Raw genomic sequence first — 115,343 nt, forward strand, 5'->3', positions numbered from 1 at the left:
TCGAGCTGGCGCTGTCCTCGGCGGTGTCGACCTACCGCTGGGACATGTCCGACAGCGTGGTCATCACCAATCAGCGCGGCTCGAACACCCCGGCGCTTCTCTTCGAACGCGGCAAGACCCAATACTCCGACCTCACCCGCGAACTGGCGTTGAGTTTCAAACAGGCCCGCCACGTTCCGCTGGGCCGCGACAGCGAGCTGCGGCCGCCCGCCGAACCGAGCATCGCGCAGGTGCGGCGGCTGCTGGAGCGACTGGCGCTGCCGCTGCCCGCCGTGTACACCGACGACGACGTCACCGAGATCGTGGAATACGCACTGCGACCGTCCAATACGTTCTAGCCGGTGAGCAGCAGGCCCGCGGTCGCGGCGGTGGTCGCGGACACGGCCAGCACCAGGCCGGTCAGCACGAAGCGGCGCATGGGGACCCGCACCTCGTGGGTGCGGCAGAACTCCAGGCAGAGCAGGGTGGCCAGCGAGGCCCACGGCGTCACCACCGGACCCACATTGGTGCCGATCAGCAAGGCCAGCAACTGATCCCGGCCGCCGTGCACGACCGCCTCGCCCGCGGTGTAGGCGGGCAGATTGTTCACGATATTGGACAGCGCGGCCCCCGCCCCGGCGGCCCGGAACACCCCCGGCCCGCTGGTGTCCTCCCCGATCAGGTGTTCCATCAGCGTCGAGAGCCCGTAGCGCGACAGCGTCGGCACCACCAGGAACAGGCCCGCCACGAAAACCAGCAGCTGCCACGGTAACAACGACGGCCGCAACGCCGACCGGTCGCAGATCGCGAAGGCCAGCACCGCGAGGGCCGCCGCCACCGTGGCCGCGATCCCGATCCGGTCCCCCACGAACGGAATCGCCAGCACGAACAGCGCGCACGCGCCCCCGGACGCGTACAGCAGCACCCGTTCCCGCAGATCCGCGGGCCGGATCGGATCCGGCACCACATACCGGTCGGCCCCGCGCTGCGACCGCCGCCAGTACCACCACCACAGGCACACCATCGTCACGGCGATCGACAGCAGCTGCGGCAGCCACATGCGCGCCGCGAACCCGGTGGCGTCCAAGGCCACCCGATCCGCGGCCAGCAGATTGGTCAGATTCGACACCGGCAGCAGCAGACTCGCCGTGTTCGCCAGCCACAGGGTGGTCATGGCCAGCGGCAGCGGCGGAATCCGCGCGGGCGCCGCCAGCGCGATCATCACCGGCGTCAGCAGCACCGCGGTCGTGTCCAGGTTGAGCACCGTCGTCGTCACCGACGCGAACAGCACGCACAGCAGGAACAACCCGGCATAGTTCCCGCCCGCGATGATCGCCAGCCGGTGGGCGATCACATCGAACACCTTGGCCCGCCGCGCCAGATTCGCCAGCACGATCACGCTGCCCAGGAACAACAGCAGCGGCGCGATCCGCCGCATATTGTCCGCCGCCTCGGCCCGCGGCAGCAGCCCGGTCGCGACGCACAGCAGTCCGGCCAGCAGCAACCCGATCCGAACGGAATCCAGGACGCCGGGCCTCCGGCGCACGGCCGAGCCCGCCCGGGCGGGCGGTGAACCGGAGTCCTCTTCGAGCATCGGTCAATTCTCGCAGGGCGAGGCGGACCGCATGATCTGAGAATTCGGAAAGAGGTCAATTCGATTGGCGGCGGGCTGGTTTGGGGAGCGGGATACTGGGCGGTGTGACGGCATGGGGTGGGCGGTTACTTTTCACGAGTTATTCGGCGGCCGACGAACGATGGGCCATCTGGCTGGGATGGCTGCTCGAACATGCCGAGGGGCGGTACCGAACCCTGGTGTCGTCGTGGGACTTCGATCCGGCGGCGAACTACGGGGAGTTCGTCCAGCGGGGAGTGCGCGAGGCGGACCTGGTGATCGCGGTGCTGACCCGCGACTACGTGTCCTCCCGGCACGCGAACCGGGAGTGGCAGGCCGCGCTGGACGCGGATCCGGGAAAGCTGCTGGCCATCCGGGTCAGCGACTGCTCGCTGGAATGGCTGCCGACCGGAGTCGCCTGCCTGGACCTGTTCGGAGTGACCGACGAGGCCGAGATGCGGCGGGAGGTGCTGGACCGGGTCGAGCGGATGCTGTCGGAGCGGTGGACGCCGCGGCGGCGGGCGGACCCGCGGTCGGACGACTTGTGGTCCGCGGCACCGGAACCCAGGCCGCCGGGCCGCCGCCCGCTGTCGCCACCGGCGTTCCCGGGGGACATGGCCGCGGCCCGCACCAATGCCGGGCTGTCCATCCTGCATATCGGCGGTCCGCGGTTCGGGCGGGCGTCGGCAGATCTCCCCACCGATCCGGAGGGTCTGCAGTCCCACATCTGGGGCGCGGTCACCGAACTGGTGGATCGGCAGGCCCCGCCGCCGGATCTGATCGTGGTCAGCGGTGATCTCACCGAATCCGCGCATCCGACCGAATTCCGCAAGGCCACCGCGTTTCTCACCGGTCTGCGGGTGCTGCTCAAACTGGAGCCCGACCGGCTGATCGTGGTCCCCGGCAACCACGACATCTCGAAACTGGCCTGCCGCGCCCACTTCCTGGACTGCGAGGCCAACGACCGCCTGCCCCGCGCGCCCTACTTCGCGAAACTGCGCCTGTTCGAGCAGATGTTCAACACCCTCTACCGCGGCCTCGACCATCTGGTCTTCGATGTCGGCCAGCCCTGGACGCTGTTCCCGATCCCCGGATTGCGCCTGGTCGTAGCGGGTTTCAACTCGACCATGGCCGCCACCCACCGCCCCGAGGACGACTACGGCGCCCTCGGTGACGAACAGAAGGACTGGTTCGCCGAGCAGCTGCGCGCCCAGGAGGCGCAGGGCTGGTTCCGGCTGGGCGTGCTGCGCCACGATCCGGCCCCCGGCCCGAACACCTCGCCCTACGACGCGGGCGTGCTGCGCGACGCCGAACGCGCCTTCCGCCGCCTGGGCCCGCGCCTGAACCTGCTGCTGCGCGGCCCCGGCCGGGCGGGACGCTCACTCGCGCACCCGGGCGGCACGCTGCCCGTGCTGGCCGCCCCCGCACCGGGTCAGGCCGAACTGGTCCACATCACCGATGCCGGACTCACCCGTTACCGCTACGACGAACCGCTGGAGACTCCGGTCCCGCAGGCCCTCACCTGGACGAATGCCGTTGTGGCACTGGAGCGCCGGGCCACCCGGGAACTGCCCGCTCCCCCGCCCCCGCCCCACCGCCCGGAACTGCGGGCGAGCGAGACCGCCCGCCCGCACGACATGCTGCTGGAGCAGGTCGCCGAGGTGTGCGAGGTGCGCTATCCGGGCGCACGGATCCGCCGCATCACCGCCGACCCGCACTACCTGCTGGTCACCGTGAATTCCGAGCCGGTCATCGAACAGCTCATCATCGGCGCGCACGTGGGCGAGGTGACCGGCCAGGTCCTCGACGCCTTCCTCGGCCCCGAACCGCGACCGGGCTCCCAGCTCATCTACCTGGGTCCCGCCCCGAGCCGCGAACTCTCCGACCGGGCGGCCGCCGAGGGCGTGCGGATCCGCAGCTTCACCGACTTCCAGGGCATGGTCGAGCTCGGCGACTACCTGCGCAAACAGTCGGCCCGACTGCGCGACGACCCGGCCTATCCGCCGGAACTGTATGTGCCGCAGCGCTTCCGCATGCTGGCCCCGCGCGGCCGCGAGGTGCAGAACGATCTGGTCGCCGAACTCATGAACCTGGTGACCGCCGCGGACGGCCGATTCGTGCTGCTGCTCGGCGATTTCGGGCTCGGCAAGACCTTCGCGCTGCGCGAGCTGACCCGCCGGATCGCCGAGACCACCACCGGCCTGGTGCCCATCCACATCGAGCTCCGCGAACTGGATCGCACCAGCTCCCTGGACACCCTGCTGGCCGCGCACCTGGCCAACAACGGCGAATCCCGCATCGACCTGCGCGCCCTGCGGTACATGCTGGAACAGGGCCGGGTGGTGCTGCTGTTCGACGGCTTCGACGAACTGCTCACCCGCCTCAACTACGACAGCGCCGCCGAGCACATGGCCACGCTGTTGCAGGCCGCGGTGGGCCGGGCCAAGGTCGTGGTGGCCGGGCGCACACAGCATTTCAAGTCCTACGACCAGATCGCGGCGGCCCTCGACACCCGCGAGGACCCGCACCCGGACCGCTACATCCTGAGCGTGGAGAACTTCACCGACGAGCAGGTGCACGCCTTCCTGGTCAACCGGTACGGCCCGAGCGGCCCCTCGGCCGACGCCCGCATGCGGCTGCTGCGCGGCATTCCCGGCCTGCTGAAACTCGCCTGCAATCCACGCATGCTGAGCTTCATCGCCGACCTCGACGAACAGCGGCTGCGCACCGCGGCCGGGGCCCGCCGCATCATCGGCCCCACCCGGCTCTACGAGGAGATCCTGACCAGCTGGCTCACCTACGAGATCGAGCGCTCCCCCGAACGCGCCAGCTCCCAGCCCACCCTGGGCCTCACCGAACTGTGGCTCGCCGTCACGTATTTCGCGCTGCGGGTGTGGGAGAACGGGCGGCCCTACCTGGATCTCACCGAGCTGACCGAGGTCGCGCAGGCCGCCGCGCAGGAGATCGACGCAAGCCGGCTCAATGTGGCGCAGTTCGTGCACGCCCTCGGCTCCCGCAGCCTCATCGTGCGCACCGACGACAACCGCTTCGGCTTCATCCACTCCTCGGTGCGGGACTGGCTGGTGGCCAAGGCCATCGCCACCCAGCTGGGTGCGGGGGTCGCCGAACCCGCGCCGCCGGCGCAGGCCCAGCTGGAACCCCTCGCCGTCGAATTCCTCTGCGATCTGGCCGAAGTCGAGCTACTACAGGCCTGGGTCGAACGCATCCAGGACGATCCGGACCAACACGAGATCACCCGCACCAATGCCGCCCGCGTCGCGGCCCGGCTGCGCATCGGCCCCGACAAGGACCTGCGCGGCCTCGACCTGTCGCGCGAGGACCTGTCCTTCCGCAATCTGCGGCAACTCGATTTCACCGGCGCGAACATGACCGCCACCCGGCTCACCGGCGCGGTGCTGGACCAGGCGGTCCTGCGCGGCGTCCGACTGGTGGGCGCGCAACTCGACCAGGCCTCCCTGGTCGGCACCGACCTCCGCGGAGCGGATATGACCGAAGTCCAGCTGACCAGCGCCAATCTCCAGAACGCCGACCTGCGCGGGGCCCGCCTGCACCGGGCGCACCTGGATCAGGCCTCGCTGGTGCGCGCCGATCTGGGACGCGCCGACCTGACCGGGGCCCGCCTGGCCCGCACCGACCTCACCGGCGTGCGCGGCGAGGGCAGCCGCTGGACCCGGGCCGCGCTGCTCGACGTGATCGGCCGTCCCGCCGGGACCGATCTGGCCGGGTCCGGCCGCGTGCCCGGCACCCCGCCGCTGACCGAGTTCGCCCCCGCCGCCATCGGCGTCAAGCACGGCGTGGACGCGCAGAGCGGACGACTGCCGCGGCCGCTCGCCTACAGCCCGGACGGCGGCACCATCGCCGTGGGCTGCGACTCCGGCAGCGTGGTCGTCTACGGTGCGGACACCGGGCGCACCCTGCGCACCCTGCACGGGCACCGCGACCGCACCTTCGCCCTCGCCTATACCGAACAGGTGCTGGTCACCGGCTCGGCCGACGGAACCGTGCGGATCTGGGACGCCGCCAGCGGCGCGATCAAGGCGGTCCTGACCGGACACGAGAATTGGCCCTGGCCACTGGAAACCGATACCGCCGGAACCCTGCTCGCCACCGGCGACGCGGCCGGGACGCTCCGCGTCCGGCGACTCCCCGACGGCGAAATGCTGCACGAACTCCCGCCGCCGGACGGCCGCCCGCAACGCATCTACAGCCTCGCGTTCCACCGCGACCGGCTCGCCGCCGCCTATCACGATGGGACCGTGCGGATCTGGCACCTGGGCACCGGGGCCGAGCTGTGTGGCTTCCGGGCCGCGCCGGGACCGGTCCGCCGCGTCTGCTGGGATCCGATGGGCACACTGCTGGCCGCCGGAGGCGCGGACGGCGTACTCGGACTGTGGGATCCGGCCACCGGAACCCTGGTCCACGACCTGTCCGGGCACGAGCACATCGTCTACACGATCGCCTTCCATCCGACCGAACCCATCCTGGCCAGCGGCGATCTCGCGGGCGGAATCCGGCTGTGGGACACCGGCACCGGCACGCAGCGGCATCACCGCACCGAGCACGGCAACGCCCGCATCCACTGGCTCGGCTTCGATCCGGCCGGTGACATGCTGGCCTCCGGCGACACCGCGGGCGCGGTCTACGTGCGTGACGGCCGCACCGGCGCGCCGCTGCACAAGCTGACCGGGCACACCGGATCGATCTGGCCGTTCGCTTTCCGGCCCGACGGCACCCAGCTCGCCATCGCCGACGACCAGTTCGCGCTGCGGGTCTGGGATCCCGCCACCGGCGAACGCCTGCACACCCTCAACGGGCACGGACGGCACGTGCGCGCGGTGTCCTTCAGCGCGGACGGCGCCTTGCTCGCCGGTTTCGGCAACGACGGCAGCGTCCGGCTCTGGGACGCCGCCACCGGGCGGCTCACCCGCCGGCTGCAGGGCAGCGCGGACGGGCTGATCACGGTGGAATCGGGGGTGTTCAGCCCGGCCCGGGCCACCCAGCTGGTGACGGTCGGCAATGCCGGGCGGCTGCGGGTGACCGATATCGGCACCGGCGAGGCCGAACGCGAGATCACCGTCGACTCCGCGCCGGTGTGGGCCATCGCCTACGACCCGACCGCCCGCTTCATCGCCACCGCCAACGACGACGACACGGTCACCCTCTGGACCCGGGAAACCGGTGGCGAGCACGCGATCTGCGCCGAGCATCGGGGCCGGGTGCGCTCGATCGCCTTCGACACCGCGGGCGCGACCATGGCCACCGGCTGCGACGACGGCCAGATCCGGCTCTGGGACGTGGAATCCGGGGACCTGCTCGGCACGCTGTCCGATCCGGTGCCGAGCGGGGCGGGCGGGCACCGCGTCTACGGGGTGGTCTTCCACGGCGACCGGGTGGCCGGGATCTCCTGGGACGGCACGGTGCGCATCTGGAGCCTGGCGGGCGGTCCCCCGCTGCACCGGCTGAACCTGCACCGCGGGCGACTGTGGTGTGTGGCGGTGGACCCCGGCACCGGCACCCTCGCCACGGCGGGTGACGACCTGGTCATCCAGCTGTGGGACATCAGCACGGGCGCGCACCTGCACACCCTGCACGGGCATCGGAACCGGGTGCGCTCCTTGGCCTTCGACCCCTCCGGGCGACTGCTGGCCAGCGGCGGCAATGACGGCTCGATCATGCTGTGGTCACTGTCCGAGGCGGCGCCGGAGCCGCGCGCCACCCTGCTCGGGCTGCCCGAGGGCTGGGCGGCGTTCACCCCGGACGGCCGCTACAAGACCGAAGGGCTGACCGCCGGCCAGTTCTGGCACGTGATCGGCATGTGCCGTTTCGAGGCCGGCGAATTGGACCCCTACCTGCCGCAGATCCGGCAGGTGGAGCTCGACGACCCGCTGTGAGCGGTCAGCTGACGTAGGTCAGGTACGACTTGTAGTACTGGTAGATCGTCTTCTCCGGGACGCCGAGGCCCAGACCCAGATACATGAGGGTGTTGTAGTAGCCGTTCATCATCGGCGCGCCCCGCAGCACGCTGGTGATGCCGCGACGGGCGCTCTGCGCGGTGTGCCAGTCGATATTGAACGCGATCGTCATGGTCAGGTTGGTGACGTGGTGCATGGTGCCGGGCGGCATGTACAGCACATCGCCGGGCTCCAGGACGACGGTGACCGGGGTGATGTTCGCGGCCTGCGGGAACTTCTCGAAGTCGGGAGCCGCGGGATCGTAATTGGCCCAGCGCCAGCTGCGCAGATAGCACAGGTCCTTCTGTTCGGCGGGCATGAGGATGAACTGCTTGCGGCCGTACAGGTGGAAGAAGAGATTGTGGGTCAGCAGGGTGTCGAAATGCAGCGGCGTGACGCTTCCCGCCGGTCCGATGAAATGCTGGGTGTATTCGTGCCAGCGATCGCCGTACCACTCCGGCATCAGGTGCATCGGGAAGGGGTCGGTGTCCGCGATCAGTTCCGGGAAGGCGCGGAACAGGGGCACGTCGTGCAGATAGCCGGGGTTCTGGCTGGGCTCGCCCGCCTCGATCCGGGCGGCGTCCTGTTCGAGCAGGTCGATGTAGCCGGCGAGGGTCATCTTGGTGCGTTCGCCGTCGGCGACATTGCCCTTCTTGACCCCGAGTTCGACCTGACAGTCGAGGTTTCGGAAGAAGTCCGGCGTCCAATTGCGGGCCCGCCATTCGGCGGTCTGATTCTGTAGCACAACCGGCTTGCCCTTGGAGACATATTCGCTGTAGAACTTGTCGCGATCCAGGGAACTGACCCGATCCACGCTATTCCATGTCATACCGCTATCCCTCACCCGCAAGCCGACGCGCTCATACGCGTAGGCAGACGCTAGTTGGGGCCGAATACGCGTGTCAAGGCCCTCAGAAATGTTGTCGTTTCAAAATTTACAGCGGCTCCGGCTGTAGAATTTTCCGTCACGTGACAGCGAAACCCGCTGGCACGCAACGCCGTAAGCCAAACGTTAGCTAAAGTAAGAATCATCACGGGCAAGTTGGGAATACCCTGACTACAGGGCAGGTCACGCCTGCCGGAACGCATGGAAACTATGTGTGAAAACCCGCCCCGCCGGTGCTTACCTGCTGGCCGTACCGGTCGGTGCACGCTAGGTTTTCGAGGGTGGCATTGAGTCTGTTGGGTAAGGCCGGCCGCGCACCGGCCGCACAGGAATCAGGTTTCGCCGCGCATCAGGCTGGGGTCGATCGCCTCCTGGCCTCCTACCGCGCCATACCGCCGGATGCCAATGTCCGGCTGGCCAAGAAGACGTCCAATCTCTTCCGCGCCCGCGCCCGCAGCACCGCACCCGGACTAGACGTGTCCGGATTGACGCAGGTCATCGCGGTCGACCCGGAAGCCCGCACGGCCGACGTGGCCGGGATGACCACCTACGAGGACCTGGTCGCCACCACGCTGCCCTACGGACTGGCCCCGCTGGTGGTGCCGCAGCTCAAGACCATCACCCTCGGCGGCGCGGTCACCGGGCTCGGCATCGAATCCACCTCGTTCCGCAACGGGCTACCGCACGAATCCGTGCTGGAGATGGACGTGCTCACCGGGGCGGGCGAGATCATCACCGCGACCCGCGACGGGGAGCACGCCGAGCTGTATCGCGGCTTCCCCAATTCGTATGGAACGCTGGGCTATTCGACGCGGTTGAAAATCCAGCTGGAAGCCGTCGACCCTTTTGTCGAGGTACGGCATGTCCGCTTCCATCAGCTGCGCGAGCTCGAGGCCGCCATGGCGCGGATCATCGCCGACCGCGCCTGGGACGGCGAACCGGTCGACTACCTCGACGGCGTGGTCTTCACCGCCGAGGAGAGCTACCTGATCCTGGGCCGCCAGACCGGCGAACCCGGCCCGGTCAGCGACTACACCGGCATGGACATCTACTACCGGTCCATCCAGCACGACTCCCCGCGGCCCACACGCGACCGGCTGACCATCCACGACTACCTCTGGCGCTGGGACACCGACTGGTTCTGGTGCTCGCGGGCCTTCGGCGCGCAGAACCCGCGGATCCGGCGCTTCTGGCCGCAGCGGTACCGGCGCTCCAGCTTCTACTGGAAACTCATCGCCCTCGACCACAAGTACGCCATCGGCGACAAGATCGAGGCGCGCCACGGGAATCCGCCCCGCGAGCGGGTCGTGCAGGACATCGAGGTGCCGCTCGAGCACACCGCGGACTTCGTGGAATGGTTCCTGCGCGAGATTCCGATCGAGCCGATCTGGCTGTGCCCGTTGCGATTGCGCGACACCGACGGCGAACGGCCCTGGCCGCTCTACCCGCTGGAACCCGAGCGGACCTATGTGAACGTCGGCTTCTGGTCGGCCGTGCCGACCGTCCCGGGACAGCCCGAAGGCGTGGCCAATCGCGCCATCGAACGCAAGGTGTCCGAACTGGACGGTCACAAATCGCTGTATTCGGACTCCTACTACGACCAGGATGAATTCGCCGGCCTCTATTACGGCGGCGGTGCCTACTCCTCTCTCAAGAAGCGCTACGACCCGGATTCTCGTCTACTGGATCTGTACTCGAAGGCGGTGCAACGCAAGTGACCACGTACAAGGACCGTTCCGACGTATTCGCCGAGCTCGGAACCAAACTGAGCATTGCCGAGATCTTCGCGACCCTGCTCGACGGCCCGGTGCCCATCCACCTGACCTGTTACGACGGCAGCACCGCCGGACCCGAGGACTCCGAATTCGGCCTCGAGATCCTCACGCCCCGCGGCGTCAACTACATCGCCACCGCGCCAGGCGATCTCGGCATGGCGCGCGCCTACATCGCCGGCGACCTGCTCGCCCACGGCGTCGAACCCGGCGATCCGTACGAACTGTTGAAGGCCATGGCGGGCATGAAGTTCCGCCGCCCCACCGCGCTGCAACTGGTGGTCATCGCGCGCTCGCTGGGCTGGGAACTGCTCAAGCCCGTGCCCCCGCCGCCGCAGGAGGCCATGCCGCGCTGGCGGCGCATCGCGCTGGAGGGACTGCGGCACAGCAAGACTCGTGACGCCGAGGCCATCCACCACCACTACGACGTCTCCAACACGTTCTACGAATACGTGCTGGGCCCGTCCATGACCTACACCTGCGCCGCCTACGAGGACCCCGCCTGGACGCTGGAACAGGCGCAGGAGAACAAGTACCGCCTGGTCTTCGACAAGCTGAACCTGAAGCCCGGCGACCGGCTGCTCGATATCGGCTGCGGCTGGGGCGGCATGGTGCGCTACGCCGCCAAGCACGGCGTCCACGTCATCGGCGCGACCCTGTCCGCCGAACAGGCCGAATGGGCGCAGGCCAAGATCGCCGAGGAAGGCCTGTCCGACCTCGCCGAGGTGCGGCACTCCGACTACCGCGACGTGCACGAAGGCAACTTCGACGCGGTGTCCTCCATCGGCCTCACCGAACACATCGGCGTGCACAACTATCCGGCCTACTTCGACTACATCAAGTCCAAGCTGAAGGTCGGCGGTCTGTTCCTCAACCACTCCATCACCCGGCCCGACAACACCCGCATCACCAAGGCGGGCGACTTCATCGACCGCTATGTCTTCCCCGACGGCGAACTCGCGGGCTCCGGGCGCATCATCTCCGAGATCCAGAACGTGGGCCTCGAGGTGCTGCACGAGGAGAACCTGCGCAAGCACTACGCCCTCACCCTCGCCGAATGGTGCGACAACCTGGTGAAGAACTGGGACGACGCGGTCGCCGAGGTCGGCGAGGGCACCGCCAAGGTGTGGGGCCTGTACATGGCGGGCTGCCAGCTCGGATTCGAACGCAATGTGGTGCAGCTGCACCAGATCCTGGGCGTCAAACTCGCCGCGGACCAGACCTGGACGGCACCCCTCCGCCCCTGGTGGAAGGCATAACTCTCATGGGGGCGGGGCGTGCGGCCGTGCCGCACGTCCCGTCCCTGTCACGACGACAGGCCGGGTACCGGAATACCCAAACGGGCTGTCAGCCAAGGGAATGACGAGGTGAAGGCCGAGGCGGCGAACTGCCAGGTGTGACCGCCGACCGTCGTGTGCACGGTGCAGTCGATGCCGACCTTGCGGCCCGCGTCGCAGAGCTGCTCGGCCGCGCCTTCCTCGTTGGCGTCCTGGACGCCGTCACGGCCGCCCTTGCCGATCTGCTCCTCGCTCACCTTGGGCATGCCGGGGAGGTTCCGCGGCTGTCCGTTGGGAGCGCCGTTCGCGCCCGGGTTGTTGGTGCGCTTGGGCGCGGTCAGGTCGTCGAACAAGCCGACCACCCCCGTGTAGGGACCGTGCTTCTCCATGACCGTCAGCGGATCGAATTGCGCCCAGGCATCGGCGTTCCCGCCGTAGAGGCGTTTGATGGTCTGCTCCTTGGAGCCCGCGGTCGGGCCCAGGTCGCCGGCGATGTCGACGAAGGTGCCGAACAGGTCCGGATGCATGACGGCCAGGTCGACCGCGCAGGTGCCGCCCATGGACCAGCCCACCACCGCCCACTGCGCCGGATCCTTGGCGACGCCGAACTCCGACTCCACGTAGCCGGGCACGTCCTTGGTGAGATGGTCGGCCGCGTTGCCGCGCGGACCGTTCACGCATTCGGTGTCGTTGTTGAAGCTGCCGCCGGAATCGACGAACACCAGCACCGGCGTCTGCCCGTTGTTCTTGGCCGCGAAAGCGTCCACGGCGGGCATGATCTGGCCGCTGCGCACCCAGTCGGCCGGGGTGTTGAACTCGCCACCGATCATCATTACGGCGGGCAGGGCGGGCGGTTTGTCACCTGCGAACCAGGCGGGCGGCAGGTACACGTATTCGCGCCGATGCCGGAAGTCGCTGCCCGCCTCCGGAATATCCACCTCCACGATGCGCCCGGTCCCCACATCGGTATTGCGCAATTCGGCCAGCTCGTCCAGATCCACCTGGTGCGGTAGCGGATCCGCGTTGAGCGCGTCCCACGCCGCCTGCACCGTCGGGTAGTAGCCGACCCACTGGTTGAGCACCACGCCCGTGTACAGCAGCGCCGCCGGGACGGCCAGCACCGCCGCGATCCGCTGCCACCAGCCGCCGGTCCGCAGTCCGACGACCGCGGCCACCAGTCCGGCGGCGGTCAATCCGACCGACGCCCACAACAAGACCGGGGCCGGATCCGAGGCCAGCCCCTGATCGTCCACGAAATCCCAGGCCGCCCACGCCGCCGCGACGCCGCCCACCGCGCACACCGGCATCCACAGCACCCACCAGCGCCGCGTCGCCCGCGCGAACGCGATCACCAGCAGCAGCACCGCCACGAACGCCACCACCTGCGGCACCCACCCGTGCAGTAGCGAAACCCCGTGGTGGAAGCCCCCGTAGCCGTTGCGGGCGGCGGGCGGGTGCGGCGCGGGCGGCGGCCCGAGCGGCGGTGACTGCGTTGGCGCATGCGGCGAGAACACGACGGCGATTGTGTCCGCCATTCCTCGAGAAACGCTGTGAATTCCCTGCGACCCGACCTACAGCAGCGAATCCAGGAAGCGACGCGGCGCCTCCCCACCGTCCGCGTCCAGCGGCATCTCGTGCCGCATGGTCCGCAGGATGGTGAGCACGCCCGGCCCGGCATCCAGCAGCGGGCGCGACCAGCCCAGCTCGGCGCACCGCAGCACCACCGGCGTGAGCGTCGCGATCGACTCCCCGAGCCAGCCCGCCGTGGACAGGCACTCGGCCAGCAGCAGCGCCGAATCGAGTTCGGCCCGGGGCCGATGCTGTTCCTGGATCCGCGCGTGCAGGACGCGGGCCCGCTTCACCACGGTGTCGTCGGTGCCGAGCGGGGCCAGGTCGTCGGTCGCGCGGTCGTCGCCGCGATAGTGGCGGGCCAGCAGCGCCCGGATGGTGGCGATCTCCTCGGCCTCGGCGGTCAGCACCGCCGCGCCGGTGGCATGCCGAGACGTGCGCGCCATCGGATCGGTGACCAGGCCCGCGCTCAGCGAGTCGGCGGGCAGACCCAGGCGCAGGCGCTCGGCCCGGACCTGCGCGGCCAGCCGGGTGAGCTTGCGGTCGGCGGCGATCCGCGCCCCCTCGTCCAGACGGGCCGCCGCCGTCTCCAGGTCGCCGCGCACCGCCTTCACGCGCGCGCCGCTCACGAAGATGGTGACCAGGAAGTCGACCGGGCCGACGCGGGTGGTCAATTCGTGGCTCTGATCCAGCAGCCGCTCGGCGCTGTCCAGATCGCCGCGACGGTAGGCCACCTCGCCCAGCAACGCCGCCGCCACCCGCACCGCGTCCGACCGGGACCCGGCGCGATCGCGGGCGGTCTGCCAGGCCTGTTCGAAACACCCTGTGGCGGTGGCGATATCGAGCTGCTCGTAGGCGGCGTCACCCCGCGCGCACAGGCCGAACACCTCGCCCAGCGGGTCGGCCGACCGGGCGTGGAACGGGGCGGCCCAGTCCTGCATGCTGCGCGCGCCCTCGAAGTCGAAGCCGCACAGCCGCACGAACGAGGCCAGATTCGCGGCCGTGGACACCGTCCACGCCGGGAGATCGTCGGCCAGCTTCAGACATTCGGTGATCTTGTCGAGCACGCCCTCGGTGCGGTCCCGCGACACCTGGTCGGCCGCCGCCAGCACCGCCGCCTGACAACGCTGCGTCACCGCCTCGGCATCGTCGGTGCCGCTGCGCGCCAGCATGTTCGACAGCCGGCCCAGCGCGGTCCGCGCCGCCCCGGACTGCTGCAGATTCACATTCGCGCGGGCCAGCGCCATCAACAGCTTGGACCGCGAAGTCACCTGCTGGACCGGAAGTTTCGACACCGTGCCGAACAGGGTGGCCAGCCGGGAACTGTCGATCAGATCCATGCCGCCCTTCTCGACCAGGTCCAGCGCGTACTTCAGATCGGTCGCGGCCAGCGCGTGATCCACCGACTGCTTGATCAGATTGTGTTCGGCGAACCAGCGAGACGCCTTGCCGTGCAACTTCTTCACCTGCCCCGGCTGCGCCCGGTCCAGCCGGGCCCGCAGATGCTCGGCCACCATCGGCTGCATCCGGTACCAACTCGGATCGTCGGGAATCCGGTGCACGAACAGCTCCCGCTGCTCGGCCTCGTCGAGCAGATCCGCGGCGTCCTTCGCACCCGACAGCGCCTCGGCCAGCGAGGCGTTCACCCGCTCGGGAATCGCTATGGCACTGAGGAATTCGAGCATGCGCGGTTCGATGGCGCCCAGCACGTTCTCGGCCAGGTACTCCCGGATCGCCTTGTTGTCGCCGGACAGCCCGACGATCAGCCGGTCGACATCGTGATCCGCCGCGCGCAGCGACAGCCCCGCCAGCTGGATCGCGGCCGGCCAGCCGTCGGTGGCGGCGTGAATCTGCTCGACCTGCCGGTCGCTCAACTCCAATCCCAGCCGGTCGACCAGGATTTCCCTGGTCTCGGACTCGGTCAGCCGCAACTGCGGGGATCCGAGCTCGATCAGCTCGTCGGCCACCTGCAGACGGCTCAGCGGCAGCCCCGCCCGCTCCCGGCTGGTGATGACGAAACGCAGTTCGTGCGAACAATTGTCGAGCAGCGATGCCATCACCCGCTGCGCCCCGGCGTCGGTGATCCGATGCCAGTCGTCCACCACCACGACCACCGGGGTCCCGCCCGCCCGCACCTCGTCGATGAGCGCCGACACCGCGTACGGCACCGCCTCGGCGGGCCGCTCCTCCAGCAGCTGCTCCAGCCCCGCGCCGATCTCCGGCCGCACCTTGCGAATGGCCGCGATGATGTGGGCCAGCAGCCACACCTCGTTGTCGTCGTCGCGGTCGATGCCGATCCAGGCCACCGGCACCCCGCGATCGGTGAGCTCGGCGCACCACTGCGCGGCCAGCGTACTCTTACCGAATCCGGCCGGGCCGTGGATCACCGCCAGCCGGCGTCGGCCGCCCGACCGCAGCGGCTCCAGCAGCCGGGGCCGGGCGATCGGTTCGCGCGCCGGGGTCGGCGGCAGGAATTTCGTTGTGGCCGTGGGCGGCAGCGTATTGCCGGTGCTGAACACCGCGCTCGGATTGCCGGTCGGGCGCAGCGTCAGCGACCGGTTCCGCGGGGCCGTCACCACGGTGTGCCCGCGCCGGGTCGAAGAGGTCGGCGCCGACGGATCGTGGCCGTCCACACCGAGTTCCGCGCCGTCGATCAAGGCCATCTCGTCCGGCACCTGACCGTGGTCGCCCTGCACGCCGCGCAGCAGCTCACCGAACTCCACCGCGCTGGCCGGCCGATCCCGCGGCTCCGGCGACATGGCCGCCTCGATGGCCGCGGCCACATCCGCCGGGATCTCCAGTTCCCGCAGGTCCGGCACCGGCTGACTGGTGATGCGCAGGAACTGCGCCACCACCTTCTCCCCGGCCTGCCGCTCGAAGGCGGCGTGCCCGGTCAGCAGCGCGAACAGGGTGGAACCGAGCCCGTACACATCCGAGCGCACGGTCGGCTCGTCACCCTTGAGCACCTCGGGCGCGGTGAACGCGGGCGACCCGGTGATCAAACTCGTGGACGTGCGGAAACCGCCCGGGATGCGCGCGATTCCGAAGTCGGTGAGCTGCGGTTCCCCGTACCGGCTCAACAGCACATTGGCGGGCTTCACGTCCCGGTGCAGCACCTCGGCGCGGTGCGCGGTCTCGATGGCCCCCGCCAGCTTCACCCCGACCCGCAGCGAATCCGCCCAGGACAGCGGCCCGTTGTTCTGCACCACCTGTTCCAGCGAACCGCGGGTCGCGTACGGCATCACGATGTAGGGCCGTCCGGTCGGCGTCACGTCCACCTGGAGGATGTCCACGATGTTCGGATGCCCCGACAACCGGCCCATGGCGTGTTCCTCGCGCAGGAACCGCTCCCGGCTCTCGTCGTCGATCTCCGCGGAGAGCACCTTCACCGCCACCACCCGGTCCAGGGCGCGCTGGCTACAGCGGTACACCACCCCGAACCCGCCCCGGCCGATCTCCTCCGCGTCGAACAGGCCCATGGCCTCGAGTTCGTCGTCGATGTTCACGGGAACGTATGCCTGCGTGGAGTTTTCGGGAGACGTCTGCTCACGCCGCGGGCCGTCCCGGCGCGCCTGTGAGTTCATCTCCACCACCTCGACCTGGAACGAGTAACCGTGTCCACCCGCGCATATTCAACGTAGCGCGGACCGCTCGGGCGTGTGGACCCTTTCGGTCTCGCGCCCACCGCTGTGCACATACCCGTACAACACGCGGCCCGGGCCGCGTATTCGCGACCCGGGCCGGGTATTTCACATGCTCGAGCGCCGGTGGTTCAGCGCTCGCGCACGGTTACTACTTGCGCAGCGAGGCCGGAACCTCGAAGCGGCTGCCGAACTTGGCGGCCAGCTCGTCGGCGCGGGCCACGAAGGCTTCCTGTCCACCCGGGTAACCGACGATGAACTGGTGGGTACCACCGGTCCAGGCCGGGAAACCGATGCCGAAGATCGAGCCGATGTTGGCGTCGGCGGTCGAGGTCAGCACGTTCTCGTCGAAGCACTTCTGGGTCTCGATGGCCTCCGCGAACAGCATGCGGTCCTTGAGATCCTGCAGGGTGACGCCCTCGGGCAGGGCGGTCGAGGTGCCGAAGGTGGAGCGCAGCTCCGACCAGATACCGGTGGCCTTGCCATCGGTGTAGTCGTAGAAGCCCGCGCCGCCGGCCTTACCCTTGCGGTCGAACTCGTCCACCATCTTGTTCAGGATCTTCGCGGTCGCGCCCGAGGCGGCGTCGATCTCGCCACCGGCGGCCACGAGGGCCTCGGCGGTCTCCTTGTAGATCTTCTGCATGGTGGTGAAGTTCAGCTCGTCCGACAGCTTCAGCGGCGCCGCCGGGTAGCCCGCCTGCAGACCGGCCTGCTCGATGGTCTGCGGGTCGACGCCCTCACCGAGCATCATGATGGCCTCGTTGATGAACTTGCCGATCACGCGCGAGGTGTAGAAGCCGCGCGAGTCGTTCACCACGATCGGGGTCTTGCGGATCGCGAGGGTGTAGTCGTACACCCGGGCCAGCGCCTCGTCGGAGGTCTTCTCACCCTTGATGATCTCGACCAGCGGCATCTTGTCGACCGGCGAGAAGAAGTGGATGCCGATGAAGTCCTCGGCCCGCTTCACGCCGTTGGCCAGCAGGGTGATCGGCAGGGTCGAGGTGTTGGAGCCGAGCAGCGCGTCGGCGTCCACGATGTCCTCGATCTCGCCGAAGACCTTCGCCTTGAGCTCCGGGTTCTCGAACACGGCCTCGATCACGAAGTCCACGCCCGCGAAGTCGGCCGGGTCGGCGGTCGGCTTGATGCGGTCGAGCAGGACCTTCGACTTCTCCTCGGTGGTCTTGCCACGCGAGAGGGCCTTCTCCTCGAGCTTCTCGGAGTAGTTCTTGCCCTTGTTGGCGGCCTCGATGGTGACGTCCTTGAGGACGACGTCGATGCCGGCCTTGGCGGTGACGTACGCGATGCCCGCGCCCATCATGCCCGCGCCGATGACGCCGACCTTCTTGATCTCACGCTTCGGCACGTCCTTCGGACGCGAACCGCCGTTGTTGATGTGCTGCAGGTCGAAGAAGAACGCCTGGATCATGTTCTTGGCGACCGGGCCGGTCAGCAGGGACACGAAGTAGCGGGACTCGATCAGCGACGCGGTGTCGAAATCGACCTGCGCGCCCTCGACCGCGGCGGCCATGATGGCCTGCGGCGCCGGCATGTTCTGGCCCTTGAGCTGCTTGCGCAGGTTGGCCGGGAAGGCCGGGAGGTTGGCGGCCAGCGCGGGGCTGGACGGGGTGCCGCCCGGGATCTTGTGGCCCTTGACGTCCCAGGGCTGCACGCCCTTGTCCGGGTTGGCCTTGATCCACGCCTTGGCGGCCGGGACCAGCTCCTCGATCGAGCCGACGACCTCGTTGATCAGGCCGGTGGCCTTGGCCTTGGCCGGGGTGAACTTGTTGCCCTGCAGCAGGACGCCCATCAGGCCGTTCGCGATGCCGAGCATGCGGGTGATGCGGGTGACGCCGCCACCGGCCGGGAGCAGGCCGAGGGAGACCTCGGGCAGGCCCAGCTGCACGCCCTTCACGTCCGCGGCGATGCGGTAGTGGGTGGCCAGGGTGATCTCCAGGCCACCGCCCAGGGCAGCGCCGTTGATCGCGGAGACGACCGGCTTGCCCAGCTTCTCCAGGCGACGCAGGTCCGCCTTGATGGTGGTGAGCTCTTCCATGATGGAGGCCGCGTCCGCGGGGGTGGTCTTCATCATGTTCTTCAGGTCGCCGCCGGCGAAGAAGGTCTTCTTCGCGGAGGTGATGACGACACCGGTGATGTCGTCCTTCTCGGCCTCGAGGCGATCGACGGTCGCCTTCATGGAGTCCTTGTAGAGCTGGTTCATGGTGTTGGCGCCCTGGTTGGGGTCGTCCATGGTCAGCACGACGATGCCGTCGGCGTCCTTTTCCCAGCCGATCATGTTCTCGGTCATAGTGTTTCGTGTCTCCCTAGAGAAAAGTCGGTGGGCGTCAGACGCGCTCGATGATGGTGGCGACACCCATGCCGCCGCCGATGCACAGGGTGATCAGGCCGTAGCGGGCGTTGCGACGGTGCAGCTCGTCGACCACGGTGCCCGTGATCATCGCGCCGGTCGCGCCCAGCGGGTGGCCCATGGCGATCGCGCCGCCGTTGACGTTCAGCTTCTCGTCCGGGATCTGCAGGTCCTTCTGGAACTTCAGGACGACGGAGGCGAAGGCCTCGTTGATCTCGTAGAGGTCGATGTCCTCACGCTTCAGACCGGCCTTGGCCAGCGCCTTCTCGGCGGCCGGGGTCGGACCGGTGAGCATGATGGTGGCGTCGGCGCCGGAGGTGCCGGTGGACACGATGCGGGCGCGCGGGGTCAGGCCCGACGCGGCGCCGGCCTCTTCGGAACCGACCAGCACCAGGGCGGCGCCGTCGACGATGCCCGAGGAGTTACCACCGTGGTGCACGTGGTTGATCGACTCGACGTAGGTGTAGCGCTGCATGGCCACCGCGTCGAAGCCGCCCATCTCGCCGATGCCGGCGAAGGCGGGGTTCAGCTTGCCGAGGTCGGCGGCGGTGGTGCCGGGACGCATGTGCTCGTCGTTGTCCAGCACGGTCAGGCCGTTCATGTCCTTGACCGGGACGACGGAGTTGGCGAAGTAGCCGTTCTTCCAGGCGTTGGCGGCCAGGTCCTGCGAGCGCACGGCGTAGGCGTCCACGTCATCGCGGGTGAAGCCCTCGATGGTGGCGATCAGGTCGGCCGAAATGCCCTGCGGGACAATGTAGCTGTCGTAGCTGGTCTTCGGGTCCATGAACATGGCGCCGCCGTCGGAGCCCATCGGCACGCGGGACATGGACTCGACGCCACCGGCGATGACCAGGTCGTCGAAGCCCGAGCGCACCTTCTGGGCGGCCAGGTTGACGGCCTCGAGGCCCGAGGCGCAGAAGCGGTTGATCTGGAAGCCGCCGACGGTGTCGGGCAGGCCCGCGGTCAGCACGGTGGTACGGGCGATGTCCGCGCCCTGGTCACCGACCGGCGAGACAACACCCAGGATGATGTCCGAGATGCGAGCCTCGTCCAGGTTCGGGAAGCGCTTCCGCAGCTCCTGGACCAGACCGGTGGTCAGGTCGATCGGCTTGACCGAGTGCAGCGACCCCCCACGGTTCTTGCCGCGCGGGGTGCGGATGGCCTCGTAAATGTAGGCCTCTGTGGTCATATCGGAGTTTTCCTCTCTTGGGTGCGCCGTCACCGCGTTGTGCGGGCCGTGCCGTAGCCATACCTCGCCGACCGGCCCCACGACCGATCGCCTTTGACGCTGTACAAACAACGTCCCGAGCCGGTTTGTTGACGCTCCGGTAACCCGTACGCCTGGGCATACCTTAGAACCTCGCGAAACCGATACTCACGGCCACCCGATCATAGTACCGAACTATGCGAACTCCGGTTAACTTAAGTTGGCACCCGAGGGAACTGTCAACCCTCCAGAGGTGTGGCGCCCAACTCCTGCACCAACAACGCTAGGGCCACCTCATCCGGGTCGCGACGCTCTTCCGGAGGCACCGGCTTGGCCGACTCCTCCAGCATCTCGCGCTCCTCCTCCGGCGTAGTAGCAGGTGGGACGCCGTCATAACCTACCGGTGAGTAGTCCCCCGGCCCCGGATCGTCCGGAAGGTCCGGCCCGTCGGGCAGCGGAATATCGTCCTCCGGCGGTGCGAAACGAGCGCTCTCCCGCTCGAACGAATCCCCGCCCGCAGGCCCCGGATCCGCGGGCGCGGGAGCCGCCGGAGCGGCCGCGGGGGCGCTCCCCCACCCGGTCGCCGGAGCCGGTTCGGCGACCGGCGCCGCGGCCGCCTTGGCCTGACTCGGCCGCGAGAACTTCGGCGCCGCCTTCTTCGGCTCCGCGGGCGCGGTCGCGGGCGCCCGGCCCGCCGGGGCCTTGGCGGCCGCGCCGCCCGACCCGGCTCCCCCGACTTCCCACTTCACCCCGTGCTCACGCCCGAGCACCGCCTTGACCGCCGACTGCACGGCCTCCAGGTACTGCGGCTGCGACAACCGCTGCGCCAGCGGCGCGTGCTGATGCGCCAGCACGATGGTCTCGCCCTCGACCCGGGCCACGCTCGCCCCGGACAACAGCGCGTGCACCGCGGCCCCGAACTCCCGCACCTTGGCCCGGATATCCGCCCAGGCCTCCTCGACCTGCTGCAACACATCGTCACCAGCGGGCCCGGCAGCCGCCGGAGCCGCAACCGGGGGCACGTCGGGGGCAGGCGCCGGCTCGGCCGCGACAACAGGTTCCGGCGCGGGAACGGGCTCCGGCTCGACGACCGGCGCGGGATCCATCACCGGTGCGGCGGCTGCCGCCGGTTCGGCCTCCGCGGCGGGCTCGGGAGCCGCCCGCTCGGCAGGCTCGGCGACCGGCGTCACGGATTCGACCGCCGCCGGATCGGGCTGCGGCTCAGGGGTCGTCGCCGCGGCGGCCTGAACAGGCTGCGCCGCAGGACTTTCCGCGACCGGGGCCGCCGGAGCCTGCGGTACCGCATTGACCGGACCGAGCTCGGGCGGACGCACCGCGGTGGCGCCGGGCGTGACAGGCACCGCCTGATTCGGCGCGGCCTCGGCCACCGGAGCAGCGGGCTCGGCCACCGGGGCAGGCGTGGGCGGCGTGGGGACGGAAGGCTCTGGGGTGCCTGCCTTCTCGGCACGCATGGCGGCCAGGGCGGCGGCCCCGCGGCGGCCGGCAGGAGCGGCGGGCGACGCCGCGGCCGGAGCGGAGGGAGCCGCGGGCGCGGCGACTTGGGTCTGCTGCGACGCGGCGGGGATTGCGCCGCTTGCCATTCGGCGCTCGAGGAGTTCGAGGCGCTGGAGGGTGGCGGTCTCGGCGTCGGAGGCCCCGGGCAGGAGCATGCGGGCCGCGATGACCTCCAGCAGGAGGCGGGGGTTGGTGGCGCCGCGCATGTCGCCGAGGCCCTCGTGCAGGAGTTCGGCGTGGCGGGCCAGGGTGGCCGCGCCGAGGCGGTCGGCCTGGGCGCGCATGCGGTCGATGACGTCGCCGGGGCCGGTGACCAGGTTGCGTTCGGTGGCGTCGGGGACGGCGCGCAGCAGGATCAGGTCGCGCAGGCGCTCGAGCAGGTCGGTGGCGAAGCGGCGGGGGTCGTGGCCCGCCTCCACCACGCGGTCGATGGTGCCGAACAGGGCCGCGCCGTCCGAATCGGCGAGGGCGTCGACGGCGTCGTCGATCAGGGCGACGTCGGTGACGCCGAGCAGGGACACCGCGCGGGGGTAGGTGACGCCTTCCGCGCCCGCGCCCGCCAGCAGCTGGTCCAGCACGCTGAGGCTGTCACGCGGGGAGCCGCCGCCCGCGCGAATGACCAAGGGGTACACCGACTCCTCGACCTGCACGCCTTCCTGGTCGCAGATCTTGCCGAGCAGTCCGCGCATGGTGGCGGGCGGGAGCAGCCGGAACGGGTAGTGGTGGGTGCGCGAGCGGATGGTGGGCAGCACCTTGTCCGGCTCGGTGGTGGCGAAGACGAAGATCAGGTGGGCGGGCGGCTCCTCCACGATCTTGAGCAGCGCGTTGAAGCCGGCTGTGGTGACCATGTGCGCCTCGTCCACGATGAAGACGCGGTACCGGGATTCGGCGGGCGCGTAGAAGGCGCGGTCGCGCAGTTCGCGGGTGTCGTCCACACCGCCGTGGCTGGCGGCGTCGAGCTCGATGACGTCGAGGTTGCCGGAGCCGCCCGGACCCAGCGCCACGCACGACGAGCACACGCCGCAGGGGGTGGAGGTCGGTCCCTGCTCGCAGTTCAGCGAACGGGCGAGGATGCGCGCCGAGGAGGTCTTGCCACACCCGCGCGGTCCCGAGAACAGATACGCATGACTGATCCGTCCGGTGTCGAGCGCCGTACTCAGCGGATCGGTGACGTGCTCCTGACCCACCACTTCAGCGAACGTTGCCGGTCGGTACTTCCGGTACAGAGCCACGGGGAGAGGTTACCGGTGCGCCCCGACAGGTGGTGACATGCGGCCGAACCACCAGCCGCCCCATGATGTGATGCAAATCACATTCCATTCAGAGCTCCGGTCAAAACCGACCGACCCGAACTGATACCCCGTCAAATCGGATAGCAAATTCTCCGCGTTGTTTGGAAACGGTAATTGTCGAACCCACATTTCTTGCAACGACACCAGATACAGACCTGCGTTCTGTTTCAACTCCACAGAGCGGACATAACGATCCTGTGAATCGGTGCGGCAAGATCGCAATCCCTTGGCTACCGTGGACATCGGCAACTTCGGTAGCCAAACCTTCATCAGGTTGGTTGCCCCGGCCGGTCCCTCATCCCGACCGGGGCACAACCAAATCCTCCGGAGGACATGCCCCGTGCCTTCGCACGACGACATCGCCACCGCCTGGCTCTCCAGCACCGAATTCGCGGACGACAGCGCCGCCGTCGGACTGCTCAGCCGGGCCATCAGCCCGCACGACTTCGACATCAAGCGTGATTCGCTACCGGTGTCGGCGGCTGCCGATCCGGCCACCGCGGGCGCGATCCTGGAACTGCTGCAGCGCCGCCAGGTGCCGACCCTGGCCGCCATCCGCACCCACATGGTGCAGAACGACATGCGGACCGAGGCCGAGCGCATCGAGCGGCTGGGCCGCCGGGCGCAGCGCAGCATCGACGACTTCGGGCGGGTCCTGGCCAAGTTGACCGACGAATACTGGACGGTGCACGGCACCGGTCCGACCCGGCGCGACATCCTGCTCACCGAACCGGTGATCGCTCTGATCCGCGACCGGGTCGGAGACATCCCGCCGACCGCCATCAAGCATCTGTGGCTCATCGAGCGCGCGCAGCGGTCGGGCTGGATCGCCTACAGCGCCGAGCCCCGATCCCTGTGTGCCGGAAGGCGTTTCTTCGGCGCCCGCTACGGCAACCGGGTCTCGCTGCGGCCGGTGAACATGATCGGCACCCTGGTGGCGGCCTATCTGCGCGACCAGGTGGCCGAGAACGGGCGCCCGCCGCGCTGGTCGGTCATGGCCTACGAGCTGCGCGACGACCGGGGCCGGCGGGTGTTCAACGACACAGCCGACGCCCGCGCCCAGCAGCAGTGGCTCGTCACCGCGGAATGGATGGCGCTGGAGGACGGAAATCCGGTGCCCGGCCCGCGCGGATTGCGCGCGCTGGCCAAAAAGGCGAGGGAGCAGCGCAGCTGACGCTGTTACGGGGAGGTATCGGACTCCTCATTTTTGTAACAGCGCCTTAACGTGAGTTTTCGGTAACTTCCACGCAACGCGATCACCGCGCAGAAGGAGTTACCGCATGACACCCCACATCGACGCGGCGTCGACCGCCTGGCTGCTGGCGGCCACGGCGCTCGTGCTGTTGATGACACCCGGCCTCGCGATCTTCTACGGCGGCATGGTGCGGTCCAGCGGCGTGCTCAACATGCTGATGATGAGCTTCATCTCGATCCCGCTGGTGACGGTGGCCTGGCTGCTCGGCGGGTACAGCCTGGCCTTCGGCGATGACGCGGGCGGCGGAATCATCGGCGACCTGGAGCATTTCGGGCTCGCCGGCATCAACCCGGACACCGTGCACGTGGTCGACAAGACCACCGGCGCGGGTGTTCCCGAGCTGTTGTTCGTCACCTTCCAGCTGACCTTCGCGATTCTGACCGTGGCCCTGATCAGCGGTGCGATCGCCGACCGCACCAAGTTCTCGGCGTGGATGATCTTCGTGCCGGTGTGGGCGCTGATCGTGTACGCGCCGATCGCGCACTGGGTGTGGACCTCGGACGGCTGGCTGAGCAAGGTGGGCGCGCTGGACTACGCCGGCGGCATGGTGGTCGAGATCGCTTCGGGTGCTTCGGCTCTGGCGATGGTGTTGGTGCTGGGCCCGCGACAGGGCTTCAAGGTGGACGCGATGCGCCCGCACAATCTGCCGTTCGTGGTGCTGGGCGCGGGCCTGCTGTGGTTCGGCTGGTTCGGCTTCAACGCGGGTTCGGCGCTGACCGCCGACGGCACCGCCGCGGCGGTGTTCCTGAACACGCTGGTGGCGGGTTGTCTCGGCATGCTGGGCTGGCTGGTGGTCGAGGCGCGCCGCGACGGCAAGCCGACCACCTTCGGTGCGGCGTCGGGCGCGGTGGCCGGTCTGGTGGCCATCACCCCGTCCTGCGGTGAGGTGAACACCATCGGCGCGATGGTCGTGGGCCTGGTCGCGGGCGTGGTGTGTTCGTTCGCGGTGGGCTGGAAGTTCAAGGGCAACTACGACGATTCGCTCGACGTGGTGGGCGTGCACTTCATGGGCGGCATCGTCGGCACGCTGCTGATCGGCTTCCTGGCCTCGGCCGTCATGACCAAGGGCCCGGCGGGCCTGTTCTACGGGGGCGGGCTGGGTCAGCTCGGCAAGCAGGCCGTGGGCGTGGTGACGGTGGCGGCCTTCGCCTTCGGGATGACCTTCGCGCTGGGCAAGGTGCTGGACAAGGTGGTCGGCTTCCGGGTCACCAAGGAGGACGAGCTGGGCGGCGTCGACTTCGCGCTGCACGCGGAGACCGCGTACGCCGAGGGCGTGCACGGACATTCGCCGAACCGGATCGGCAAGCCGCTGGGGCACTGAGCCCGAAGCTGTTTCGAGCCCCGTCGCGTACCGCGGCGGGGCTCGATCGTTTCGGCGATCAGTTCACCTTGCTCGTGGCGGCGGTGAAGGTGTTGCACTGCATGGCGCGGTCCTTGTCGTAGCCGATCTCGAACCAGCCGCCCATGCTCTGCGCGGTGCCGTGATCGCGCATGTCGCCGGGTGCGTCGCCGCGGTGGTAGGCGTCGTTGCGGGCCACCCCGATCTGGGCGCTGGTCAGCGAGCCGCCGTTGCCGGAGGACGACAGGTACATGCCGTCGAAGCACTGGGCCTGGAGTTCGGTGCGGCGCGACAGTTCCAGCCCGGTGTCGCTGCGCGATCCGGCGTCGCGGCGCTGCTGGTGCACCTTGCCGAGGATGCCCGACTGCGCCTGGACGTGATGGCCGTACTCGTGGGCGAACACCGAGAGGTAGACGACCCAATTGCTGCCGAAGATGTCGGTCTGCAGCTGGCTGATCGGCATGTAGATGGTCATGTCCGCCGAGCAGTAGAAGGCCGCGAAGTTACTGCTGTTGCCGGTGCACAGGGTGGTGATGCCGGCCGTGTCCGCGGACACGTTCAGCTTGGGCGCGGGGAACGGCAGATTGATCTTGTCGAACAACGGTTTCCACGCCGTGTGCAGGCAATCGGCCGCGGTCTCGAAGAACTTGCGCGCCACCTCGACCTGGGTGCCCCACGGCGAGTACGCGCATTTGGCGGGCAGCAGCGTGTAATCGGGGTTGGTCAGCAGCGGGTTGTCGGCGGTGGCCGCGACACCGTGGTTCTCCCCGGCGTCGTTGGAGTAGCCGGTCTTGACGTTCGAGCCGGAGCCCAGGGGGTTCAGGCCGGTGGTGACCGCCGTGCGGAGCAGCACACCGGACACGAGCAGCACCAGGATCACGACGAGCGTCCCCACCCGGCCGCGTCTCGGCGGTGCGGGCCGGGCCACCGGAATCGCGCCGGTCGGCGGCGCGGCGGTGGGCGGCGGCATGGGCGCGCGATACGCGGGCCGGCCCTGACCGGTGGACGGATATCCGGTTTGTCCGTATCCGGGTGGCGGCGGAAAGCCCTGCTGCGGTGGGTAACCCGGCCGGGCGGGGCCCTTGCCCGGCTGGACCGGATAGCCCGGGCGGGGTGCGCCGGGTTGCTGCGGGTGACCGGAGTACGGCGGGGGCTGCTGGCCCGGCTGCGGCGAATATCCGGGTGGCCGTTGATATCCGGGCGGCGGCGGATACCCGGGCTGGGGCTGGTATCCGGGCGGCGGCGCGCCTCCGGGCGGACCTGCCGGACGGCGCGGGACCACCGGAAATCCGGGCTGCTGCGGATTGCCGTGCGGCTGTTGGTTTCCAGGAGGCGGCGTGGGCCGACGACCCGGGGGCGTCGGTCCGTGCTCGGACGGTGGGCGAGTCAACCCCCGCACCCCCTCGTTCCTCAGAGATAACCTGCCGGCTCCATAGACCTGCGACTTGCCGCTGAGGAAGGATAGCAAGCTGGCTAGAGTGCCAGTCATGCAGATTTTTCGGGGGGCCGCCCTCGTCGCGCTGCTGCTCGCGATGGCGGGTGTGGCGGCGCCGGCCGCGTGGGCGCAGCCGGCCGGTGTGGATATCACCGCGGAGGTGAATCTGGGCGACGACGGTCTGCTGCGGGTCACCGAAACCGTGAAAGTCCCCGAGGGCGGGGAGTTTCGGCAGGTGCTGCCGCTGCGCGTGCAGGTGAGCCCGAGTGTGCTGCGCACGTTCGAGGTGACCGAGGTGTCCGCCGAGGGGGACGGCGAGGCGCATGTCGCGGACGATCTGTTCACCATCTCCGCGCGACCGGGCGCTGCCACCTTCAAATACACGGTGCACAACACCGTCAGTGACGCTTCGGGCGCGCAGGTGTTCCAGTGGACCGGTGTGCTGAACACCGATGTGGCGTCGATCAATGCGACGGTGTCGAGCCCGAGCTTCCGGATGGGCGTCACCAAGTGCACGGTCGGTCCACCCGGAAATCCGCAGAACTGCGGCGATATCCGGGTCGAGCCGGACGGTTTCGCGCATCTGGAGAAGACCGACCTACGCAAGGGCGACATTCTCGATGTGACCTTGCAGTTGCCGCCGAACACGGTGCGGGCCAATGCCGATGTGCGCGACGACAACGCGCCCAACGCGTTCTCGCCGACCGGTCCGGTGTGGGCCGCCTTCGGCGCGCTGCTCGCGGCGGTGGCCGCGGCGGCCGGGTACGTGCTGTGGGCGAGGCGTTCGGCGCCGGTCGCCGCCGAGACCCTGGATCCGCTGGTGCGCACCGGCGATCGCGTGCAGTTCACCTCGCCGGACGGGGTGCTGCCGAGTACGGCGGGCCTGCTGCTCGACGGCCACGCCGATGTGCCGGACATGGCGTCGACCGTGGTGGATCTGGCGGTCCGGAACTATCTGTGGGTGACGGTCGCCGGTGACGCGGATTGGCGCTTCTCCCGGGTGAATCCACCCGACGAGCAGCTGACCGCCTATGAGCGCGCGGTGTATTCGGCGCTGATTCCCGACGGCGCGGACGCGGTGCTGCTGTCCGAGCGCCGCGGGCAGGTGGACGCGAAAGCGGTGCGCGCCGCGCTGATCGACGACGCGGTGACGGCCGGGGTGTTCATCGACCGCACCCGTCGCGGTTTCGAGTTCTGGCTCGGGATCGCGCTGATCGTGGGCGGTCTCGCCGCGACGGCGGCGCTGGCCCTGGGTCCGCAGCGGCACGCCCTGATCGGTGTCGCGCTCGCGCTGGGCGGTGTGGCCGCGCTGCTGCTCCCCCGCTATCTGCCGTCCCGCACCGCGATGGGCCGGGAGTTGACCGGCCGGGTGCAGGCCATGCAGCGTGGGCTGGAAGCGCTTGCGCCGCAGCGTATTCCGGCGCCGGATCGGGAGCTGGCGTTCTCCCGGGCGCTGCCGTTCCTGGTGGCCGCCCGCCGGGGCGATCAGTGGGTGCGCACGTTCCGGGAACTGGATCCGACGGCGGACGGGAGTCCGGGGCTGTACTGGTTCGGCGGGTTCGAGGGCGATCGCAGTCTGCAGCGTTTCGGCGCGCACTTCCCGTACTTCATCACCGCGGTCGAGGGGTTGTTCCGGCCCGGCGATCAGCGGTGACACACCCCCGGCGACCGATATACCAACCGATGTAGCAGGGTTCGCCATTCGCTATTGTCACGACGTGAGCAATCGATTGGCAAAATTGGTGGGCACACCGATCATCATCGAAGTCCGATGATCGATCGCCATATCGCACGGACAGCCCAGGAACTTAGTTATCCGACAGCTATTAGATCGACCGATGCGGGTTTCGGCCGTGCCTTCCGGGTGCGGACCACGGCGTTGCGCGCCGAATTCCTGGCCGCGCAACCGCAGGCGGTGCTCGCCGATGTGGCCTGGAGTTCCCGGGCCGTCGCCGGCTATCTGAGCCTGGACGATCCACGGGGCGAGTCGCCCCGGCTGCGGCAGGCCGTCGCGGATACCGCCGCGGCCTACACCGCCCGGCTACGCTCGGCCGCGCGGCCCGCCGGGCAGGAGCCCATCACGGTGACGCTCGCGCGCACGCGGTGGACGGTCCCCGCGTGCGGCGGCGCGGCGCCGCCCCCGCCGGTGGCGGATCTGCTGAACGGCCTGTGGGCCGCCGTGATCGACCGCGATCGCGAGCTGCTGGCCTATCTGCTGGGCGCGCCGGGCAGCCCCGGTCACCCGCTGGCGGTGACCACACGCACCGGGCAGCCCGGGGAGCAGTGCCTCTACCTGTGGGCCGATGCCTGGCAGCGGGCCTGGACCGGTGATCCGGCGGCGGAGACGATCATCGTGGACGGGATCGAGGCCGCGGTGGACGCGCAGCAGGCCGGCGGTGACGACTACGCGCGCACCATCGCCTATTCGGCCTTGTGCCTGCTGGACGCGGTGCTGCGCGGCGACCCGGCCGAATTCGAGACCGCTCTGGTCGAGGGCCTCGAATTCCACCGCCGCTTCTGGGACACCCCGCAGCGCGGCCTGGATCCGGAGGGATTCATCGCGTGGCCGCTGCTGGCGGTGGTGTGCCTGGCGGTCGATCGCGGGTTGAGCCCCGGGGTCTCCACCGGGTACCTGCCGACCGGGTTGATGTACCGCACCGCGTAACCGGTTCGCCCGCAACCGCTCTCACCGTTCGGCGTGCACCGCCAGGGCCCGCCGGGCGTAGGCGCGCACGTCGGCGTCGCTGTCGGCGTGGGCGGTTTCGAGCGCGACACGGGCCGCCTCGGACTCCGGCCAGACGCTGAGGGTCAGCACCGCGGCCTTGCGGATGTCCGGGTGGATATCGGTGAGCGCCGCGCTCAAGGCGGTGACGGCGTGCTCCGGGCCGACCCCGGCCAGCCCGCGCGCCGCGCCCTCCCGGATCTGCCAGGCCGAATCCCCCAGCGCGGCGGTCAGGATCACGGCATCGGAATCCCCGCCGAGGCGGGCGAGCGCGGTGAACGCGGCCGCGCGCACCAGCGGATCGCGGTCCCTAGTGAGCGCGCGCACGGTGTCGACACCGCCCTGACCGATGGTGGCCAGGCCGCGGGCGGCGGCGATGCGGACCTCACGGTTGTCGTCGTGGGCGGCCGCGGTCAGCGCGGGCCAGTCGTCCAGCGACACCAGCGCGTGCACGGCCTGGATGCGGACGCGATGGTCGGCGTCGACCGAGGCCTTGCCGAACAGTTCGGCCGTCCCGGCGCGCAGTGAGCGCAGCAGGTCCACGACGGCCGCGCGCACGAACGGGTCGGGCGAATCGGCGTGCTCCGCGAGCCCCGTTGCGGCGGGCAGGATTTCGGCGAGCTCGCGCAGGCCCGCCACAGCGGCGGCGCGCACTTCGGCGTCCTCGTCACCGAGTGCCGCGACCAGTTCGGCGGCGAATCCGTCGGGTGTGTTCTCGGTGAGGACCGCGAGTGCGTTCGCCCGCACCCGCGGGTCCGGATCGGACAGGAAGGGCCCTAGTTCCGTGACGCCGGGCGCGTCCAGGCTCAGCAGCAGCGCGATGCGCGGCGCGACAACGTCTTTCGCCGTCCGCGCCGCCGGGGCGTGCGAGCGCACCTGGGCCCCGAGGTTGGGCGGGGTGCCGATCAGCGCGGGCTGCTCGACCGGGATGACCGCCGGGTCGGTGCCGGGCAGGTCGTCCAGTCCCGGCACCGGCACGAAATACGGTGCGACGGGCCGCTTCAGGAACTCCATGTCGCCGTCGGCGGTCTTGCGCAGGTTGAGGTGGTACCGCCATTCGACGTCGTCGCGGGCGGGCAGGTCGGCGCGCTCGTGGTAGAGCCCCCACCGGGATTCGGTGCGGGTGAGCGAGGAGCGGGCGGCCATTTCCGCGCAGTCCCGGATGAAACTGACCTCGGCGCAGCGCATGAGCTCGTGCGGGGTGCGCGCGCCCATGGCGGTGAGGTCGCCGCGCATGCGGTCGAAGGTCTCGATGGCGAGGGAGAGTTTGGCGGCCGTCTTGGGCGGGGCCACATAGTCGTTGACGAAGCGGCGCAGCTTGTATTCGACCTGCTGCTGCGGCGGCCCGTCGGGTTGGCGCAGCGGCCGGTAGACGAGTTCGTGGGCGGCGGCCAGCTGGTCGGCGGGCAGCTCACCGGGTTCGGGCAGCTCGCCGAGCGTGGCGGCGGCGTGCGCTCCGGCGAGGTCGCCGTAGACGAACGCGCCGATCATGTAGTTGTGCGGAACGCAGGCCAGGTCACCGGCGGCGTAGAGGCCGGGCACGGTGGTGCGGGCGTTCTCGTCGACCCAGACGCCGGACGCGGAATGCCCACTGCACAAACCGATCTCGGAGATGTGCATCTCGATGTCGTGGGTGCGGTAGTCGTGGCCGCGATTGGCGTGGAAGGTGCCGCGGGTGGGGCGTTCGGTGGTGTGCAGGATGTCCTCGAGCGCCTCGAGGGTTTCGCCGGGCAGGTGCGAGACCTTCAGATAGATGGGCCCGCGCGCGGATTCGATCTCCCGTTTGACCTCGGCCATCATCTGCCCGGACCAGTAGTCGGAGTCGACGAACCGCTCGCCGAGCGCGTTGACCTGGTATCCGCCGAACGGATTGGCGACGTATGCGCAGGCCGGGCCGTTGTAATCCTTGATCAGCGGGTTGATCTGGAAGCACTCGATCCCGGACAGCTCGGCTCCGGCGTGATAGGCCATGGCGTACCCGTCGCCGGCATTGGTGGGGTTCTCGTAGGTGCCGTACAGGTATCCGGATGCGGGCAGCCCGAGCCGCCCGCACGGCCCGGTGGCCAGGATGACGGCCTTGGCTCCGACCGCCACGAATTCGCCGGTGCGCGTGTTCAGGGCGGCCGCGCCGACCGCCCGCCCGTTCTCGGTGAGCACCCGCACCGGCATCAGCCGGTTCTCGATGCGGATGCGCTCGCGCATCGTGCGTTGCCGCAGCACCCGATACAGGGCCTTCTTGACGTCCTTGCCCTCCGGCATGGGCAGCACGTAGGACCCGGACCGGTGGACACGCCGCACGGCGTATTCGCCGTAGGCGTCCTTCTCGAATTTCACGCCGTAGCGCTCCAGCCGCTGCACCATGGCGAAGCCGCGGGTGGCGGTCTGATAGATGGTGCGCTGGTTGACGATGCCGTCGTTGGCGCGGGTGATCTCGGCGACGTAGTCCTCGGGTTCGGCCTTGCCGGGGATGACGGCGTTGTTGACGCCGTCCATGCCCATGGCGAGCGCCCCGGAGTGGCGGACGTGCGCCTTCTCCAGCAGCAGCACGTTCGCGCCGGCTTCGGCGGCGGTGAGGGCGGCCATGGTGCCGGCGGTGCCGCCGCCGATGACCAGCACGTCGCAGTCGAGGCGGAGGGTGTCGTCGAGATCGGGGATTTCCATTACTTCGTTGCCTCCGTGAGCTCGCCCGAATGGTTCAGGGCGGCAATGATTTCGGACCGTAGGGCGGTGCGGTCGACGCCGGTCTCGCGGGGCCGGGGGACCTCCAGCAGGGCGCGCAGGGGTTCGCCGGCGCGGCCGAGGACGGCGATGCGGTCGCCGAGCAGCAGGGCCTCGTCCACGTCGTGGGTGACGAAGACGACGGTGGTGGGGTGGCTGTCCCAGGTGTCGACGAGCAGGCGCTGCATGGTGTCGCGGGTCTGGGTGTCGAGGGCGCCGAAGGGTTCGTCCATCATGACCGCGCGTGGCGCGCCCGCCAGGCCGCGGGCCAGCTGCACGCGCTGGCGCATGCCGCCGGACAGCGATTTGGGCAGGAAGTCGGCGAAGCCGGTGAGCCCGATCTCGGCGATCCAGCGGTCGGCCAGTTCCCGGCGTCCGGCGCGCGGCGCGCCCCGCAACCGCAGTGCCAGTTCGATATTGGCGCGCACGGTCTTCCAGGGCAGCAGCGCGTTGTCCTGGAAGACGACGGCGCGGTCGCGGTCGGTGCCGGTGACCTCGACGCCGTCGGCGAGCACCCGGCCCGCGTCGGGGCGCAGCAGTCCGGCCAGGGCGCGCAGCACCGTGGACTTCCCGCAGCCCGAGGGTCCGGTGAGGACGAGGATCTCGCCGGGCCGGACGGTGATCGACAGGTCGTCGATGATCGGGGCTCCGGTGTAGGAGAGCCGCACCCGGTCCAGGGTCAATCCGATGCCGGCCGTGCTCATTTCGCCTCCTCGTCGCCGCGCGGCAGCCAGTGGGTGACGCGCCGCCCGAGCAGTTCCACCGCGGCGGAGGTGGTGTAGCCGAGCACGCCGATGGTGATGATGCCGACGAAGACGCCCGGGTAGTCGACGATGGTGTACGCCTGCCAGGTGCGGTAGCCGACACCCAGTCGCCCCGAGATCATCTCGGCCGACACCACGCAGATCCAGGCCACGCCGATGCCGACGGAGAGCCCGCCGAACACGCCGGGCAGGCTGCCCGGCAGCACCACCCGCCACAGCACGTCCCAGCGGTTGCCACCCTGGGTGCGGACGGATTCCTCCCAGATGGTGGGCAGCGCCCGCACGGCGTGCCGGGTGGCGACCAGGATCGGGAAGAAGGCGGCCAGGAAGGTGATGAACACGATTCCGGCCTCGTCGTCGGGGAACAGCAGGATGGCGACCGGCACGATGGCGATGGCCGGAATGGGCCGCGCCAGTTCGGTGAGCGGTCCCACGGTGTCGGCGAACCAGCGGGAACGGCCCAGTGCCACACCGGCGCTCACGCCGATCACGGCGGCCAGGCCGAAGCCGCTGAGGATCCGGATCAGCGACTGCCCGAGGTCCAGGTAGTAGGCGTCGGTGCCGAGCTGATGCCGGAAGGCCCGCACGATCTGGGTGACGGTCGGCAGCGTGTCGAACCGGACCCAGAGCCGAATGTGGTTGGCGGTCAGGAACTCCCAGGCTCCGATGGCGGCCAGCACGGACAGCGCCCGCACGATCCGAGACCGCCACACCGTCCGCCCGGCCCGCGGGCGCGCCGCCGGCGCTGCGGCCGGGGCGAGGACGGGGGCCGCCGCGGGTGCGGCGACCGCCGGGGCGCTCATACCCGGACCTCGTTCACGGCCTGGTCGAAGCCGACGATCGCGCCCGCGGGGTGCTTGGCGAGGTACCGCTGCGCGGCGGCCGGGGTGGTGAAGGGCAGGTAGTTGTCGCCGTCGCGCACCCAGGTCGCCTTGTCCGCGAACCAGCGGGTGCCGAGCTCGGCGTCCGGCACGTAGGCGGCGCGTACCGTCTTGCCCTGTGCCCGTGCCTGTTTCACGGCCCGCAGCAGCGCGGTCGGGTCGGCGAGGGCCTGCGTCGTGTCCTGCCCGGCGAGCCAGAGCTCACCGCCGGACCCGGGCAGCGGGTTGGCGTTGTTCGCCAGTTCGGCGTCGTAGTTCAGTCCGCGTTCCTGGTACGCCTGCTTCAGCGCGGCCGGGTCGACGAACTTGTCGATGTCGAGGTCGGCGAAGTCGCCGATCGACTTCAGGTACGGCACATCGCCTTTGAAGGCGGCCAGCAGCGACGGCTTCAGCGTGGTGTCGAAGGAGGTGCCGCCCGGCCCGTTGTAGAGGTACACGACCTCCGGGGCCAGCCCGGCGTTGTCCGCGACGGTCTGCGCCGCCTCCAGGGGGTGCTGGTGGATGAAGTCGGTGGCGTCGAGCTGGGCTTGCAGGAAGGCATCGAGCACCTCCGGGTGCTGCGTGGCGTAATCGCGGCGAGCGACCACGCCGTGGAAGGTCGGGACGTTCAACTCCGCGCCGTCGTAGAGCAGCTTGGCCTTGTTCTGGAACACCAGCAGGCCGGGCCAGGCCACGAACTGCGACAGCGCCGCCACCTGACCGGATTCCAGTGCGGAGGAACCGATCTGGGGTTGCTGGTTGAGCACCTCCACCCCCGACTTGGGGTCGATGCCCGCCCGGGTGAGCGCCTGGACCAGGGTGCCGTGCCCGGCCGAGCCGACGCTCGCCGAGATCTTCTGCCCGGCCAGGTCGGTGATGGACTGCGCCTTCGAGTCGGGCGCGACCACCACCATGTTCAGCGCGCCCTTGGGGTTGTAGCCGGTGATGGACACCAGCTCGGTGCGGGAACGCTCATTGGCCTGGGTGCGGGAGCCGTTGATGAGCAGCGGGTAGTCGCCCATCGAACCGATGTCGATCTTCTCGGCCACCATCTGCGCGGTGATGGGCGCGCCGGTGTCGTAGTCCTGCCACTCCACCTGGTACTTCGCGCCGCCCTTGGCGCTCAGCGCGTTCAGGCGTTGTTCCAGGAAGCCCTTGGCCTTCAACAGGGTTCCGGCGGTGACGGTATTGATGGTCTTGGACTGGTAGCCGATGACGACCTTGACGGTGTCGCCGTTGCCGGCGTTCTCGAGCGAGCAGCCGGACACGGTCAGGGCGAGGGCGGAGGCGAGGGCCGCGGCGATGACGCGGGTGGGGCGGTACTTCATGGGGTTTCCTCAGCGGGTCGGTCTCAACGCAGCAGGTAGGGCATGTTGACGGTGACGGCGCCGGTGGGACAGCGGGCCGCGCAGGGGCCGCAGTACCAGCACTCGTCGACGTGCATGTACGCCTTGCCGTTGTCGGGGTTGATCGCGAGCGAGTCCAGCGGGCAGATCTCCACGCAGAGCGTGCAGCCCTGGATGCACAGCGATTCGTCGATGGTCACCGGGACATCCGCCCGGTTCTCGGCCAAAGCCATCTAGGTCAACCTCCAGTCGGTGCCCGAGTCGGCATCGGGTGAGCGTTCCGGCGGCCGGATCAGGCTGCCGCGCATGGTGATCCGGTCGCCGCGCATGCGGATGTACTCGAGGTCGACCGGGCGGCCGTCCTCCAGCGAGGTGAGGCGCTCGAGCAGCAGCAGCGCGCCGCCCTCGGGCATCTGCAGGGTCATGGCCGAGTGCGCGTCGGCGGTGATGGCCTCCAGGGCCAGTTCCGCCGAGCCGAGCGGGCCGCCGCTGATCTGCTCGATGAGCGCGAACACGTCATTGGTCTCGAGGTCGCGGGTGACGACCTCGTCGCCGATGCCGGGGACCAGGTAGGTGAGGTCCAGGCTGAGCGGCAGGTCGCCGAACCAGCGCAGCCGCTCGATGTAGACGGCCTGCTCGCCGGGTTCGAGCCGCAGCTTGCGGGCGACCGCCGGCGGCGGGGTGACCCGGCGGGCGGCACGCACCTCGTTGCGGACCTCGCCGTGGCCGCGCAGCGTCTCCTTCAAACCGAGCAGGGCGTCGAGGCCGTGGTCGTATTTGCGGCGCGCGACATGCGTTCCGATCTTCGGGGCGCGCTCGATCAGACCTTCGTCCTTGAGCAACGCGAGCGCGTCGCGAACGGTGTTGCGGGACACGCCGAATTCCGCGGACAGCGCCGCCTCGGCGGGCAGTGCGTTGTCGAAGGCGCTCGCGTGGATCTGCTGACGCAGTACATCCGCCACGTGGCGGGCGCGATCCGCCCGGCGTTGGGGGACGCGCAGCGGTACCGGTTCCGGCGACACCTCGACTCCTTTCTACGCCGTTGACCTGCGGTTTCAGAACTGTAGCGGCGAAAATGGGGCCGTCCGGACCGCTCACCGCGCGCCGGCGCCGGCGATGCGGTTCTGCGCCGCCCACCCGAGCGCGCGGCCTGCCGGAATGCGGTCGAATCGGGGTATTGCGCCACCCGTGCCGGGAGTGCGCGCCTTGGAATCACACTGAGCGGAATGCGTGTGCGCGACAGCGGACTCGAGTGGGGTGGGGGGTACGGGCGGCTTCTCGAGATATGGGACGACAGTGTGTCGTGCGCCACTCGACCGAACCGCCTCGGCCGCACCGCGCCTGGCGTGAAATATCAACAGGCGCAAAAGATTCGGCAGGACTGGAGGTTGCCCGGAGGGTTTCGCGCCGACGCGCCGCGACAGGCCCGGGACTGCCGGGAGGATCGCGCTTACCTTCCGTTCCCCGTGATCGGAATGATACTTTGATCCTATGTCTGCAAGCCGCCCCTCTTCCGCGCCGCGGGTCACCTACGTGACCGTCGCGCTGGGCGTTCGGCTGCCGCGGCAACGGGAACTGTGTTGTCCCTGCCGTCGCGCAGTCGAGTTCTGACCGGATCGTCCAGGCATTTCCACCGGGCGTAATCCGGGTTCCTCGCTGCACCGCTGAAACCTTCATGTAGGCATTCGTCCACCCGTCGACCGGGTGGACCGCAGCAAGGATTCGACACAGTGTCCAGCCCCACGCTCGACCGCACCCATACCGCCGTCTCCACCGCGACCGCGCGGCCCGCCCCGGCGCGCCCGGCCGTGCCCCCGGAGTTGCGGATCACCGACAACCCGGCGGCCGCCGTGCTGCGCGCCGCCACCCGCGGCCCGATCTTCCGCGACGTCGCCGCGCAGACCACCGGTCTGAGCATCGCCACCGTGAATCGCCAAGTGTCCGCGCTGCTTACGGCCGGACTGCTGCGTGAGCGCGCCGATCTGACCGCGTCGGGCGCGGTGGGCCGTCCCCGGGTGCCGTTCGAGGTCGACACCGACTCGTACGTGACACTGGGCGTGCACATCGGCTTCACCGTGACCCGCATCGTGGCCGCGGACCTGTCCGGCCGCATCCTCGGCGGGCTCGAGATCGCCACGCCCCAAACGGGTCAGGACGCGGCGCTGACCATAGTGGCCCGCAGCGCCAAGGCCTTCCTGGACCGGCTGCCGCGGCGGCGGCCGCTGTGGACCGGCGTCGCGCTGGCCGGTCGGGTGGATCCGGCGGCCGGGGTCGTGGACCATCCCCGCCTGGGCTGGCAGGCCGCGCCGGTGGCGGCGGTCTTCAGCAGCGTGCTGGACCTGCCGGTCTCGGTGTCCGCGCACGTCGAGGCGATGGCCGCGGCGGAGCTGCTGCTCACCCCGCGCGACCCGGCCGAGGAGAACCGGCCCGGCAGCAGCCTGTTCGTGTACGCCCGCGAAACCGCCGGTGTCGCAGTCACTCTGCACGATCGCGTCCACACCCCCACCAACGGACCGGGTTCGATCGCGCATCTCCCGACCGGCTCGGACGCCGATTGCACCTGCGGCCGGCGCGGCTGCTTGGAGGCCACCATCGGTGAGCGCGCCCTGTTGGAGCGTGCCGTGCGCAAGGGCATCCTGCCCAAGCCGGAGGCCCCGCGCCGCCCGGCCGTCACCGATCTGTACCGGGCCGCCGACGCGGGCGATCCCGACGCTCGCGACCTGCTCATCGAGCGGGCCGAAATCCTCGGCCGCACAGCGGCTCTGGTGCGTGACATGTTCAACCCGGACCGGGTGGTGCTGGGCGGCCAGGCGTTCACCGGCTGGCGGCCGGGCATGGAGCGGGTCGCCAAGGCTTTCGCCGAGTCGACCACGCTGCCCGCGGCGGATCTGCGGATCAGCCGATTCGGCGGCCGGGTACAGGAATTCGCGGCGGCGGTCACCTCGGTGAGCGCGTTCTACGCCGACCCGCTCTCGGCCATGCGCCGGGCGACGCGGACCCGCTAGCCCACCGAACGTGAGGTCCCCGCCGGGTGATCCCGGCGGGGACCTACGTCGTATCCCCGCCCCGGAGGGCGTGATCGGTGGCGAACCACACGGCCACCTCGGCGCGGCCGCTCGCCCCGAGCTTGCCCGCGATGTTGTGCACGTGCACCTCGGCCGTCCGCTCGGAGATCCCCAGCGCCCGGGCTATCTGGCGGTTCGTCCGGCCGCGCGCCACCAGCGCCGCCACCTCACGCTCGCGCCTGGTGAGCAGCGGCTTCCCGGCGCGGCGCGGAATCGAGGCGTCGAGATCGTCGAGGACCTCGGCGAGGTATCCGGCGGTGTCGGATCGCACCCCCTCCGCACCGATCCGGCGGTGTTCCTCGAAGGCCGCCGGGCCGAGCGTGGCGACCGCGTTGCCGAATGTCTCGGTCAGCCAGCGCATCCCGAACGGCACCGTCATGGCGCCGATCGTGGCGGCGAGAGCCTCTGCGGCGCCGAGCAATTCGGCCATACGCGGGAGTCTGGAACCGCTCAACGCGACGGCGGACGCCACCATCAGACCGACGCTGGCCCCGTACAGCCCGCCGGCCTCGAGGAAGGCGACCAGGCAGACGCGGGCCTCGGTCCTGGCCTCGTCGAACCGATCGGTGCGCCACGCCGCGACCGCGCGGATCAGGGCCGCCCAGCCCATGGCCTCACGATCCCCGATCACCCGCATGATCCGGTCGGCCGCCTCGGCATCGCGGGCGGCCGCGACATAGTCTTCCTTCCCGAGTTCGACGCCCGCGAGCATGACCAGGCCCCAGCCGTGGGCCAGCCCCTCGGTCTCACCGGCCGCGGTGATTAGCGCCAGGGATTCGCGGATCAGACTCTCGGCGGGGGCCAGATCGTCGTCGAATGCCGCTGTGAACCCTCGATATTGGAGTGCGCGAGCAAGACCGCGATGGTCGTCGAGCCCTCGGAATGTCGCCGCCGAGACGTCGAGGGCCGCCGCGGCGGCCGCCCGGTCGCCATGGATCATCGCCAGGTCGCCGACCCCGACGCGGGCCCAGGCGGTGAACCACTCGTCGACCGCACCGGACATCGCGAGGGCGGTCGCGAGCCACCGCAATCCCTCTCGGAAATGACCGTGCAGCTGCCAGAAGTGCGGCAGCGCGCCGGCGAGCCGGATCGCGGTGTCGGCATCGCCGGAGTCGATGCTGTGGGACAGCGCCGCACGCAGGTCGGGGTGCTGGGCCTCCAATCGGTTCGCCCACGCGTGTTCGGCATAGGTCCGGAAGGCGGCGCCGGCGCGCTCGGCGAGATCGCGGAAGTAGGACGCGTGGACATTCCGCAGTTCGCCCAGGTCCCCCGATTCGCGCAGATGCGCGCGGCCGTAGCTCTTCACCGTCTCCAGCAGGCGATAGGGCGCCGGTCCCGCGGCGGGGTCGAACGAGACCAGCGATTTGGCGACGAGACCGGCGAGGAGTCCCGCGCTGTCCCCGTCGGACCGTGCGCAGCCGACTCCGTCCACCTCCTCGATCCCGAAGCCGCCCGCGAAGATCGCGAGCCGGTCGAACAATCTCTGCTCCGCCGGACTCAGCAGTCGGTAGCTCCAGTCCATGGTGGCGACCAGCGTGCGATGGTGCCGGATGGCCGCCCTGTTTCCGCTGGTCAGCAGCCCGAACTGATCGTCCATGTGGGCCGCGATCCGCTCGACGTCGAGCGATGCGGCTCTCGACGCGGCCAGCTCTATCGCCAGCGGGAGGCCGTCGAGATAGCGGCAGATCCGCGCGGCTCCGGCAGCGGTCGCCGCGGTCATCGTCAGGTTCGGCTGCACCGCTCGAGCCCGTTCGAAGAACAGCGCGACGCTCTCCGCGCCGGTCACGACCGCGAGATCCTGATCGCCGGTCGTGGACGGCAGCGCGAGGCCTCCGACTCGCAGGACGCCCTCACCCGGTATCTCGACGAGTTCCCGGCTCGTGGTCAGAATCCGCAACAGGCCGCAGCGCCCGAGCAGCTCTGTCACCACGGTCGCCACCGACTCGACGACGTGTTCGCAGTTGTCGAGCACGATCAGCGCGGCCGATGCTTCGAGACGGACCGCCAGGGAATCGGTGAGGGAACGCCGGCGATGCTCCGGAACCCCGACGGCCCCGGCGATGGCGTTCGGTACGAGCGCGGGGTCGGTGATCGAGGCGAGTTCGACCAACCAGCAGCCATCCACGAAATCATCGCTGCGCGCCAGCGCCACCTCGAGCGCGAGCCGGCTCTTACCGGCGCCACCCGGCCCGGTGATGGTGACGACTCGATAGGTCTGGAAGAGCTCCTGGATCTTCGCGAGATCGGCATGACGTCCGACGAAGCTCGACAGCGGCGTCGGGAGATTGTTCAGCGGAGGAGCGAGCTCCCAATCGCTGGGCGTCACTGTCGGAGCCTACGCGTACCCCACCGGTGCCCGGAAGTACGTGATTCCCCCAATAGCGATCCGATCCGGCCCGGACCGATGCTGATCTGGAGAGTCGGTCACAGCCCGGCGATCGTGACGGCATCGACAATCGATCGAGGTGAGAGCAATGAGTTGGGAAAGCACACACGAATGGTGGCGGGCACTGCACGACGTGGCCGCGGAGATCGAGAACCGACGAGACGGCGAGCTGCCCTGGCGCCCCGAACACGCCACGGTGTTCGGCGACCCGGGCGGACTGATCGCGGCGCTGCGCTATCGCTGGAAGCTGACCGTGCAAGCCCACGAGGACGAACTCGCCGGCGCGGACGGTGAGGCGGTCGAGCGCGAGTTGGTGCACGCCAATCAGGGTGTGTTGCAGGTCTTGCGGGCGGCCGGGCAGCACGAACCCGCCGCCGCGCCCGCCTTCGCCGCGGCCTGAATCCGTCGAACCTCGGTTCGGACCCGGGAGGCCGGGCCGGATGGTCCACGATCCGGCCCGGCCCCGGGTCCCGCCCCACGCGCGAGGCCCATTGCGCGCGGTGCGGGGTACCGCCACCCGCCCCGGAGTCCCCTTCCAGCCGGGCGGCGGTGGTCTCAGGCGGCGCGCGCCTGCGGGGTCAGCCCCCACTCGCGCGCCAGCAGCCGGTGCGACCGCACCCGGTCCTCGTGGTCGAAAGCCACACTGGTGACCAGGATTTCGTCCGCGCCGGTCAGCTTGCGCAGGGCGTCGAGGCGTTCGGCGACGGTGGCCGGGGAACCCACCAACTGGGTGGTCACCCGGTCGTCGACCAGCCGTTGCTGTGGACCCGACAGTGCGGGCACGGTGTCGGGGTCGAGGTAGTCGGCCGCTCCCGCGCCGCTGCGAATGGAGTACACCCAGTGCCCGTAGCTGGAGGCCAGGTGCCGGGCGGTGGCGTCGTCCTCGGCGACCAGCACATCGGCGGACACCACCAGGTACGGCCGCGGGAAGCGGGCCGAGGGCCGGAACGCCGCCCGGTACGCCTCCACGGTCTCGACGATGGTGCCCGGCGACACGTGGTAGTTCGCCGCGAACGGCAGCCCGAATCGCCCTGCCAGTTGCGCGCTTTCGCCGCCGCTGCTGCCGAACAGCCACGGCTGCACGTCCGCGCCCTCACCCGGGACGGCGTGCAGTTCCACGCCGTCGGTGGTCACGAAGCTGCCGTCGAGCAGCGCGAGGATCTCCTCGACCTGCTCGGTGTACGGCAGTGGCCGCGACCCCGGGAGGTGCAGGGTCTCCAAAGCCGCCTTCACCCTGGTGAAGTCGAGCAGCTGGCCGGGGTAGAACGGCGGCGGGAGCACCACGCCGTCGCGGACCTCGGTGGGCCGAGGCGGGGCGGGAACCGGCGGCACGCCCGCCGATCGCAACTGTTCACCGCGTTGTCCCGACCGGCCCAGCCCCAGATCCAGTCGGCCGGGGTGGAGGGCGTCGATGGTGCCGAACGCCTCCACCACGGAGATCGAGGTGTGGTGACCGAGCTGCACGGCCGCCGAGCCGACCCGGATGGTGTCGGTGGCGGCGGCGATCAGCCCGATGAGTGTCGTCGGCGCGGCGCTGGCGACCCGCACGAAGTGATGTTCGGCGACCCAGAACCGGTGGTAGCCCAGCTTTTCCGCGTGCCGGGCCAGATCGACGGTATTGCGGAGGGCCTGCCGGGGCGTCGAGCCCGCGCTGATCGGCGACAGGTCCAGCACCGAGAGCGGGATGGTCATAGCGACCGCCCCCGCCGCGGATCCTGTTCTCCCGCTTCGACGGCCAGCGGCAGCCGGTTCTCCGCCGGGGCGATCGGGCAGGTCGCGTAGTCGGTGAAGGCGCAGGGCAGGTTGACCGCGCGATTGAAGTCGAGCAGCACGCTGCCGTCCGCCGCGGGCCGGGACAGATCCAGTCGTCGCGCGCCGCCGTAGGTGGTGACGCCACTGGTGCCGTCGGTGAACAGCACGTGCAGGCCGAGCGCCTCGCTGCCGAACACCACCAGTTCGCGCCGCTCGCCGTCGAGGTCGAAAGTGACCGTGCCGGTGGCGGTGTGGTGGTGCTCGAGGCCCTCCACGACCGCACCGGTGGTGACGACACGGGTCTGCGCGAAGGGCTCGAAGTAGCCGGTCACGATCCACCGCGGCCGCGGTTCGTAGACGGGGATCTCGGTGAACGCCGCCAGGGTCGGCGCGGCGGGATCGTGCACGCGCAGCGCGAACTGCCCGGTCCGCCGGATCACCTCGATGATGCGGTCACCGGTGTGGACCTGGAGACCCGGCGCTCCCTCACCGGGCGTGATCGCGGCCTCGCCGCTCAGCGCCACCCCGTCCAGCACCAGCTCGGGCTGGTCCGAATCGACCGTGACATAGACGTTCTCGCTGTCCGCGTGCCACCGGCCGGGCAACCCGTCGACCGTCTCCCGGTCGGCCCCCAGCCAGTGCAGCCCGGTGAGGCTGAGCCAGCCCAGGGGTTGGCGCGCCCAGGCGGCGCGTTCGGTGCGGAAGGCCGCCCATTGCTGCTCGTACGTGGTTTCGATGGCGGTCATGAGGCGCGTACTCCTTCGGTGCCGTGATGGGGGTGGCGCAGGCCCAGGTGTTCGCGCAGGGTCGCGCCGGTGTACTCGGTGCGGAAGCTGCCCAGGGACTGCAACTCCGGGACGACCTTGTCGACGAATTCGTCGAGCCCGGTCGGGGTCAGATGCGGGACCAGGACGAAACCGTCCGCGGCATCGGATTGCACGTAGCGGTCGATCTCGACGGCAACCTGCCGGGGCGTGCCGACGAACTGCTGGCGGGCGGTGGTGGCGATGATGAGGTCGCGGATGGAGAGCTGCTCGGCGGCGGCCTTGGCCCGCCAGGCCGCGGCGACGGCGAGCGGGTCGCGGGCGTGGCGCACCCGCCCGCGGGTGATGTTCGCGTCGTCCACGGGGTCGATGTCGGGCAACGGGCCGTCGGGGTCGTAGGCGGAAAGGTCACGGCCCCAGACCTGTTCGAGGAAGGCGATGGCGGTCTGCGGCGTCACCTGCTGCCGCCGGATGTGCCGGGCGCGGTCGGCGGCGTCCTCGGCGGTGTCGCCGAGCACGAAGGCGGCGGCGGGGAGGATCTTCAGGTCGTCGCGGGCCCGGCCGTACCTGGCGAGCCGGTCCTTCACGTCGCGGTAGAAACGCTGTCCGTCCTCGAGTTCGCCGTGCGCGCTGAAGATGACATCGGCCTTGGCGGCGGCGAATTCGCGGCCTTCGTCGGAGTCGCCCGCCTGGATCTGCACCGGGTAGCCCTGCGGGCCGCGCGGCAGCACGAACCGGCCTTCGATCTCGAACTGGTCGCTGCTGAACCGGGCCTGCGGGACCGGCTGGGCGAAAACGCCGCGCTCCCGGTCGATCACGAGGGTGTCGGCGGGCCAGCTGTCCCACAGCGCGCGGGTGGCCTCGACCACCTCGTGTGCGCGGGTGTAGCGCTTGGCGTGCTCCAGGTAGCCGCCGCGCCGGAAGTTCTCGCCGGTGAAGGCGTCCGAGGAGGTGACCGCGTTCCACGCCGCGCGACCGCCGGACAGGTGGTCGAGCGAGGCGAATTGCTTTGCCAGTTCGAACGGTTCGTTGAAGGTCGTGTTGATGGTCCCCGCCAGCCCCAGGCGGGTGGTGACGGCCGCCAGCGCGTTGAGCACGGTGAAGGTGTCGGGCCGGCCCACCACGTCCAGGTCGTGGATGCGGTCGCGATGTTCGCGCAGCCGCAGCCCCTCGGCGAGGAAGAAGAAGTCGAACAGGCCGCGTTCGGCGGTACGGGCCAGGTGCACGAAGGAGTCGAAGTCGATCTGACTGCCCGAGTCCGGGTCGGTCCAGACGGTGTGGTGGTTGACGCCCGGGAAGTGGGCGGCCAGGTGAATCTGCTTGCGTATCCGATGATCCGGCATGGCGGTGACTCCTCAGGCGTGGGCGTAGCGGCCGGCGGGCCGGGGCAGGCCCAGCCGCTCGCGCAGGGTCGGGGTGAGGGCGGGCAGCTGCGGCAGGGCGGCGGCGAGCGCCAGCGGACGCAGCACCACACCGTCGGCGGCGCAGTCGGTTTCGATACGGCGCAGGATGTCGCGCAGTTCCGCCGGGGTGCCGATGTGGAAGACGGTGGACGGAGCGGGCGAGGCGGTCCAGTCCTCGAGCTCGGCGACCTCGAGAGCGGCGGCGTCCGCGGTGTCGGCGAGATGGATGTCGAGGTCGAGCAGCACCCGCACCCGGTTGGGATCGCGTCCGGCGGCGGCGATGGCGGACCGCAGTTCGGAGCGGGTGGCGGCGGCGGTCGCGAGATCCGGTGCGGCGATCCGGATCAGGTCGGCGCGGTGCACGGCGACGCGGGTGCTGTGCGGGTCGGCGGCGCGCACCGCGACCGGCGGCTGCCCCTGCGGCGGGCGCGGGGTGATGGACGGTCCCTTCACCGAGAAGTGCTCGCCCGCGAAGTCGATGTAGTGCAGCCGGTCGCGGTCGATGAACCGGCCGGTGGCCTGGTCGCGGATCTCGGCGTCGTCGTCCCAGCTGTCCCACAGCCGGGCCACCACCTCGACCGCCTCGTCCGCCTCCGCCCAGCGGGAGCGTTCGTCCTGTTCGGGCTTGCGGCCGAACAGCCGTGCCTCCCCCGCCCCGACGGCCACCTCCCAGCCCGCCCGGCCCGCGGCCGCGAAATCCAGGCTGGCAATGGCTTTGGAGAGGTGGAAGGGCTCGGTGTGAGTGACCGAGGCCTGCGGGATCAGGCCGATGCGCCGGGTCTCGGCGGCGGCGCGCGCGGCGACCGCCACCGCGTCCAGGCGGCCGATGGCCCCGGCGGATTGCAGGGTGAAGGAGTCCGGCAGGAACGCCAGCTCGATGCCCGCGTCCTCGGCGGCGCGCAGCGCGTCCACCCAGTACCGGGCGTCGAAGAGGTCCTCGGCGCGGGAGTCGGCGCGCCGCCAGGAGGCGGGGTGCGCGCCGGTGCCGGACAGTTCCAGGCCCAGCAGCAGCGGAGTCGGATGCGGCATCAGGCTGTCCTTTCGAGCGGTAGCGGGTGATCGGGGGTGGCCGCCCGGGGGACGGCCGCGAGTAGTTCACGGGTGTAGGCGTGTCGCGGTCGGTCGAAAACCTCGGCGGTGGCGCCGGTTTCGACGACGCCGCCCTGTCGCATGACCGCGACACGATCGGCCAGGCGACGGACCACGGCCAGGTCGTGGGAGATGAACAGGTAGGCCAGGTCCAGTTCGGCCTGGAGTCGTTCGAGCAGGTCGAGGATCTGTGCCTGCACCGAGACGTCCAGGGCCGAGACCGGTTCGTCGAGCACGAGCAGCTCGGGGCGCGGGGCCAGCGCGCGGGCGATGGCGACCCGCTGCCGCTGCCCACCCGACAACTCCGCCGGGCGGCGATCCAGGAAGGCGGCGGGCAGCGCCACCTGATCCAGCAGCTCGGCCACCGCGGCACGGCGTCCGCGCCGATCGCCGATCCCGAACGCCTGCAAGGGTTCCGCCACGATTCGTCCGACCGTCAGCTTCGGGTTCAGCGAGACGTACGGGTTCTGGTAGACGACCTGGACGCGACGGCGCAGTGCCCGCAGGTCCGAACCGCGCAGGGCGGTGACGTCCTGCCCGTCGAACGTGACGGTGCCCGCGTCGGGCGCGGTCAGCCTGGCGATGATGCGGGCCGTGGTCGACTTTCCCGAGCCGGATTCGCCTACCACGGCGAGGGTTTCACCGCGATGGACCGCCAAGGACACGTCGTTCACCGCGTCGACGGTGAAATCCCGGGTGACGCGGAAGGACTTGCGCAGACCGGTCGCCGCCAGCAGTGGAGTTCCGTGTTCGCGGACCGGACGCGCGGGCTGATCCGCGCCGAGGCTCGGTACGGCGGCGATCAACCGCCGGGTGTACTCGTGCTGTGGATTGCCCAATACCTCCGCCGCCGTGCCGGTCTCGACGATCAGGCCGTCCCGCATCACCGCGATGCGGTCCGCCCGTTCGGCCGCGACGGCCAGGTCGTGGGTGATGAGCAGCACCGCCGTCCCCGATTCCGCGGTCCGCGCGGCCAGTAGGTCGAGAATGCGGCGTTGCACGGTGACGTCCAGCGCGCTGGTCGGCTCATCGGCGATCACCAGTTCGGGCCCACAGGCCAACGCGATCCCGATCAGTACCCGCTGCCGCTGTCCGCCCGACAGATCCTGGGGATACTGGCGCGCCCGCAGCTCGGGGCGGTCCAGCCCGGCCTGCTCGAGGATCTCGACCGCCTCGAGGTCGGCGGTGCGGCGATCGGCCCGGCCGTGAATGCGCAGCACCTCCGCCACCTGCCGTCCGATGCGCAGGACCGGATTGAGCGAGGTGCCCGGATCCTGAGGGACCAGTCCGATGCGCGCGCCCCGAATCCGTTGCAACGCGCGCGGAGACGCCCGGTCGATCCGCTCTCCGTCGAAGATGATCTCCCCGTCGGTGATCACGCCACCCTGCAGCAACCCGATCACGGCGTGCGCGAGAGTGGATTTGCCCGAACCGGATTCACCCACCAGCGCGAGCGTCTCCCCGCGCCGGACCTGGAGCGAGACGCCGCGCACGGCCGGTGTCGCTCCGCCGCGGCCCCGATACTCGACCTGTAGCCCCTCGATGTTCAACAGCTCGGTCATCGGGCCTCCTTCTGCACGGCGCGGGCGATCCGCTGGGTGGACAGCACCAGCACGACGATGACCAGCCCCGGCAGGGTGGTCAGCCACCACGCGGTGGCCAGGTAGCCGCGGCCCTCGGACACCAGCGAGCCCCATTCCGGCGTGGGCGGCACCGCGCCGTAGCCGAGGAAGCTCAGCGACGCCACGAACAGGGTCACCACGCCGAAGTCGACGGCGGCCAAGGCCGCCACCGGCCCGTACGCATTGCGCAGGATGTGGCGGAACAGCACGATGTGCCAGCGCACGCCGGACGCGAACGCGGCCTCCACGTACGGCGCGTTGCGCACCCGCAGCACCTCGCCGCGCATCACGCGGGCGAACCTGGCGATCAGCGAGATGCCCACGGCGATAGCCACATTGCGGGTGCCCAGACCCAGCACGGTGATGGTGGCCAGGGCGAGCAGCATGTCGGGAATCGAGAGCACCACATCGACCGCGCGCATGATCGCGGTGTCGATCACACCGCCCGCCGCACCCGCGACCAGCCCGATCAAGGCGCCGGTGACCAGCCCGATCAGCACCGCGAACACGGTCGCGCTCAATGACAGTGCCGCGCCGTGCACCACCCGGGTGTAGAGGTCGCGTCCGAGATTGTCGGTGCCGAACCAGTGCTGGAGGCCGGGGCCGCGCAGCTTCTGCGCGGGCACGCCGCGCAGGGGATCACCGCTCGCGAACACGGCCGGGGCGACGGCCCAGGCGCACACCACCGCGACGACCGCGCCCGCCGCGACGGTTCCCGGATTGCGCCGCGCCCACGACGCGGCGGCGGTCCCACCGGCGAGGGCCGCGCGTCGGAATGTCCGGTCGGACTCGGGCCGGAGTGCCAGATCAGACATCGGACCACTCGTCGTCCGCGTCCCAGAAGGCGATGCCCGGGTCCAGCAGGGGGTGGGTCAGGGTGATGACCCGCAGCGTCGAACGCGGGCCGCCCGAGTAGGCGCGCAGCCGCGCACGCAGATCACGGATCACATGCCGGGGCGGGGTCGGCGAACGGTCAGGCATGAGTACGCTCCTTCGTCGAATTCCTTTGCACCACACGGGGGTCGAGCACGGGGTAGGCGAGATCCACGAGCAGATTGACGGTCACGAAGGCCAGGGCGGCGAACACGACGATGCCCTGAACCACCGGAATGTCCTGGCGCAGTACGGATTCCTGCGCCAATCGGCCGATGCCCGGCCGGGAGAACACCGTCTCGGTGACCACCGCCCCGGCCAGCACGGTGCCGGTCCACAATCCCGACACGGTCAGTGCGGGGGCGGCGGCCGGGCGCAGGACGTGGCGCAGCTGCACCCACCAGCGGGACGCGCCCTTGGCGAAGGCGACCTCGACGAACGGCTGCCGCCAGGTCGCGACCAGGCTCGCGTGGAGGACCTGGGCGATGACCGCCCCCACCGGGATGGCCAGGGTGACCGCGGGCAGGATGGTCCCGCCGAATCCGGTGCCGCCGAACGCCGGCACCAGCTTCAACCGGAACGAGAACAGCTGCAGGAGCAGCAATCCCACCCAGAAGCCCGGCATCGAGGCCCCGATGGCGGGCAGCGAGGTGAGCAGCCCGCGCAGCCGGGGGCGTTCGGTGTACGCGGCCGCCAGGGCCAGCGACCCGCCGGCCGCCACGGCCAGCAGCAGCCCGGTCGCCGCCAGCGCCAGGGTCGAGGGCAGGGCGTCGCCCAGCGCCCCGGTGACGGTCTGACCGGTGGAGATGGAATGGCCGAGGTCGCCGCGCACCGCGTGCGACAAGGCCGTCCAGTACTGGGCCCACAACGACTGGTCGAGACCGTAGCGGGCCCGCATCTCCGCGACCGCCGCGGCGTCGACGGGCGTGCCGGTGGCCGCGTCGGCCGCCAGCGCCACCGGGTCGCCGGGCAGCAGGTACAGCCCGGCGAAGGACAGCGTGAACGCCGCCCACAGCACGCCGATGGCCTGCAGCACCCGTCCGATCACGTAGCGGCCCATGGGTTTACCGCGCCAGCCAGGTGTCGTGGAACTGCAGTCGCGCCGAGGCCTCGAACTTCACTCCGGCCACCGCCTTGCCGACGCCGATGGCCTGCGAGAGTTCGATGGTCGGAATCCACAGGCCCTGGTCGAGGACCGCGGTCTGGGCGTCGCCGATGATGCGGGCGCGGGCGGCCGGGTCGGTGGCCGACAGCTGCTGGGCGAGCAGCGCGTCGAGGGGTTCGGCGGGGCCGCGGGCGTTCAGGTTGCGCTGGTCAACCGCGAAGGTGGTGCGCAGGATGTCACCGTCGGCGCGGGTCGAGTTGTAGTAGTTGAAGTCGAAGTCCTTGCTGTTCTGTCGCACTGCCGATTCCGCCACCGACAACGGTTCCAGCCGCAGGTCGAAGCCGACCGCCCGCAACTGCTGCTGGGTCAGCTCGAGAATGGGTTGATTGGCCGAGAACACGGGGGCGAAGATGACGCCCGCGCTCAGCCGCTGCCCGTCCTTGACCCGGATACCGTCGGCGCCCGGCACCCAGCCCGCCTGGTCGAGTTGCTTCTTCGCCGCGTCCGGGTCGAACTTCACCCGGGCCGAAAGGTCCACATAGCCGGGGGTTTTCGAGGCGAGCACACTGCTGGCCGTCTTGAACTGCGGCCCAAGCACGGTGTCCACCAGTTCCTTGCGGTTGATGGCGGGCAGCAGCGCCGCCCGGACCGCCGGATCGCGCAGCACGCCCCGGGTCACATTGGCCTGCAAGCCGAACGGGACGCCCGGGTTGGCGGTGAACTGCACGCGACCGCCGCCGCCCTCGATCTGCGCCACGTCCTGCGGCAGCGCGTCGCTGATGGCGTCGAGCTGGCCGGAGGCCAGACTGCCGGTCCGCACCCCGGATTCGGGGACCACGGTGAACACGATCTTGTCCAGATGCGCCTCGCCCTGGGTGGCGAAAACCGCGGAGCCCCACGCATACCCGGCCCGCTTGACCAGGGTGGCGGAGGCGTTCTGCTTCCACTCCGCGTAGGTGAACGGGCCGCTGCCGATATTGGTCCCCAGGCACCGCTCGTCGGCGGCTTTGGCGACGGTGGCCTCGGACTGGATGCCCAGCTGCGGGGTCGAGGTCGCCTGCAGGAACTGGGCGTTCGGACCGGCGAAGTCCACCCGCACGGTGCGCGGATCCAGCACCGTGCTGCCCGCGTACCCGGCCAGGTAACTCGCGGCCAGCGGCGCCTTCGCACCGCCCAGCGCGACGATCGAATCGAAGTTCCGGCGCACCGAGTCCGCGGTGAGCGGCGTGCCGTCGCTGAAGGAGACGCCGTCGCGCAGATGGAAGGTGAACGACCTGGCGTCCGGGGAGACGGTCCAGGTGTCGGCCAGCCACGGCTTCAGCTGACCGGTCTCCGGGTCCTGATCGACCAGCGAGTCCACCACCTGCCGGGTCACGTAGATCGTCTGGTTGGTCGACGACTGCGCGGGATCGGAGCAGGTCGGGGCCGAGGACAGGCCGTAGCGGAGGGTGCCGCCCGCCTGTGGCGGGCCCGACGGCTCACCACTGCCGGTGGCGGCGTCCCCGCCGCCGCACCCGGCGAGCGTGACGGCGGCGGCGAACACGCCCGCCAGGGCCACGGGGCGGGTGGTGCGTGCGAGCAGGGAACGGGTCATCGGGGATCTCCAGCGGGGTAACGGTCGGCGCCGAGCGGCCGGCTCGGAATGCGGCGGCGCAGTTCGGGAGCGACCTCGGCCTGGAACAGTTCGAGGCTGTCGCGGTGCTCGGCCGCGGTCCGGCCGTCCGCGTCCGCACTGAGGTGGATGACCTCGTGGCCGAATCGCTCGTGATACCGGCTCACTTTGTCCAGCACCTGTTCCGGGCTGCCGATGAGCGCCGAGGACCGGGCCGCGAAGTCCTCGACGGAGTCGAACACGATGGGCACGTCGAACTTCCGCGCCACCGCCTGCCGGGCCTCGAAGACCGGTCGATACCGGTCGAGCGCCTCCTGCGAGGTCCGGGTCACCAGGAACCCCGCCGTGCCCGCGCCCACCAGCGCCTCGGCCGGGTCGTGGCCATAGGCCGCCCAGCGTTCCCGGTAGTGGTCGATCAGTTCGGCGTACGGCTCGATCGGGTAGGTGACGTTCGCGGAGAACAGCGGATCCCCGTGCAGCGCCGCGTAATCCGCGGATTCCCGACTGGTGGCGCTGCCGTGCCAGATGCGCAGCCGCGGCTGCAACGGCCGGGGCAGCGCCTTGGCCTCGGTCAGCGCTGGCCGGAACCGGCCCGACCAGGTGACGCTGTCGCTGTCCCACAGCTTCCGGAACAGTTCGTAGCCTTCGCGATTGCGATCCCACTGGTCGTCGGTGGTGACGTGGAACAGCTTCGCCTGCGCCGCGCCGTTGCCCTTCCCGATGATCAGTTCCAGCCGGCCGTCGGAGAGATTGTCCAGCGTCGAGTAGTCCTCGAAGGCGCGCACCGGATCCAGCAGGCTGAGCGTGGTGACACCGGTGAACAGCGCCAGCCGCGAGGTGACGGCCGCGAGATGGCTGAGCACCACCGGCGGAGCCGCGGAGATGAACGGATCCTCGTGCCGCTCCCCCACCGCGAAGCCGTCGTAACCGAGCTCCTCGGCCAGGCGCGCGCTGTCGACGACCCGTCGCAACCGCTGCCGGGGTGACTCGGTGCCGCCGGTCACCGGGTCCGGAGTGTGCGTGATCAAGGTCAGCAGCAGGAATTTCATGCCGGGATCGCCTGCTCTCCGGCCGCGATGAACTTCTCGAACGGGTGCACGTAGCCGACTTCCTTGCGAACGTCACGCGGCAGTGCGGTGTATCCGGCCGCCGTGTACAGAGCGACGGCCTCCGGCTGCCGCGGCCCCGTGGTCAGGTAGATGCGCGTGTAGCCGCGCCGCGCGATCTCGGCTTCCAGCTGATCGAGAACGAAGCGCCCCAGCCCTTTTCGCCGATGCTCGGCGGCCGTCCAGATCCGCTTGAGCTCGGCGGTCTCGGCGTCGTATCGCTGGAAGGCCCCGCCCGCCACCGTTTCCCCGTTATCCACAACTATCAACAGGTCCCCCTGTGGAGGAGCGAAGTGACTGGCCGAATACCCGGTCAGATCCGCGTGCACCTCCCCCGGCGTCCCGCCGTACCGGCTGCTGTACTCGATGGCCAGCTCCGCCAGCAGCGGCGCGGCCAGGGGATCGTGTTGCCCGACGTGGAAAACCCTGCGCGACATGCTCATCCCTTCTTCTTGGGCAGTCCGGGCGGATTGATCCGCGACTGCGGCACGGCCTCGCCGCCCAGGCCCCAGCGGTCCAGCACCTGCTTGTAGAGCCCGTTGTCGATGGCGTACTGGATGGCGGCCCGCAGCGGACCGGCCAGGCCGTTGTCCTTCTTGGTGAGCACCCCGATCTCGGCCTGGAGCGCGTCGCCGGCGCCGGAGAGGGTGGTGACCACCTTGGTCTGGCCGGCCGAGGCGGCGTGATACTGCGCCGACGGGTTGGGGCCGAGGTAGCCGTCCAATCGGCCCGAGGACAGCGCCAGGTAGTAGTCGCTGGTCTTCTCGTAGTAGGCGATATCGATCTTGGGCAAGCCCGCGGCGATATTGTCCTCGTTCCACTTCACCAGCAGCTGCTCCTGGTTGGTGGCGGTTCCCACGCCGATCGTCTTGCCCGCCAGCGACTTCCGGTCCTGATAGGTCCAGGTCGCGTCCTTGGGCACTTCCAGCGCGATATTGTCCAGGCGGTAGGTGGCGAAGTCGTACTTCTCCTTGCGCTCCTCGGTGACGGTGACATTGCTGATGAAGACATCCGCCTCACCCGAGTCGACCTTCACGAAGTTCTGCGCCCAGTCCCCGATGCGGGTCTCCACTTTCAGGCCGAGCAGGTCGGCGAGCAGGTAGGAGATGTCGGCGTCGGAACCGATGGGGGTGCGATCGTCGGTGGCGTAGAAGCGCAGCGGCGGTGTCGCGCCGACCGATCCGGTGACCACCAGCGTCCCGCGATCCCGCACGGCGGCCGGCAGCTGCGCCGCGAGCGCGTCCACCTTGGCGGCGTGCACCCGGCCGGACTGCGCCGGAGACAGGTCGTAGCTCAGCCCGTTGACGGTATTGGAGGCGGGAGCGTCGCTGTCGCCGTCCTTGCCACAGGCGCTCGCCGCGAACAGGCCGAGCACGGTGAGCGCGGCGAGTGCGGTGATCCGTCTGCGACGGTGCGCCTGAGGCATGGGAGGTTCCTTCGTGGTCGATCGGTCAGAGGACGTGTGCGAGAAAGGCTTTGGTGCGCGGATGAGACGGGGCATCGAGCACCTGCGCGGGCGGGCCCTGCTCGACGATGCGGCCGGCGTCCATCAGCACCACGGTGTCGGCGATCTCGCGGGCGAAACCGACCTCGTGGGTGACGATCACCAGGGTCGAGCCGGCGCCCGCGAGATCCCGGATCACCTCGAGCACCTCGCCGACCAGCTCCGGATCCAGCGCCGAGGTGGGCTCGTCGAACAGCACCACCTCCGGCCGCAGCGCCAGCGCCCGTGCGATGGCGACGCGCTGCCGCTGCCCGCCGGACAGGCGGCTGGGGTACTCATCGGCCTTGTCCGCCAGGCCGACTCGCGCCAGCAGATCGAGCGCCTCGGCGTTCACCTCGGCCTTGGCGCGCCGCTGAGCGGCCACCGGCGCCAGCGCGACGTTCTCCCGGACCGTCAGGTGCGGAAAGAGATTGAAGTTCTGGAACACGAAACCGATGCGCGCCCGCTGCCGCAGAATGTCGCGCTCCCGCAGTTCGTAGAGCTTGCGGCCCTTGCGGCGGTAACCGACCAGCTCGCCGCCCACGCGCACGGTACCGGCGTCCACCTGTTCGAGGTGATTGATGGTGCGCAGCAGGGTGGACTTACCCGAACCCGACGGGCCCAATATGACCGTGACCTCGCCGGGACGGACCGTCAGATCGATGCCGGACAACACCTCGGTGCGGCCGAAAGACTTTCGGATGCCGCGCAATTCGATCGCGTATTCACTCATCGCCGGTCCCTCTCGCGAAGCGCCGTTCGATATAGAACTGAATGACGCTGAGCACCGTGGTCAGCAGGATGTACCAGGCGGTCGCCACCATCAGCATCGGCACCACGCGGCCGTTGCGGCCGTAGATCACCTGGACCTGATAGAACAACTCGGCGATCGCCATGGTCGAGACGATCGAGGTGCCCTTGAAGAGACTGATCACCTCATTGGCGGCATTCGGCAAAATTCCGCGCATGGCCTGCGGCCCGATGATGGTGAAGAATTGCCGCCGCCACGGCAGCCCGAGCGACCGCGCCGCCTCCCATTGCCCGGCGTCCACCGAGATGATGCCGGCCCGGATGATCTCCGCCGAATACGCCGCCTGATGCAACGCCAAACCGATGACAGCCGCACTGAATCCGCTGATCACGCCATTGGTCTGAAAACGCACGAACTCGGGGCCGAAAGGAATTCCCAGCGACAGCGTCTTGTACAGATAAGCCAGGTTGAACCAGAACAGCAGCTGCACGATCAGCGGAATCGAGCGGAACGCCCAGACATAGGTCCACGCGATCGCTTTCAGCACCGGATTCTTCGACAGGCGGCCGACTGCCAGCCAGACGCCGAGGAAGAACCCGAGCAGGGTGCCCCAGAAAGTCAGCTCCAGGGTCACTTTCAGCGCCGACAACACCGATTTCGCGGTGATGTACCGCGCGAACGTGCCCCAGTCCCAGCCCGGATTGGTGATCAGCCCGTGCGCGAACTGCGCGACCAGCACCAGCGCGACCGCCCCCGTGACCCAGCGCCAGGGGTGGCGGGTGCGGACGACGGGCAGATCTCCGTCCTCGGCTCCGGTGGCCGCCACCGTCTGCGCGGATACCGCCAGGGTGCTCATGGACACCGACGATACGAAGCCCGGCGCACGCTGTCGCCGGTCCGGCTCAGGCTGAATTCAATTGCGCCTCAACCGATTTCCCGGAAAGTGCGCGGAAATCACTGCGATGGAAGACCAGGGGCTCCGACTCCGGGCTGACGCTCACCCGGTGCACCCGCAGCAGCACCACGGCGTGATCGCCCGCCGGAACCTGCTCGTACACCGAGGTTTCCAGCCAGGCCGCCGCCCCCGCCACGAACGCGGCATTGCCGTTGCCTCCCCGCAGCTCCACATCCCGGAACCGGTCCCCGCGTTTGGAGCTCAGACCGCGCGCCGCGCCCTCCTGGTCGCTGCTGAGCAGACTCAGCCCCAATCGGCTCGCCTGCTCCAGCCGCGGCCAGGTCTCCGACGAGTATTGAATGCACACCGACACCAGCGGCGGATCCAGCGATACCGGCACGAAAGTGCTCGCCACCAGCCCGTGCGGCGTACCGCCCAGCCGGGCACAGAGCGCCACCACCCCGCTGGGGAAGTGCGCGAAGGTCTTCCGGAGATCGGTCCCGTCGACCGGAGTGAGCGCGGCCGCCGCGCCGTGAATCGAGGTCAGGTCACCCATCGATCCACTCCAGCATCGGCCGCGGCGCGGCGACAGGATTGGGCTCACGCCGATTACAACGACGACCCCCCGCCCGGCGCGTGCCGGACGGGGGGTCGGGGTGCTGTACGACTTACTTCGGCGCGACCAGGTGGGGCTGGTTGATGGTGACGAAGTAGTTGTAGGCGGAGGCGATCGCGACCGGCGCGGTCACGAGCAGGTTGCCCGCGATGGTGCCCAGGAAGCCGACGGTGCTCGCGCCGATGAAGCAGCCGGCCAGCGGGCCGACACCGAACATGGTGGCCAGCGGAGCCGTCGCGGCGGCGAAGACGACCGCGCCCATGGCGCAACCGACGGCCGCGCCGCCGATGCCGCCGACCAGGGTGCCGATGGTGGCGCCCATGGAGATGGTGTCCTTCATGCGGTTCCAGGCGGCCTGCTCACGGTCGTAGTCCGACTTCCACGGAGCCTGGTCCTCGTAGGGCAGGTTGACGTCCTTGGCCTCGGCGACCGGCTTGTAGGTCGCGTGGTCCATGTCGTACTGCGGGGTCAGGGTCGCGGTGTGGTCGGAGATCTCCGCGGCGATCGGGAACTCGAAGTCGTTCACGCGGAAGTTCAGCGGCATACCGGCCACGACGGTGCCGTCGACGGCCTTGATCTTGAAGACGCCGTTCTCGACGACCAGCGAACCGGAATCGGTCCGGATGACGCTGTTGGTCTCGGAAGTGGTTGCGGTGTAATTGATCACGCCGTTGTCAGCGGCCGGAGCGGCGTTGACGGTACCGGCGGTGACGCCCATGGCAGCGGACAGCAGGGCCGCGGTCACGGCGAAAGTCTTGAAGCGCATTTCTCGGTTTTCCTCATCAGGCAGTCCGCGTAGTTGGACCGCATGATCGAAACGGGCCGACGCGAACGAAATATGTCGCGCGGGTGCTCAAACGGTGAACTCTCCCGAATTGCGAAACCCGCCCGGCCGAATGACCGAGCGGGCTGTCCCGATGAGGTGATCGCTGATGCCTGTTGTGCCCCTTGCTCTTTACTCGGACCGAGTATTACTTGGCCGGAGCCGGAGCGGCGATGTGCGGCTGGTTGATGGTGGTGAAGTACTGGATCGCGGCGGCGATGGCGACCGGCGCGGTGATCAGCAGCTGACCCGCGATGGTGCCCAGGAAGCCGACGGTGGCGGCGCCGACGAGGCAGCCGATGACCGGACCGGCGCCGAACAGGGCGGCCAGCGGGGCCGAAGCCAGACCGGCGACACCGAAGCCGAGGACGCAGCCGATGGCCGCGGCGCCCAGGCCACCGACCAGGGTCGCGACAGTGGCGCCCAGGGAGATGGTGTCCTTCATGCGGTTCCAGGCGGCCTGCTCACGGTCGTAGTCCGACTTCCACGGAGCCTGGTCCTCGTAGGGGAGGGCGACATCCTTGGCGACCGGCGCGTAGGTGGCGTGGTCCATGTCGTACTGCGGGGTCAGGGTCGCGGTGTGGTCGGAGATCTCCGCCGCGATCGGGAACTCGAAGTCGTCCACGCGCACCTTCAGCGGCATGCCGGCGACGACATTGCCGTTGGCGGCCTTGATGACGAAGTTGCCGTTCTCGACGACCATGGAACCGGCATCCGTGCGGATGATGGTGTTGGTCTCGGAGTTGGTGGCGGTGTAGTTGATCGCGCCGTTGTTGTCGGCGGCGGGCGCGGCGTTCACAGTGCCGGCGGTGACGCCCAGGGCGGCGATAACCAGCGCGGAAACCGCGGTGAAGTTCTTGAGACGCATGTGTTCGAAAATCCCTCTTGAGATGAGCAGTGCGCCCCGGGGAAACAAGGTCAGGTGTATCCCCGGGGCCCAGTGATGGAAACCGGCCTTCACAAACACCACATGGCAGTGGGGTTCCGGCGCGGTGAACCTTTGCCCATCGGTTGCCGAAAATGTCTACTTGGGCGCGGTAAACGGCTGATTGATAGTCGTGAAGTACTGCACCGCAGCCGCGATCGCGATCGGTGCGGTCACCAGCAATTGACCGCCGATCGTGCCCAGGAAGCCGACCGTGCTGGCTCCGATCAAGCAACCCGCCAGCGGTCCGACGCCGAACAGCGTGGCCAGCGGGGCCGTCGCCGTCGCGAAGGCGACACCGCCCAGGACGCAGCCGAGTGCCGCGCCGCCGAGGCCGCCGACCACGGTGCCGATGGTCGCGCCCGCGGAAATGGTGCTGGTCAAACGGTTCCAGGCGGCCAACTCACGGTCGTACTGGGTCTTCCACGGCGCCTGATCCTCGTAGGGCAGCGCGACCGGCTTGTACACCGCGTGCGCCAGGTCGGCCTGCGGCGTCAGGGTGGCGGTGCGGTCGCTGATCTGCGCCGCGATCGGGAACTCGAAATCGTCGATCCGGAACTTCAATTCGGTGCCGGCGACGGTGATTCCATTCGCCGCCTTGACCTTCAGCGCGCCGTCCTCGACGACCAGCGAACCGGCGTCGGTGCTGACCACCGTGTTGCCCTGCTCGGTGACCTGGGACGTGTAGTTGATCGTGCCGTCGTCGGTCTTGGCCGGACCGGCGTACGCGGTGCCGGCGGTGACCCCCGTCGCCGCGACCAGCAATGCCGCGATCCCGGCGAATTCCCTCATCTTCATTTTCTTTACTGCTTCCACTGCCGAGAACTGAACTGTCGGCGGCAAGCATCTGTGAACCTCCTGTGAAACTGGAGGTTAAAAACCAGCTTGATTCGATGCCGTGGAAGTGAGGGAGATTACTTCGCCTTGGCGGCCGCCTTGGCCTGCTTCTTGAATTCCCGTACCTGGGTGAGGGATTCGGCGTCGGTGACGTCGGCGACCGAGCGGCGGGAGCCGTCCTCGCCGTACGCGCCGGCCGCCTCACGCCAGCCCGCGGCGGCCAGACCACGCTGTTTGCCCAGCAGAGCGAGGAAGATCCGGGCCTTCTGGTCACCGAAACCGGGCAGCTTCTTGAGCCGTTTCAGGACTTCCTTGCCGTCCGGGTCGCCGTCGGTCCACAGGCCCGCGGTATTGCCGCCGTAGTTGTCCAGAATGTACTGGGCCAGCTCCTGGACCCGCCGCCCCATCGAGCGGCCGTAGCGGTGAATGGCCGGCGGCGTGGCGGCCAGCTCCTCGAATTCCGCGGGATCGGCGGCGGCGATCCGGTGGATATCGAAGCCGCCCATGCGGTCGGCCAGTTTCCACGGGCCACGGAATGCGTGTTCCATCGGAAACTGCTGATCGAGCATCATCCCGACCAACAGGGCGAAATCATCGGTCGAAAGCAGCTCGTCGGCATCGGATTCCTGCGCAATACACAGCGTGCGGCTCACCATGCATCGATCATCCCATTCATCTTGCGTTGCGGTGACGCGGGTCACGACTAGGCTCGGCATATGCCCGACACCATGGCTAATTCTTCAGTGCGAACCGTGCCGCAACCTGGTGCGGACTCAGGACTGCGACCGGACCGTTTCGACCGTGACGGACAGGACCAGCTCGTCGACGTCCACGATCTACAGGCAGCGCTGCCGGGCATCCGGCGCCTGCGGGCCTGGGCCCACGAGGCCCTGGCCACCCGCCCCGGCGAGAGCGCCGTCGACATCGGCTCCGGTGCCGGGTCGGAGGTGCTGACCCTGGCCGAGCTGGTCGGGCCGACCGGCACCGCGCTCGGCGTCGAGCCCGACCCGACCCTGCTGGCCGCCGCCGAACGCCGCGCCGCCCAGGCCGGCTCCACCGCCACCTTCGTCAGCGGCGACGCCTACGGCCTGCCCGTCGGCAGCGAGAGCTTCGACGTGGCGCTGTGCGAACGCGTCTTCCAGCACCTCACCGCGCCCGCCCGCGCGGTCGGGGAGATCGCCCGCGTGCTGCGGCCCGGCGGTCGGGTCGTGGTGATGGACACCGACTGGGGCTCGGCCATCGTGCACCCGGGCGACCGGCACGTGGTGCACGAGGTGATCGAGACCATGATCGCGGGCACCACCAACCCGTTCGCGGGCCGCCGGCTGCCGGGGCAGCTGGCCGCGGCCGGACTGGTCGTCGACGACATCGGCTCGCACGCCCTGATCCAGGACGGCAGCGTCGGCGCGGGCGCACTGGTCGCCCGGGTCGCCGATCGGGCGGTGGCGCGGGGCTCGATCAGCGAGCCGCAGCGCGATCAGCTGCTCGCCGACCTGGAGGCCGGCGCCGCCAGCGGCGACATCCACCTGTCGGTGACCATCTTCGCGGTGCTGGCGCACAAGCCGAACTGACCCGAGAACGCAAGCGGCGCGCACCCTTTCGGGTACGCGCCGCTTCTTCGTCGATCCTAGAGGCTCATGAGCTTCTCGGAGGCGGCCAGGAGCACGCAGGTGGCCAGGCCGTCCATCGCCTTCTCCAGCTCACCGAGGGACGGGAAGCTGGGCGCGATGCGAATGTTCTTGTCCTCCGGGTCCTTTCCGTACGGGTAGGACGAACCGGCCGGGGTGAGCGCGATGCCCGCGTCCTTGGCCAGCGCCACCACCTTGCTGGCGGTCCCCTCCAGCACGTCGAGGCTGATGAAGTAGCCGCCCTTGGGCTCGGTCCAGGACGCCACCTTCGACGCGCCCAGCCGGTCCTCCAGAATCCGCAGCACCAGTTTGAATTTCGGCTCCAGGACGGCGCGGTGCTTCTGCATGTGCTCCCGCACGCCCTCGGCGTCGCCGAAGAAGCGCAGGTGCCGCAGCTGGTTCACCTTGTCCGGGCCGATGGTCTTCTTGCCCAGGTGCTTCAGGTACCACTCCACATTCGCGGTGGAGGAGCCGAAGAAGCTCACGCCCGAACCCGCGAAGGTGATCTTCGAGGTGGAGGCCAGCACGAACGGCCGGTTCGGGTTGCCGGCCGCAGCGGCCAGGCCCAGCACGTCCAGCACCGGCTCGGCGGTGTCGGTGAGCGGGTGCACCGCGTAGGCGTTGTCCCAGAACAGGCGGAAGTCCGGAGCCGCGGTCGGCATCGAAACCAGTTCGCGGGTAACGGCTTCGGAGAACGTGACGCCGGTCGGGTTGGAGTAGTTGGGCACCGCCCACAGACCCTTGATGCTCGGGTCGGACGCGACCAGCTCCGCGATCAGGTGGGTGTCGGGGCCGTCGTTCTTCATCGGGATCGGGATCATCTCGAAGCCGAGCGACTCGGTGATCGCGAAGTGCCGGTCGTAACCCGGTACCGGGCACAGGAACTTGAGCACCGGTTCGTCCGCCCAGCGGCGCTCCGAATCCGCGGTCCCGTGCAGCATGGCGAACACCAGCAGGTCGTGCATCATCTCCAGGCTGGCGTTGTTGCCGGCCAGCAGATTCGACACCGGGATGCCGAGCAGTTCGGAGAAGATCGCGCGCAGCTCCGGCAGGCCGTGCAGGCCACCGTAATTGCGGACATCGGTGCCGTTGGCGTCACGGTAGTCGGCGGCGCCCGGCAGCTCCAGGAGTCCCTGCGAGAGGTCCAGCTGCTCGGGCGATGGCTTACCCCTCGTAATGTCCAGCGTCAGCTTCTCGGTCTTGAGCTTCGCGTAGTTCGCGGTCTGCGTCTCGTGTTCCGTCACGAGTTCCGCATGGCTCATCAAACCGAATTGCGTCTGCCGAGGCATCTGAGCGCCCTTCCAATGGCGTGGGATGTTTGTCCAGGGTTGCGCGCACCGCGAACCCAACCGCCCAGGTTACTAGGCGGCGTCGCCGATTCGGCAGGGATATCTGTACTTCCGTCACCCGCGACGACCGGGCCGGAAAAAGAAAGGGGACCCAGCGCACCCGGCAGAGCCCGTTGACCCTTGCTGCCTTCCGGCCCTGGGGGAGTTCACAGGATGCGCGCCGCGCTGGATCCGTCGGCCAGTGTAGCGGCTCACCGCGCCCGGTGCCGCCCGGGGTCGATACGATGCCTGCGATATGCGGGGTCGCCCGCGATTTTCCGGAGGGGTAGAGACGATATGACGAGTTCCGATCCAGGAGCCGGTGCTCCGCACGATCCGCAGAAAGCCCAGGAGACCGCGCAATGGTGGGCCACCGCGCCCGCCGCCGGGGAGGGCCAGCCGGTTCAGGGTGCGGACCCGACGATGCTCAACTACGCCGCCGGCGGCATGCCCCCGTACACGCCCCCCGCGCAGCCCCTCCCGACCGGGCAGTCCGCGCCCGGCTACCCGCAGCAGCCGATGCCCGGCTACCAGCAGCCCATGACCGACGCCTACGGCCAGCCCCTGTCCGGCGGCTTCCCGCAGCAGCAGCAGTTCGCCCAGCCCCCGGTCCCGCCGCCGGGCCAGGGCTACGGCTATCCGGCGCAGCCGCCGCGTTCGGGGGGCAATAAGACAGGTTGGATCATCGGCGGGGTGATCGGTCTGGTGGTGATCGTCGGCGCGGTGATCGGCGTGGTCGCGCTCAGCGGCAGCGACAGCCCGTCGCCGCTGGGCGGGGACAAGAAGAAGGCCGCCGGGAAGTACTCCATGGAGGGCATCACCAACGGCTGCACCGTGATCGACACCTCGGTGCTCAACAAGTGGGCCGCCAACTCCAAGGGCACCCCCGAGCACTCCGAGACCAAGCCCACCGACTACTCGGGCGGCCGCTTCGACTGCCGGGCCGGCAACGAGGAAACCTCCAAGACCGACAAGTACGCGATCGCCAATACCGCCGATCTCACCCTGAACGTCTCGCTGCTGAGCGGCTCGTCGAGCGCCTACAACCGCCCCGAGTACGACATCTGGAAGACCAGCGACACCGGCACCACCGGCAGCGGCCGCACCGCCGGTGACGTGAACGGCATCGGCGAGGCCGGCTACTGGGCGGCCAAGGTCGACGACTACTCCTCCTTCACCACCACCGACTACACGGTCGCGGTCAAGGACGACAACGCGTCGGTGAAGGTCAACATCCGTCTGCGCATGGGCAAGGGCCAGAGCGTCAGCAAGGACGAGATCGCCCAGGTGTGCAAGGAGCAGGCCCAGAAAGCGCTCAACAATCTGAAGAAGAAGTAGCCGCCGACCACTGCATTTGCTTCTACCAGGGGTGTACCCGGTATATTGCTCGACGGAGGATTCGCCTAGTGGCCTATGGCGCTCGCCTGGAACGCGGGTTGGGTTAACAGCCCTCAGGGGTTCAAATCCCCTATCCTCCGCTTCGAAGGCCCCGTCCGGACTCAGTCCGGACGGGGCCTTCCGCATATCCGGAGCCGATCGGATTCAGCACAAGGCGTGAGCAACCTCACTCGGGCCGACGGTGTGACCCGAGACTCGTTCGGCTGGACGGTTCGGGCGGGCGGCCGCGGGAACGCGGCGGTGCCGCGATCGTCCGCGAGAGTCCCCTTTTCGCCAGAACCCAACGAGCAGAGGGGCATAACGGATAATAACCACGAAACACCCATAGACAGATGATTGCAGCACTTCCGGCCATTGCGGCAAAGTCGTGACATGTTGCAGTAGAGGCGATTTCAGACAATAGTTCACCAATTCTCAGTCGCCGCAGATAGGAACTAGGGACCCGACCGCATCTGAAAATAAGACGATGCGCAATCGGCGAACGGCCGCGCGGTACCCTCGCCGCCATGGTGACGATGCCAACCGCAGGATCTACGAATGGCGAAGTGCGAGTATCCCAATCACGCGGAACGGGAGGCATTCTCCGTCGACTGAGTTCGTTCAGACCCCGGCTGGCCCATGCTTCGCTGGCGGTAACCGCCGTGGTGGCAGTCAAGTCATTTCAGATGTCTTTTGCCGCGTTGCACCAACTCTCGGTGCGCAATCTGGTGCCGCCGGATCTCGCTTCGAATGTGCCGATCGCCATCGATGGCTTGGTGATCGCCTCGATCATCGCCACCGCCGCATTCCGGCAATGGAGCGTCGGCTGGTGGTACTCGACCGCCTTGTTCGCTCTCTCGACTCTCGTCTCGATCGCCGGGAATATCCAATACGCCCACGAGATCGGCGGCAGCGTGGTGCCGATGTGCCTGTACGCCGGCATGCCGCTGACAATGCTGTTCGCCGTGCACCTCACATTGATGCTCTGGGAACGCGGCAAGCAGGTCGCGGCGGAACACGCGGCCGAGCTCGAGGCCGCCGAATTCGAGGACGAGAACGAGGCGCCCGAGCTCGAGGACGAGCTCGAGGACCTGGTCGGCGCGGCCGAGGACGACGATCCGGAGCCCACCCTCGACCTCTACGAAGCGGCGCTCGAACGGCAGGAACTCGAACGGCAGGAGACGGGGCGCGCCGAGGACCCATTCCCTGCCGCTCAGCCGAGGCTCTACCCACTGGAATCCGTGGGACCCGGATATTCCACGGGGCAGAACGCCGGCATCGGCGCCCAGCACAAGCCCGTTCTGCTGAACGCCGACGAACGGCGCCGGTTCTACATGACCGCTGCGCAAATGTAGTGGGCATGCGGCTCGATCAACCCCCAACATTCACCACCGACCCTTCTGGAGCGAAGTATGGCGATGAACATGTGGCAGGACCAGGGAGTAGATCAGTTCAGGGAAATCGCGATCCGGCTGGCTTCGCTCATCCAGAACAGTCTGGATCGATCCGGTGCGATGACTCAGTTCACCGATGCATTCGGCAACGTCGAATCATTCACCGATCTGATGATCGAATACTCGGGCCGGTGGTTCACCGAGACGGGCGGGCGCTCGACACTGATGGGACCCGAAATGTTCTGGATGTTGTCGGAGCCCGCGCCGCGCCGCAGCCCGGCGGCCGGTATGCGAATCCACGACGTGGCCGGCGAATCCGAGAGCACCTCCGGCCATCGCGCGCGGAAACTATTGCTGATCTGTGTTTTCGAAGCACTCACCCATACCCAGTGGGGTGTGCCCGATAGCTTGTCCGAGCATTCGATGGTCAACGGAATGGCTTAACTCTCCACCGAACACCGCCTCGAAGGCCTCGGCCGGACTCGGTCCGCCGGGGCCTTTCGTCGTCGCGGATCAGCGCAGTGCGCGGGCGACCTCGTCCAGGGCCGAGTCCAACAGATCGGCGTAGTGGTCCGGGTCGGGGATCACGGCGGGGTCGGCGTGCACGGAGATCGTGACGGTGTCGCCCAGGCCGGTGACGCCGTGGGTGAGGTGCATGACCGCGCCCAGGGCCGGGAAGCCCGCGGTGAAACGCACCGGACCGCCACCGAACTCCAGGTCGGCGGGGCCACGGTCGACGCTGGAGACGACGGTATGGCCGGAGACTCGTGCGGGGAGCTGGTCGATCGGGGCATTGGTCACGTCACGGTGGAGGATCGGGGCGGGGAGGACGGCGGTTACCGCGTCGGGTGCGTGCTGGAGGGGATGGGCCGCGCGGGTCCGGCGGGCGGTGAGGTCGGCGGCTATGCGGTCGGCGCGGGCTCGCGGGTGGGGTTCGGATAGCGACAGGTCGACCGAGAGGTCGCGGTAGGCGTTGCGGGTGGGGTCGCCGGTTGCGGGGGCGGTGATCGCCATGGGGACCTGGGCGCGGAGTTCGGGGACCGGCGCGTCGCGGTCGCGGAGATACCGTTCGAGCGCGAACGAGATGGCGGTGAGGGCGACCACCGTGACCGAATGGTCCGGAGTGCGCAGACGGGTCTTGTCGCACACCAGCATTCGCGCGATGTGCGCTGCCGGGGGTGCGCCGGTGCCGTTCAGGAGAGTCGGTTCGACGTCGGGGGCCGGGGGTGGGAGTTCACCGGCGGCGGTGAGGTCGACAAGGAGGCGCTGGGCGCGGGCGGCGGCCAGGCCGCGAACCACGGTGCGCGCCATGCCGATCGGGATGGCGGGCAGGGCGAGCGTCGCGGCGATGGCGGTAGTCGCCCTGTCGCGCAAGCGATTCGGCAGGAATCGAAGGGGGAAGGGGGCGGTTGGACGTGTCGCGGGTGGGGCGGGAAGGTCATCGGCGCCGAACAGCGCACGGGCGAGGGCGGCGGCGCGGCGGCCGTCGGCCAGGGCGTGGGACAGCTGGAGTACCGCGACGAGGGCGGGCTCCCCGGCAGCGAATCCCGGCACGTCCCGGACATTCCGGAAGGTGTGCAGTCGCCAGGGGCGGTCATTCGCCTCCAGGCCGGTGCCGAGCAGGGCGCCGAGGTCTGCGGTGAGATTCACCCAGGTCGCATCGCCGAGGTCGTGGTCGATGAACTGATCGTCGGTGAATTCGCAAGTCGCCCAAAGCGGATACGCAAGGTTTGCAGGAGTATCCAGCACGTGCATCAGCAAATCCGGAATACGGACCACTCGGTTCGCGACGGCCGCCCGCAGTTGCTCCGGATCGCGCCCGGCGTCGGCGAAGCAGTACAGCAGGAACAGATCGTTGCGCGTACGCGCGGACAACCAGTACATGGTGGCGTCCCGAGCGGCCAGGGAATTCACCCGACGACCATAACGAAACCCCATGCCACAGGGCCGCTCGCGGTGCTACCGTGTGTAGTAGAAGCCTTACCAATCTCCCGGGGGCGGGGTGACCGCTATGGCAACCACCAACAAGATCGCCGGTCGACTTGCGAATCAAGCCGATGAGATGGACCAGCGCTACCAAGGCGCCGCATTCCTCAAGAGATCGATCAACAAGGTATTTCCCACCCACTGGTCGTTCCTGCTCGGCGAAATAGCGCTGTACAGCTTCATCATTCTGCTGCTGTCCGGCGTCTATTTGACCTTGTATTTCGACCCCTCGATGCAGGACGTCACCTACAACGGGGTCTATCAGCCGCTGCGCGGGGTCACCATGTCGCGCGCCTACGAGAGCGCCTTGAACATCTCCTTCGACGTCCGCGGCGGATTGTTCGTGCGGCAGGTCCACCACTGGGCCGCCCTGCTGTTCACGGCGTCGATGATCGTCCACATGTGCCGGATCTTCTTCACCGGCGCCTTCCGCAAGCCCCGCGAGGCCAACTGGGTGATCGGGGCGCTGCTGCTCATCATGGCCATGTTCGAGGGCTTCTTCGGCTATTCGCTGCCCGACGACCTGCTGTCGGGCACCGGCCTGCGCGCCGCCTTCGCGGGAATCACCCTGGGCAGCCCGGTCATCGGCACCTGGCTGCACTGGCTCATGTTCGGCGGGGACTTCCCCGGCAACATCATCATTCCGCGGCTCTACATCGCCCACGTACTGCTGCTGCCCGGAATCATGCTGGCGCTCATCGTGGTTCACATCGCGCTGGTCTGGTACCAGAAGCACACCCAGTACCCGGGACCGGGACGCGCCGAGAAGAACGTGATCGGCACGCGCATCGTGCCGGTCTTCTCGCTGGACCAGGGCGCGTTCTTCGCCTTCACCCTGGGCGCGCTGGCCATCATGGGCGGGCTGCTGCAGATCAATCCGATCTGGAATCTGGGCCCCTACAACCCATCCCAGGTCTCGGCCGGAACCCAGCCCGACTTCTACATGATGTGGACCGACGGCTTCCTGCGCCTGTTCCCCGCCTGGGAGGCGTACCCCTTCGGGCACACCATTCCCGGCGCGTTCTCGGTGGCGCTGTTCATGCCGCTGATCTTCACGCTGATCATCGCCTACCCGTGGATCGAGAAGCGGCTCACGGGCGATCGGGCCCGGCACAACCTGCTGCAACGCCCGCGCGACGTACCGGTGCGCACGGCCATCGGGGCCATGTCGCTGAGCTTCTACCTGATCCTCACGCTGGCCTGCGTCAACGACATCATCGCCTTCAAGTTCGACATCTCGCTCAATGCCACCACCTGGGCCTTCCGCATCGGCCTGTTGACCGTCCCGGCGCTGGCGTACGCGGCGGCCTACCGGCTGTGCATCGGACTGCAGCGCGCCGACCGCAGCGTGCTCGAGCACGGCATCGAAACCGGTGTGGTGCGACGGCTTCCGCACGGCGAGTACATCGAGCTGCATCAGCCACTCGGCCCGGTGGACGCGCACGGCCATCCGATCCCCCTGGAATATCAGGGCGCGCGCGTCCCCCGGAAGCTGAACCAACTCGGCATCGCGGGCAGCCCGGGCACGGGCGCGTTCTTCTGGCCCGATCCCCCGGAGGAACGCGAACTCAACGCCGCCAACGACCACGCGGCCGAGCGCGCCCAACTGGCCGTATTGCGACGGGTGCAGGAGAGCGCCGCCGGCAACGGACAATCGGGTGACGGGCAATCGGGCAACGGTCAGCACGGCACCTGATCGTCTCCGCACCACGGCTTTCGGCAGAGTGAAGCCCCCGAGTCTCCGGGACTCGGGGGCTTCCATGTCTTCCCGGTGGGGCCGCGACAGGCCACCCGCAGGCTGCGATCAGGCCCGCGTGAACTCTCCGTCGGAGACGCCCGCTACGAACGCATCCCACTCGCCCGGAGTGAAAGCCAGGATCGGCCCGGCGCCGTGGTCCTTGGTGTCCCGGACCGCGACATTGCCGTCGCGGAGAAACGCGACCTCCACGCAGTTGCCGTTGGGGCCGCTGTGTTTGCTCTTGCGCCAAACGGCGCCGGTGAAATCCACCTTCACGGTACTAGCTCCTTTTCTGCGTCAAGCTTGGAATCCTGCTGGCATCGAACCTGGCGACCGCGGGATCGTTCGAAAACACGAATCCCCGGGCTCGCCGCGGGTCGCACGCAAACGCTCCGTACAACCTGTCTCTGCACTTCGCGATGGGAATGCGCCCCCGATGGCCGTTCCCGCGCTAAACCCTAGCAGGGTTCGTCATTAGGAGATCGCATTCTTTCGTTTTCAACCAGCAAATTTGTGGCAAGGTTAGCCAGCAAATTATTTGCAAGAAATTAGCCCCAATTTGAGGCTATTGAATTTCAAATATGAGAATTCCTTCGCTCACCGCTCGGGCACCCCGGGTGGACCGGGGCACGCGGGGCATGGGGAATCATGGGGAGCATGCCCCAGCAGTCACCGGAGGACGCCGGACGGGACCGCGACGACGACGGCCGTGCCCGGAATGCCCGTCCTCGTGACCGTTTTGGGCGACCCCTCCCATTCGGCAGCCCCGGCATCCCGCGCATTCCCGATGACCTGGACCTGCCGCCGGCCGAAACCCTCGACTACGCCCAACGTCTGCTGGACGAGGGCCTGGCGTTCTACGCCCACGAGGTTCTGGAGGCCGCCTGGAAGAACGGTCCGTTCGCGGAGAAGTCGCTATGGCAGGGCCTCGCGCAATTTGCCGTTGGACTCACCCACATTCAGCGGGGAAACCCCAAGGGAGCGCGCACTCTGCTGACACGGGCGTCCGAACGCCTCTCCGCCTACGGATCGGCCCCCTACGGCATCGACTCGTCCGGCCTGGTGGACCGTGCCCACACCTTGCTCGAGGCCATTGAACAGGGAAAACCCATCTCCGACACGGACCTTCGAGCTCGGCTCACAATCCCGCACTGAATTCGCAATCCCATCGCCCCAGCACGCTCGAGGTGCGCACCCGCAGGAAGGCGAAGGGTCGGCCGCGCTGCGAAGGATGCGAACTACCATCGACAGACATGCCGACCGACCCCGCCCCAGCAACGACCGCCCACCCCGGGCGGCGGCCCGGGGCCGGTCGTTTCGCGCCCAGCCCATCCGGCGATCTACATCTGGGCAACCTCCGCACCGCACTGCTGGCCTGGCTCTTCGCCCGCTCCACCGGACGCGAATTCCTCATGCGGGTGGAGGATCTGGACCGCGTCAAGAAGGGTGCGGCCGAACGGCAACTCGAGGACCTCGCCGCCATCGGCCTGGACTGGGACCCGCCCGTGGTGTGGCAGTCGCAGCGCCTCGCCCTCTACGAGACGGCCATCGCGCGCCTCACCGAGGCGGACCTGACCTACGAATGTTTCTGCACGCGTAAGGAAATACAGCAGGCGGTGACCGCGCCGCACGGCCCGATGGGCGCGTACCCGGGCACCTGCCGCAACCTCACCGAATCGGAGCGGCGGCGGTGGCGCGACGAGGGCCGCCCCGCCGCGTTGCGGCTGCGCGCCGACCGCACCGAGTTCACCGTCACCGACCTGCTGCTCGGCGAATACCGTGGCGCCGTGGACGATCTGGTGCTGCGGCGCGGCGACGGCACCCCCGCCTACAACCTCGCCGTCGTGGTCGACGACGCCGACCAGGGCATCGACCAGGTGGTGCGCGGCGACGACCTGCTGCCCTCCACGCCCCGGCAGGCGTATCTGGCGACACTGCTCGGCCTGCCCGTCCCCGCATATGCCCACGTCCCGCTGGTGCTCAATACCTCCGGGCAACGGCTCGCCAAGCGCGACGGGGCAGTCACCCTGCGCGATCGGACAGCCCTCGGCGAGTCCCCGCGATACGTGCTGAGCGCGCTCGCGGCGTCGCTCGGCTACGACGGCGCTACCACGCCGGCCGATGTCCTGGAACGATTCCGGCCGGAAAACCTGCCCAAAGAACCCTGGAGACTCGACCCTGACGGGTTGTTGCAACCCAGCTGGTGTCCGTAACGTACGCACTCGACCAGATCCCGAACGAAATCGACGAGGACGGCGGAACAATGACGAGCGGTGGGTACGACCCCAACCAGTATCCGCAGGGCGGCCAGCCGTACGGACAGCCGCAGCAGCCTTACGGCCAGCCGCAGCAGCCACAGCAGCCGTACGGTCAGCAGCAGCCCTACGGGCAGTCCGACCCCTACGGCCAGCAGCCGCAGCAGCCTTACGGCCAGCAGCCCTACGGGCAGCAGCCCGACCCGTACGGCCAGCAGCAGCCGCCGCAGTACGGCCAGCAGCCGCAGCAGCCGTTCGGTCAGTCCGACGCCTACGGCCAGCAGCCGCCGCAGTACGGCCAGCCCGCCTACCAGCCCTACCCGGACGGCGGCCAGCCCGGTTTCGGTGGCGGTTTCGGCGGCTCGCAGCCCGGTGACCTGTGGACCCGCTTCGCGGCCCGCATCATCGACGGCCTGATCATCGGTATCCCGGCCGGCATCATCGAGGTGCTGCTGCCCAACAGCATCGCGTGGCTGTGGAGCGTGCTGGTTCCGGTCATCTACTTCGGCTACTTCATCTTCATGGAGACCCAGCAGGGCGGCCAGACGCTGGGCAAGAAGATCCTGAACCTGCGGGTCGTCGGCCCCGGCGGCGCGCCGCTGGACCCGGCCACCTCGGCCAAGCGCAACCTGTTCATGATCGTGCAGCTGGTCCCGTGCCTGGGCACGCTGGTCGGCCTCGGTATGGCGATCTACATCGCCATCACCATCGAGCAGAGCCCGACCAAGCAGGGCTGGCACGACCAGTTCGCCGGCGGCACCCAGGTGCTGAAGGGCTGAGGCTCTTCCCTCCGCTGAACGCAATGGGGCGCATCCTCTCCGGATGCGCCCCATTGTCATTGGTGCGCCTGATCATTCGCGCACCGCGCCGGTCTCTCAGTTGGAGCCCGTCACGCTGGCGATGATGAAGATCAGGAACCCGCCCAGCCCCAGCACCGTCCCGGCCGCGCCGACCCAGATGCCGCCCAGCGCCAGGCCGCGCCCCTGCTGCCCGTTCGTCTTGAGCTGGTTGAGAGCGACGATCCCCAGCACCAGCCCGACGATCGAGACCACCGGTAGGAACGCGCAGAAGAACATGGCCGGGATGCCGATGATCGACACCACCAGCGACGCGATGGCCAGCGAACTGGTCTGCTGCGTCGGCGCCGCGTACCCGTAGGGCTGGTAGCCCGGGTAGCCGCCGTAGCCCGCGGGCTGCGGCGTGGGCTGCTGGCCCGCGCCCGGATAGCCCGGCGTCGGATTCGCCTGCGGCGGCGGATAGCTCGGATACACCGGCTGCGGCGGCGGGGTCAGCGGCGGCTGCTGATACTGCGGCGCGGAGGTGTAGCCGGGCGGAGGCGGCGTCGATTGCTGCGGCGCCGCAGGCGGGGTCTCGGGCGCGACGCCCTCACCCCCGTACTGCTTCCACCACTCGTCGGAATCGCCAGGATTCGTCATTCGTCCAGCCTAGGGCACCCCAGCTATCCATACCCCGTGGTCGAGGCAGGGGATACTTTCGGGCGTGAGTGATATCGAAACGGTCGAAACCGACCGATCTGGACACCCCACGCCGCAACACGCCGCATTCGCGGACGCGGCGGGGGGATATTTCACGCCGGTGGCGGTGGCCTTCACCGCTGTCCTGCTGATTTCCAACGTATGCGTCGCCAAGGGCGTCCAGTTCTTCTCCGGACAGCACTTCTCCCTGGGTCCGCTGACCATCCTGCCGATCACCATGGACGGCGCGTTCTTCCTCTTCCCGATCGCCTACGTCATCGGCGACATCCTCAGCGAGGTGTACGGCTTCCGGGCCACCCGCCGCACCGTCTACTACGGGTTCGCGGCGCTGCTGCTGATGATCGTCTGCTTCCAGATCGTCATCAAACTGCCCACCGGTGACCTGCAGCAGAACCCGACCTCCTTCGGGGACGTGCTCGGCAATACCCCGCAGCTGGCGCTGGCCGGGATCACCGGCTACTTCGTGGGCCAGTTCCTGAACTCCAGCACGCTGGTGCTGATCAAGGAGCGCACCAAGGAGAAGCATCTCTGGGCGCGACTGCTCGGCTCCACGGTCGCGGGCGAGTTCGGTGACACGCTGGTGTTCTGCTCGATCGCGGCGACCGCCATCGGCATCAATACCTGGGGCGACTTCGTCAACTACGTGATCGTCGGCTTCATCTGGAAGACCCTCGTCGAGGCGTGCGTACTGCCGATCAGCTACCGCTGCATCGCCTTCCTCAAGAAGCGCGAACCCTCCTACCGCCCGCGCGAGCGCTCGGCCATCTACGAGTGACGCGGACCGACTCTCCGACGCTCGCGGCCGTGTCGAATTCCCTTATTGCCCAGGGGCTTTGATGCGGCCGCGCCAGCGGCCCAGGAAGTCGGCCTGATATTCGTCGAAGTAACCGCCGTCGATGCTCTCGCGGACGCGATCGACCAGACGGACCGTGAACCGCTCGTTGTGGATGGTGCACAGCGTCGAGGCGAGCATTTCCTTCGCCTTGAACAGGTGATGGATGTAGGCGCGCGTGTAGTGCGTGCACGTGTAGCAGTCGCAGGTCTCGTCGATCGGCGTGAAGTCGCGCTTGAACCGGGCCGTATTGATATTGAACCGGCCCTCGTCGGTGTACAGCGCCGCATTGCGCGCCACGCGTGAGGGATTCACGCAGTCGAAGGTGTCCGCGCCGTTCTCCACCGCGGTGAAGATGTCCTCCGGCTCGCTGATCCCGAGCAGGTGCCGGGGCTTGCCCTCGGGCAGTTCGTCGCAGCACCAGCCGACGATGGTGCCCAGATTGTGCTTCTCCAGCGCGCCGCCGATGCCGTAGCCGTCGAATCCCGTTCCGGCCGCGCCCCGCAACTCCTCGAGGTCGCGACAGGCCTTGCGGCGCAGGTCCTCGTACTGCGCGCCCTGGATCACGCCGAACAACGCCTGATACGGCCGATGCGAGCGCGCCTCGGTGAGCCGCTCGTGCTCGTCGAGGCAGCGTTTGGCCCACAGCCGCGTGCGCTCCAGCGATTCCTCCTGGTAGCCACGGGTGTTCATGAGCGTGGTGAGCTCGTCGAAGGCCATCATGACGTCCGCGCCCAGCTGATGCTGGATGCCCATGGACACCTCGGGGGTGAACCGGTGCTTGGAGCCGTCCAGGTGCGAGCGGAAGGTGACGCCGTCGTCGTCGACGTGCGCCAGGCGCTCCTTGCCCTTGGCGATCACGTCGTCGTCCTGCACGCCGACCGATTCCATGGCCAGCACCTTCTTGAAGCCGACGCCCAGCGACATGACCTGGAAGCCGCCGGAGTCGGTGAAGGTCGGGCCGTGCCAGTTCATGAACTCGGCCACGCCGCCGGCCTCGTCCACGATGTCCGGGCCGGGCTGCAGGTAGAGGTGGTAGGCGTTGGCCAGCAGCGCCTGCGAGCCGAGTTCCTTCATGGTCTCCGGCAGCACGGCCTTCACCGTGGCTTTGGTGCCGACGGGAATGAAGGCGGGTGTCGCAATATCGCCATGTGGCGTACTGATCACACCGGTCCTGCCGTGCCGCCCTTCCAGGCGGGCACCGACCTTGAACGAGAACTCGGAGGCAGCAGACACCGAGCTATCCTCTCACTTCGGCGGCTGGGTGATTTTCTTCGGTCATTTGGTGAGGACGACCGCGTCCGGCTCCGGATCGTCCACATTGTTGCCCTCGCCATCGGTGATGGCGGCGGCGAACTGGGCGTTGTAGAGCCGGTGGTAGAAGCCGCGGGCCGCGAGCAGCTTCTCGTGCGTGCCCTGCTCGACGATCTTGCCCTTCTCCATCACCACGATGGTGTCGGCGTCGCGGATCGTCGAAAGCCGGTGTGCGATCACGAAACTCGTGCGGTCCCGGCGCAGCGCCGCCATGGCGTGCTGCACCAGCAACTCGGTGCGGGTGTCGACCGAGCTGGTGGCCTCGTCCAGGATCAGGATGGACGGCTTGGCCAGGAACGCACGGGCGATCGTGATGAGCTGCTTCTCGCCGGCGCTGACGCCGGAGCCCTCCTCGTCGATGACCGTCTCGTAGCCCATCGGCAGCGCGTGCACGAACCGGTCCACATAGGCGGCGCGGGCGGCCTCGAGGATGTCCTCCTCGGAGGCGTTCGGATTGCCGTAGGCGATGTTCTCGCGGATGGTGCCGCCGAACAGCCAGGTGTCCTGCAGCACCATGCCCATGCGCGAACGCAGGTGGTCGCGGGTGATGGCGGTGATGTCGACGCCGTCGATGGTGATGGCGCCGGAATCCACCTCGTAGAACCGCATGAGCAGATTGACCAGCGTGGTCTTGCCCGCGCCGGTCGGCCCGACGATGGCCACCACGTGACCGGGCTCGGCGACCAGCGAGAGGTCGTCGATGACGGGGGTCTCCGGCTCGTAGCGGAAGGACACGTCCTCGAACGCGACCCGCCCGCGCTCCAGCGGCCGCGAGTCCTCCGGATCCGGGTCCGGCGACTGCTCCTCGGCGTCGAGGATCTCGAAGATCCGCTCCGCCGACGCCACACCCGACTGCAGCAGGTTCATCATCGAACCGATCTGGGTGAGCGGCTGGGTGAACCCGCGCGAGTACTGGATGAACGCCTGCACCTCGCCCAGCGACAGCTGACCCGACGCCACCCGCAGACCGCCGACCACGGCGATCAGCACGTAGTTCAGGTTCCCGAGGAACATGATGGCGGGCATGATCAGCCCGGAGATGAACTGCGACTTGAACGAGGCGTCGTAGAGCTTCGCGTTGGTCTCGTCGAACTTCTCCCCTACCTCGCGCACCCGGCCGAAGGCGCTGACCACCTCATGGCCGGTGAAGGCCTCCTCGACCTGGGCGTTCACCTCACCGGTGTACTTCCACTGGTCCACGAAGTGCGGCTTGGAGCGCTTGGCGATCTGCGCGGTCACGATGACCGCCAGCGGCACGGTGAGCAGCGCGATCAGGGCCAGGATCCAGGAGATCCAGAACATCATGATCAGGATGCCGATCACCGACAGCACATTGATGATCAGCTGCGACATGGTCTGCTGCAGCGTCTGCGCCACATTGTCGACGTCATTGGTGACACGCGAGAGCACGTCACCGCGCGGCATCGAGTCGAAGTAGCGCAGCGGCAGCCGGTGGATCTTCTCCTCGATCTGCGCGCGCATCCGCTTCACGGTGCGGTTGAGCACCACGATCAGCAGCTGCGCCTGCAGCCAGCCGAACAGCGCGGAACCGATGTAGAGCGCCAGCACCCAGGCCAGCACATGCCCCACGGCGGTGAAATCGATTCCGGTGCCGGGGATCACGTCCATGCTGGCGAGCATGTCGGCGAAGGTGGTGTTGCCGCCCGCGCGCAGGCCCTCGACCAGTTCGTCCTTGCTCTGCCCGGCGGGCAACTGCTTGCCGACCACACCGTCGAAGATGAGGTTGGTGGCCTTGCCGAGGATCTGCGGGCCCAGGGTGTTGAGCACCACCGAGCCGACGGCCAGCACGAACACGACCGCCAGGTAGGCCTTGTCCGGCGCGAGCAGGCGCAGCAGGCGCTTCAGCGACGGGCCGAAGGATTTCGCCTTCGCGTCCGGCGCACCGGGATTGGGGGCTCCGGGCCTCATCGCACCTCCTCCGCGCTGAACTGCGATTCCACGATCTCGCGGTATTCGTTGCAGTCGAGCAGCAACTGGTCGTGGGTGCCGATGCCGGCCATCGCGCCGTCCTCCAGCACCACGATCTGATCGGCGTCGCGGATGGTCGAGATCCGTTGCGCCACAATGATGACCGACGCGTTCGCGGTCTCCGGCTTCAGGGCTTCGCGCACCCGCATGTCGGTGGCGACGTCCAGGGCGGAGAAGCAGTCGTCGAACAGGTAGATGCGCGGCTTGCGCACCAGCGCGCGGGCGATCGCCAGGCGCTGCCGCTGACCGCCGGAGACGGTCGTACCGCCCTGCGCCACAGGCGTTTCCAGCCCCTGCGGCATCTCGCGCACGAAGTCGGCGGCCTGCGCGATCTCCAGCGCGTGCCAGAGTTCCTCGTCGGTGGCGTCCGGCTTGCCGTAGCGCAGGTTCGAGGCCACCGTGCCCGAGAACAGGTACGCCTTCTGCGGGACCAGGCCGATCTCGGTGCGCAGCGTCTCCAGCTGCAGCTCCCGGACATCGGTGCCGCCCACGTGGACCGCGCCGTCGGTGACGTCGATGAGCCGCGGGATCAGGTTGATCAGGGTGGTCTTGCCCGCGCCGGTCGCGCCGACGATGGCGGTGGTGGTGCCCGGCTTCGTCTGAAAGCGAATGGCTTTCAGCACCGGCTTCTCCGCGCCCGGGAACTTGAACTCGGCGAACCGCAGGTCCACCTTGCCCGGGTCGTCCTCGAACGCCCGCGGCAGCCGCGGCTCCGACACCGAGGACTCGGTGTCGAGCACCGCGCTGATCCGCTCGGCCGAGACCGCGGCGCGCGGGGCCATCATGGCCAGGAAGGAGGCCATCATGACCGCCATCAGGATCTGCATGATGTAGGCCAGCATCGCGGTGAGCGTGCCGATCTGCATGTCCCCGTTGTCGATCGAGTGGCCGCCGAACCAGATGACGCCGACCGTGGTGACGTTCGAGATCAGCATGACCATCGGGAACATCAGCGCCATGTACTTGCCGACGTAGAGCGACTGCTCGGTCAGCTCGCTGTTCGCGACACCGAACCGCCAGGTCTCCTGGCGCTCCCGCACGAACGCCCGCACCACGCGGATACCGGTGATCTGCTCACGCAGCACCCGGTTCACCGCGTCGATACGGTCCTGCATGCGCCGGAAGCCCGGCACCATGCGGGTGATGATGAAGCCCATCGACAGCGCCAGCGCCGGCACCGCGATCAACAGCAGCCACGACAGCTGCATGCTCTCGCGCAGCGCCATGAAGATGCCGCCGATGCACATGATCGGGGCCATCACCAGGATGGTCGCGCTCATCAGCACCAGCAGCTGCACCTGGCCGATGTCGTTGGTATTGCGGGTGATCAGCGACGGCGCGCCGAACACGCCGACCTCCCGCGCGGAGAAGGTGCCCACCCGGTGCAGCAGGGCCGCGCGCATATCGCGGCCCGCGCCCATGGCGGCCTGGGCGCCCAGGTAGACCGAGGCGGCCTGGGCGATGATCTGGATGGCGGTCACCAGCAGCATCCAGCCGCCGGTGGACCAGATGTAGCCGATATCGCCCTTGGTGACACCCTGGTCGATGATGTCGGCGTTCAACGTGGGCAGATACAGCATGGCGATGACCGAGATCAGCTGGAGCACGACGACCCCCGCCAACTGATTGCGGTAGGGCCGCATGGAGGTGCGTAGAAGTCGGATCAACATGATGCTGGCAGGCTACCGCCATCCTCGGACGCTCGCCGCGAGCTTTTCCGGCGGCACCGGAAGCGCCCCGCTAGATGTCGGGTTGATCCAGATCACGCCACTCGCCCGCGGTGGGCTGCGGAGGCGTGGTCGCGACCGTGCCCACCGCCGGGCGGGGACGGCGGGTCCAGGCGTCCGGGTCGTGCAGCAGCTCGTCCAGGAAGGACGGGAGCAGGTCGTGGGCGATGTCGGCGATGGTGACGCGCTCGAGCACGGAACGGATGTTCACCCGCAGGCCGATCCACACCCGCTGCAGCGGTTCGGCCGCGCCCGTATAGCTGACGTCCTCGGGCCGCTGCCCGCGCACGGAGGCCAGCGGGCCCTCCACGGCGCGAATCACATTCGCGATGCTGATCTCGGCGGCCGGGCGGGCCAGCCGGTAACCGCCGTCCGGACCGCGGCGGCTGATCACCAATTCGCCCTTGCGCAGATCCGCCACCACCGATTCCAGCACTTTCGGCGGAATGTCCTGGGCGGCGACGATCGCGTCGGCCTTCACCGAATCCGGCTGCCCCTTCGCGATTTCGACGAGGGTGCGCACCGCGTAATCGACCTTCGCGGTGATGTGCACGGAAACTCCTGAAATCGGATCGGTGGTGTGAAAACCCTATCGCGCGGGATACAGCACACCGAGTGCGGCATTCAGCAAGGTCGTCTCGACGTGGTCGACATCCATGTCCGCGACGATCTCCTGGGTCATCATCGCGGTGCTGAGCACCTGCATGGCCGCGGCCGCGCGCAGCAGGGTGTCGGCGTCGGGATCGGGTCCGGCCATCCACCGGCACATGCGGTGATGCAACTCGATCATGTCCGGATAGCGATTACCGAGCGCGTTGACGATGGCGACGGTGTCGCGCATGCACAGCGCGCCCACCTGACGGTTGGCCAGCGTCGAATGCAGGCGCTCGCGAATGACCGCGCGGACATTCTCCGGAGTTGCGGGAAGTTCGTCGAGGCTCGCGACCTGATCGCGCACTTCGTCGAACATCGGCTCGATGATCGCTACCAGAAGATCGACCTTCGAGGCATAGTGATAGTAGAGCGAGGCTTTTGTGATTCCCACCGCATCGGCGACCTCGCGCAAACTACTGTGGTCGAACCCTTTGCTGGCAAATAACTGCAGAGCGGCTTCTCGGATCGCATCTTTTGTGCTTCTACCTGCGACAACAGTCGCGGAACCGTTCGGGCCACCCATGCACTCATCCTCTCACTCCGGCTCGAAGTGCGATCTACGCCACCTAGAGTCGAGGTTGTTCCTCCACTTAGCTCCTCGGTAGTCTACCTACCGCACGGTAGGCAGATTTCGTTTCGTGAAGGCGGGGAGCGGTAGCTCCCGGCGGCAGTGTTGTCTACGCGCTCGCACACCAGCACCCCTGTTCAGCCCGCACAAACCATCGCCCAGGAGACCCCTCGTGTCCGTATACCTCTATCGGTGGGGAAAGTTCGCCTTCCGCCGTAAATGGATCGTCATCGCGGCGTGGATCGCCGCGTTGTTCGTGATCGGTGGTGTCGGCGGTTCGCTGGCCAAGCCGTTCCAGGACTCCTTCACCATGCCGGACCTGCCGTCGGAGCGGGCCACCAAGATCCTCGACGAGCACTTCCCGGGCGCCTCCGCCGGCTTCGACCAGAATGCCGTCAACGGCACCTATGTGATCGCCGCGCCGAACGGTCAGAAGCTGACCGATCCCGGCAACGCGGCCGCGCTGCAGGCCTTCGTCACCAAGCTCGGCGCACTCGACATCATCGACAAGACCGCGCCGCTGATGAACCCGGTCGACATCACCAAGAAGATCGGTGAGCGCGCTGGAATCGACTGCCTCGCCGCCGACCGCTCCAACCCGGCCTTCGCCGCGAACTGCTCGAGCGCACCGCTCAACGTGCTGAACAAGGAGCACCCGGACTCGGTCGCGACCATGCAGGTCAAGTACACGATCCCGAAGTACTCCGACCTCACCGCGGCAGACCGTGAGGCCGCCTACAAGGTCGGCGAGGACGCGCGCGCGGCCGGCCTGCAGGTCGAACTCATCGGTTCCATCACCCAGGATCCGGGCGGCTCCAGCGGCGCCTCGGAGATGATCGGCATCGCGGTGGCGCTGGTGGTCATGGTGATCGCGTTCGGCGCGATCGTGGCGGCCTTCGTGCCGATCCTCACCGCGCTCGTCGGTGTCGGCACCGCCATCTCCGTCATCATGTTCGGCACCCACTGGCTGACCGTGCCGACCTTCACCCCGATCCTGGCCTCCATGATCGGCCTGGCGCTGTCCATCGACTACGCCATGTTCATCGTCTCCCGGTACAAACACGAACTGGCCGTGTCGAATTCGCCGGAGGAAGCCGCGGGCACCGCGGTCGGCACCGCGGGCTCGGCCGTCATCTTCGCCGGTCTGACCGTCATCATCGCGCTGGCCGGTCTCACCTTCGTGAAGGTCAGCTTCCTCACCTCGATGGGTATCTTCGGCGCGGTCTCCGCGGCCATGGCGGTGCTGGTGGCCGTCACCCTGATGCCCGCGCTCATGGGCGCGTTCGGCCGCTTCCTGTTCAAGCCGAAGCTGCCGCTGATCGCCCAGCACGATCCCGAGGACGACACCTCGGTCACCAACGGCCAGCGGTTCGCCCGCCTCATCGGCAAGGCGCCCGCGCTGACCCTCGGCATCTCCGTGGTGCTGCTGGGCCTGCTGGCCGCCCCCGCGGTGAACCTGCAGCTGGGTCTGCCCGGCGGCGACTCCATGCCGCACGACAGCACCATCCGCAAGGCGTACGACCTGCAGACCGAGGGCTTCGGCGAGGGCTCGAACGGCACCCTGATGGTGGTGGTCGACCTCAGCAAGACCCCGGAGAACCAGCGCACCGAGGCGCTGAACGCGCTGCGCGACAAGCTCGCCCACTACCCGGGCATGGACTACCTGACGGTGGCCCAGCACAGCCAGGACGGCCAGGCCGCCATGTTCACCGGCGTCCCGCACGCCGGGCCGAACAACAAGGAGACCAAGGATCTGGTCAAGGATGCCCGCAATGCCGAGTCCGAGCTGAAGGCTCAGTACGGCATGGAGTACGGCATCACCGGTACGACCGCCATCTTCGCGGACGTCTCGCAGGCACTGCTGGTCAAGATCATCCCGTATCTGGCGATCGTGGCGGGCGCGGCATTCATCCTGCTGCTCTTGGTGTTCCGCTCCATCCTGGTGCCGCTGACCGCCGCGCTCGGCTTCCTGCTCTCCATGGCGGCCACCTTCGGCGCGACCGTGCTCATCTTCCAGGACGGCAAGTTCGGCCTGGTCGAACCGCACCCGCTGGTCAGCTTCCTGCCGATCATGTTGATCGGCTTGGTATTCGGTCTCGCCATGGACTACCAGGTGTTCCTGGTGACCCGCATGCGTGAGGAATACGTGCACGGCAAGTCCGCCAAGGAAGCCATGATCAGCGGCTACCACCACGGCGCCCGCGTCGTGACCTCCGCGGCCATCATCATGATCTCGGTCTTCAGCGCCTTCATGCTGCAGGACAACGTGGTGGCCAAGTCCATGGGCTTCGCCATGGCGGCGGGCGTCTTCTTCGACGCCTTCATCGTCCGCATGGTGCTCATCCCGTCGCTGCTCGCCCTGCTGGGTGACTCGGCGTGGTGGATCCCCAAGTGGCTGGACCGCATCCTCCCCGACATCGACGTGGAGGGCGCCAAGCTCACCGAGCTGAAGCAGTCCACCGTCCCCGCCGAGTCGAAGGAACACGCCACGATCGGCTGACCGACGCGTCGAATGCTCGGCCCCCACCCGGATTCCGGGTGGGGGCCGAGTTCGTTTACGCGCCTTGTTCGTCAGCGCAGGAAACGGACGGCGGCGTTGCGGAGCGCGATACCGGCGGAGGTGCCGGGAACCATGAGGGCGGTGGCGGCGCGGAAGCCGCGCTGCTTGGGTCCGACGAGCTTGCGGTGGCGGCGCTCGTAGGACGCCAGTGCCCGCCGGGGATCGCAGGGGATTCGGGTGAGCTCCTCGGCCAGGGTGTGCGCGCCCGCGATCGCGAGGGTGGAGCCGTCGCCGAACAGGGAGAGCGAGGATCCGGCGTCGCCCAGCAGGGCGATGCGGCCGATCGACCAGTGCGGCAGGCTGATTCGGCTCACCGAGTCGAAGTAGATGTCGTCGGCGGCCTGGAGTTGGTCGAGCAGGTCGGTGAAGATGCCGGCGCGGCCGGTGAAGGCGGCGGCCACCAAGTTTTTGTGCTGCGCGAGGTCTCGGTGGTCGAAGCCGGGAACGGCCGGCTGCCGGAACATGAAGGCGGCCACGGCTTTCCCGTTGGAGGGGTGGACGGTGATCGCGCGGCCCGGCCGGTTGAACATGACCACTTCGCGGTCGTCGTCGAAGACCCGGTCGACGGGCAGGGTGGCGGCGTACATGCCCATGTGCCGGATGAATCCGGCCTCGTCGCCGAAGACCAGCCGCCGGACGTTCGAATGCAGGCCGTCGGCTCCGATCACGTAGTCGTAGCGGCCGGTGCCGCCGCTCTCGAAGCGGACATCCACCCCGCCCGCATCCTGCGTGATCGCCGAGATCGACTCTCCCCAACGGACTTCGGCCTTGTCACGGGCCGCACCGAGCAGGACCCCGGCCAGATCCGCCCGGGCGACCTCCACCTCCCGATCGCCCGCCCCGCCTTGAAAAGCGCTGAGCCGCAACCCCGACCGCTTCCTGCCGGTCTCGTCCACGAAGCTCATTCGATCCACGGCCGACGCCGCCGCCCGCAGCGCCGGCATCACCCCCATGGCTTCGACCACCTCGACGGCGGGTCCCTTCACGTCGATCGGGTTCCCGCTCGACCGCTGCCCGCGTGCCCGCTCGACCACGGTCACGTCGAACCCGTTGCGCCCCAGCCAATACGCCAGCGTCGACCCAGCGATCCCCGCCCCGGAGATCAGCACGGCCTTGCTCATGTCATCACCTCCATCCGAAGTGGACGATTTTCGTCCACTTTTCAGACGGTACAGTAACCGGAAGAATTTCGTCCACTTAATCCCGGAGGTGAGGACAACGGCCGAGCTCAGGTCCGACGCCCGCAACAACCGCGACCAGATCCTGGCCGCCGCCCAGCTCGTCTTCCGGGAACAGGGCGCCAATGTCTCCATGAAGGACATCGCCGACGCGGCCGGCGTCGGCGTCGGCACCCTCTACCGTCGTTTCCCCGACCGCGGCGCCCTCATCACCGCCGCCGCCCACTCCTACCTCTCGGCCCTGTCCGACCTGGCCGCCACCGCCGAACGCGAAGCCCCCACCCCCTTCGAAGCCCTCACCCGCTTCCTCCGCGCCTGCGCCGAACTCCGCCTCGGCGCCCTCGCCGCCGCCATCGAACCCACCCTCCACGCCGACATCAAGGCCGACCCCGCCCTCGCCGAAGTCCGCGCCACCATCACCGACCGCATCGCCCGCCTCACCACCCAGGCCCACGACGACGGCACCCTCCGCCCCGACGTCACCTCAGCCGACATCGGCCGCCTGATGACCCTCCAGATCTACGCCACCCCCGACGAGCCCTACCCCACCGCCGTCAACCGAGTCCTGGACCTCCTCCTCGACGGCCTCCGCCCATGAATAGGAAAGCCCCGCACCGGTTTCCCGGGTGCGGGGCTCACATTTCTCAGGTAGAGACGCGGTTCAGAGTCCGAGCAGCTTCAGCAGCCCACCGATGACCGGAATAGAACCGGCACTGCCCGTGCCGTTCCCGGTACTCGGCGCAGTATCGACATTCACGGTATTCGGGTTCGACACGAACGTGGTCGTGTCACTCTGCTCGATCACGTGAATCTCGTTGCCGCCGGTCTGAGTCGGCGTCCACGACGCCGTGAACACAGCGGACCCACCACTCTGGCTCAGCGTCATCGAAACATTCTGCGGATCCAGCCACTTGTTCTGAGTCTTCGAGAAAACCGAGAACCAAGCGGTCGTCGCCCCACTGCAAGCGGGCGCGGTCAACGTGTAGGTCTGCCCGGCGTACAGCGTCGAACTCGACACCTGCGGCTGCACACCCTGCGGGCACTGAACAGCATCAGCCGACGCCGCCGGCACCCCGGCAATCCCCGCCGCCACCGCGGCGAAGGCGGCAATCCCAATCCCCGCGCGCCGAATTCGACTGTTCTCCATACTGACCCCTTCGTTCATTCGACGCCCTGACAATCGACGTCCATGTGCGAAGCTACAGCACCCCACCGACACGCTGGGACACGGTCTTTCAACTACTTTTGCGCCGCAATTTCTTGCAAGCTAATGTAATTCGTCACAACAAGGTAGGTGTCGACAGATTTGACTACCGATACATTTCGCGGGCGTTGATCCAGCGGGTGACGGAAGGCAGGGCGGCGAGGATGACCACGCCGAGATAGAGGGCCATGAGGCCGAGAAGCCAGGCCAAGATAAGAGGGCTCGTGGGCACATGCTTCTGCCACTCGAGCACCTGCTCGGCGAAGAGGGGAACGAAGCCGAGAATCACCAGGACTCGGCCCACAGCCGTGCGGCGCAGCAGCAAGATGCCCCCGGGGATCAGGAATAAGGCAGCGATAGGGCCGCACACCATCGACGGCAGCACACCCATGAGCTTCCGCATCTCATCCGAGTAGCTCCACCACAGGTGGTACTGCGCAACACTTCCCAACGCCGTGAGCAACCCGAACCCGAGAGCCGCGACACCCGCGAGCACCCCGGCGGCGCTGTCCACCCGCGGCGGCACCTGCTGCGCGGGATACCAGTAGGGCTGGCCAGGCTGGTTGTACGGGTAGGACATCGAAGCCTCCAGGCTGCTCGCTCGCACGGAAAGTTCTGCGTTGCAAGCAATCCTGCGAGCCCAGACTTAAGCAAACCTTTTCGTCCGGATAACGACCTACGGCACGGGAGGATCTTGGTTCTCACCACTGGGCGGAAGCCAGGGTCGGTCCCCAGGCGGCAGTTCACCACTGATCACCCCGAGATCCGCACGCGCACATTCATAGAACTCATTCCGCCGACGCCCCATCGCCGAGTAAAGGCGGACAAACTCCGCATGCTCGATGGCATGGCCCCGCGCGGGCCAACCAAGCTCCCACGCCGCACGATTCCACGCCCGTGCCGCAGCAACAGCGCCAGGCGAGCCGAGAAGCAGGACCGCCTCCCACTTGATGGTCTTCTCAGCCTCGGCCTCCGCCAGTGCTTTGAGCCCGACTTCTATCTCCATCGGTTGCGCCACAGCTGGATAGCCTCGAGCCGCCGCCAACCGATACGACACCTGCACATACTGCTTCAAAGCGTTCGCGTACTCGCTGTACGCGGCCAACCTCTTGTCATCCCACCGCGCCTCCTGACTCCGCCGCCATTTGGCCCGTTCGGTCGAGGACGTCGCGATGAAGGTAGATCCTGCTCCCAGAACCACTGCTGTAAGCGTAAGCATCTGCTGTACCACCGGATTCACCCATCAATACTGGGCTCCGAGTACCCCGGCATGTCTAGGAACCGGCAGGCACGACGCTGGTGTTCTTCGGCCGGTAGCGCAGCACAACGACATCGTCGAGAACCGTTGCGTCCACGAACTCCAGGCGACGGCGTGAGCCACCAGGGAAGCTGGCGGGATTGACGAAGCGCGGTGCGTCGCTTTGGCCGATGAGGAGGGGAGCGACCGCGTATCGCAGCTCATCCGCCAGCCCTGCCTGCAGGAACGCGGTGTGGATATGGGTGCCGCCTTCGACGATCAGGCGCTCGACGCCACGACGGCCCAGGTCGTCGAGCAGCGCGCCCCAGAAATCCTGATCGGCGATCGCGGTGACCTGTGCGACGGGGTCGAGATGGTTGCCGATCTTCTCCGCGCCCTCAATAGTGGTGTACACCAGCGGTTTTCCGGCTTCGATGTGGTAGTGGAACATCTTCGCTTCGGGGTCGATATCGCCCGAGCGGGTCACGGTCACTTTGATGAGGTTCGCGGGCTTGCCTGCGGCAACTCGCTCGGCCCGGCGGTTCTCACTGCGCAGCCATAGTCTTGGATTGTCCCGGCGCACGGTTTCCGCGCCGATGAGAATGGCGTCGCATTCGGCGCGCAGGGCGTCCACACCGTCGAAATCACGCTCGTTGGAAAGGTAGAGGCGCTCCGGGACCGTGTCATCGATATAACCGTCGAGGCTGGTTGCGACGGAAAGCACTACGAACGGTCGGGGCACTGCTCTTCCTCCCAGACGGCGAAGGCGTCGAGAAAGCCAGCGACGCCCGTTTGTGTACTGGCGGTGTCGATCATGCCCGACAGCTGACGGACCTTGTTGAGGATGCGGGCGGACCCGGTACTCCTGCCGATCTCGAGAGCGCGCTCACCGGCGCCCGCGGCGAGCTCGATCTCACCGGCAGCCATATGCGCCACCGCAGCCCGTGCGAGATACACGCCTTTGTCCCGCGGATAGTCCGGCTGCATGGCCGCTATCGCCGCGTCGAACTGTGCGGTGGCACGGCGATAGTCACCGATCTCCGCATAGGTATACGCCTGGTAGGCATCGATGTACGAGTGGTCGAGGAACATCCCCCACTTCGGATCATCAGTCGCGACGGCGACGATCTCGCGGGCGTCGTCGTAGGTGCGGGCGCTGCCCAGCGTGTCACCGTCGAGCGCTTGGGCGTGCGCGCGGAATGTGAGTGCGGCAGCGGAGAACAGCGAATCCTCTGGGGCACTGCGGCGGGCGGCACCGGCCAGTTCCTCGGCCTCGGCAGCTTCGCCCTGGTCGCACGCGAGCTGGCTCATACGTACCAGCGACAGGCCGATGTAGTAGTCGTCGGCCAGGCGATGCGACATTTGCAGTGCCTTCGCCGCCCAGTGTCCGGCGTTGACGAAATCGCGTTGGTCCTGGAACTGCCATGCGGCTGTCTCGGCGAACATGGTCTGCATCCGGAGAATCCCGTGTGGTTCTCCAGCCCTTCCGCGCTTCAGTCGGCCGAGGAGATCGAGCGCACTGAGCACGTGTGGGAGGGTCAGCGCCGAGCCGTACAGATTGTCGGATTCGATCAACGACATTCGGAGTTGGTCGAAGTGACGGACATGGTTGATAGCGGCATCGCCAAACATGGCGGCGAAGGCGTTGCCTGCCGAACTGTTTGCGATACCGGCGGTGGCTGCCCCGATCGCACCTGTGCCAATCCCGAGGACGAACGTCCGGCGCGGTACGGCGACAAGCACCGGTTCTCCGGTCAGCGCACGTGCCGAAACGATGACGCACTCGTCATCATCCCCGGCACCCAGCTTCTCGCCGCGCTCAGCGGGTGAGAGATGTTCCACAGCCGTCGGAGCGCTCAGTATGGCCCAGAATCGTTCAGCGGCAGCAGGTTCAGACGCCTCGAGCTTCTCGTCCATCCGTCTGGCGTAGGCAGGACTGAGTGCGATATCGGCTCGTAGCCGCTCCCACTTCTTGACCGCGTCAACCGAGACGCCGACATACTCGGCGAACTCCTCCTTGACCATCCGAAGGGCCGCGCGGAATGCCCGGGTTTCAACACCTGTCCACCGTGCGCAAACGCTCATCGGTTCCCCTGTGCCGTAATCACTCACGAGTACCCGTGCCGTACCCATCGGGTCACTTCTTCCACAGCGTGATCGGCAGAACTCTGGAAGGGGCACGCGGCGCCGGAATTACTTGGCGCCGGGTGCACTCCAGAACCGTTCCAGGGGACCAGGAGAACACCCGACATGGCCATCATCCTCGCAGCGATACTGCTCTCGCTACTGCTGTTCGCCACCAACATGGCGACTCGCGACGTCTCGCCGCCCACACCGCGACTCACCGTCGCGGATATCCAGGCCAGGCTCGCCATGGAACCGCCACGCACCTACACACCGATCAGTCGGGGGTGGTGACCATGGGCCTCATGCCCTCCGCCGTGGGGTTCCTGCGCAGCGATATCTCGGGGATGAATCAGCCGCGAGACGAATTGCGAATTCTCGCCGCCGCCAGAAGGACTGGATACGACCTGCGCAAGACCATCGTGTTCAGCTCGCGCACCGACGAACCGATGCGTCGCCTCCGAGTCGCCATCGACCGATTGGGAGTTCATGCCGTAATCGTGCCGAGCGCAGAGCATTTCGACGATCGTGTGGTCCCCGGGGAGTTGCTCGAAGTCGCGGCCGTCATCACCGTTTCGCCCGGGAACACCTGGGCGCGGACCCTCCGAATCCATTAGGTGATGCGATGTCCATCGAAGACGTCGGGATTGAACCGGATGGGGACGAGCCCGCAGGGTGGCTGCAGTATATGGACGGGTCCTGGGCCCGAGTAGCGCGGGACGGATCGATCGGCCCGCCGATCATGACAGACGATCTACTCGAAGTCGCTTGGCATCGTGTCGATATGGACACATAGAAAAAGCCCCTCACCTGCGTGAACAGGTGAGGGGCTCCTCAGCGGTGGCGGAGGGATTTGAACCCTCGGAGGGGGGTTACCCCTCACACGCTTTCGAGGCGTGCTCCTTAGGCCGCTCGGACACGCCACCGGTGGTGACTTTACAGGAGGACCGTGCGGAAACCGAAATCGGCTGGAGAGGGGGCTAGGGGCGGTGGGATTGGAAGAAAGAGTCCAGGAGGGCGGCGCATTCGGGTTCGAGGACGCCGGCTCGGACTTGGGGGCGGTGATTGAGACGTCGGTCACGGACCACGTCCCAGAGGGAGCCGACGGCGCCGGTCTTGGGTTCCCAGGCGCCGAAGACGACGCGGGAGATTCGGGAGAGGACCAGGGCGCCGGCGCACATGGTGCAGGGCTCGAGGGTGACGGCGAGGGTGGCGCCCTCGAGACGCCAGCCGTCGCCGTGGACCTGGGCGGCGGCGCGCAGGGCGAGGACTTCGGCGTGGGCGGTGGGATCGCCCAGGGCTTCACGGGCGTTGGCGGCGCGCGCGAGTTCGCGGCCGTCGGCGTCGAAGACGACCGCGCCGACGGGGACGTCGCGCGGGTCGGCCGCGGCCGCGGCGGCGATGGCGGCCCGCATCATCGCCTCGTCGGAGGCGAGCGAGCCGGTCAACGCGGAAGCTTGTCCAGGACCGCCGAGAACTCGTTGGCGAAGCCGAGACGCTGGGCGATCATGCCCAGCTGCTCGTCGGGGTAGAGGTCGGTCTCGGCCAGGATGACCGACAGCACCGGCTCGGGCAGGCCCAGGTCGGACAGCACGCCGAGGTCGCCCTCCTCCCACGGTTCGACGTCGTCGAGCTCGTCGGGGTCGATGTCGGGGATCTCGACATTGAGTTCCTCGAGCACGTCGGCCGCGATGTCGTAGTCGATGGCGGCCGTGGCATCCGACAGCAGGATGCGGCTGCCGGTCGGGCCCGGGCGCAGAATGATGAAGAACTCGTCGTCGACGTCGAGCAGGCCGAATACCGCGCCGGAACTTCGCAGCGCACGCAATTCGTGCTCGGCCGCGGTCAGACTGGACAGGGACGCGTCGCTCAGCGGCGTCACCTTCCAGTTGGCTTCCTCACGGACAACGGCCACCGCGAACCCTTCCACGTCGTCGAAGTCGTCCGACGCCGCCCTGTTCGTGCTCGAGCGTTGTGCTGCCATGCGCGCAACGGTAGTCCGCTTCGGGGGAAATGTTGAAGTCGTATGCGAATCTGATCGCATGACGGGCACTTCGAAACCAGCTGTCTGCGTCCTGGGTACCGGTTTGATCGGCGGTTCGGTCCTGCGGGCCGCCGCCGCCGGCGGCTACGAGGCCTTCGGCTACAACCGGTCCGAGGTCGGCGCCAAGGCCGCCCGGATGGACGGCTACGACGTGATCAGCGACGTGGAGGCAGTGCTGGCGCGCGCCGCGGAACGCGACGCGCTGATCGTGATCGGCGTGCCCATGCCCGCCATCGACGCGGTGCTCTCCGATGTGAAGACCTTCGCCCCCGACTGCGTACTCACCGACGTGGTCAGCGTGAAGGCCCCCGTCGCGGCCGCCGTGCAACGCCACGAACTGAGCGCCCGCTACGTGGGCGGTCACCCGATGGCCGGGACCAGCGAATCCGGTTGGGCCGCATCCACTCCCGACCTGTTCAAGAACGCCGCCTGGGCGGTCAGCGTGGACCCGGGCGTGCACGCCGACAACTTCCGGCGCGTCGCCCAGCTCGCCCTGGACTGCGGCGCGGTGGTGGTCCCGGTGCTGGCGGTGGAACACGACCGCGCGGTCGCCCGCATCTCGCACCTACCCCACGTGCTCGCCGAGGCCCTCGCCATCGAAGGCGCCAACGGCGGCCCGCTGGCGCTCGGCCTCGCGGCGGGCTCCTTCCGCGACGGCACCCGCGTCGCCGCCACCTCCCCCGACCTGGTCCGCGCCATCTGCGAACCCAATGCCGCGGCCCTGCTGGACGTCCTCGACGACACCCTCGAGGTGCTCACCCAGGCCCGCGACAGCCTCCGCGCCAACGGCACCATCACCGAACTGACCGAGGCCGGTCACGACGCCCGCACCGACTACGAGGACAACGAGCGCTGGCCGATCACCGACATCGCCCTCGGCGAGCGCAACTGGCTCACCAAGCTCATCGACGCCGGGCGCGCCGGCGGTGTTCTCACCGCACTGGACTGACCGGGATCAGATCCGTTCGGCCAGGCCCGGATAGTCGAGGAGGAATCCGTCCTGGTCGACGGTGACGGTCGCCGAGGACACCGGGGACAGCACGTGGATGCCGTCCGGCCCGCTGCTGTACGTGAGGCTGGCCTCCTGCACCAGCAGGTCCGGTAGCCGCACGTAGACGACCGGAACCTGCACGTCCTCGCTCGCCCGGGCCAGCCCGTAGCGGCGGATCGGGAGCGTGTTGAAGAACGGGCTCAGCACCACGTCCACATCCAGCGCCCCGCCGAAGGTGGAGCGCACATGGGTGTTTCCGGCGTCGATCAGCCAGTAGTCCTCCTCGTCGCGCGCGATCGAGGCGTGACGTTCGCCGGTGGCCAGGGTGCTGCGCAGCGACAGCCGCTTGGTGACCCCGGATTCGTCGGTGACCAGGTCGTAGGAGGCGCTGAACGCGGGATGGTCCTCGCAGTCGCCGGCGATGATCCGGCCGGCGGCGCGAATCCGGTTGCCGCTCAGCACCACCCGCACCGATTCCATGCGTGAGGCGTTGTGTGCGCGCCAGGTGAGAATGGCCGGCCACCGCGGCGCCACCGGCTTGGCGTCCTCACTCCCGTTATCCGTCACGCCTATAACCGTAGTTGCAGGCCCCGGCTCGTCCGAGATCCCCGGCCGGTATCACTTCCGGGACCCGACATCGTGATCAACATGCAATGGTGCGGAGCGGTTCTCGGCGTTTCCGCACGCCACCGCCCGCCGATCGATCGCCCGAGTGATAGCGACCGGCTCTGGAAGTCCGGCTCTGCCGGGCGTTGCGCTCGGTGTGGATGAGGGGACTCGAGTAACGTGCTCTGCGGCACGGGGACTCCGGGGTGAAAGGGACTGTTGTGACGGGCGCGCGGATGGTCGGCCTGTTCGCCGGCATCGGTGGGCTGGAACTCGGGCTCGCGACCCACGGATGGCGCAGTGAACTGCTCTGCGAGATCGATACCGGTGCGCAGGCCGTGCTGGCGGCGCATTTCCCGGGCGTGCCACTGCATTCGGACGTGACCAAGCTGCGCGCGCTGCCGTCCGGGATCGAGCTGGTGGCGGCCGGATTCCCGTGCCAGGACCTGTCCCAGGCCGGGCGCACGGCCGGAATCACCGGTTCCCGTTCGGGTTTGGTGGACGAGGTGTTCCGGCTGGTCAAGCGCAAGCGGGGACCCCGCTGGCTGCTCATCGAGAACGTGCCGTTCATGCTGCAGCTCGGCGGCGGCGCGGCCATGCGCCACATCACCGACGCGCTCACCGAACTCGGCTACACCTGGGCCTATCGCGTGGTCGACGCACGCGCCTTCGGGCTGCCGCAGCGGCGGGAGCGGGTGCTGATGCTGGCGTCCCGCACCGACGATCCGCGGCCCATCCTGTTCGGGACCGACGCGGGCCCGCGGGAGGTCGGCGATCCGGCGCACGATCCGTGCGGCTTCTACTGGACCGAGGGCAATCGCGGACTGGGCTGGGCGGTGAACGCCGTGCCCACCTTGAAAGGCGGTTCGGGCCTCGGCATCGCCAGCCCGCCCGCCGTCCGGCTGCCATCGGGGGAACTGGTGACGCCGGGCATCACCGACGGGGAGCGGTTGCAGGGCTTCGACCGCGACTGGACCACGCCGGCGCTGGAGGTCCCGGGCGTGCGCCCCGGGCATCGCTGGAAGCTGGTCGGCAACGCGGTGAGCGTACGCATGGCCGAGTGGATCGCCGGGCGCGTCACCAACCCGGCCGACGACCCGATCCCCGACGGCGAACCGCTGACCCGCCGCAGCTGGCCGACCGCGGCCTGGGGGCATCGCGGGGAGGTGCGGCGGGTTCCGGTGTCCACCTGGCCGGTTCACGCGCCATACGAGGACCTGCGCTGGTTCCTCGACGATCCCCGGCTGCTGTCGGCCCGGGCGACCGCCGGATTCCTGCGCCGCACCCGGATGGGTTCGCTCCGCTTCCCCGAGGGCTTTCTCGACGATGTCGAGAACCATCTCGAGCGCATGGGAGGCGCACCCGTCAAAGCCGCGTGATCCTTGCCCGACACACCTGCCACGGCAAGGATGGCCGGATGACGGATGCGCGGCCGGGCACCGATGCGGCGACCAGTGCCCGCATGGCCAAGCAGCGCCGCGTGGGCACGAAGCCGGAGCTGGCCCTGCGGCGGGAATTGCATCGGCGTGGTGAGCGCTACTTCGTGGACCGGGCGCCGCTGCCGGGACTGCGGCGGCGGGCGGATCTGGTGTTCCCGCGGCGGAAGGTGGCGGTCTATGTGGACGGGTGCTTCTGGCACAGCTGCCCGCAGCACGCGACCCGGCCGAAGAACAATGCCGACTGGTGGGCCGAGAAGCTGGCGGGGAACGTGGCACGCGACCGCGACACCGATGCCCGGCTGGAGGCCGCGGGCTGGACCGTGGTGCGGGTCTGGGAACACGAGGCCGCCGAATCGGCTGCCGACCTGGTGATGACCGCTTTGTCGCGCGGGCTGTGAGGTCGCTGTCAATACATGGGCGACAATGGACTGGTAACCGGACCACCCGACCAGTCCGGATGGAACGAAGAAACTGCCGGGCAGGGCAGGACGAGTGAGCGAGGCCAGCGAAAGCGAGCGCGGTGATGCCAACCGAGCAGAAACTAGCCGAGGCGGCTCCGAGCACGACCGTGCTCCAGCCGCGATGGCGACGGGTACTGCGATGGTTCATCGCGATCTTGATCGCGGTCGCCGGACTCGGCTACTCCTCCTGGGTCCTGGAATTCATCCTGCCCATCCAGAGCAACCCGACCAACACCTTCCTCAGCCAGCTGGCCGAGAAGGGCGCACCGTTCCGCTGGGTCTTCACCACCGGTGACACCGTCTCCGGCTCGCTGCTGGTGGTGGCGGGGCTGGGCGGCGTGCTGCTGTTCTCGCGGCGGCTCTACTCCACCATCGGCTGGGTGGCGCTGGCCTGCTTCGGCGCGGCCACCATCGCGGACGCGCAGTGGCCGATCGTGCCCGACGAACCGGGCGCGCCCAAACGCTATGTGGACACCGGACTGTTCCCGCAGCTGCATCAGATTCACGCGCTGACCAGCACCCTGGCCGTCTTCTCCATCTACATCGCGATGATCGCGTTCACGGTGGCCGCGTTCAAGTACCGGCGCTGGCCGATCCTGCGGCACACCGGCCTGTGGATTCTGATCGTCGGCTCGGTGGTGACAGCGTGGATGCTGATCGCCGACAACCTGCCCGGCAACTACGGCCTGGGCATCGCGCAGCGCATCCAGGTCGGGGCCATGTCCCTGTGGCTGGTGGCGCTGGCCGTGCAAATCGTTGTGGCCGAACGCGATTCCGGGACGCCGTCCCGACACCGGCGCACCGCGCGCTCGTCCGACCGCTGACCGCCCGCAGCGGTTAGGGTCGGATCGTGACCAGCGACGCGCACCTCGCCGACACCGCCGCCCAGCTCGACACCGTCGCCACCGCGACCGAGCGCCTGCTCCCCGCGGTCGCCGCGTTGAGCGAGACCGACCTCGTCGACCCCTCCCTGCTGCCCGGCTGGACCCGCGGCCACGTGCTCGCGCACCTCTCCCGCAATGCCGACAGCCTGGTCAACCTGCTGCTGTGGGCCCGCACCGGCATCGAAACCCCGCAGTACGCAAGCCAATACCTCCGCGACGCCGATATCGAGGCCGGCGCCCCGCGCCCGCTGCGCGACCAACTCGAGGACCTGACCGCCTCCGCCGAACGCTGGCTGGCCCTGGCCCGGGTCATGCCCGCCGACCGCTGGAACGCCACCGTCCGCAACCGCATGGGCGGTGAGATCCCCGCGACCCGCGTCATCTGGATGCGCCTGCTGGAGGTGGAGATCCACCACGTCGACCTGAACATCGGCTACACCCCCGCCGACTGGCCCGAGGAGTTCACCACCCGCCTCCTCGCGCAGTCCCTGAGCGAGGTGCAGCCCGCCGACGGCGCGGGTTTCACGGTCACCGCCACCGACACCGGCTTCACCGGCACGGTGGGCACCCAGGGCCCCGAAATCACCGGCCCCGCCGCGTCCCTGGCGGCCTGGCTCATCGGCCGCTCCCCCGGCGCCGACCTGTCCGGCGATCTTCCCGCCCTCGCCGCCTGGAAGTAGCCGCACCCACCAAAAGTCAAAGGCCCCACACCGTTTGGTGTGGGGCCTTTGTTTGTGCGCCCGAAGGGATTCGAACCCCTAACCTTCTGATCCGTAGTCAGATGCTCTATCCGTTGAGCTACGGGCGCATGTCTATTCAAATGTCCACCCGGCGTACCGGGCAGTGGCGGAGGCGAGAGGATTTGAACCTCCGGTCCCCGTGAAGGGACAACTCATTAGCAGTGAGTCCCATTCGGCCGCTCTGGCACGCCTCCTGGTGCCCCTCTTCGAGGGCGCCGGTTCCTTTCGAACCGCCGGGACAGAAGATTACACAGCGGGTGACCAATAGGCCAAATCGGCTGGTCAGCGTAGGTGCGAGTCGAACCATTCGTAGATTCTGGTCTGTGCGTCGAGCACGGAGACGTCGTCGAGGGCGGCGGGGTCGAATCCGGGTTGGTCGGGGCGGTGGTGGAGACCGGGGTAGGTGACCACCAGGGTGGCGACGTCGGCGCGGGCGGCGGCCTCGCGGAGGCGGTCCACCTGATCGGGCGGCGTGCGCGGGTCGTCCTCGCCGAAGAGGCCGAGCCAGGGGGCCTGGAAGGCGGGCGCGGCGGCGAGCAGGGCGACGGCCTGCTCGGTGAGGGGTGTTTCGATGCCGGGGGCGGCGACGCTGACGGCCGCGCCGACGCGGCGGTTGGTGGCGACCAGGGCGGCGGCGGTGCCGGCGGAGTCGAAGCCGAGGACGCCGATGCAGTCGCGGAAGACGCCGTGTCCGGTCAGCCACTCGAAGCAGGCGTCGAAGTCGGCGAAGAGGTCGTCGCCGAAGACGCGGTCGACGAGGCTGCCGTTGGCGGGGCGGTGGAACAGGTCGGGGGCGATGACGGTCCAGCCGTCGGCGGCGAGCGCTCGCATGAGTTCCAGCAATGGCTCGGTGAATTCACGTGATTCGTGCAACACCACGATGCCGCCGCGCGTGTGTCCCTCGGGTTCGAGCACGGTCAGCGCTATCGCGGTGGTGTCGTGCACAGGGGCCAGTTCTCGATAGATGCCCGACATAGGGCCACTGTAGTTGCGCTAGGTAAAAACGGGATAAATCTTTCCCCCGGTCAGGAGGGCCGGAGATACTCCAGCCGAGCGCGATTCGAGCCCGGTTCGGGGCCGCCGAGCAAACCCCGGCAGACATTCGCGCAAACCGGACCACACCCCCGGGCGACCCCGCCGGCGCTGGACATAGGGTGGAGGGGTGAGCGCGCACATTCGCCCGGACCTCGATGCCATCCCGGCGTACGTCGCCGGCAAGACCCACCCCGGCGCGGTGAAGCTGGCCAGCAATGAGACCACCTTCCCGCCGCTGCCGTCGGTGACCAAGGCCATTGCCGAGGCGGTCGAGCTGTCCAACCGGTACCCGGACAACCACGCCATCGAATTGCGCGGCGCCATCGCGGATTTCCTGGGCGTGGAGCTGGAGAACGTGGCGGCCGGGTGCGGCAGCGTCGCGCTCTGCCAGGAGCTGGTGCAGATCACCTGCCGCAACCCCGACGACGAGGTGCTGTTCGCGTGGCGCTCGTTCGAGGCGTACCCGATCGTCACCCAGGTGGCGGGCGCGAAGGCGGTGCAGGTGCCGCTGGACGATGAATTCACCCACGACCTGGACGCTTTGGCGGCGGCGATCACCCCGAAGACCCGCGTGGTGTTCGTGTGCAACCCGAACAATCCGACCGGCACCGCGCGCGGCCGGGCCGAGATCGTGGAGTTCCTCGACAAGGTGCCCTCCGACGTCCTGGTGGTGCTGGACGAGGCGTACTTCGAGTATGTGCGGATGCCCGCCGAGGACTTCCCGGACGGCGTCGAACTGGGCCGCACGCGCCCGAATGTGCTGGTGCTGCGGACGTTTTCGAAGGCGTACGGCCTGGCGGGGCTGCGCGTCGGCTACGCGGTCGGCGCGCCCGAGGTGATCACCGCGCTGATGAAGGTGCACATCCCGTTCAGCGTGAGCCGGGTGGCGCAGGCGGCGGCCATCGCGTCGCTGGAGGCGCGTCCGGAGCTGATCGAGCGCACCGATGCGGTTGTGGCCGAACGGGATCGCATGCGCGCCGCGCTGCTGGCCGCGGGCTACCGGGTGCCGGCGAGTCACGCCAACTTCGTCTGGCTGCCGCTGGGCGACCGCAGCGCCGAATACGGGGCGGCCAGCACCGAGGCGGGGGTCATCATCCGGCCCTACGGCGCGGACGGCGTGCGCGTCACGGCGGGCGATCCGCACGAGAACGACGCGTTCCTGGCGTTCGCCACCGATCCGGCGACGATCGCGCGGTTCATCTAGAACACGTTCCTGTTAGGGTCGGCACGCGCCTCGAATCCACACCGGCGCAACCGAAGACCTGACAGGGGGCGCCGCCGCATGCCGTTCGTGACGACCGAAGACGGAGCGAAGATCCACTATCGCGACACCGGCGGCGACGGCCCGGCGGTGCTGCTGATGCACGGCTTCTTCCAGGACACCGAGATGTGGGCCGCCCAGGAGGCATCCCTGGCCCCGGACTACCGGATCGTCACCATCGACGCGCGCGGCCACGGCCACACCGAGGACCCGGCCGAGCCGTTCGACAACTGGCGATTGGCCTGGGACGCATGGGCTGTCATCGATCACCTCGGCCTGGACCGGCTGGTCGTGGGCGGCCTGCTGCAGGGCGGCTGGATCGGCATGCGCATGGCGCTGCTGCAACCCGCGCGGGTACGCGGCCTGATCCTGATCGGCACCCGCGCCGACGCCTACGACGACGCGGAATCCGTTGGCTTCGAGATGATCATCATGAACCAGTGGATCCTGGGCGACGTCCCGCTGGAGCCCATCGCCACCCCGATCGCGGTGCAGATGATCGGCGGCACCCGCGAACAGCGCCGCTACTGGCTCGACAAGTGGAACGCCGCGGACCGGCGTCGGCTCGAGCAGGCCGGACGCTGCCTCATCGACCGCGAGTCCATCGTCGACCTGGTCAAGGACATCACCGCCCCCGCGCTGCTCATGCACGGGGTGCAGGATCAGATCCACAGCCGCCGCCAGACCGAGGAACTGGCCGCGCAGCTGGGCGGTCCGACCCGGGTCGAGACCATCGAGGGGCTGGGCGCGGCCCACTCGGTGCCGTTCACCCACCCCGAGGTCACCGACCCGATCATCCGGGACTGGCTCGCGAATCTGCCCGCCTAGAGACACGAGATGCCGACGGCCAAGGGGTGTGAAACCCCTTGGCCGCCAGCATCTTCACGCGGAAGCGGAGGGATTTGAACCCCCGGTTGCTTTCACAACGCTCGCTTTCAAGGCGAGTGCATTCGGCCGCTCTGCCACGCTTCCAAGCGGACTGATGGTAACTGATGGCGCGTGCGGTCGGCCTGCCGTCTCCGGATCGGCGCAACCGGTCACTCGAGATCGGCGGCCGACCTGGTGTCGGCGCGGTGGTCGGCGGCCAGGTTCACCAGGTCCAGGGCCGCGGCCACCGCGGCCAGCTGCTGCGGTGTGAGCAGGTCCACGAAGAACCGGCGGACCGCGGCGACGTGGGCGGGCGCGGCGGTCCGCAGCCGGCACAGGCCCTCGTCGGTGAGCTGGGCCAGGACACCCCGGCCGTCGTCCTCGCAGGCGATGCGGCGGACCATGCGCTGCGCCTCCATGCGGCGGATCTGGTGGGTGAGGCGGCTGCGGGAGGACAGCACGCCGTCGGCGAGGTCGCTCATGCGCAGGGCGCGGCCGGGGGCCTCGGAGAGTTTGGTCAGGATGCGGTACTCGGCCAGGGACAGGTCGCAGTCGCGTTGCAGCTGCCGGTTGAGGTCGGACATGAGGCGCTGGCTGCCGTCCATGTAGGCGCGCCAGGCACGCTGCTGCTCCGGGGTGAGCCACCTCGGTTCGAGCGTGTTCCGGCCCGCGGCCGCGGCCACCGGCTCATTGTTGTGACGGCGTGTGATCGCCCCTCCTCAGCTCGGCGGTCCCGCGCGGTTTCCCCCGCAGGATTCCTCCGCGCGCGCAGGCTAAACGCGGTAGGACGAGATCATGGTGCGGCTCAGTTCGTGCGGCCCGCGGCAGCCCGAAAGCCCCATGGCCGCATCGAAATCCGCGAGCAGGCAGCGCAGCGCGTGGCGCACGCCGTCCGCGCCCGCCAGGCCCAGGCCGTACACCCAGGGGCGGCCGTAGAGGACTGCCTTGGCGCCCAGCGACAGCGCGATCATGACGTCGGAGCCGGTGCGGATGCCGGAGTCGAAGAGCACGTCCGCGCGATCGCCGACGGTGGCGACGATGGTCGGCAGCGCGTCCAGCGCGCCGATCGCCCCGTCCACCTGACGGCCGCCGTGATTGCTCACGATCACCGCGTCCGCGCCCGCGTCCACCACCTGGCGGGCGTCGTCGGGGTGCAGGATGCCCTTCACGGCGATAGGCAGTTCGGTCCAGTCCCGCAGCCGGGCCAGGTCCGCCGGACGCAGCGCGTGATTGCCGAACAACCCGGACCAGGTGAGCACGGCCGCGCGCAGCGCCTCCTCGCTCTCCTCCGGCGGGGCGCTCAGCTTGGCCCGGAAGACCGGGTCGGACAGGTAGTTGGCGATGCCCTGGCCGTGCAGGAACGGCAGGTGACCGTGCTGGAGATCGCGGGGCCGCCAGCCCAGCGCGGGGGTGTCGGCGGTGACGACGATGGCCTTGGCGCCGGACTTCTCGGCGCGTTCGACGAAGGAGCGGGCCAGCTCCATGTCATTGGGCCAGTACAGCTGATACCACCAGGCCCCGGCCCGGGCGCCCACGTCCTCGATGGTGGAGGAGGCGGCGGTGGACAGGCACATCCCGATGCCCAGTTCCTTGGTGACGTCGGCGACGAAGGTCTCGCCGCGCTCGCGCAGCAGACCCAGCACACCGACCGGCGCGGTGAGAATCGGTGCGGCCAAACGGGTTCCGAGCACCTCGACCGAGTGGTCACGCGCGCCGGGCCCGCTCGCGCCGCGCAGCACGCGCGGCAGCAGCCGGTATTTCTCGAAGGCGGCGAGATTGGCGTGCGCGGTGCGTTCGGAGGACGCGCTGCCCGCCACATAAGCGAAGGCCGCCGGATCCAGCTCTTGCCGAGCCCGTTCTTCCAGGCCCGCCGCGGTCATCGGGAGCGCCGGGACAGCGCCCGCCAGACCGGCGAGATAGATCTCGTTCTGGAAGTCGACGAAACTGCTCATGCCCCGGAACGCTAGTACCTTCGACCCGGCCGCGTATCGGGTCGAAAGTACTCGGGGACTATCGGCGGTTTCGGACGCGGACCAGGGCGCGCGGAGCGTCGTTGGCGACGAATCCGGACACCGCCATGGCGGCCAGGATGACCATGCCGCCGAGAACGGTCAGGGTGGTGATCATGGAGTCTCCTTTCGATTCCCTCCCCACACGGTGCCGGTCGAAGCTGAGAGGATGCTGTACCGCGCCCGAGGGTGGCCTGACAGTAATCGGTGCGGCTCGGTCGTAGGCTCGTTTTCATGTATGCGGTGACACTCGACGGTTTCGGTGGGCCAGAGGTCATGAAATGGGCGCAGGTGGACGACCTGCCCGCGCCCGGACCGGGCGAAGTGGCGATCGATGTGACGGCGGCGGGGGTGAACCGCGCGGACCTGCTGCAACGGCAGGGCCTGTATCCCCCGCCGACCGGCGCGAGCGAGATCCTGGGCCTGGAGGTGTCCGGGACCGTCGCGGAAGTCGGTCCCGGCGTACGGGATTGGCGTCCGGGCGATCGGGTGTGCGCGCTGCTGTCCGGCGGCGGCTACGCCGAACGGGTGAACGCGCCCGCCTCCCAGCTGCTGCCGGTCCCCGACGGCCTGGACGTGGCCGCCGCGGCCGCGCTGCCGGAGGCGGCGGCCACCGTGTGGTCCAACCTGGTGATGACCGCGGGCATGCACAGCGGCCAGTTGCTGCTGATTCACGGCGGCGGCAGCGGCATCGGCACGCACGCCATCCAGGTGGCGCGGGCGCTGGGCGCGCGGGTGGCGGTGACGGCCGGATCGCAGTTCAAGCTGGATCGATGCGCGGAATTGGGCGCGACGGTGCTGATCAATTACCGCGAGCACGATTTCGTGACCACGCTGCACAGCGAATATCCCGGCGCCGACATCATTCTCGACAATATGGGCGCGTCCTATCTGAAGCGCAATGTCGAGGCGCTCGCCGAGGACGGGCATCTGGTGGTGATCGGCATGCAGGGCGGCGTGCAGGCGGAACTGAATCTGGGCGTGCTGCTGGGCAAGCGGGGCTCGGTGCACGCCACCAATCTGCGCCGCCGCCCCGAGCACGGGCGCGGGTCGAAGGCGGAGATCATCTCCGAACTGCGCCGCCACCTGTGGCCGTTGATCTCCGACGGCACCGTGGCGCCGGTGGTGTCGGCCGAGGTTCCGGTGACCGAGGTGGCGCGGGCGCACCGCCTGCTGGACTCCGAGGAGACCGTCGGCAAGGTGATCCTGCAGATCCGCGAGGTCTAGGGCCTAGGTGTCGAGGGCGGCCAGCGCGCGGCCGAGCTGGTCGATCTCGAAAGTCGTTGTGTAGGGCGCGAGTCCGATGGTCACGGCGCCGCCCTCGTCATTGACGCCCAGGGCGTCGAGCAGGCGGCTGCCGCCGTGGGAGCCGCTCAGCGTGCCGATGCGGGCGTCGGCCAGCTTGGCGGAGACCTTCTCCGCCTGCATGCCGGCGATCGTGAAGCTCACCGTCGGGATGCGGGTGGAGGCGCGGCCGATCACGGTCAAGTTGGGGATGGTGTCCAGCACCGCCATCAGATGCTCGAAGAGCTGATCGTGATAGTCCTGCAGCGAGGTGATCGACATCTCCAGGCGTTCGCGGCGGGTGCCGGTGGCGCGCTCGTCCAGCGAGGCCAGGTAGTCGATGGAGGTGGTGAGCCCGGCCAGCAGCGCGTACTGGTGGCCGCCCACCTCGAGCCGTTCCGCGCCCTTGGCATACGGATTCAGCGACATGGACGGAATCCGGTCCAGGAAGGCCGGATCGCGGAAGACCAGCGCGCCGATCTGCGGGCCGCCCCAGGCCGGTGCGCTCAGGGCGATCACGTCGGCGTTGAGTTCGTCGATGTCGATGAGCGCGTAGGGCGCGGCGCCGAAGCAGTCGGCGACCAGCAGGCCGCCGACCTCGTGCACGCGGTCCGCGGCCACCCGGACCGCGGGCGCGGAGCCCACGATGGGTGAGGCGGCGGTCAGCGCGACCAGGCGGGCGGTGGGTCCGATGAGTTCCTCGAACTGCCAGGCCGGCATCTCGCAGGTCTCGATCTCGACCTCGGCCCAGCGCACGTGCGCGCCATAGCGATTCGCGATGCGCAGCCAGGGCGCGACATTCGCCTCGTCATCCAGGCGCGACAGCACGATCCCGGTGCCCAGACCCAGCCGGGAGCTCAGCGATTCGGCCAGCCAGGCCAGCAGGACCGCGCGATCCGGGCCGAGCACCACACCCGCGGGATCGCCGCCGACCAGATCGGCGACGGCCTCGCGCGCGGCCTCCAGGATCGCGGCGCTGCGCTTGGCCGCGCCGTGCCGATTGGAGTGCGAGAAGGCGGAGGTCCGGAAACCCGTTGAGACGGCCCGGGATACCGAATCCGGGACCAGCATGCCCGCTTGAGGGTCTAGATGGATCCAGCCGTCGCCCAGGGACGGAATCAGGCCCCGCACCCGTGCGACGTCGTAAGTCATGCTGGCCACTCTAAAGGGAGAGGGCACGACTGGGTAACGGTAGGGATGGAAGCGTCCTCCCAGAAAGGGACGACCTGCATCTACCGAACAAACTGGACGGGACGTCGCTGTCCGGCCTACCCACGGCTTCGTTTCGCACGGGGCGGGAGTTACACGTGCGGCACCGGATGCTTGCGGATCGGGGTGCGGACTTAGCGGGTTCGGTACGGATTGGGCAGGATGGGAGACATGACGCAATCCGATGGGGTTCCGGAGAACATTGTCGTGATCGGACCCGAAGGGAAGCCGCTGTTCATCCCGGCGGCGGCCCAGATCGGCGGCGAGCCGGTGGAGATCACCGGACAGGTTGTCGGTGACGATAATTCGAGCATTCTGGACGACTCCCAGGAGAAGGAGGAGTCGCTCGCCGACATGGTGGAGCAGCCCGCGAAGGTCATGCGCATCGGCACCATGATCAAGCAGCTGCTCGAGGAGGTCCGGCACGCGCCGCTGGACGACGCCTCCCGCACCCGCCTGCGCGAGATCCACCGCACCTCCATCCGGGAACTGGAAACCGGCCTCGCCCCCGAACTCCGCGACGAGCTGGAGCGGCTGGCCCTGCCCTTCACCGACGAGACCATCCCCTCCGACGCGGAACTGCGCATCGCCCAGGCCCAGCTGGTCGGCTGGCTGGAGGGCCTCTTCCACGGCATCCAGACCGCCCTGTTCGCCCAGCAGATGGCGGCGCGCGCCCAACTCGAGCAGATGCGCCAGGCCCTCCCGCCCGGCATGAGCCACGGCGACCCCCGCGGACAGCAGGGCACAGGCGGCGGCCAATACCTCTGAGCCACCACCCCTCGGCGCCGCGAACACCCGGTGTTCGCGGCGCGTCTCGTTCTGGACTGAGCGGAGCGGGGGAGCGCAGCGGAGGAGCGGAGGGAGGGAAGAACGAGACCTCCAGCGCCGCGAACCCGCCCGTAGCGAAGCGGAGGGCAAAATGCTTCCGATAAGGTCGGGTGCTGTGCCTGCTGCTGCTCCCCCAGACTCGGCGAAGACCGACGTGCGCCCGGACGCTGAGACCGTGCCGCTCGTGTCGGATTCCCAGTCCTTCGGTCGCGCCTTCAAGGATTTTCGCGACGGGTTCTCCCAGCGTGAACTATGGCTGGCATTGGGGTGGCAGGACATCAAGCAGCGGTACCGGCGTTCGGTGCTGGGCCCGTTCTGGATCACCATCGCCACCGGTTTGCAGGCCGCCGCGATGGGCGTGCTCTACGCCACACTGTTCGGGCAGTCGCTGAGTTCGTATCTGCCGTACGTGACAGTGGGTTTGATCGTCTGGAATGTGATCAATGCCAGCATTCTCGAAGGCTCGGATGTCTTCATCGCGAATGAGGGCTTGATCAAACAGCTGCCGTCGGCGCTGAGCGTGCACGTGTACCGCTTGGTGTGGCGGCAGTTCCTGTTCTTCGCCCACAACCTGATCATCTACGTGGTGATGGTGCCCGTGTTCGGGATCTGGCGGCATCTGCACTGGTCGGCGCTGCTGGCGATTCCGGCGCTGGTGCTGCTGTTCCTCAATGCCATCTGGGTGACGATCGTGTTCGGCATCTTCAGCACCCGTTATCGGGATCTGGCGCCGATCCTGGGCAGCACCACCCTGATGTTGTTCGTGCTCACCCCGGTCATGTGGAAGACCTCGGCGCTGTCGGGCACCGCCAGCGACCGGGCCAAGCTGGCCGAACTGGTACCGACCTTCCACTACCTGGAGATCGTGCGCGCGCCCCTGCTGGGCGACCCGATCCACCTCCGCAGCTGGATTGTGGTGGTGGCGATCACCGTCGTCGGCTGGATAGTCGCGATACTGGCTATGAAGAAGTTCCGTTCCCGAGTCCCCTACTGGGTGTGAAGGCTCAATGACCGACCGTGTGAGTATCGAGACCCAGAACGCGTGGGTGGAATTCCCCATCTTCGACGCCAAATCCCGATCGCTGAAGAAAGCGGTACTGGGTTCGGCCGGTGGGGCCATCGGGCGCAACCAATCCGATGTGGTGGTCGTGGAGGCGCTGCGGGATATCTCGCTGTCGCTGAAGGAAGGCGATCGCGTCGGCTTGGTCGGCCACAATGGCGCGGGCAAATCGACACTGCTGCGGTTGCTTTCGGGCATCTACGAACCGACCCGCGGCAGCGCGCGGATTCGCGGCCGGGTGGCGCCGGTCTTCGATCTCGGCGTGGGCATGGACCCCGAGGTCTCCGGTTACGACAACATCATCATTCGGGGCCTGTTCCTCGGGCAGACCCGCAAGCAGATGCTGTCCAAGATCGACGAGATCGCCGAATTCACCGAGCTGGGTGACTATTTGGCGATGCCGCTGCGCACCTACTCGACCGGTATGCGGGTGCGTCTGGCGATGGGTGTGGTGACCTCCATCGATCCGGAGATCCTGTTGCTCGACGAGGGCATCGGCGCGGTCGACGCGGAATTCATGAAGAAAGCTCGGGTGCGTCTGCAGGAATTGGTCTCGCGCTCTGGCATTCTCGTCTTCGCCAGCCATTCCAACGAGTTCCTGGCCCAGTTGTGCGACCACGCCATGTGGATCGATCACGGACAGGTGCGCATGCAGGGCGGCATCGAGGACGTGGTGCGGGCCTACGAGGGCCCGGAGGCGGGTGATCACGTGGCGCAGGTGCTGCGGGATCTGGAACGTGAACGTGAACCGGAACGGAATCCCGCATGAGTGAGCCATCCACCCCCCTTTACGGCGACGAGGCCCGCATCGTCGCCATCGTGGTCACGCACAAACGCCGGGAGCTGCTCGCCGAATCGCTGAAGGTGCTGAGCAGCCAGACCCGTCCGGTCGACCATCTGATCGTGGTCGACAACGGCAACGAGTCCGAGGTGGGCGAGCTGGTGAAGCAGCAGCCCATCGAATCCACCTACCTGGGTTCGGAACACAATCTGGGCGGTGCCGGCGGTTTCGCGCTCGGCATGCTGCACGCCCTCACCATGGGCGCGGACTGGGTGTGGCTGGCCGACGACGACGGCCGGCCCGAGGGCCCCGACGTGCTCGCCACCCTCTTCGACTGCGCCGAACGGCACTCGCTGGTCGAGGTGTCGCCGGTGGTCGCCGATATCGACGACCCGGACCGGCTGGCCTTCCCGCTGCGCCGCGGCGTGGTGTGGCGGCGGCTGCGGTCCGAACTGGGCGACGAAGACTTCCTGCCCGGCATCGCCTCGCTGTTCAATGGCGCGCTGGTGTCCGCGACCGCCGTGGACAAGATCGGCGTCCCCGACCTGCGACTGTTCGTGCGTGGCGACGAGGTGGAGGTGCACCGGCGGCTGGTGCGATCCGGGCTGCCCTTCGGCACCTGCCTGCAGACCGCCTACCTGCACCCGAACGGGTCGGCCGAGTTCAAGCCGATCCTGGGCGGGCGCATGCACACCCAGTACCCGGACGATCCGGTCAAGCGGCACTTCACCTATCGCAACCGCGGCTACCTGATGGCTCAGCCCGGCATGCGAAAGCTGTTGCCGCAGGAAGTCGCCCGCTTCGGCTGGTTCTTCCTGGTGCAGCAGAAGGACCCCGCCGGGCTGATGGAGTGGCTACGCCTGCAGCGGATGGGCCGCCGGGAGCAGTTCGACAAGCCCTCGTCGTAGGGCTCGGAAAATACGTTGCGCGGACGGGGACGGCCTGACAAGGTTGTCCCCGTTCTTGTTGGGAGCCCTCGCCTCGGCGACGGCATGAGGAGAGATGGGAGGTGGAGTTACGTGACGACGACCGTGCGGATTGCCGCGCCCGCGTTCACTGGCGCGGTGTGCGCCTCCACCTCGAATTCCCCTCGCTGAGTCCGTGATCCGGGCTCGGCCCGTCGAAGGACTCCCCCATGTCTTCGGTCGATCTCGACCTGCTCTCCCCCTACGGCTGGAACTCCGCTCTCGCCGCCGAGTATCTGCCGCTGCTGGGCGCGGACCTGATTCCCGCCCGCGTCATCCGCATGGATCGCAGCGAATGCGATATCGCCGCACCACTGCCCACCGCCGACTACCAGAGCCGTTTGACGGCGGCGGTGGTCCGCGCACAGCTCCCGCGCTCGGATTCCGAGGTCAGCGGACTGTGCACCGGCGACTGGGTGGCCATCGATCGCACCCGGACCGTGCGGGCCCTGTTGCCGCGCCGGACCGCCATCGTCCGGGCGGCCGTCTCCGGACAGCCCGATTCCCGCGCCAAATCCGCGCATCAGGTGCTGGCCGCGAATGTGGACACGGTGCTGGTGTGCACCGCCGGCGACGGGGACGTCGACCTCGGGCGCATCGAGCGGCTGCTCGCGCTGGCCTGGGAATCCGGCGCCCAGCCGATCGTGGTGCTCACCAAAGCCGATCTGGCGCGCGATATTCCACTCGAGGACGTCCGGGCCGCCGCGCCCGGGGTGACCGTGCTGGCGGTCAGCGCCGCCGGCGGGGTCGGCATGGACGTGCTGGGCTCGCTGCTGACCGGCACGGTCGCGCTCATCGGGCCGTCGGGTGCGGGCAAGTCCACGCTCGCCAACGCGCTGCTCGGCGCGGAGGTCTTCGCCACCCAGGCGGTGCGCGAGGGCGACAAGCGTGGCCGGCACACCACCGTGCACCGCGAACTGCGACCGCTGCCCGGCGGCGGCACGCTCATCGATACGCCCGGACTGCGTTCGGTCGGTCTCTGGGATGCCGCGGAGGGGCTGGGCCGCACCTTCAGCGATGTCGAATCCCTGTCCGCCGAATGCCGTTTCGGCGACTGCGAGCACCGGACCGAACCCGGCTGCGCGGTGGTCGCGGCCATCGAGTCGGGTGCGTTGCCGCAGCGCCGGCTCGACAGCTACCGCAAGCTGAGCCGCGAGAACGACTGGCTGGCCTCCCGCACCGACGCCCGGCTGCAGGCCGAGCGCAAGAAGGTGTGGAAGGACATCAACAAGAGCCAGCGGCGGATGTACAAGGAACGCGGCGGCAAGCAGCGCTGAGGATCGCCCCCTGCCCGGCCACGACCGGCACCGTGGCCGGGCGGCGCCCGCACGTCGGCGCTCGCGACCGACCTCATCCGGCCGGCATCCGGTCGATCAGTAGGTTGGTGGTGTGAATGCCGACCCGTTGCCGACGCACGGCCCGGCGGCCGTGCGCCGGTGGGCCGGAAGTCGGCTGCGGGCGCTCCCGGGGAGCATCGGCTATCTGCTGGTCGGCGGTGTTTCCGGGGCTGCGGCCACGGTGGCCCTGGTCGGCCTGGTCCTGGTGGCGGCCACCAGCCTCCTGGGCGTGGGCATTCCGGCGATCCCCGAATTCCTGCGACTGATCCGGCCGCTGACCGAGTTCGAACGGCGGCGGGCGGGGAAACGGCTGGGTGTGCCGATCCGGGTGGCGTATCGGCCGATGACCGGCGGTTTGCGGCAGCGGCTGACGGCTGCCTTCCGGGATCCGGCGAACGGGCGCGATATCGCGTGGATGGGTCTGCACGGGGTGCCCGGCATGGTGGCGGCGCTGCTGGCGGTCGGGCTGCCGGGGGGCGCACTGAATCAGCTCGCGATTCCGGCGTATTGGCGGATCGTGCCGCCGGGCACGGTCGAGACCTTCGGTTTCGTCGTCGATTCGTGGCCGCTGGCGGCGCTCAGCGCCCTGATCGCGATTCCGCTGACGGCCTTGGTTCTCCAGTTGCCGACCGTGGCCCGGTGGCAGGCGCTGCTGGCGCGGGCGCTGCTCGGACCGGCGCCGGGCGCCGAGCTCGCGGTCCGGGTGGCGGAACTGACCGCTACGCGCGCGGCCGCGCTGGACGCCCACGGGGCGGAACTGCGGCGCATCGAACGGGATCTGCACGACGGTGCGCAGGCGCGGATCGCGGCGGTCATCATGCAGCTCGGTCTGGCCGATCAACTGCGGCAACGGGATCCGAACGCGGCGGACGAGCTGGTGCGCAAGGCCCAGGACACGGCCGAGGCCGCACTCGGCGAACTGCGGGACGTGGTGCGCGGCATCTACCCGCCGGTGCTCGCGGATCGTGGCCTGACGAGCGCCATTTCGGCCCTGGCCGCCCGCTCGCCGATCCCGTGCACCCTCGATGTCGACGGGGAGGCGAGCGCCCCGATCGGGCGACGACCGGCGGCGGTGGAGGCGGCCGCGTATTTCGTGATCGCCGAAGCGCTGACCAATGCGACCAAACATTCCGGGGCGCAACAGCTCCGAGTCGGCCTCGGGGGTACCGCCGAGGTCCTGACCGTGGAAGTGCACGACGACGGTGTCGGAGCGGCGGTCGAGGCCGAGGGCGGCGGACTGGCCGGAATCCGGCGGCGGGCCCAGGCATTGGACGGCCGGATGCTGCTCAGCAGCCCGCCGGGCGGACCCACCGTGGTGCGGGTGGAGCTGCCGTGTTGATCATGAGGGAAGCGGTGAGCGGGTGATGGCGTCCATGCGGGTGGTGATCGCCGAGGACGACGCGCTGCTGCGCGAGGGACTGGCGCTGTTGTTGAAAACCGCCGGTATCGAGGTGGTCGCGGCGGTCGACAATGCCGACGACTTCCTGCGGGTGGTCACCGCCGACCGGCCCGACGCGGTGGTGGTGGATGTGCGGATGCCTCCCACCTACACCGACGACGGGCTGCGGGCAGCGGTGCGCGCCAGGCAGATTCATCCCGGCCTGCCGGTATTGGTGCTCTCGGCCTGGGTCGAGGACAGCTACGCGGCCGAACTGCTCGGCGACGGTGCGGGCGGGATCGGATATCTCCTCAAGGAGCGGGTCGGGAAGGTGGATCGCTTCCTGGATTCGCTGCGCCGGGTCGCCGAGGGCGGAACCGCCATGGATCCCGAGGTGATCTCGCAACTGCTGGTGCGGCGCAGGACCGACGATCCGCTGGCGGGCCTCACCCCGCGCGAGCGGGAGGTGCTGGCGCTCATGGCCGAGGGGCTCGACAATGCCACGATCGCCGAGCGCCTCGTGGTCACCGAAGGCGCTGTGCTCAAACACATTCGGAGCATCTTCGCCAAGCTGGGGCTGTTCGCCGACGAGGTGGGGCACCGGCGGGTGCTGGCCGTCCTCGCCTATCTGAACGCCGGCTGATCACTCGTCGCGGCAGGTGAGGTCGCCGGCGGGCAGGACCCCGTCCGCCAGGTAGGTGTTCACGGCGTCGTAGACGCAGGCGTTCGGGTAGCGGCCCAGGATCGAATGAATGCCGACGTCCTGCAGTGTCACCATGCGGGAGCCGGTCAGCGCCCGGTGCATGGCGAGCGCGCCACCGTAGCTGGTGCGGGTATCACCGGTGGCCTGGATGATCAGGCTGGGCACCGAATTGGCGATGGCCGTGGGTGATTCGGCGGGCGGGGCCCAGAACGCGCACGGCGTGATGTTGTCGGCCAGCGCCCCGAAGACCGGCTGGGTGGCGCGGGAGGCCTCGAGGTTGCGCCAGTACCAGGCCGGATCGCGGGGCGCGCCGACATCTCCGCAGAGCACCGCCATCGACGGGGACATGTCGCGCGGCTGGGCGCGCAGTATCACCGCCAGGCTGCCCGCCAGGTTCTCGTCCGGTTCGACCGGCTTCCCGTCGGCGGCGTCGGTCAGTTCCCGGATCTGTTGTGCGGCACGGCCGTAGTTCTGCGGGGAGTCGAAGGCGATGTAGAGCACCAGGGGCAGGGAGTGCGCGTCGACGGCGAAGTCGCCGATCCGGATGGGCTGGGTCGCGGCGCGTGCGATGAGCCGCTGGACCAGGTCGCGGACGGCGGCCGCGCTCGCGCCGAGGTGGTATTCCCCGTCGCGTTCGGCGGTCCAGGCCGCCCAGGCGTCGAGCGCTGCCTCATTGGGTGCGCCCATGTCGTGCACCATGCCGACCACGCCGTAGCGGTCGGGGTCGACGCTGCCGTCGAGCACCACGCGGTCGGACCGGTCCGGGAACATCTGCATGTACACCGCACCGAGGTAGGTGCCGTACGAGGTGCCCACGTAGTTGATCCGGCTCTCACCGAGCACGGTGCGAATGACATCCATGTCCCGCGCCGTATTGCGAGTCGTCATGTGCGGCAGTCGATCTCCCTCTGCGGCCGCGCACCGCGCCGCCAGATCGGACTGGGTGGCGACGGATTCGGCGAAACCCTTGGCGTCGACTCCCGCGAACTGTAGTCCGAAGCCGGTCGGCCAGTGGCAGTTCACGGCCTCCGATCGGCCCACGCCGCGGGGATCCATGCCGATGAGGTCGTAACGGGCGCGAACCTCGGGAGTCAGGGCCTTGCCGGTCTCCACGAAGTAGTCCAGGCCCCCGCCACCGGGTCCGCCCGGGTTCGAGAGCACGACGCCGCGCCGTCGCGCCGGGTCGGTGGCCGGGATGCGGGAGATGGCGACGGTGGTCGTACGGCCCTGCGGCTCGGCGTAATTCAGGGGCACGGTGACAGCGGCGCAGTGTGCGCCCAGGTCGTCCAAACGCGGTTCATCGCAGGATTTCCAGGAGACCTGCTGCCGGTAGTAGCGGTCCAGAGGCTCGGCCGCGGCGGCGTGATCGGTGACCGCGGTCGTGGTGAAAGCCACCGCGCCGACCAATCCGGTCACCCCGAGGGCCGCCAGCGCGCGCCGGGCCCAGGTCAGTGTGGACAACGTCACGAACAATCCTTCCTCAGGAGCACACGGCGGCGTCGAAGACGTTCAGTACCGCGGCGGCCGCGGCCTCGTCGGCCGGCAGTTGATTGACGGTGAGCACGACGGCGGTGCCGTCGGCGGCCACCCCGGTGCGGGTCTCGAAGCCGGGAATGCTGCCGCCGTGCCCCCACACCTCCTTGCCACAGGACACGGGATGGCGGATCAGGCCCAGGCCGTAGCCGGAACCGGGCGCACCCCGGTCGAAGGTGACGGTCTGCTTCATCCGGTCCAGTTGGGTCGCGGGCAGCAGCCTGCCGTCGAGCAGTGCCGTGAAGAATCGGTTCAAATCCGAGGCGGTGGCGACCATCGCGCCCGCGGTGCCGGCCCACGACGTGTCCAGGTCGGTGGCGTCCACGCGGTGTCCGCCGTCTTCCTGATATCCGCGCGGATGCGGACCGCGGAGTCCGGTTTCGTGCGGGTCCGGGAAGTACGTGTCGCGCAGACCCAGCGGCTCCAGGACGCGGCCGGTGATCTCGGCCGCGGCCGGGCGGCCGGTGAGTTTCTCGATCAGCATGCCGAGCAGGATGTAGTTGGTATTCGTGTAGACCGACCGCGAACCGGGCTCGAATCGGGGCGGCATGGTCATGGCGATCCGCACCAGGTCCGCCGGTTCGTAATGGGCGCCGCGGATTTCGGTGAGATCGGGCCGCAACTGCGGGGTCTCGGCCACGACCTGCTCCGGACTACCGCTCGCCAGATAGTCGGGCAGACCGCTGGTGTGCTGGAGCAGCTGACGGACGGTGACACGGTGCCCGTCATTGCCGTTGCCGCGCACCACACCCGGCAGATAGCGCTCGATCGGCGCGTCCAGGTCGAGCTTGCCCGCATCGACCAGCTGCAACACCACGGCGGCGACGAATGTTTTCGTGTTGCTCCCGATTCGGACGCGGGCGTCGGCGGCGATGGGCACGCCGGTTCCGGTATCCCCCACCCCGGCGGTCAGGACCCGATGGCCGCCGGGTCCGTCGATGGTGACCTGTGCGCCCGGAAACCCGTGCCGGGTGACGAGGTCGTCGAGCAACCGGGTCAGTCGCGGACCCACGCCGCCGGGGGACTCGGCCTCGGTGTCGTGGGTGGCGCAGCCTTGCGCGACGAGAGCGGCTACCAGCCCGATTCCGGCCACCGCCGTTCGTCCGCGATATCGCCGCAATGCGCTCATGGAAGACGTTCCTCCTGTTCGGACCGGGTTTTCCGGTCCTCTCGAGGCTAGGAAAGCGGCGGCTCTCAGCCCATGCCCCGCGCGCCCGGAATCGGGGTCGCGCGCGCGGGCTCCGGGGAGTAGCGCCAGCACTACCTATATGAACCTAGTTGCATAGTGAGCGCTTCCGGCCTACTGTCCGGGATACGAGGGTTTCCGCCCCGCCGAGCCACCCGAGCGCGGATGATCGGACACGGGGCGCATTCACGGACAGGAGCGGATCCATGACCGAAGCACCGAAGCAGCTGGCCGGACGGACCATGATCATGTCGGGCGGTAGCCGCGGCATCGGACTCGAGATCGCCAAGCGGGCGGCAGCGGACGGCGCGAACATCACCCTGATCGCGAAAACCGATACGCCCCATCCCAAATTGCCCGGCACCATCCACACCGCCGCCGCCGAACTCGAGCAGGCGGGAGGCACCGTCCTGAAATACCTGGGCGACGTGCGTGACGACGAGGCGGTGGCGGACGCGGTGCGGCAGACCATCGCCAACTTCGGCGGGATCGACATGGTGGTCAACAACGCCTCGGCCATCGACATCTCCCCCACCGAGATCCTGCCCATGAAGAAGTACGACCTCATGCAGGACATCAACTGCCGCGGCAGCTTCCTGCTGTCCAAGCTCAGCATCCCCGCGCTGCGCGATTCCGCGCAGGCCGGGCGCAATCCGCACATCCTGACCCTGTCGCCGCCGCTCAACCTGGACCCCAAGTGGGCGGGCATGGCCCTGGGCTACACCATCGCCAAGTATGGAATGTCGCTCACCACACTGGGTTTGAGCGAGGAGCTGCGCAAGTACGGCATCGGCGTGAACTCCCTGTGGCCGCGCACCACCATCGCCACCGCGGCCGTCAAGAACCTCCTCGGCGGTGAGGAGATGATCTCCACCTCCCGCACCCCCGACATCTACGCCGACGCCGCCTACCTGGTCCTCACCTCCCCCGCCAAGGACACCACCGGCAACTTCTTCATCGACGACGAAGTCCTTGCGGCACACGGCATCACCGACCTCGACAAGTACCGCGTCACCCCCGGCGACGGCCCCCTCACCACCGACCTGTTCCTCTGACCTCAGCCGAGCGCGACGGCCTCACGCTCGGCGAATTCCTTCAGCGTGAGCAGTTGCTTGCGCATCATGAGGAAGTCGCCGAAGACCGGTAGCGCCAGCAGCCAGGCGGGACCCCGGAATCGGACGCGCGCGTGCAGACGACTGCCCGCACCGGTTTCGGGGCGCACCGCGTAGGTGACCGCTACGCCCTTGGCCCGCAACGTGATCTGCTCACCCCGTGTGAAATCGGCCAGTTCGAAGACCGACATGACACGCTGGCCGACCGCCAGGTCGGTGAGTTCCGGATCGCGTAGCCGCGGGCTGCGGCGGCCGAAGTTGTCGAGCAGGTCGTAGCTGTACGGGGCGGCGCGCAGCTGACAGAGCCAGGCGAAGACCAGGAGTGCGGGCGCGTCCACCGGAACGGCCCGATCACAGATCACCACGGAGCCGGAAAACGCTGCGTCACAGGGCATGCGCGCGGACAGTTCGACGTCGGTGGCGCCCCACCGCTGACCGGGGAGACTCATGCGGACCTCCCCGCGGCGACCGAGATCCGGCGCAACATGTCGCGGACCACCAGGCGATGCATGCGGGAGTCGATGACCAGGGCCCGATAGATCCGGCCGTGGATGCCGGGGAAGGCGGCGTGACTGATCGCGGTGAGACGGGTGTGGGTGGGGTCGACCTCGTCGAGCACGAAGGTCAGGCGGTAGCGGGAGAACCAGTGGCGGCCCTTGGCTGCCAATCGGTGCGGCGGGTCGGCCTCGTCGAGCACGAAACCGCGAGGCAGTGTGTTGAGATCGTCAGGGTTTTCGCAGGTCGTACGCAATAGTGCGGTCCACGTTACGGCGCGATCGGCATTGATTACCCTGAAATGCTCATCGATATAGGGCAAACGCTCCATATAGAAGGAACGTACTAGTTCATGGCGCCTCCCCGCAAGCACGACACCGACGTGATCCTCGACGCAGCGCGCGCACTGGTGCTGCGCGACGGCCCTCGCGCGGCGAGCGTCGCCGCCATCGCCGAGGCCAGCGGCGCCCCCGTGGGCACGCTCTACCACCGGTTCGGCAACCGCAACGGCGTGCTCACCGAGGCATGGATCCGGGCGCTGGACCGGTTCCAGTCCCGGGTGCTGGCCGCCGCGGCGGCGGAGGATCCGCTGGCGGCGGCGGTCGGCATGACCTCCGCCGCGGTGGGCTTCGGCCGGGACTGCCCCGACGACGCCAAGCTGCTGCTCAACCTGCGGCCCCGGGACCTGCTCGACGGCGCGCCCGACACCAAGTTCCGCGATCGCCTGGCCCGGATGAACGAACCCCTGTTCGCGCAGCTGGATCGCATCGCGAACGGCCTCTACGGCAGCGCCGGGCCCCGCGAGATCGACGCCGTCAGCCGCGCGGTCGTGGATCTCCCCTACGCCGCGCTGCGCCGCCACGCGCACGCCCCCGAACTCCCGGAGTGGCTGGAAGCCGACCTCGCCGCCGCCGCCCGCACACTGCTCACCGCACCCTGACGGCGAGCCGGGTTGGCTGGGCAGGCGCAATACCGGCCGCGAGAATGAAACATGGCCCGGGACAGGATGTCCCGGGCCATGTTCAGCCGAATATCAAGCAGTCTTGTCGATTCCGTAGAGACGTTCCCAGTTCTCTCGACTGGTCAGCTCCGGCATCGCGCCCCGCCAGCGGCGCTGCAGGTCCGGCAGCTCCTTGCGGAGCTGACGCAGCACCCGGTAGGTGCGGATCAGCAGACGGCGGGCGGTTTCCTTGTCGCGCACGCGAACTCGGACACCGGACTGCGAGGCGTCGGTGACGACCACGTGGTTGAACAGGCCGACGTGCCACCAGTGGGCGTCCTCGCGGGTGACCGCGACGGGGCCGGGGATGACGCGGCCGGTCCACTGGTTGAGGGCGCGCTTGTAGAGCACCAGCAGCGGGTGGCTGGGCTCGCCGCCCGCACGGCGGACGTGCAGATGCGCGTTGGGGATCCCCGAGGCGGTCGCCGCGTGCTTGGCGGTCTCCGGGTAGTCGGAGCGGGAGCCGCGGGCCTTGGCCAGCGCCTCGATACCGCCGTCGCGCAGCGTCTCCGGGCCCTTCAGGTAGTCCTCGATGCCCTGCAGGGTGGTGTGCGCCAGGCCGTACTGCATGCCGACCAGGTACTCGGCGATCTCCCGGAACAGCTGGCGGGTGATCGCCTTGCCGTCCAGGTCGTGGTGCAGGGAGGACACGATGAGCGAGTTGCGCGAGGAGAAGTAGCGCGCCCAGTCGTCGAAGTCCTTCCAGTAGAAGTCGGCGTGCCACACGGCGGCATTGGGCAGGGTGACGGTGACGAAACCGTTCTCCCGCGCGCGCAGGCCGTATTCCACGTCGTCCCACTGGAAGAAGATCGGCACCGGCAGCCCGATCTTCTTGACCACCTCGGCCGGGATCAGGCAGGTCCACCAGGCCTGGTAGCCGGCGTCCACGCGGCGTTCCTGGTGCTTCTTCAGC

101 protein-coding genes, 5 tRNA genes and 1 other RNA gene (2 of these 107 cut by a window edge) are annotated in these 115,343 nt (G+C 68.8%); 41 read left to right on the forward strand and 66 right to left on the reverse strand.

Annotated elements, in window-relative coordinates; genetic code table 11:
• Window positions 1-338, forward strand: partial view of a hypothetical protein gene (locus tag ABZ382_RS13340; protein ID WP_357087868.1) — the end only. 556 nt of this gene lie to the left of the window's left edge; only the last 338 of its 894 coding nucleotides appear in the window; its start codon lies off the left edge, out of view; the stop codon is at window positions 336-338.
• On the opposite strand, the gene ABZ382_RS13345 is transcribed toward ABZ382_RS13340, so the two are convergent.
• A complete protein-coding gene (locus tag ABZ382_RS13345) occupies window positions 335-1,573 on the reverse strand; it encodes an SLC13 family permease (RefSeq protein ID WP_357087871.1) in 1,239 nt (412 codons plus the stop codon). The genes ABZ382_RS13340 and ABZ382_RS13345 overlap by 4 nt on opposite strands.
• A 104-nt stretch (window positions 1,574-1,677) precedes the next feature.
• Here ABZ382_RS13345 and ABZ382_RS13350 point away from each other — a divergent pair, with 104 nt between their 5' ends.
• Complete coding sequence (locus ABZ382_RS13350) at window positions 1,678-7,503, forward strand: pentapeptide repeat-containing protein (protein WP_357087873.1); 5,826 nt, start codon at window positions 1,678-1,680, stop codon at window positions 7,501-7,503.
• Window positions 7,504-7,507: 4 nt separating this feature from the next.
• On the opposite strand, the gene ABZ382_RS13355 is transcribed toward ABZ382_RS13350, so the two are convergent.
• The gene (locus tag ABZ382_RS13355; protein WP_357087875.1) at window positions 7,508-8,392 is read right to left on the reverse strand and encodes a cupin-like domain-containing protein; all 885 of its coding nucleotides are present in this window, start codon (window positions 8,390-8,392) and stop codon (window positions 7,508-7,510) included.
• Window positions 8,393-8,736: 344 nt separating this feature from the next.
• Between ABZ382_RS13355 and ABZ382_RS13360 the strand changes: the two genes are divergently transcribed.
• Entirely contained in the window at window positions 8,737-10,167 is a 1,431-nt protein-coding gene (locus ABZ382_RS13360; protein WP_357088746.1) for an FAD-binding oxidoreductase, read from the forward strand.
• Window positions 10,164-11,480: a class I SAM-dependent methyltransferase gene (locus tag ABZ382_RS13365; RefSeq protein ID WP_357087878.1), complete on the forward strand. Its 1,317-nt coding sequence runs from the start codon at window positions 10,164-10,166 to the stop codon at window positions 11,478-11,480. The genes ABZ382_RS13360 and ABZ382_RS13365 overlap by 4 nt, the downstream gene beginning before the upstream one ends.
• Before the next feature lie 47 nt (window positions 11,481-11,527).
• Here the strand turns inward: ABZ382_RS13365 and ABZ382_RS13370 are convergent, their stop codons facing one another.
• The 5 genes from ABZ382_RS13370 to ABZ382_RS13390 form a co-directional block, all read right to left on the reverse strand.
• On the reverse strand, window positions 11,528-13,033 hold the full coding sequence (locus ABZ382_RS13370; protein ID WP_357087880.1) for an alpha/beta hydrolase-fold protein: 1,506 nt from the start codon (window positions 13,031-13,033) through the stop codon (window positions 11,528-11,530).
• Window positions 13,034-13,069: 36 nt separating this feature from the next.
• Window positions 13,070-16,651: a protein kinase gene (locus tag ABZ382_RS13375; protein ID WP_357087883.1), complete on the reverse strand. Its 3,582-nt coding sequence runs from the start codon at window positions 16,649-16,651 to the stop codon at window positions 13,070-13,072.
• 208 nt (window positions 16,652-16,859) lie between these two features.
• Window positions 16,860-19,013, reverse strand: coding sequence for a 3-hydroxyacyl-CoA dehydrogenase NAD-binding domain-containing protein (locus ABZ382_RS13380; RefSeq protein ID WP_357087885.1), 2,154 nt, complete (start codon window positions 19,011-19,013; stop codon window positions 16,860-16,862).
• Window positions 19,014-19,050: 37 nt separating this feature from the next.
• A complete protein-coding gene (locus ABZ382_RS13385; protein ID WP_357087887.1) occupies window positions 19,051-20,262 on the reverse strand; it encodes an acetyl-CoA C-acetyltransferase in 1,212 nt (403 codons plus the stop codon).
• Window positions 20,263-20,519: 257 nt separating this feature from the next.
• Window positions 20,520-23,027: a DNA polymerase III subunit gamma and tau gene (locus ABZ382_RS13390; RefSeq protein ID WP_357087889.1), complete on the reverse strand. Its 2,508-nt coding sequence runs from the start codon at window positions 23,025-23,027 to the stop codon at window positions 20,520-20,522.
• Window positions 23,028-23,427: 400 nt separating this feature from the next.
• Between ABZ382_RS13390 and ABZ382_RS13395 the strand changes: the two genes are divergently transcribed.
• Together ABZ382_RS13395 and ABZ382_RS13400 are read left to right on the forward strand one after the other, a co-directional pair.
• A complete protein-coding gene (locus ABZ382_RS13395) occupies window positions 23,428-24,261 on the forward strand; it encodes a hypothetical protein (protein WP_357087891.1) in 834 nt (277 codons plus the stop codon).
• 106 nt (window positions 24,262-24,367) lie between these two features.
• Window positions 24,368-25,663: an ammonium transporter gene (locus tag ABZ382_RS13400; RefSeq protein ID WP_357087893.1), complete on the forward strand. Its 1,296-nt coding sequence runs from the start codon at window positions 24,368-24,370 to the stop codon at window positions 25,661-25,663.
• A gap of 58 nt (window positions 25,664-25,721) precedes the next feature.
• Here ABZ382_RS13400 and ABZ382_RS13405 read toward each other — a convergent pair whose 3' ends face one another.
• Window positions 25,722-26,651 carry a neutral zinc metallopeptidase gene (locus tag ABZ382_RS13405; protein WP_357087896.1) on the reverse strand — a complete coding sequence of 310 codons (930 nt, stop codon included), beginning with the start codon at window positions 26,649-26,651 and terminating at the stop codon, window positions 25,722-25,724.
• Window positions 26,652-27,168: 517 nt separating this feature from the next.
• On the opposite strand from ABZ382_RS13405, the gene ABZ382_RS13410 reads away from it, so the two are divergent.
• The gene (locus ABZ382_RS13410; protein ID WP_357087897.1) at window positions 27,169-28,770 is read left to right on the forward strand and encodes a DUF2207 domain-containing protein; all 1,602 of its coding nucleotides are present in this window, start codon (window positions 27,169-27,171) and stop codon (window positions 28,768-28,770) included.
• 117 nt (window positions 28,771-28,887) lie between these two features.
• Window positions 28,888-29,781, forward strand: coding sequence for an immunity 49 family protein (locus tag ABZ382_RS13415; RefSeq protein WP_357087899.1), 894 nt, complete (start codon window positions 28,888-28,890; stop codon window positions 29,779-29,781).
• Window positions 29,782-29,802: 21 nt separating this feature from the next.
• On the opposite strand, the gene ABZ382_RS13420 is transcribed toward ABZ382_RS13415, so the two are convergent.
• Genes ABZ382_RS13420 through ABZ382_RS13445 form a run of 6 tightly spaced genes read right to left on the reverse strand, consistent with a single transcriptional unit; the run spans window position 29,803 to window position 36,548 of the window.
• On the reverse strand, window positions 29,803-32,499 hold the full coding sequence (locus ABZ382_RS13420; RefSeq protein ID WP_357087901.1) for a fumarate reductase/succinate dehydrogenase flavoprotein subunit: 2,697 nt from the start codon (window positions 32,497-32,499) through the stop codon (window positions 29,803-29,805).
• Window positions 32,499-33,260, reverse strand: coding sequence for an ABC transporter ATP-binding protein (locus ABZ382_RS13425; RefSeq protein ID WP_357087904.1), 762 nt, complete (start codon window positions 33,258-33,260; stop codon window positions 32,499-32,501). The genes ABZ382_RS13420 and ABZ382_RS13425 overlap by 1 nt, the downstream gene beginning before the upstream one ends.
• Complete coding sequence (locus ABZ382_RS13430) at window positions 33,257-34,123, reverse strand: ABC transporter permease (protein WP_357087906.1); 867 nt, start codon at window positions 34,121-34,123, stop codon at window positions 33,257-33,259. The genes ABZ382_RS13425 and ABZ382_RS13430 overlap by 4 nt, the downstream gene beginning before the upstream one ends.
• A complete protein-coding gene (locus ABZ382_RS13435; RefSeq protein WP_357087908.1) occupies window positions 34,120-35,508 on the reverse strand; it encodes an ABC transporter substrate-binding protein in 1,389 nt (462 codons plus the stop codon). Before ABZ382_RS13435 ends, ABZ382_RS13430 begins: the two co-directional genes overlap by 4 nt.
• 23 nt (window positions 35,509-35,531) lie before the next feature.
• The gene (locus tag ABZ382_RS13440; RefSeq protein ID WP_357087910.1) at window positions 35,532-35,759 is read right to left on the reverse strand and encodes a ferredoxin family protein; all 228 of its coding nucleotides are present in this window, start codon (window positions 35,757-35,759) and stop codon (window positions 35,532-35,534) included.
• A complete protein-coding gene (locus ABZ382_RS13445) occupies window positions 35,760-36,548 on the reverse strand; it encodes a GntR family transcriptional regulator (protein ID WP_357087912.1) in 789 nt (262 codons plus the stop codon).
• A 708-nt stretch (window positions 36,549-37,256) separates the two neighbouring features.
• Here ABZ382_RS13445 and ABZ382_RS13450 point away from each other — a divergent pair.
• Complete coding sequence (locus ABZ382_RS13450) at window positions 37,257-38,531, forward strand: ROK family protein (RefSeq protein WP_357087914.1); 1,275 nt, start codon at window positions 37,257-37,259, stop codon at window positions 38,529-38,531.
• A gap of 43 nt (window positions 38,532-38,574) precedes the next feature.
• Here ABZ382_RS13450 and ABZ382_RS13455 read toward each other — a convergent pair whose 3' ends face one another.
• Window positions 38,575-40,917 carry a LuxR C-terminal-related transcriptional regulator gene (locus tag ABZ382_RS13455; protein WP_357087917.1) on the reverse strand — a complete coding sequence of 781 codons (2,343 nt, stop codon included), beginning with the start codon at window positions 40,915-40,917 and terminating at the stop codon, window positions 38,575-38,577.
• 148 nt (window positions 40,918-41,065) lie between these two features.
• Between ABZ382_RS13455 and ABZ382_RS13460 the strand changes: the two genes are divergently transcribed.
• Window positions 41,066-41,377 carry a hypothetical protein gene (locus tag ABZ382_RS13460; protein ID WP_357087919.1) on the forward strand — a complete coding sequence of 104 codons (312 nt, stop codon included), beginning with the start codon at window positions 41,066-41,068 and terminating at the stop codon, window positions 41,375-41,377.
• A 155-nt stretch (window positions 41,378-41,532) separates the two neighbouring features.
• Here ABZ382_RS13460 and ABZ382_RS13465 read toward each other — a convergent pair whose 3' ends face one another.
• The 19 genes from ABZ382_RS13465 to ABZ382_RS13555 form a co-directional block, all read right to left on the reverse strand.
• On the reverse strand, window positions 41,533-42,669 hold the full coding sequence (locus ABZ382_RS13465) for an LLM class flavin-dependent oxidoreductase (RefSeq protein WP_357087921.1): 1,137 nt from the start codon (window positions 42,667-42,669) through the stop codon (window positions 41,533-41,535).
• Window positions 42,666-43,475: a DUF1684 domain-containing protein gene (locus ABZ382_RS13470; RefSeq protein ID WP_357087923.1), complete on the reverse strand. Its 810-nt coding sequence runs from the start codon at window positions 43,473-43,475 to the stop codon at window positions 42,666-42,668. Before ABZ382_RS13470 ends, ABZ382_RS13465 begins: the two co-directional genes overlap by 4 nt.
• Window positions 43,472-44,836: an NtaA/DmoA family FMN-dependent monooxygenase gene (locus ABZ382_RS13475; RefSeq protein ID WP_357087926.1), complete on the reverse strand. Its 1,365-nt coding sequence runs from the start codon at window positions 44,834-44,836 to the stop codon at window positions 43,472-43,474. Before ABZ382_RS13475 ends, ABZ382_RS13470 begins: the two co-directional genes overlap by 4 nt.
• A gap of 12 nt (window positions 44,837-44,848) precedes the next feature.
• A complete protein-coding gene (locus ABZ382_RS13480) occupies window positions 44,849-45,925 on the reverse strand; it encodes an LLM class flavin-dependent oxidoreductase (RefSeq protein WP_357087928.1) in 1,077 nt (358 codons plus the stop codon).
• On the reverse strand, window positions 45,925-47,547 hold the full coding sequence (locus ABZ382_RS13485; RefSeq protein ID WP_357087931.1) for an ABC transporter ATP-binding protein: 1,623 nt from the start codon (window positions 47,545-47,547) through the stop codon (window positions 45,925-45,927). The genes ABZ382_RS13480 and ABZ382_RS13485 overlap by 1 nt, the downstream gene beginning before the upstream one ends.
• Complete coding sequence (locus tag ABZ382_RS13490; protein WP_357087934.1) at window positions 47,544-48,422, reverse strand: ABC transporter permease; 879 nt, start codon at window positions 48,420-48,422, stop codon at window positions 47,544-47,546. The genes ABZ382_RS13485 and ABZ382_RS13490 overlap by 4 nt, the downstream gene beginning before the upstream one ends.
• The gene (locus ABZ382_RS13495) at window positions 48,415-48,588 is read right to left on the reverse strand and encodes a hypothetical protein (protein ID WP_357087937.1); all 174 of its coding nucleotides are present in this window, start codon (window positions 48,586-48,588) and stop codon (window positions 48,415-48,417) included. The genes ABZ382_RS13490 and ABZ382_RS13495 overlap by 8 nt, the downstream gene beginning before the upstream one ends.
• Window positions 48,581-49,540, reverse strand: coding sequence for an ABC transporter permease (locus tag ABZ382_RS13500; RefSeq protein WP_357087939.1), 960 nt, complete (start codon window positions 49,538-49,540; stop codon window positions 48,581-48,583). Before ABZ382_RS13500 ends, ABZ382_RS13495 begins: the two co-directional genes overlap by 8 nt.
• A 4-nt stretch (window positions 49,541-49,544) precedes the next feature.
• Window positions 49,545-51,179, reverse strand: coding sequence for an ABC transporter substrate-binding protein (locus ABZ382_RS13505; protein WP_357087941.1), 1,635 nt, complete (start codon window positions 51,177-51,179; stop codon window positions 49,545-49,547).
• On the reverse strand, window positions 51,176-52,246 hold the full coding sequence (locus tag ABZ382_RS13510) for an LLM class flavin-dependent oxidoreductase (RefSeq protein WP_357087943.1): 1,071 nt from the start codon (window positions 52,244-52,246) through the stop codon (window positions 51,176-51,178). Before ABZ382_RS13510 ends, ABZ382_RS13505 begins: the two co-directional genes overlap by 4 nt.
• Window positions 52,243-52,746: a GNAT family N-acetyltransferase gene (locus tag ABZ382_RS13515; RefSeq protein WP_357087946.1), complete on the reverse strand. Its 504-nt coding sequence runs from the start codon at window positions 52,744-52,746 to the stop codon at window positions 52,243-52,245. The genes ABZ382_RS13510 and ABZ382_RS13515 overlap by 4 nt, the downstream gene beginning before the upstream one ends.
• Entirely contained in the window at window positions 52,743-53,729 is a 987-nt protein-coding gene (locus ABZ382_RS13520) for an ABC transporter substrate-binding protein (protein WP_357087948.1), read from the reverse strand. The genes ABZ382_RS13515 and ABZ382_RS13520 overlap by 4 nt, the downstream gene beginning before the upstream one ends.
• A 25-nt stretch (window positions 53,730-53,754) precedes the next feature.
• A complete protein-coding gene (locus ABZ382_RS13525; protein ID WP_357087951.1) occupies window positions 53,755-54,519 on the reverse strand; it encodes an amino acid ABC transporter ATP-binding protein in 765 nt (254 codons plus the stop codon).
• Window positions 54,512-55,393 carry an amino acid ABC transporter permease gene (locus tag ABZ382_RS13530; protein ID WP_357087953.1) on the reverse strand — a complete coding sequence of 294 codons (882 nt, stop codon included), beginning with the start codon at window positions 55,391-55,393 and terminating at the stop codon, window positions 54,512-54,514. Before ABZ382_RS13530 ends, ABZ382_RS13525 begins: the two co-directional genes overlap by 8 nt.
• Before the next feature lie 46 nt (window positions 55,394-55,439).
• Window positions 55,440-55,988, reverse strand: a complete 549-nt coding sequence (locus ABZ382_RS13535; RefSeq protein WP_357087956.1) for a flavin reductase family protein — start codon at window positions 55,986-55,988, stop codon at window positions 55,440-55,442.
• 112 nt (window positions 55,989-56,100) lie between these two features.
• Complete coding sequence (locus tag ABZ382_RS13540) at window positions 56,101-56,814, reverse strand: hypothetical protein (protein ID WP_357087959.1); 714 nt, start codon at window positions 56,812-56,814, stop codon at window positions 56,101-56,103.
• Between the two features lie 205 nt (window positions 56,815-57,019).
• Window positions 57,020-57,739 (reverse strand): hypothetical protein, encoded by a 720-nt coding sequence (locus ABZ382_RS13545; protein WP_357087962.1) that lies wholly within the window; start codon window positions 57,737-57,739, stop codon window positions 57,020-57,022.
• Between the two features lie 156 nt (window positions 57,740-57,895).
• Window positions 57,896-58,594, reverse strand: coding sequence for a hypothetical protein (locus ABZ382_RS13550; protein ID WP_357087965.1), 699 nt, complete (start codon window positions 58,592-58,594; stop codon window positions 57,896-57,898).
• Between the two features lie 116 nt (window positions 58,595-58,710).
• Entirely contained in the window at window positions 58,711-59,286 is a 576-nt protein-coding gene (locus tag ABZ382_RS13555; protein WP_357088749.1) for an HhH-GPD-type base excision DNA repair protein, read from the reverse strand.
• 99 nt (window positions 59,287-59,385) lie between these two features.
• Between ABZ382_RS13555 and ABZ382_RS13560 the strand changes: the two genes are divergently transcribed.
• Window positions 59,386-60,204: a methyltransferase domain-containing protein gene (locus tag ABZ382_RS13560; RefSeq protein ID WP_357087966.1), complete on the forward strand. Its 819-nt coding sequence runs from the start codon at window positions 59,386-59,388 to the stop codon at window positions 60,202-60,204.
• Window positions 60,205-60,260: 56 nt separating this feature from the next.
• On the opposite strand, the gene ABZ382_RS13565 is transcribed toward ABZ382_RS13560, so the two are convergent.
• A complete protein-coding gene (locus ABZ382_RS13565) occupies window positions 60,261-61,550 on the reverse strand; it encodes an aminotransferase class I/II-fold pyridoxal phosphate-dependent enzyme (protein ID WP_357087969.1) in 1,290 nt (429 codons plus the stop codon).
• Between the two features lie 141 nt (window positions 61,551-61,691).
• An RNA gene (gene ffs, locus ABZ382_RS13570) (signal recognition particle sRNA small type) lies at window positions 61,692-61,786 on the reverse strand.
• 100 nt (window positions 61,787-61,886) lie between these two features.
• On the opposite strand from ffs, the gene ABZ382_RS13575 reads away from it, so the two are divergent.
• The 4 genes from ABZ382_RS13575 (at window position 61,887) to ABZ382_RS13590 (ending at window position 64,804) form a co-directional block, all read left to right on the forward strand.
• Entirely contained in the window at window positions 61,887-62,927 is a 1,041-nt protein-coding gene (locus ABZ382_RS13575; protein ID WP_357087972.1) for a hypothetical protein, read from the forward strand.
• A gap of 54 nt (window positions 62,928-62,981) precedes the next feature.
• Window positions 62,982-63,067 (forward strand) — tRNA-Ser (locus tag ABZ382_RS13580).
• Window positions 63,068-63,493: 426 nt separating this feature from the next.
• Window positions 63,494-64,321 carry a DUF2637 domain-containing protein gene (locus ABZ382_RS13585; protein WP_357087975.1) on the forward strand — a complete coding sequence of 276 codons (828 nt, stop codon included), beginning with the start codon at window positions 63,494-63,496 and terminating at the stop codon, window positions 64,319-64,321.
• A 57-nt stretch (window positions 64,322-64,378) separates the two neighbouring features.
• Window positions 64,379-64,804, forward strand: coding sequence for a hypothetical protein (locus ABZ382_RS13590; protein ID WP_357087977.1), 426 nt, complete (start codon window positions 64,379-64,381; stop codon window positions 64,802-64,804).
• 69 nt (window positions 64,805-64,873) lie between these two features.
• Here ABZ382_RS13590 and ABZ382_RS13595 read toward each other — a convergent pair whose 3' ends face one another.
• A complete protein-coding gene (locus ABZ382_RS13595) occupies window positions 64,874-66,274 on the reverse strand; it encodes a WS/DGAT domain-containing protein (RefSeq protein WP_357087978.1) in 1,401 nt (466 codons plus the stop codon).
• 97 nt (window positions 66,275-66,371) lie between these two features.
• On the opposite strand from ABZ382_RS13595, the gene ABZ382_RS13600 reads away from it, so the two are divergent.
• Window positions 66,372-68,042, forward strand: coding sequence for a cytochrome bc complex cytochrome b subunit (locus ABZ382_RS13600; RefSeq protein WP_357087981.1), 1,671 nt, complete (start codon window positions 66,372-66,374; stop codon window positions 68,040-68,042).
• A gap of 108 nt (window positions 68,043-68,150) precedes the next feature.
• Here the strand turns inward: ABZ382_RS13600 and ABZ382_RS13605 are convergent, their stop codons facing one another.
• On the reverse strand, window positions 68,151-68,360 hold the full coding sequence (locus tag ABZ382_RS13605) for a DUF397 domain-containing protein (protein WP_357087983.1): 210 nt from the start codon (window positions 68,358-68,360) through the stop codon (window positions 68,151-68,153).
• A gap of 381 nt (window positions 68,361-68,741) precedes the next feature.
• On the opposite strand from ABZ382_RS13605, the gene ABZ382_RS13610 reads away from it, so the two are divergent.
• From ABZ382_RS13610 to ABZ382_RS13620, 3 genes are all read left to right on the forward strand, one after another.
• A complete protein-coding gene (locus ABZ382_RS13610) occupies window positions 68,742-69,239 on the forward strand; it encodes a DUF309 domain-containing protein (RefSeq protein ID WP_357087986.1) in 498 nt (165 codons plus the stop codon).
• A gap of 98 nt (window positions 69,240-69,337) precedes the next feature.
• Entirely contained in the window at window positions 69,338-70,297 is a 960-nt protein-coding gene (gluQRS, locus tag ABZ382_RS13615) for a tRNA glutamyl-Q(34) synthetase GluQRS (protein ID WP_357087989.1), read from the forward strand.
• 50 nt (window positions 70,298-70,347) lie between these two features.
• The gene (locus ABZ382_RS13620; protein ID WP_357087991.1) at window positions 70,348-71,118 is read left to right on the forward strand and encodes an RDD family protein; all 771 of its coding nucleotides are present in this window, start codon (window positions 70,348-70,350) and stop codon (window positions 71,116-71,118) included.
• A gap of 96 nt (window positions 71,119-71,214) precedes the next feature.
• Here ABZ382_RS13620 and ABZ382_RS13625 read toward each other — a convergent pair whose 3' ends face one another.
• Complete coding sequence (locus ABZ382_RS13625) at window positions 71,215-71,775, reverse strand: DUF4190 domain-containing protein (protein WP_357087994.1); 561 nt, start codon at window positions 71,773-71,775, stop codon at window positions 71,215-71,217.
• Between the two features lie 160 nt (window positions 71,776-71,935).
• Here ABZ382_RS13625 and ABZ382_RS13630 point away from each other — a divergent pair, with 160 nt between their 5' ends.
• On the forward strand, window positions 71,936-72,610 hold the full coding sequence (locus ABZ382_RS13630) for a queuosine precursor transporter (protein WP_357088751.1): 675 nt from the start codon (window positions 71,936-71,938) through the stop codon (window positions 72,608-72,610).
• A 42-nt stretch (window positions 72,611-72,652) separates the two neighbouring features.
• On the opposite strand, the gene tgt is transcribed toward ABZ382_RS13630, so the two are convergent.
• The 5 genes from tgt to ABZ382_RS13655 all read right to left on the reverse strand — a co-directional run bounded on the left by tgt (window position 72,653) and on the right by ABZ382_RS13655 (window position 78,874).
• Entirely contained in the window at window positions 72,653-73,903 is a 1,251-nt protein-coding gene (tgt, locus tag ABZ382_RS13635; protein WP_357087997.1) for a tRNA guanosine(34) transglycosylase Tgt, read from the reverse strand.
• Window positions 73,904-73,945: 42 nt separating this feature from the next.
• Window positions 73,946-75,910: an ABC transporter ATP-binding protein gene (locus ABZ382_RS13640; protein WP_357088000.1), complete on the reverse strand. Its 1,965-nt coding sequence runs from the start codon at window positions 75,908-75,910 to the stop codon at window positions 73,946-73,948.
• Window positions 75,907-77,640, reverse strand: a complete 1,734-nt coding sequence (locus ABZ382_RS13645; protein ID WP_357088002.1) for an ABC transporter ATP-binding protein — start codon at window positions 77,638-77,640, stop codon at window positions 75,907-75,909. Before ABZ382_RS13645 ends, ABZ382_RS13640 begins: the two co-directional genes overlap by 4 nt.
• A gap of 70 nt (window positions 77,641-77,710) precedes the next feature.
• A complete protein-coding gene (locus ABZ382_RS13650) occupies window positions 77,711-78,250 on the reverse strand; it encodes an Rrf2 family transcriptional regulator (protein WP_357088005.1) in 540 nt (179 codons plus the stop codon).
• 36 nt (window positions 78,251-78,286) lie between these two features.
• Window positions 78,287-78,874, reverse strand: coding sequence for a TetR/AcrR family transcriptional regulator (locus tag ABZ382_RS13655; protein ID WP_357088007.1), 588 nt, complete (start codon window positions 78,872-78,874; stop codon window positions 78,287-78,289).
• A 217-nt stretch (window positions 78,875-79,091) separates the two neighbouring features.
• Here ABZ382_RS13655 and ABZ382_RS13660 point away from each other — a divergent pair, with 217 nt between their 5' ends.
• A complete protein-coding gene (locus ABZ382_RS13660; protein WP_357088010.1) occupies window positions 79,092-81,419 on the forward strand; it encodes an MMPL family transporter in 2,328 nt (775 codons plus the stop codon).
• A 71-nt stretch (window positions 81,420-81,490) separates the two neighbouring features.
• On the opposite strand, the gene ABZ382_RS13665 is transcribed toward ABZ382_RS13660, so the two are convergent.
• Window positions 81,491-82,600 carry an FAD-dependent monooxygenase gene (locus ABZ382_RS13665; protein WP_357088013.1) on the reverse strand — a complete coding sequence of 370 codons (1,110 nt, stop codon included), beginning with the start codon at window positions 82,598-82,600 and terminating at the stop codon, window positions 81,491-81,493.
• Between the two features lie 88 nt (window positions 82,601-82,688).
• On the opposite strand from ABZ382_RS13665, the gene ABZ382_RS13670 reads away from it, so the two are divergent.
• Complete coding sequence (locus ABZ382_RS13670) at window positions 82,689-83,255, forward strand: TetR/AcrR family transcriptional regulator (protein WP_357088015.1); 567 nt, start codon at window positions 82,689-82,691, stop codon at window positions 83,253-83,255.
• Between the two features lie 63 nt (window positions 83,256-83,318).
• Here ABZ382_RS13670 and ABZ382_RS13675 read toward each other — a convergent pair whose 3' ends face one another.
• The 5 genes from ABZ382_RS13675 to ABZ382_RS13695 form a co-directional block, all read right to left on the reverse strand.
• A complete protein-coding gene (locus ABZ382_RS13675) occupies window positions 83,319-83,804 on the reverse strand; it encodes a hypothetical protein (RefSeq protein WP_357088018.1) in 486 nt (161 codons plus the stop codon).
• A gap of 163 nt (window positions 83,805-83,967) precedes the next feature.
• Complete coding sequence (locus ABZ382_RS13680) at window positions 83,968-84,468, reverse strand: hypothetical protein (protein ID WP_357088021.1); 501 nt, start codon at window positions 84,466-84,468, stop codon at window positions 83,968-83,970.
• A gap of 69 nt (window positions 84,469-84,537) precedes the next feature.
• Entirely contained in the window at window positions 84,538-85,062 is a 525-nt protein-coding gene (locus ABZ382_RS13685) for a hypothetical protein (protein ID WP_357088024.1), read from the reverse strand.
• A gap of 73 nt (window positions 85,063-85,135) precedes the next feature.
• On the reverse strand, window positions 85,136-85,840 hold the full coding sequence (locus ABZ382_RS13690) for a dihydrofolate reductase family protein (RefSeq protein ID WP_357088027.1): 705 nt from the start codon (window positions 85,838-85,840) through the stop codon (window positions 85,136-85,138).
• Window positions 85,822-87,231, reverse strand: coding sequence for a hypothetical protein (locus ABZ382_RS13695; RefSeq protein ID WP_357088030.1), 1,410 nt, complete (start codon window positions 87,229-87,231; stop codon window positions 85,822-85,824). Before ABZ382_RS13695 ends, ABZ382_RS13690 begins: the two co-directional genes overlap by 19 nt.
• A 117-nt stretch (window positions 87,232-87,348) precedes the next feature.
• Between ABZ382_RS13695 and ABZ382_RS13700 the strand changes: the two genes are divergently transcribed.
• Both ABZ382_RS13700 and ABZ382_RS13705 read left to right on the forward strand, forming a co-directional pair.
• Window positions 87,349-87,516 carry a hypothetical protein gene (locus tag ABZ382_RS13700; protein WP_357088033.1) on the forward strand — a complete coding sequence of 56 codons (168 nt, stop codon included), beginning with the start codon at window positions 87,349-87,351 and terminating at the stop codon, window positions 87,514-87,516.
• An 11-nt stretch (window positions 87,517-87,527) separates the two neighbouring features.
• Entirely contained in the window at window positions 87,528-87,839 is a 312-nt protein-coding gene (locus tag ABZ382_RS13705; RefSeq protein WP_357088035.1) for a hypothetical protein, read from the forward strand.
• Window positions 87,840-88,060: 221 nt separating this feature from the next.
• On the opposite strand, the gene ABZ382_RS13710 is transcribed toward ABZ382_RS13705, so the two are convergent.
• From ABZ382_RS13710 to ABZ382_RS13720, 3 genes are all read right to left on the reverse strand, one after another.
• Window positions 88,061-88,148 (reverse strand) — tRNA-Ser (locus ABZ382_RS13710).
• A gap of 54 nt (window positions 88,149-88,202) precedes the next feature.
• A complete protein-coding gene (locus ABZ382_RS13715) occupies window positions 88,203-88,640 on the reverse strand; it encodes a nucleoside deaminase (protein WP_357088754.1) in 438 nt (145 codons plus the stop codon).
• A gap of 26 nt (window positions 88,641-88,666) precedes the next feature.
• Window positions 88,667-89,206, reverse strand: coding sequence for a tRNA adenosine deaminase-associated protein (locus ABZ382_RS13720; RefSeq protein ID WP_357088038.1), 540 nt, complete (start codon window positions 89,204-89,206; stop codon window positions 88,667-88,669).
• Window positions 89,207-89,264: 58 nt separating this feature from the next.
• Between ABZ382_RS13720 and ABZ382_RS13725 the strand changes: the two genes are divergently transcribed.
• A complete protein-coding gene (locus tag ABZ382_RS13725; RefSeq protein WP_357088041.1) occupies window positions 89,265-90,215 on the forward strand; it encodes a prephenate dehydrogenase in 951 nt (316 codons plus the stop codon).
• A 6-nt stretch (window positions 90,216-90,221) separates the two neighbouring features.
• Here ABZ382_RS13725 and ABZ382_RS13730 read toward each other — a convergent pair whose 3' ends face one another.
• Window positions 90,222-90,824 carry a putative glycolipid-binding domain-containing protein gene (locus tag ABZ382_RS13730; RefSeq protein ID WP_357088043.1) on the reverse strand — a complete coding sequence of 201 codons (603 nt, stop codon included), beginning with the start codon at window positions 90,822-90,824 and terminating at the stop codon, window positions 90,222-90,224.
• Between the two features lie 275 nt (window positions 90,825-91,099).
• Between ABZ382_RS13730 and dcm the strand changes: the two genes are divergently transcribed.
• The 4 genes from dcm to ABZ382_RS13750 all read left to right on the forward strand — a co-directional run bounded on the left by dcm (window position 91,100) and on the right by ABZ382_RS13750 (window position 94,327).
• Window positions 91,100-92,242: a DNA (cytosine-5-)-methyltransferase gene (gene dcm, locus ABZ382_RS13735; RefSeq protein ID WP_357088757.1), complete on the forward strand. Its 1,143-nt coding sequence runs from the start codon at window positions 91,100-91,102 to the stop codon at window positions 92,240-92,242.
• Window positions 92,243-92,280: 38 nt separating this feature from the next.
• Entirely contained in the window at window positions 92,281-92,700 is a 420-nt protein-coding gene (locus ABZ382_RS13740; protein ID WP_357088046.1) for a very short patch repair endonuclease, read from the forward strand.
• A 125-nt stretch (window positions 92,701-92,825) separates the two neighbouring features.
• A complete protein-coding gene (locus tag ABZ382_RS13745) occupies window positions 92,826-93,587 on the forward strand; it encodes a DUF998 domain-containing protein (protein ID WP_357088048.1) in 762 nt (253 codons plus the stop codon).
• Between the two features lie 26 nt (window positions 93,588-93,613).
• Complete coding sequence (locus ABZ382_RS13750) at window positions 93,614-94,327, forward strand: maleylpyruvate isomerase family mycothiol-dependent enzyme (protein WP_357088050.1); 714 nt, start codon at window positions 93,614-93,616, stop codon at window positions 94,325-94,327.
• 55 nt (window positions 94,328-94,382) lie between these two features.
• Here ABZ382_RS13750 and ABZ382_RS13755 read toward each other — a convergent pair.
• From ABZ382_RS13755 to ABZ382_RS13765, 3 genes are all read right to left on the reverse strand, one after another.
• Window positions 94,383-94,455, reverse strand: a tRNA-Arg gene (locus ABZ382_RS13755).
• Window positions 94,456-94,491: 36 nt separating this feature from the next.
• A tRNA-Ser gene (locus ABZ382_RS13760) sits at window positions 94,492-94,581 on the reverse strand.
• Between the two features lie 88 nt (window positions 94,582-94,669).
• The gene (locus tag ABZ382_RS13765) at window positions 94,670-95,362 is read right to left on the reverse strand and encodes a dienelactone hydrolase family protein (RefSeq protein WP_357088052.1); all 693 of its coding nucleotides are present in this window, start codon (window positions 95,360-95,362) and stop codon (window positions 94,670-94,672) included.
• Window positions 95,363-95,549: 187 nt separating this feature from the next.
• Between ABZ382_RS13765 and hisC the strand changes: the two genes are divergently transcribed.
• Window positions 95,550-96,626, forward strand: a complete 1,077-nt coding sequence (gene hisC, locus ABZ382_RS13770) for a histidinol-phosphate transaminase (RefSeq protein ID WP_357088055.1) — start codon at window positions 95,550-95,552, stop codon at window positions 96,624-96,626.
• A gap of 87 nt (window positions 96,627-96,713) precedes the next feature.
• Entirely contained in the window at window positions 96,714-97,511 is a 798-nt protein-coding gene (locus ABZ382_RS13775) for an alpha/beta hydrolase (RefSeq protein ID WP_357088058.1), read from the forward strand.
• A 59-nt stretch (window positions 97,512-97,570) separates the two neighbouring features.
• On the opposite strand, the gene ABZ382_RS13780 is transcribed toward ABZ382_RS13775, so the two are convergent.
• The 3 genes from ABZ382_RS13780 to ABZ382_RS13790 form a co-directional block, all read right to left on the reverse strand.
• A tRNA-Ser gene (locus ABZ382_RS13780) sits at window positions 97,571-97,655 on the reverse strand.
• Between the two features lie 65 nt (window positions 97,656-97,720).
• Window positions 97,721-98,155, reverse strand: coding sequence for a MarR family transcriptional regulator (locus tag ABZ382_RS13785; protein ID WP_357088760.1), 435 nt, complete (start codon window positions 98,153-98,155; stop codon window positions 97,721-97,723).
• 168 nt (window positions 98,156-98,323) lie between these two features.
• A complete protein-coding gene (locus ABZ382_RS13790; protein WP_357088060.1) occupies window positions 98,324-99,502 on the reverse strand; it encodes an alpha-hydroxy-acid oxidizing protein in 1,179 nt (392 codons plus the stop codon).
• A 291-nt stretch (window positions 99,503-99,793) separates the two neighbouring features.
• Between ABZ382_RS13790 and ABZ382_RS13795 the strand changes: the two genes are divergently transcribed.
• Window positions 99,794-100,786, forward strand: a complete 993-nt coding sequence (locus ABZ382_RS13795) for an NAD(P)H-quinone oxidoreductase (protein ID WP_357088063.1) — start codon at window positions 99,794-99,796, stop codon at window positions 100,784-100,786.
• 3 nt (window positions 100,787-100,789) lie between these two features.
• Here the strand turns inward: ABZ382_RS13795 and ABZ382_RS13800 are convergent, their stop codons facing one another.
• Entirely contained in the window at window positions 100,790-101,995 is a 1,206-nt protein-coding gene (locus tag ABZ382_RS13800; protein WP_357088066.1) for a cysteine desulfurase-like protein, read from the reverse strand.
• A 228-nt stretch (window positions 101,996-102,223) separates the two neighbouring features.
• Between ABZ382_RS13800 and ABZ382_RS13805 the strand changes: the two genes are divergently transcribed.
• The 7 genes from ABZ382_RS13805 to ABZ382_RS13835 all read left to right on the forward strand — a co-directional run bounded on the left by ABZ382_RS13805 (window position 102,224) and on the right by ABZ382_RS13835 (window position 109,044).
• Window positions 102,224-102,820 carry a bacterial proteasome activator family protein gene (locus ABZ382_RS13805; RefSeq protein ID WP_357088069.1) on the forward strand — a complete coding sequence of 199 codons (597 nt, stop codon included), beginning with the start codon at window positions 102,224-102,226 and terminating at the stop codon, window positions 102,818-102,820.
• Between the two features lie 244 nt (window positions 102,821-103,064).
• A complete protein-coding gene (locus tag ABZ382_RS13810) occupies window positions 103,065-103,880 on the forward strand; it encodes an ABC transporter permease (protein ID WP_357088072.1) in 816 nt (271 codons plus the stop codon).
• Window positions 103,881-103,887: 7 nt separating this feature from the next.
• Complete coding sequence (locus ABZ382_RS13815; protein ID WP_357088075.1) at window positions 103,888-104,709, forward strand: ABC transporter ATP-binding protein; 822 nt, start codon at window positions 103,888-103,890, stop codon at window positions 104,707-104,709.
• Window positions 104,706-105,629, forward strand: coding sequence for a glycosyltransferase family 2 protein (locus ABZ382_RS13820; protein WP_357088078.1), 924 nt, complete (start codon window positions 104,706-104,708; stop codon window positions 105,627-105,629). The genes ABZ382_RS13815 and ABZ382_RS13820 overlap by 4 nt, the downstream gene beginning before the upstream one ends.
• Before the next feature lie 227 nt (window positions 105,630-105,856).
• Entirely contained in the window at window positions 105,857-106,963 is a 1,107-nt protein-coding gene (rsgA, locus tag ABZ382_RS13825) for a ribosome small subunit-dependent GTPase A (RefSeq protein ID WP_357088081.1), read from the forward strand.
• A gap of 112 nt (window positions 106,964-107,075) precedes the next feature.
• A complete protein-coding gene (locus tag ABZ382_RS13830; RefSeq protein WP_357088084.1) occupies window positions 107,076-108,362 on the forward strand; it encodes a sensor histidine kinase in 1,287 nt (428 codons plus the stop codon).
• Between the two features lie 34 nt (window positions 108,363-108,396).
• The gene (locus ABZ382_RS13835) at window positions 108,397-109,044 is read left to right on the forward strand and encodes a response regulator transcription factor (protein WP_357088762.1); all 648 of its coding nucleotides are present in this window, start codon (window positions 108,397-108,399) and stop codon (window positions 109,042-109,044) included.
• Here the strand turns inward: ABZ382_RS13835 and ABZ382_RS13840 are convergent, their stop codons facing one another.
• Both ABZ382_RS13840 and ABZ382_RS13845 read right to left on the reverse strand, forming a co-directional pair.
• Window positions 109,045-110,571 (reverse strand): alpha/beta hydrolase, encoded by a 1,527-nt coding sequence (locus tag ABZ382_RS13840; RefSeq protein ID WP_357088087.1) that lies wholly within the window; start codon window positions 110,569-110,571, stop codon window positions 109,045-109,047.
• Window positions 110,572-110,584: 13 nt separating this feature from the next.
• Window positions 110,585-111,766 (reverse strand): serine hydrolase domain-containing protein, encoded by a 1,182-nt coding sequence (locus ABZ382_RS13845; protein ID WP_357088090.1) that lies wholly within the window; start codon window positions 111,764-111,766, stop codon window positions 110,585-110,587.
• Between the two features lie 263 nt (window positions 111,767-112,029).
• Here ABZ382_RS13845 and ABZ382_RS13850 point away from each other — a divergent pair, with 263 nt between their 5' ends.
• Window positions 112,030-112,878 carry an NAD(P)-dependent oxidoreductase gene (locus ABZ382_RS13850; RefSeq protein WP_357088093.1) on the forward strand — a complete coding sequence of 283 codons (849 nt, stop codon included), beginning with the start codon at window positions 112,030-112,032 and terminating at the stop codon, window positions 112,876-112,878.
• A 2-nt stretch (window positions 112,879-112,880) separates the two neighbouring features.
• On the opposite strand, the gene ABZ382_RS13855 is transcribed toward ABZ382_RS13850, so the two are convergent.
• Both ABZ382_RS13855 and ABZ382_RS13860 read right to left on the reverse strand, forming a co-directional pair.
• On the reverse strand, window positions 112,881-113,384 hold the full coding sequence (locus ABZ382_RS13855; RefSeq protein ID WP_357088096.1) for a hypothetical protein: 504 nt from the start codon (window positions 113,382-113,384) through the stop codon (window positions 112,881-112,883).
• A complete protein-coding gene (locus tag ABZ382_RS13860; protein ID WP_357088098.1) occupies window positions 113,381-113,632 on the reverse strand; it encodes a hypothetical protein in 252 nt (83 codons plus the stop codon). Before ABZ382_RS13860 ends, ABZ382_RS13855 begins: the two co-directional genes overlap by 4 nt.
• Before the next feature lie 150 nt (window positions 113,633-113,782).
• On the opposite strand from ABZ382_RS13860, the gene ABZ382_RS13865 reads away from it, so the two are divergent.
• Entirely contained in the window at window positions 113,783-114,370 is a 588-nt protein-coding gene (locus ABZ382_RS13865) for a TetR/AcrR family transcriptional regulator (RefSeq protein WP_357088101.1), read from the forward strand.
• 93 nt (window positions 114,371-114,463) lie between these two features.
• Here the strand turns inward: ABZ382_RS13865 and ABZ382_RS13870 are convergent, their stop codons facing one another.
• Window positions 114,464-115,343, reverse strand: partial view of a glycosyltransferase gene (locus ABZ382_RS13870; protein ID WP_357088103.1) — the final stretch only. The gene runs 1,022 nt beyond the window's last position; the window shows 880 of its 1,902 coding nt (coding positions 1,023-1,902); the start codon falls outside the window, past its right edge; it ends in the stop codon at window positions 114,464-114,466.

The organism is Nocardia sp. NPDC005825 (assembly GCF_040630175.1).
Lineage (GTDB): Bacteria > Actinomycetota > Actinomycetes > Mycobacteriales > Mycobacteriaceae > Nocardia.

Coding starts and splice junctions, on each gene's coding strand:
- ABZ382_RS13845 (WP_357088090.1), bottom strand. CDS start 111,766: ATGAGCGCATTGCGGCGATATCGCGGACGAACGGCGGTGGCCGGAATC.
- ABZ382_RS13520 (WP_357087948.1), bottom strand. CDS start 53,729: ATGCCTCAGGCGCACCGTCGCAGACGGATCACCGCACTCGCCGCGCTC.
- ABZ382_RS13850 (WP_357088093.1), top strand. CDS start 112,030: ATGACCGAAGCACCGAAGCAGCTGGCCGGACGGACCATGATCATGTCG.
- ABZ382_RS13590 (WP_357087977.1), top strand. CDS start 64,379: ATGGCGATGAACATGTGGCAGGACCAGGGAGTAGATCAGTTCAGGGAA.
- ABZ382_RS13625 (WP_357087994.1), bottom strand. CDS start 71,775: ATGACGAATCCTGGCGATTCCGACGAGTGGTGGAAGCAGTACGGGGGT.
- ABZ382_RS13695 (WP_357088030.1), bottom strand. CDS start 87,231: ATGGGTACGGCACGGGTACTCGTGAGTGATTACGGCACAGGGGAACCG.
- ABZ382_RS13820 (WP_357088078.1), top strand. CDS start 104,706: ATGAGTGAGCCATCCACCCCCCTTTACGGCGACGAGGCCCGCATCGTC.
- ABZ382_RS13745 (WP_357088048.1), top strand. CDS start 92,826: ATGCCAACCGAGCAGAAACTAGCCGAGGCGGCTCCGAGCACGACCGTG.
- ABZ382_RS13545 (WP_357087962.1), bottom strand. CDS start 57,739: ATGCGTCTCAAGAACTTCACCGCGGTTTCCGCGCTGGTTATCGCCGCC.
- ABZ382_RS13575 (WP_357087972.1), top strand. CDS start 61,887: ATGACGAGTTCCGATCCAGGAGCCGGTGCTCCGCACGATCCGCAGAAA.
- ABZ382_RS13600 (WP_357087981.1), top strand. CDS start 66,372: ATGGCAACCACCAACAAGATCGCCGGTCGACTTGCGAATCAAGCCGAT.
- ABZ382_RS13675 (WP_357088018.1), bottom strand. CDS start 83,804: ATGGAGAACAGTCGAATTCGGCGCGCGGGGATTGGGATTGCCGCCTTC.
- ABZ382_RS13785 (WP_357088760.1), bottom strand. CDS start 98,155: ATGGACGGCAGCCAGCGCCTCATGTCCGACCTCAACCGGCAGCTGCAA.
- ABZ382_RS13435 (WP_357087908.1), bottom strand. CDS start 35,508: ATGAAGTACCGCCCCACCCGCGTCATCGCCGCGGCCCTCGCCTCCGCC.
- ABZ382_RS13525 (WP_357087951.1), bottom strand. CDS start 54,519: ATGAGTGAATACGCGATCGAATTGCGCGGCATCCGAAAGTCTTTCGGC.
- ABZ382_RS13585 (WP_357087975.1), top strand. CDS start 63,494: ATGGTGACGATGCCAACCGCAGGATCTACGAATGGCGAAGTGCGAGTA.
- ABZ382_RS13480 (WP_357087928.1), bottom strand. CDS start 45,925: ATGCCGCATCCGACTCCGCTGCTGCTGGGCCTGGAACTGTCCGGCACC.
- ABZ382_RS13430 (WP_357087906.1), bottom strand. CDS start 34,123: ATGAGCGCCCCGGCGGTCGCCGCACCCGCGGCGGCCCCCGTCCTCGCC.
- ABZ382_RS13565 (WP_357087969.1), bottom strand. CDS start 61,550: ATGCCTCGGCAGACGCAATTCGGTTTGATGAGCCATGCGGAACTCGTG.
- ABZ382_RS13805 (WP_357088069.1), top strand. CDS start 102,224: ATGACGCAATCCGATGGGGTTCCGGAGAACATTGTCGTGATCGGACCC.
- ABZ382_RS13705 (WP_357088035.1), top strand. CDS start 87,528: ATGCCCTCCGCCGTGGGGTTCCTGCGCAGCGATATCTCGGGGATGAAT.
- ABZ382_RS13375 (WP_357087883.1), bottom strand. CDS start 16,651: ATGAACTCACAGGCGCGCCGGGACGGCCCGCGGCGTGAGCAGACGTCT.
- ABZ382_RS13465 (WP_357087921.1), bottom strand. CDS start 42,669: ATGACCATCCCGCTCTCGGTGCTGGACCTGTCGCCGATCAGCGCGGGC.
- ABZ382_RS13505 (WP_357087941.1), bottom strand. CDS start 51,179: ATGACCCGTTCCCTGCTCGCACGCACCACCCGCCCCGTGGCCCTGGCG.
- ABZ382_RS13470 (WP_357087923.1), bottom strand. CDS start 43,475: ATGACCGCCATCGAAACCACGTACGAGCAGCAATGGGCGGCCTTCCGC.
- dcm (WP_357088757.1), top strand. CDS start 91,100: ATGGTCGGCCTGTTCGCCGGCATCGGTGGGCTGGAACTCGGGCTCGCG.
- ABZ382_RS13815 (WP_357088075.1), top strand. CDS start 103,888: ATGACCGACCGTGTGAGTATCGAGACCCAGAACGCGTGGGTGGAATTC.
- ABZ382_RS13440 (WP_357087910.1), bottom strand. CDS start 35,759: ATGGCTTTGGCCGAGAACCGGGCGGATGTCCCGGTGACCATCGACGAA.
- ABZ382_RS13610 (WP_357087986.1), top strand. CDS start 68,742: ATGCCCCAGCAGTCACCGGAGGACGCCGGACGGGACCGCGACGACGAC.
- ABZ382_RS13475 (WP_357087926.1), bottom strand. CDS start 44,836: ATGCCGGATCATCGGATACGCAAGCAGATTCACCTGGCCGCCCACTTC.
- ABZ382_RS13790 (WP_357088060.1), bottom strand. CDS start 99,502: ATGAGCAGTTTCGTCGACTTCCAGAACGAGATCTATCTCGCCGGTCTG.
- ABZ382_RS13530 (WP_357087953.1), bottom strand. CDS start 55,393: ATGAGCACCCTGGCGGTATCCGCGCAGACGGTGGCGGCCACCGGAGCC.
- ABZ382_RS13485 (WP_357087931.1), bottom strand. CDS start 47,547: ATGACCGAGCTGTTGAACATCGAGGGGCTACAGGTCGAGTATCGGGGC.
- ABZ382_RS13410 (WP_357087897.1), top strand. CDS start 27,169: ATGCAGATTTTTCGGGGGGCCGCCCTCGTCGCGCTGCTGCTCGCGATG.
- ABZ382_RS13500 (WP_357087939.1), bottom strand. CDS start 49,540: ATGGGCCGCTACGTGATCGGACGGGTGCTGCAGGCCATCGGCGTGCTG.
- ABZ382_RS13720 (WP_357088038.1), bottom strand. CDS start 89,206: ATGGCAGCACAACGCTCGAGCACGAACAGGGCGGCGTCGGACGACTTC.
- ABZ382_RS13800 (WP_357088066.1), bottom strand. CDS start 101,995: ATGACTTACGACGTCGCACGGGTGCGGGGCCTGATTCCGTCCCTGGGC.
- ABZ382_RS13380 (WP_357087885.1), bottom strand. CDS start 19,013: ATGACCGAGAACATGATCGGCTGGGAAAAGGACGCCGACGGCATCGTC.
- ABZ382_RS13620 (WP_357087991.1), top strand. CDS start 70,348: ATGACGAGCGGTGGGTACGACCCCAACCAGTATCCGCAGGGCGGCCAG.
- ABZ382_RS13490 (WP_357087934.1), bottom strand. CDS start 48,422: ATGTCTGATCTGGCACTCCGGCCCGAGTCCGACCGGACATTCCGACGC.
- ABZ382_RS13795 (WP_357088063.1), top strand. CDS start 99,794: ATGTATGCGGTGACACTCGACGGTTTCGGTGGGCCAGAGGTCATGAAA.
- ABZ382_RS13415 (WP_357087899.1), top strand. CDS start 28,888: ATGATCGATCGCCATATCGCACGGACAGCCCAGGAACTTAGTTATCCG.
- ABZ382_RS13405 (WP_357087896.1), bottom strand. CDS start 26,651: ATGCCGCCGCCCACCGCCGCGCCGCCGACCGGCGCGATTCCGGTGGCC.
- ABZ382_RS13400 (WP_357087893.1), top strand. CDS start 24,368: ATGACACCCCACATCGACGCGGCGTCGACCGCCTGGCTGCTGGCGGCC.
- ABZ382_RS13765 (WP_357088052.1), bottom strand. CDS start 95,362: ATGTCGGGCATCTATCGAGAACTGGCCCCTGTGCACGACACCACCGCG.
- ABZ382_RS13510 (WP_357087943.1), bottom strand. CDS start 52,246: ATGAAATTCCTGCTGCTGACCTTGATCACGCACACTCCGGACCCGGTG.
- ABZ382_RS13355 (WP_357087875.1), bottom strand. CDS start 8,392: ATGACATGGAATAGCGTGGATCGGGTCAGTTCCCTGGATCGCGACAAG.
- ABZ382_RS13385 (WP_357087887.1), bottom strand. CDS start 20,262: ATGACCACAGAGGCCTACATTTACGAGGCCATCCGCACCCCGCGCGGC.
- ABZ382_RS13540 (WP_357087959.1), bottom strand. CDS start 56,814: ATGCGCTTCAAGACTTTCGCCGTGACCGCGGCCCTGCTGTCCGCTGCC.
- ABZ382_RS13420 (WP_357087901.1), bottom strand. CDS start 32,499: ATGGAAATCCCCGATCTCGACGACACCCTCCGCCTCGACTGCGACGTG.
- ABZ382_RS13515 (WP_357087946.1), bottom strand. CDS start 52,746: ATGAGCATGTCGCGCAGGGTTTTCCACGTCGGGCAACACGATCCCCTG.
- ABZ382_RS13345 (WP_357087871.1), bottom strand. CDS start 1,573: ATGCTCGAAGAGGACTCCGGTTCACCGCCCGCCCGGGCGGGCTCGGCC.
- ABZ382_RS13715 (WP_357088754.1), bottom strand. CDS start 88,640: ATGATGCGGGCCGCCATCGCCGCCGCGGCCGCGGCCGACCCGCGCGAC.
- ABZ382_RS13740 (WP_357088046.1), top strand. CDS start 92,281: ATGACGGATGCGCGGCCGGGCACCGATGCGGCGACCAGTGCCCGCATG.
- ABZ382_RS13370 (WP_357087880.1), bottom strand. CDS start 13,033: ATGGCGGACACAATCGCCGTCGTGTTCTCGCCGCATGCGCCAACGCAG.
- ABZ382_RS13725 (WP_357088041.1), top strand. CDS start 89,265: ATGACGGGCACTTCGAAACCAGCTGTCTGCGTCCTGGGTACCGGTTTG.
- gluQRS (WP_357087989.1), top strand. CDS start 69,338: ATGCCGACCGACCCCGCCCCAGCAACGACCGCCCACCCCGGGCGGCGG.
- ABZ382_RS13865 (WP_357088101.1), top strand. CDS start 113,783: ATGGCGCCTCCCCGCAAGCACGACACCGACGTGATCCTCGACGCAGCG.
- ABZ382_RS13700 (WP_357088033.1), top strand. CDS start 87,349: ATGGCCATCATCCTCGCAGCGATACTGCTCTCGCTACTGCTGTTCGCC.
- ABZ382_RS13550 (WP_357087965.1), bottom strand. CDS start 58,594: ATGAAGATGAGGGAATTCGCCGGGATCGCGGCATTGCTGGTCGCGGCG.
- ABZ382_RS13645 (WP_357088002.1), bottom strand. CDS start 77,640: ATGTTGATCCGACTTCTACGCACCTCCATGCGGCCCTACCGCAATCAG.
- ABZ382_RS13835 (WP_357088762.1), top strand. CDS start 108,397: ATGCGGGTGGTGATCGCCGAGGACGACGCGCTGCTGCGCGAGGGACTG.
- ABZ382_RS13460 (WP_357087919.1), top strand. CDS start 41,066: ATGAGTTGGGAAAGCACACACGAATGGTGGCGGGCACTGCACGACGTG.
- ABZ382_RS13665 (WP_357088013.1), bottom strand. CDS start 82,600: ATGAGCAAGGCCGTGCTGATCTCCGGGGCGGGGATCGCTGGGTCGACG.
- ABZ382_RS13855 (WP_357088096.1), bottom strand. CDS start 113,384: ATGAGTCTCCCCGGTCAGCGGTGGGGCGCCACCGACGTCGAACTGTCC.
- ABZ382_RS13495 (WP_357087937.1), bottom strand. CDS start 48,588: ATGCCTGACCGTTCGCCGACCCCGCCCCGGCATGTGATCCGTGATCTG.
- ABZ382_RS13640 (WP_357088000.1), bottom strand. CDS start 75,910: ATGAGGCCCGGAGCCCCCAATCCCGGTGCGCCGGACGCGAAGGCGAAA.
- ABZ382_RS13655 (WP_357088007.1), bottom strand. CDS start 78,874: ATGGGTGGCCCGAACGGTTCCGCGACTGTTGTCGCAGGTAGAAGCACA.
- ABZ382_RS13535 (WP_357087956.1), bottom strand. CDS start 55,988: ATGGGTGACCTGACCTCGATTCACGGCGCGGCGGCCGCGCTCACTCCG.
- rsgA (WP_357088081.1), top strand. CDS start 105,857: ATGTCTTCGGTCGATCTCGACCTGCTCTCCCCCTACGGCTGGAACTCC.
- ABZ382_RS13425 (WP_357087904.1), bottom strand. CDS start 33,260: ATGAGCACGGCCGGCATCGGATTGACCCTGGACCGGGTGCGGCTCTCC.